Below are 110425 nucleotides of genomic sequence, written 5' to 3' on the forward strand. Positions count from 1 at the left end.
GCCAAGTGACCCCTACGGCCCATCGAGGCCGAACCCGAGCTACCTGTCTCACCCCGAACGTTCAGCACCACCTCACGCAATTTCGCAACAGCCACACGATCGAGCTGGCGATCCCGAAACTCCGGTCGGGCTCGTACTACCCGGACTGGCTGCTGGAGCGGCGCCGACGGGCCGAGCAAGCGCTGATCAGCGTGGTCGCCACCAGCTACCTGCTCGGCGTCTCCACCCGGCGCGTCGACAAGCTGGTCGAACAGCTCGGCATCAAGCACATCTCCAAAAGCCAGGTCTCGCAGATGGCCAAGGTGCTGGATGAGCAGGTCGAGGCGTTCCGCACTCGCGCGCTCGACGCCGGCCCCTACACCTTCGTCTGGATCGACGCGCTGACCCAGAAGGTGCGCGAGGGCGGCCGCACGATCAATGTCCATGCCCTGATCGCCACCGGCGTCAACGCCAACGGCCAGCGCGAGGTCCTCGGCCTGGACGTCACCAGCGCCGAGGACGGCGCGGGCTGGCTGGCGTTCCTGCGCGGCCTGGTCGCCCGCGGCCTGTCCGGCGTCCAGTTGGTCGTCTCCGACGCCCACCGCGGGCTGGTCGAAGCGATCGGCGCCACCCTGCCAGGCGCGTGCTGGCAGCGCTGCCGCACCCACTACCTGCGCAATCTGCTGACCTGCGTGCCCAAGTCGGCGCAGCCGTGGGTGGCCACACTGGTGCGCACCATCTTCGACCAGCCCACCGCCGAAGCCGTTCGCGCCCAGCACGCCTGGGTCATCGACGCCCTGGAGGCCAAGTACCCGGCAGCCTGCGAGCATCTGGACGCTGCCCGCGAGGACCTGCTCGCTTTCGCCGCCTTTCCCCGCGAGACCTGGCGGCAAATCTGGTCCAACAACCCGCAGGAACGGCTGAACAAGGAGATTCGCCGTCGCACCGACGTGGTCGGCATCTTCCCAGACCGGGCCGCGATCATTCGGCTGGTCGGCGCGGTGCTGGCCGAGCAGACCGACGAATGGACCGAAGCCCGCCGCTACATGGGTCTGGACATCCTGGCCAAGGCTCGTGTCCGGTTGATCACGGGCGACACACCAGCCCAGCATCCGCTTCCGCAGACACTTACCGCTTAACCTGCAGAAACAGGATCACTCGAAGATCGATTCATACACCACGTCCGTGGACGTGACCTTCACCGAGGAGCGGTCTAGTCTAGGCCGGATTGGAGGAGATCGCCCACTGGACCGCCACCCTCACCCGCTGCTCGATCTGTGCGAAACCCGCGCCCGATCCACATCGGCGCGACGAAGGCACATTCCGATGCGTCTGCGAGTGCCAGTCGATCTGGGAGACGTGTCGTTGCCACTCATGCAAGAGACCTGTGGCGTCATCCTCTTGCGAACGCCGGAGTCGGCAGCCACTCACCACGCAGGTAGTTCTCCTTCCAGGAACTTGGCCGGGATGGGGATTTTCTGGACCGGCCATGAGGCTGAGCTGCTGGCGACACCATGGTGGATACGCGAGTGTGTTCGTCTGCCTCCACTGCGGCCAGGAGGCGGGAAGGGAGACGATGGGTTCGCGATGGTGTCGCGTCTGGAGAGCACGAGGACCCGGCCCTGCGGAACACAACGTGTGAACTGCCGTGCCGCTTCGCGTGCTCGAGACCTATTAATCCTTCGCTCCAGCAGGCCCACCGGGTGACATGGTCGCTTCCCAGCGGTTCCGGGGACATACGCGGGATGATCTTGCGCCTTCCGATCGCTGCACAGATTATTTGCCCAGCTCAAGCCACCTAAAGGGACGGATTGAGCACCGCCCTCCTAAAGCGGGTGCCGCAGGTTCGAATCCTGCCGGGGGCACCAGGCTCTACCAGCAGCAAACGCCCTTGACCAGCACCAACGCCAGCCAAGGGCCTTGCCTTACATCCTGCGCTGTACGGCTGTGATCGGGTGACTGCGGCCCACTGTTCCCAATGCTTTCCCACTCTCCGGACCAGGAGCCGTTTCCATCCCCGTGCGGTGGGTTGCTGATCACAGCATGATCGCGAGGTCGGCATTCGCCTGATGACATGGCGAAACCCCTGGTAGACGGGTTGATCACCACAATCACGTCCGCCACCACCAGGGGCCTAGGATGCTGTTCTACCAGTGAGACTAGTGCCATCAGGAACGACTGCTACTGCGGTTGAGGTTGCAGGAGCAGGAAGTGTTACCCACGAGGTCGGCCCTTGTTCTATCTGGCCCGGGTCTTCTGGTGAATCGCCCCGAATTTGATGGAGACCTCAGCGGTTGATTGCGATGGGTTCGTTGGGGTGGTGTTGAGCGTAGTAGAGACCTTCGAACTCCTCTGGTGGTAGGTGACCGATCGCTGAGTGCAGGCGGGTGGCGTTGAACCAGGCGACCCATTCGGCGGTGGCAAGCTCGACGTCGGCCAGGCTGCGCCAGGGGCCTCGGGGCTTGATCAACTCGGTCTTGTAGAGGCCGATCTGCGATTCCATCAGGGCGTTGTCGAGCGCGTCGCCGACGGTGCCGATGGAGGCGTCGATCCCGGCCGCCAGCAGGCGCGTGGTGTACCGGAAAGACGTGTACTGACTTCCCGCGTCCGAGTGATGGATCAAGCCCTGCTCGACCGGATGGCCGGCGCGTTCGCGCCGCCACAGGGCCATGTCCAGAGCATCCAGTACGAGGGTGGTGTGCTTGGTGAGTGAGGCGGCCCAGCCGACGATCGCCCGGGAGTAAATGTCGACGACGAAGGCCACGTAGACCACCCCGCACCAAGCGGAAACGTGGGTGAAGTCGGCGACCCAGGCGGCGTTCGGCCGCTGGGCGGTGAAGTCGCGCTGCAGCCGGTCGCCGGCCCGCTCATGCCCGGGGTCGGGTGTCGTGGTTCGCACCTTCTTCCCGCGACGGGCGCCTTGCAGGCCCAGGACGCGCATGCGCCGCTCGACGGTGCAGCGGGCCACCCGATGCCCCTCCCGTTGCAGCTGGTGCCATATCTTGCGGGCACCATAGACGCCGTAGTTATCAGCGTGGATGCGAGCGATGTGCTCGTCCAACTCGGCGTCCCGCACCGCCCGGGCCGAGGGCGGTCGGTTCTTGGCGGCGTAGTACGTACTGGTGGAGATGGAGCAGCCGTGCTCGGTCAGGACACGGCAGATCGGCTCGACACCGAACACCTCGGCGTGCTGGTCGATGAAGCTCACGAGTGCGTGTGTGGCCGGTCGAGCTCGGCCGCGAAGAAAGCCGACGCGGCCTTCAAGATCTCGTTCGCCCGCCGCAGTTCGGCGTTCTCCCAGCGCAGCCGCTTCAGCTCAGCCGACTCATCCGTCGTGCGGCCTGGCCGGCTGCCCTCGTCGGTCTGGGCCTGGCGGACCCAAGTGCGCAATGTCTCCGCAGTGCCGATGCCGAGCTTGGTCGCGACCGCGTTGATCGTGGCCCACTCGGTCGGGTAATCCGGCCGTACTTCGGCGACCATCCGCACCGCTCGACGGCGCAGCTCGGCGGGATAGGGAGACTTACCTGGCATGGACTCGATCCTCTCAAGAGATCAAGTCTCCACCGAACCCGGGACGATTCATGGTGCCATCGGCACGATCTGTCGCCTCTTCTGGGAAGCACTCCTGAAGGTGCGTGTCGGCTGGCCGTGTGTGGCTTGATAGAAGCCTCGGCGACATAGCCCGTCCCGTCACTGGTCTACCTGCTTGATCGTCGTCGCACACCGCCTTCGGATATCCCCCGAGCCGGTGAGGGTGCACATGACGGAGTTCAAAAAGCCCAAGGTGCGACGGAACGTAGGTGGGGTCGATACCCATGCCGACACTCACCACGCCGCGGTGGTGTTGATGAACGGGCGCCGGGTCGCCGATCGCGAGTTCCCGGCGACCCGGGTGGGATACGCGGACCTGCTGGAGTGGATGCGGCCCCTCGGCCAGCTACATGCGGTGGGGCTAGATGGTGCCGGCTCCTATGGTGCCGCCCTGGCTCGCCACCGGCAGCGCGAAGGCCAAGGTGGTCGAGGTCAATCACCCTGATCGGCAGCAGCGCCGGGCCAAGGGCAAGTCTGATCCACTGGATTCCTACTCTGCGGTCGAGGCTGTCCTGGCCGATAGGGCTCGCGCCGTCCCGAAGAGCGGAAGCGGAGTGGTCGAGTCGATCCGTGTGCTGCATCTGGTCCGCGCCGGCGCGGTGAAGGCGCGCACGCTTGCCTCAACGAGCTGCAGGCGCTGCTCGTCACTGCCCCGGCCGAGCTCCGCGAGCAGTTGGCTGGCCTCAAGAAGACCCGGCTCGCCGAGGCCTGCTCCCGGTTGAGGCCCTCCGCGGCTCTGACCGACCCCGCTCAGAGTGTCAAGGTGGCGCTGCGGCACCTTGCTGCTCGATACCGCGCCCTCAGTGCCGAGGTCGGCGCCCCCTACAACCAGTTAAAGGCGCTGATCGAGCAGGCCTGGCCCGAGCTGCTGGCCATCCAAGGCGTGGGTGTGGAGACTGCCGCGCAACTGCTAGTCACTTGCGCCGACAATCCCGATCGGCTGCGCTCTGAGGGATCGTTCGCGGCGCCGTGCGGGGTGTCACCGGTCCCCGCTTCCAGCGGCAAAACACGACGCCACCGGCTTAACCATGCCGGCGACCGGCAGGCTAACCGGGCCTTTACGTCATCGTGCTGTCGCGCATGTCCTGCGATCCATCCACCCGTGCCTACCTGGAGCGCAGAACCACCGACGGGCTGTCCAAGAGATAGATCACCCGCCGTCTGATGCGATACGTCGCCCGCCACCTCTACAAGATCATCATCCACCCGCCGGCGCCAGCGGCCCATCGTCCGTTTCTCTTGACAAGCCATAGAAGCATTGCGCTGCCGTCGATTTGTTGCGCCGAACCCTGAACTACGTCGCCGGACCTCATCCGCAGTCACCGCAAGTCCATCGGATCGACCTGGCGACTGCTCAATCCCAAACAACAGGCCCTGCTTGTGCTGGTCTACCTTTGCAAAGCTGAGACGTTCCCCGAACTCGGAGCCGGGTTCGGGATCTCCACCGCGACGGCCTGGCGGCATGTGGAGGAGGCGGTGACGCTGCTGTCGGCACGCTCGCCCCAACTCGGGCAGGCGCTGCGCCGGGCCAGCGGGACGGGCTGCACTACCTGGTGCTGGACGGCACACTGATCCACATCGAGCGGATCGCCGCCGACCGGCCCTACTTCTCCGGCAAGCACCGTGCGCACGGAATGAACTTCCAGGTCATCGCCTCGCCGGCCGGGACGATTCTGTGGACCTCGGGCGCGCTGCCGGGCAAGGCCCACGACCTGAGCGCCGCCCGCATCTGGGGCATCCTGCGTGCACTTGAGCAGGCCGGGATCATCACGCTGGCCGACAATGCCTCTCAAGGGGCCGAATGCCTGGTCCATACCCCCGTACAAGGGCAAGAACAAGCCCGAGTCGCAGAAGCAGGCCAACCGACGCCCACGCCAGACTGCGCGGCCCCGGTGAGCACGCCAACGCCCAACTGAAGAGCTGGAAGATCCTCCGGAAGCTACATTGCAGCCCGTCCAAGACCGGCCACCTGGGCAAGGCCATCGCCGTCCTACAGGATCACCGAACTGCGCAGGCGGCGCGAGGATGAAAAGCGTTCAATGCTATCGAACAACAATTCTCCATATCAGGAGGTCCGTGCGACGCGCGCTTCGGCCACATAGCCACACTGACACCATGAGTATATAGAATACCTTGGCTCACATCGTTACCAATTCAGTAACGACGTCACTTCTGTAAACCACTCGACAATCAACCCTTGCAACTCTGCTGGCTGGACATCGACATACGATGCACGATAGGGGCCTAAATTGTAGAGTCACGCACAATTGGGTCTATGCGGCGGGCCGAGCGTGCGATGTACTCTCTCTGCACCCATCTAGGCAGATGCTAGAGGATCGCAGGCGGAGGATGAGCATGAAGCTCCAGACACCCTACAAACACGATCTCGCCACCAACCAGGTCGCTGAAACTCTTGCAAAGGATGGAGTTATATTCTTCTCCGAAGCCACGCCAGAAAAGCTGACTACACTACTGGCGGATTGGACTCAACCATACCCACATCCCCATGAGAGCAGTTTAGGTCTAACAATTATAGATTCAGATCGAACAGAAAGCGATAACGCAAAAGGCTTCTCTCGGGCCGCACTAGGCCTGCACACAGACAGGGCGCAAGAATCAGAACAGCCGACAATAGTGGCATGCCTTTACACATCTCCAGGGAATACCGGTGGGGAGTCGCTAATTCTTGATGGAAAGTCATTGATAAGGGCTCTCGAAAGACGGCAGCTTCTCGCCTATTCCGACAATTTAGTCCTATTGGCACGACGTCGACGGTGGTTAACTATAGCGAAGCAGGTCCATGGGCCTCACAGCGCCTTTCGTATACGTTACCGCGACGACAATATCGCCCACCCTTACGGTGCCACCGCAGAGGCCGCGCGCGCCCTAGTAGCAGTGACGCAGGAATTGGAATTTCCTCAAATATATGCATTCAATGCCGGAGAAGGATACATCATACATAACCAACGAATTCTTCACGGGCGCACTTCATTCACAGGACACAGAGTCGCCATCCGAATACTGGCCACCATATCTACTTCATCGCAATACTGCTTCCTTAATCAAGGGTTCACAATAGATGCCGATGATGCCAATAGATAAGGGCCATATACCTTGCAGGCCTCTCGACGCTACGCCGACGTTATCCGGAGATTGCGCCAACTACCGGACCAAACCAGCCCGGCCTTCCCTGGGGCCATTCGATCCCTGGTAGAGCAATTACGAGATCCAGAGGATACGTTATTGTATTTGCTCGAGCTCAAGAAGCTCGAGAAACCTATCAGGTTTTTCGCACTGTACGGCCTTCTGCTTCGTCTCCGGAGGGAAGAGCGGACAAGCGAGTACGATCAGATAATAGCTCGCTACGCTCCTCATTTCGAACGCGAACCCTATTTCGCTACGTTTCGAGCGATAAGCGAACGTAATAGAGGAGATGTTGCCAGCCTGCGCAAGGCAGTAGCTTATTCCAAACAAGCAGTGCGGGACATGCCAGAGGTAGCTGGAGTTGTACACCAGCTCGCCGCCTTCATGGCAGAATACTTCGAGCGGAGGCTTGGGCCAACCTCGAGCGCTGAGCTTATCGAGGCAGATCAGCTCGCCGACAAGGCCATCCTGCTGACAAATGGACAGATTGCCCATTATCACGAGACGAAGGCACGCATTCTAGCCATCCGGCACGACTTCGACTCTGCAAGAGCTTCAATAACTCGCGCGATAGAGCTAGAGCCAAAGCAGGGACGTGATTATCATCGCAGGCTCACACAATACCAGACAACAAGGACGCGTATCGATCTTATGGAGCAACAATCTCGTTGGAACGATATGCAGCAGGAGAGCCGGCGAGAGTTGGTCGAGTTTAAGGCGCAACAGCTCCAACTGCTGGGCCTCTTGGCCGCCGTCGTAGCCCTTATTGCCACCGGGGGAAATATAGCGAGTCAAAGCAAGCCGAATGACGCCATCGTCCTCATAGAGGTAATGGCAGGAGCTGTCGTGATAGTCTTTTCCTCCTTTTCGTTGATGACCAGCAGATCATGGCTTCGCGTTGCGATCGCGTATACGATCGGTATCGCCCTCATTGTTGTGCCGCACGTTTTCGGAAGGTGAATTCCAACATGTTCATTGTCGACAAGACTGAAAGTCCTGGATCCAGCCACAAGCATACCGAGGACAGGGTGGGGTTTTCTGGAAATATCGCCTGGGTAATCGATGGTGCTACAGATCCAACTAACAGTCAAGCACTTCCTGCGCTCTCTGACGTGCAGTGGCTTGTCGATTTTCTGCACGAAAGACTCACCGAAATGGGGGCTTCTCATATAAAACAGAGCGCCTCCGCCCTGATAGAGCAACTGGGCACATTGACCGAAAAGGCGATAGCGGCGATAGCTCCGCGTGGGCTAGATATCTATCCCTGCAGTTCGATCGGCATCGCGATTTGTGACGGTGACGTGATTCATCTCGGCCGGATAGGAGACGCGACACTCATCGCGTACCACGACGGCCACCTTACGCACGAGCTAAGCACTAGCTTCTTCGAGTCACGCGAAGCTCAAGCTGTTTCACAGTCACTCACTGACCGGCAAACCGAGAGCGATATTGTGCAAGCAATGCTTACGCGTCGCCTAGAGTACATACGAGGGGAGCACTCTGAGACTGTGTTCTCCGGGCATCCGGAGAGGTCATTTAAGGTCTATGCGAAAACGCTTTCGATTCATGATGTCGATGAGATCCTCATGTGTACTGACGGATTTGCGCGTGCAGTGGTAGACTACGCCATCCTTCCAGACTGGCTGACACTTAAGCTCTACGCCGACGCTCTGGGGCTTGCATCGGTCACGTCACGCATAAGGGACTTCGAGGCACAGAGGACCAGGGGAGAGCGCTCAACTAAGTTCAAGCACGCAGATGATCTCGCAGCCATCAAACTAGAAGTCACCAAAGGAGCGATACATGGATGGCCCCGATCGCCTAGGTAGCGATGGTCGACCCCAATATCTCGTGGAGAGAAATCCCGGCTACTTCGAGTATCAGCTCCCAATTTCAGTGAAGCTGGTTGTCGATATAGACGGAAAAATCCCGCTTCTGATGAACGAGCGCGACGAATGGGAGCTCCCAGGCGGAAAATTGGAGCTTGGCGAGACGCCCGAAGTCTGTGTATGCCGCGAGGTGCTCGAGGAACTCAACATAACAGTCATGGTCGAAGGCATCATCGACACTTGGGTATATGAAATCACCCCTCTTCGTCACACATTCATCGTCAGCTACGGCACTACCTACTCGGGGAACGAGCAAATTAGAAGCTCCAATGAGCACAAAGAGCTAGGAATCTTCACATACGACGAAGTTCATAGCCTTCACATGCCGGATCCGTATAAGAGAACCATCGATCGCTGGCGCAAGATGATTCCCCAATAGAACGCCCAAAGCTCCTAATCGAGAGACCGATCACCGCCAGAATACTCTTATGAGTAGCAAGCAGCGGCGCGGCACACCGCCGTGTTCCCGGCCCGCCCCCGGCCCGCCGTTCAGGTCGAAGCTGGCGTCTTGGATCTGGACGTAGCGGATGTTGATGCGCTCGGTCATCCCAACGGCGGCATCTGGTGAGGGACGAAACAGAGTCAAGTCGTCTTAGAGCGTGTTTGAGAAGATCGTTTATGCACGGCGTGGCAGCGTGACGACCAGCTCGCGGGGGGCCAAGGTGTCTGGATGCCCCCGCAGCGCTACCCCTCGGACCTGACCGACGCCCAATGGGAGCTGATCGAGCCGTTACTGCCCGAGCCGAACACCGGCGGGCGTCCGGAGAAGCACCCGCGCCGGGAGATCGTCAACGCCATCCTGTACGTGGTCCGTTCCGGCTGCCCGTGGCGGTACCTGCCCACGGACCTGCCTCCCTGGCAGACCGTGTACTGGTACTTCCAGCAGTGGGAGCAGGCCGGCGTGACCGAGGCCCTGCTGCGCGAGCTGCGCATCAAGGCCCGCCGCCAGGACGGCCGCGACGACGAGCCGTCCGCCGGCATCATCGACTCCCAGAGCGTCAAGGGTGCCGACACCGTCGGGCGTGACAGCCGCGGCTATGACACCGGTAAGAAGGTCAACGGCCGCAAGCGGTTCATCATCACCGACACCACCGGCCTGCGGGTCACCGTCGCGGTGATGGCGGCGAGCTGGCAGGACGGTGACGGTGCCAAGACCGCCTTGCTGTCGGCGTATCTGACGACCCCGATCCGGCACGTCTTCGCCGACCAGGGGTTTGCCGGCCGGTTGGTGGACTGGGTCCGCGACACCCTGCGCACGACGTTGGAGATCGTCCGCAAGCCGCTGATCAGCGAGGCTTCAGCGTCATCGCACGGCGTTGGGTGGTGGAGAGGACGCTGGCTTGGCTGACTGCCTGTCGCCGTCTGGCCTGCGACTACGAACGCGACCCCGCCGTTTCCGAGGCCATCATCCGCTGGGCCGCCATCGCCGGCATGGCCCGCCGCCTCACCCGCACGGGCCCCGCTCGGCGACAAGCCAGAATCGTCTGCGACTGACGAAGATCGCCGATCTCAAACACGCACTTAGTTCTGGCTCGGTCGAAGGGCGCGTCAACCGCTCGCGTCATCTGTGGGCTCTGATGCCAAGCCGGGCCGCGCCGGCCCACGGCTTGTCGGCAGATATCGACTGGCTGGGTCCGTGATGAACCTGAACAATCGCTATCGTGATGGGCATCTCCGGCTTCGAGCCAACCTTTCTCGTCGGGCTCGAAGCCATCTGCGAGGAACATGGACCTGGCCTGGCCGCGCTTGGTGGCCGGCGTCTGACGGGGTTCGCGCTCGTGCGCTTCGTCGAGGACAGGGACTGGTTCGCCGACTGCCCCGTCGTCCTGCACTTCGACGGCATCCAGGCGGAGATCTGCCACTGGAAGCTCGATGAGCTGTCGATCGGCTGGAACACCATCGACACCACGGCCGCGATCAGCGGCTGGGAATACCTTGAGCAGACGCCAGCCTGGTCCGACACCGACGAGCGCCTCCAGCCGTTCGTCGGCCAGGAACTCCGCGAGGTTGCTCTGCTTGAGTGGCGGCCATCATCACGTCACGACCTGGCGGACGGCACCCTCGCTGTGGAGTTCATCTTCGACACCGGTCGTTTCCACATCGCCAACGCTCTTGATGAGAACAGCATCGATATCGGCGAAGCGCATCCGAATTTCGTGCGACATCGGCTGGGCCGGTGCACGCAACCCAACTAGAGATCGGGCTCCGGTTGATCTCCTTGATCGGTAACGGGGCACCTCGGCCGGGGCGCTGATCTGCCAGGACGGAAGCCAGCGACGGTGGGAACGTCGGCGAACCGGCCGAGCAGCCGTTCCACGGCTGCCTTGCCTTCGCCATCCGCGGGCCGGTCTCGCCCTGCCGCGCCGGCGCGACGCCGACCGAGCGCGTTGAAGAAGTGCTCACGGGATCCGTCCGGCAGGCGCAGCCCGTACGTCTTCAACGGCCTCAACCCCAGGATCACCGATCCAGCCAGAATCGTCGACCCGAAGGTACGCCGACGAGACCGGCTCGGCGGAGTCCTCCACGAATACTCACATGCCGCTTGAGCTGCGTGGATGACGTTTACGGCAGGCGCAATGTGCCAAGAACTGCAGGTCACCGTATGAATCGAGCATTCGAGCCCTACACCGGATCGGGGCACCTTGACCAGAGCCGCGAGCGGCCGGCAAGGTGAGCGGCCGGTAAATGGATGGCGGACCATGACGGCCTGTCCATACACTCGGCCTCATGTCTCTGCCCCGCATTTCCTAGCCAGGACACCCGGTTCCACGCCACCCGTGTGTCCTCTAGCAAATCCGGAGTGCAGTTCCATGCTTACCCTACGTGGCGTCGACGTCCGTGCGGGCGCCCATCTCCTGCTGTCCGGCGTCACCGCCCACGTCGCCCCCGGCGACCGCGTCGGCCTGGTCGGCCGTAACGGCGCCGGCAAAACGACCCTCATGAAGACCCTTGCCGGAGTGCTCCCGCCTGCGGCCGGCGAGATCGTCCGCACCGGCCCCGTCGGCTACCTGCCGCAGGACCCGGCCGCCGCCGACCCGGCCGTCACCGTCCTCGACCGCGTCCTGTCCGTCCGCGGCCTCGACCAGGCGGTCCGCCGCCTTCGGGCCGCCGGGTCCGCCCTGGCCGAGCGCGGCGACGAGCGGGCCATGGCCCGCTACGTTCGGGTTGAGGCCGAGTTCCAGGCCCGCGGCGGGTATGCGGCTGAGGGCGAGGCCGCTCGCGTCGCCGCCGGGCTCGGCCTGCCCGACCGGGTGCTGAACCGGCCGGTGGGCGACTTGTCAGGCGGGCAGCGCCGCCGCGTGGAACTTGCCCGGGTGCTGTTCGCCGAGCCCGGCGTCCTGCTGCTCGACGAGCCGACGAACCATCTCGACGGCGACTCCATAGCCTGGCTGCGCTCTTTCCTGGCCGGGCATTCCGGAGGCCTGGTCCTCATCACCCATGACACCGGACTGCTGGCCGACGTGGTCAACCGCGTCTGGCACGTTGAGCACGGCGCCCTGGAGACGCGCAACACCGGCTGGCACGCCTACCTCGCCGACCGCGAGGCCGACGACCGTCGCAGGACGCGCCTGCGGTTCACCGCCGAGCGCAAGGCCGCAGCGCTTCATGCCCAGGCCGGCCGCATGCGCTCCAACGTGGCCACTGCGACCCGGGCCAGGGACATGGCCCGGCGCGCGGACCGCATGCTCGCCGAGACTCCCCCGCCCCGCGTCGCCGAGAAGGTCGCCCGCATCCGGCTGCCCGAGCCCGCGCCCAGCGGCCGCACGCCACTCGGCGCGATCAGCCTGGCCAAGTCGTACGGCGGGCGGCCGGTACTGGCGGGGGTGGATCTGGCCGTCGACCGGGGCAGCCGGCTCGTGGTCCTGGGGCTCAACGGCGCGGGCAAGACCACGCTGCTCAGGCTGCTGGCCGGGGACGAGCGGCCCGACGCGGGACGGGTCGTGCACGGGCACGGGCTGCGGCTGGGCTACTTCGCCCAGGAGCACGACACGCTCGATCCAGCGCACACGGTCGGGCGGCACCTGGCCAGCGCCGCCCCGCACCTGAGCGACGGCGAGGCCCGGACGGTGCTGGGGTCGTTCTTGTTCAGCGGCGACGACGTGGACAAGCCCGTCCGGGTGCTGTCGGGCGGGGAGAAGACCCGGCTGGCGCTGGCCGGGCTGGTCAGCTCCCAGGCCAACGTACTGCTGCTGGACGAGCCGACCAACAACCTCGACCCGGCCTCCAAGGCCGAAGTGCTGGCGGCTGTGACCGCGTACCGGGGCGCCGTGGTGATGGTCACGCACGACCAGGAGGCCGTCGCAGCGCTTCGGCCGGACCGGGTGCTGCTGCTGCCCGACGGGGTCGAAGACCTGTGGAACGACGGCTACGCCGATTTGATCGCCCTGGCCTGATCACGCCGGCTCCTCGGTCACGGTTTCGATCGCCATCCTGGGCGCCTCGATTGTGAAGGCGCCGTCCCGCCCGTACACGAACGGGCGGGGCGGCGGTTGCCTGTGGGTGCCGAATGTTGTGTCTCCTCATGCGACCCGGGCGTACTCCATGCACGAGGCCGCCGAGCTGGTCTCGTCGGGGGACCTTGTTGTCGGCGTCGGCTGGATCGGGCAGCGCCCGCAGCCAGCCCGTAAGAGAGCGAACTGGCGTTGCCGGCTGGTGGTACACCATAGGCCCAACGGGGGTCGTAACGGGCTCGCCCATCTTCGTCCCATCTGGACAGATTGAACGGAGGGTTGGCGACGGCCACGTCGAAGATCTCATCCGGGAAGAGGTCTTGCGTCAGGCTCGACGCCGGCCCTTACAGGCCTGCTGTTAGGCCGTGAACGGCAAAATTGACCGCGGCGGTCTGCAGGGAGCTGTACTGCGCGGGCGAGAACAGCCGCAGCGTCCCTGGCGCGCGGGTCAAGGATCGAGATCAGTATCAGCGCTTCTTCCGGCGGCCCCGAGCTCCCGGCGGCCGGGTGGGGACGTGGCGGAGGCGATGGCGGGCGGTCTTGCGGAGCGGCTCGGCCACCAGCTCGCGCAGCTCCCGCAATCCCACGACATCGGGGTGCCCCGACGCCAGGACCGCCTCCACGAACTCGTACGCGTCCCCGCCCCCCATCCTCTTGAGCTGCTCCACAAGCCCCTCAGGCCCCGCGAGCTCCAGCACTGACAGGAAGTTCTCCGCACCCATCAGCAGGTTCTCTTGCTCACTCAGCGCCCCGGGCTGCATCTTCCCGGCATCGATGAGCTGCGTCCACACGGCGGGCCCGAGGACCGGGTCGTGACGTAGGTCATGGAAAAGCCGCCCTTCGGGAAGGACGTCGGCCAGAACGCGCAGCATGGCCCCCACCCGCGTACGGAACGGGCAGTCCCGCACGGCCTGCAGCAACATCTCGAGGTCCTGCCCCGGGCGGGCCAGCCATCCCTGGAGCTCCGCGACGGCGTCCTCCGGCGGATAGTGCTGGGCGAGCACCCCGAGCAGCTCGGCAGGTGGAGCGGTGGCCAGTTCGCCGACGAGGGGCGCGTCGCGGCCCTCGGCGAGGAGGCGGTCGCGGACGCCGCGCACGCCGAGCGGGGTGAGGTGGACCAGCGGGAGGTCGGGCTCGGCGAGGGCGGCACGCAGGCGTTCGACCGCGTCCGGCGGCAGGGGCTGGTCGTCGTGGTCGAGGTCGCTCGCGTAAAGAGGGTCGGTGGGGCCGCGGGTGAGCTCCACGGCCCCGAGGTCGGACAGGACCTCGAACATGCGCCTCAGGTCCCGGTCGGCCTCGCGGCGCCAGAGATCGCGCAGGCGCTCTTCCTCCTGGTCGAGATCGAAGTACTCCTGGCAGGCCAGCCACACCGTCTCTTCGAGCCGGACCACCGGCATCTCGTCCAGCCCGTACATGGAGTTGAGCACGTCCGGCAGGATCTCGTCGAAGATCTCGGCCAGGACAGGCTGGGATCGCCACGTCGCGACGGGCACGGTGACCACCCGGCCCAGCTCCGGCAGCACCTCGAACGCGCGCCGCCACAGCGCCTCCGGGTCGCCCAGCAAGGGTGCGGCCTTGGCCACGCGGAGGAGCCGGCCCTTGCTGGTGCGGGTCAGGCGCATCTTCTTGGCCCAGGCGAGCAGCAGGTTGAGTTGCGGCAGATCGGCGGCGCTGTGGACGCGCAGCCGGTCCTCGCCGGTACCCAGCAGAGTCGACACCTCAAGAGCGTCGGCGATGCGGAGGTTGCCCGCGTCGGTGAGGACCCGGCCGTCCTTGCCCACCCAATCGGCCAGGGTGATGAGACGCTGGACGGTCTGACTGCGCGCGGCGGCCTCCATCAGCTCGGACGCGGGGGGCAGGTACACGGGCAGCTGGGGGAAGGCGCGTTCCTCACCGATGCCGCCGTTCACGAGGCGGTTCTGCAGGATCTTGTCGAGCACCTGCTCGTCGTACGGAACGCGACCGGCGTCGAGATCGCGCTTGAACCGCTCGAACGCCCCCGGAACGGTGAGATCGACGCCCTGGCCGAGAGCCGTGTGCGCCCAGAACGTCGCCACCCCCCGCAGCGTGGGATCGTCAAGCGCGGCCGCGTACTCCGCCCGCACGTCGGCGATGATCTCCTGCGCGTCCGCGAACGTGGCGCCGCGCGGGTCGCGAAGGCCGGTGACGTCGAGATAGCGCAGGTACGTGCGCAGCACCTCCGGAGCGAGGTCGAGCTCCTCCCGCACGGCCGTCACCTTGTACGGCACGTATCGCAGCAGGAAGAACCTGATGCTCGCACCGTCCCAGTACGCCAGCCGGCCGTCACGGCTCTCGTGCCGCGCGTCGACGGCGGCGGAGAGCAGCAGGTCGTCGACCGGATGCCCGTGCTCCTTCGCCCAGGTGACACACCGCCGGATCAGCAGGTCCTTAGCGGCCTCGAACTCCTCGGCCTCTTCGGGCTCGAACCAGGTACGCACGATTCAAGCCTCCCATCCCTACAGGGTCACCGTCTTGCCTGGCGGCGGGAGTTCTCGGCGACCCAGCCGATGAGATGGCTGTGCAGGCTTTCATGACGGGCGGTGCCAGGGGTGGGTGGAGGTGCTCCGCCAAGGCCGCCTCCCCGGGACCGCACCGCGATCCTCCCCTTGCTTTCCCTCGGCGCACGAGCTCTTGCCGACCTACCGATGCGTTGACACTGGTGACGGGCTCCATGCGCTGTCGGACGTGGGACTGCCGGGAATCGGGGCACGCGCCGTGCGCGACGGAGTCGCCTTCATCGGAAGGTCTCCCAGGCGATCCAACACAATGGCCTTCGGCCCCGTACGACACATCTGTTCGGCGGTCACCTGTACAAGGCCATGGTCGCTCCTCTGGCCACGTGGAACGGCGGGTCCCCGCGAGGCGACGGCATGGTGCCACGTTTCGCCGCAGTACTGCCGGAGGAGACCGACGACCTCGCCGGGCGGTAGTGACGGTCGTGTTCCGGGTGGCGGTGTGGCGTTGCGGATCAGGCGGCTGGGACAGGTGCAGTCGGGAAGGGCACGCCGGTGAGTTGTTGGCTGATCTCCCGTAGGCGGGCGCGGGCGTCGGTGTCGTACGCCTGGTGGTGGGCGCGGGCGGGGCGGGAGCGGTTGAAGTAGGTGCCGGTGACGTTGTCCAGGACGGGGTCGGTGATCAGGCGGGCGGTGTGGGTGACGCCTTCGTCCAGGGTGCTCTGCACGGTGAACAGGTGGGTGACGATCTTGGTGGGCATGTAGGAGGCGGGGTGCAGGGCATTGACGGTGACGCCGTGGTCGCGCAGGAGTTCGGCGTGGTCGAGGGTGAGCATGATCTGGGCGAGTTTGGCCTGGCAGTAAGCCTGCACCCCGTCCCAGTGGCGTTCCAGCAGCACGTCGTTGAAGTCCAGGGGCGCCTGTCCGGCGGAGGCGACGTTGACGATCCGCGCCGGGCCGGCGCCGGTAGTGGTTGAGCGGGCGGCGGTGCGGGCCAGGAGCGGGGTGAGCAGGCTGCTGAGCATGTAGGTGGCCAGGTAGTCGACCTGGAAGGTCAGCTCCAGGCCGTCGGCGCTGCGCTGGGGGCGGTCTCCACGCCGATGCCGGCGTTGTTGACGAGCACGTCCAGGCGGTCGTGGGTGGCCAGGCGGTCGGCCAGGGCGCGGCCCAGGCCGTCGGTGGCGCCGGTGATCAGGATGGTCTGGTCCCGCAGTGGGCGGGTGGTGGGGGTGGTCACGGAAGTTGACCTCAACGTTCGGTGCTGGACGGGTCAGACGATCGGGTGGCCGCTGACGGTGGTGGCGGGGACGTCCTCGCGCAGGTCCCAGTGTTCGGCGATCAGGCCGTCGGTGATGCGGAAGACGTCCACCACCGCGATGCCGGAGTGGCCGGGCTGGGCGGTGAACAGGCTGTGGGTGAACACCAGGTCGCCGTCTACGGCCATACGACGGATCTCGAAGCGGGCGTCGGGAAGCTGGGCGCGCATCCCGTCGATGAACTCGGTCAGCGCCTGGCGGCCGTCGGGCAGGTTGGGGTTGTGCTGGATCAGGTCCGCGGCCAGGAACCGGTCGGCCAGCTGGGTGCGGCCCTGGTTCCAGATCTGCTCGAAGTAGTCGCGCACGAGCTGGGCGGCGGGCTGGGACATGGCGTTCTCCTGTGAGGTTGAGGTGACGAACAAAAGGAGGATCGGAAAGGAAGAGCAGGTCAGCAGTGGGCCGGAGTGGACGCGGAGACCGGAGTGGCCGGGTGGGTCGGGCGCGGACGGGTGGAGGCGGCGTGGGCGGTGACGGCCGCGGCCAGCGGCAGCAGCGCCAGTGCCGGGAGCCAGTGGCCGCCCAGGGCGGGCAGCAGATTGGCGCCCAGCAGGCTGCCCAGGCTCATGCCCAAGTACAGGGCCGAGGCGTTGAGAGCCAGCAGGACCCCACGCTGCTCGGGCAGCAGCTCCACCAGCCGGGCCTGTTGCGGGGCCATGAACAAGGTGTTGAAGACGGCCCAGAAGGCGAACACCGCGACCCCGGCCGCCGGCACGGCGGGTGCACCGGCGAGGGCCAGAAAGGCCAGGGTCAGCCCTGCCAGCGCGACGGCGATGGTGCGGCCGCCGCCCAGGCGGGCGTAGACGCGGGAACCGGCGGCGTTGCCGACCATGCCCAGCGCGCCGAACACGAGCAGCGTCAGCGACACCAGCCCCGGGCCCGCGCCGAACCGGGCGGCCAGGTAGGCCCCGGCGACGCCGTAGACGGTGAATTGGGCGGTCAGCACCAGCAGTGTGGTGGCGATCATCAGTGTGGCGCCCCGGGTTCGCAGCGCGGCGGCGAAGGCGCGGGCGGTGGGGGCCGGGCCCGGTGCCACCGGTGGCAGCAGCATCGCCAGCAGCGCGCCCGCCACCAGGGTCAGAGCGACCACGGCGGCCATGGTGGCGCGCCAGCCGATCGCGGTGCCCGCGGCCGAGGCCAGCGGCACGCCCAGCACGGTGGCGGCGGTCATCCCGCCGAACACCACCGCCAGCGCGCGGGGCCGCTGCTCGGCGGGCACGATCATCGAGCCGGTGGCCGAGGCGGCCGGTCCGAAGATCGCCGCGCCCAGCCCGGCGGCCACCCGCGCCGCGGCCAGGGCGGTGAAGTCGGGCGCCATCGCGCCGGCGGCGCCGCCCAGCGTCATCAGCGCCAGGCCCACCAGCAGCGCGGTGCGGCGGTCCAGGCGGCCCAGCGCGATCGCGGCGACGGGGGCGGCCAGGGCGAACACCAGCGCGAAAACGGTGACCAGGGTGCCGACGGTGGCGGCGGGCACCTTCAGGTCGGCAGCGATCGGGCCACTGAGGCCGACGACCGCCAGTGAGGCGGTCCCCAGCGCGAAGTAGCCCAACGCCAGCGTGAGCAGTGCAGGGGTGGAGGAACGGGGGCGCATGCCCCCTCCTTTCAATACGGACCGTTGCGTATGAGATTTAAATACGGACCGTTGCGTATGTCAAGTAGAGTGCAGTCCATGACCGGACGACCCCGCGACCCCGCCGTCGACGACGCCATCCGCCAGGCCGCCCTGAGCCTCATCACCGAGCAGGGCTACCGGGGGGTGAGCATGGAAGGCATCGCCGCCCGCAGCGGCGTGTCCAAACAGGCGGTCTACCGCCGTTACCCGAGCAAGGGCGAGGTGATCCTGGACGTGCTGGCGGTCTACGCCCGCACCCGGCTGCCCACCCCCGACACCGGCGACCTGCGGGAGGACCTGCTGGCCCTGCTGGAGGCCACCTTCGCCGGACAGCGCGGGGTGCCCGGCGCACTCAACCAGGCCCTGGCCGCCGAGGCGTTGCAGGATCCCGCCTTCGCCGAGCGCGTGAGCCGCGAGCTGATCGCGGCGCGCCGCCAGGCGGTCCGCCAGATCCTCACCCGCGCGCGCGAACGCGGGCAGCTCGCCCACCCCGATGACGATCTGCTCGTCGATCTGGTCTTCGGGCCGATGTGGTACGCGCTGCTGTTCGCCCCCGGCAGGCTCACCGACGCCTACGCCGCCGCCCTCGCCGACGCCGTGATCGCCGTGGGCACCCACGCCGGGTGACCCACGCCTGGGCCGCTCGGGAACTGCAGGCGACCGCCTACATGAAGGCGACCAGGCCATCGAGCCCAGCGCCAGTAAGCGCTCGCCCTCAACCTCTCTGGTGGCCGGGCCCTTGCCGGCCGGCCGGCCGCGTTCCGGCGGCTCGGCATGATCCGAGGCACAGGATGCCCACGGCGGCCACGACGGTGAACACAGCGGATGTCAACGAGGCGACGGGGTTGTCGTAGTCCGGGATATAGGCGGCGGTGACGTTGCCCATCGCGTGCATCAGGATCGCCGCCGACACGCCGCCGGTGGCGTTGTGCAGGCCGATGATGATCACCCGTAGCGCGACCGTACCCAGGAACCAGCCGCCGATCCAGGCCGCGCCATGACCGGCCTGCAGGAGCGGGATCACATGCCACACACCCCAGAAGGCCCCAAGGAGCAGCCCGGCCCCTACCGTGCCGAACCGGCGTTGTATCGGATCGGAGGCGTAACCGGTCCAGCCCAGTTCTTCGCACGCGGCGCTCACCACCGCCGCAGCGAACACCAGCGGCAAGACCGCCGGCGGCGTCGGAAGCACCGAGCCGGCTTCGCCGGCGAGCCACCCGAAGGTCCACGAGAGAGCACCGATCGCGGCAGGCAGCGACACCGCGGCGACATACCAGCGGGCCCGTCCCGCGGGCCGGTCGACGACGCGGGCCAGCAGGCCCGTGACAGCGGCCGGGCCGCCGTCGCGGTAGGCCAGAATCGCGGCGGCCAGCACCGGCAGCACGAACATGGTCGCGCTCGCGGGCAGCTCCATCGCGCCGATGCGGATGGTGGGAGATACCGCCCCCAGGACGTAGAACGGCACCGACAACACGCTCACGAGCACCAGGAACCGCACCGGGTGTCCGGTGCGGTCGCGTACAGAACGGTCGGGCTCCGACACCTTCACGGGCTCACCACCACCTCTATTGGGACTCAATATCCCAAGTACCATAGACTACGGGCGTGAGACGAGAGACACCGGAGAGCGGCCTGGCCCGACGCCGCAAGCGATTGTCCGACGAACAGACCGCACGACGGATGCTCGACACCGCGGCCGCCACCGTCGAAGAAGCCGGGCTGACCGTGAGCCTGGACCACATCAGCTTCGAAGAGATCATTCGTGACGCCGGCGTCGCCCGCAGCGCCGTCTACCGCCGCTGGCCGTACAAGGATCTGTTCTTCAGCGACCTGCTGACCGAGCTCGCCAAAGGCGCCAGCCCGGCCATCACCGACGCCAATCCCGGCGCGCTGCCAGCGGCGGCCCGCACCCTGCTCGCCCATCTCGACTGGGCCCGCACACCAGGTCTGCGCCGCGCACTGGCCGGAGAGGTACTGCGGGAAGGCGCGCTCGGCGAGTTCGGGATCTTCCACCGGTCACCGGCCTGGCGCACCTATCTCGCGCTGCAGGCCACCTTCCGCAGCCTGCCCGACAGCGACCTGCGCGCCGAGGTCCAGCGGTCTCTCACCGAGTCGGAACGCTCTATGGTCACTGACGTGGCCACCGCCTACTCCTGGGTGGCGAGATCGATCGGCCTGCGTCCGCACGCCGGCATCACCTTCGAGACAGTGGCCCGCCTGGCCGTCGCCACTTTGCGCGGGCTGATCCTGATGGCACCCAGCAATCCGGAAATCATCTTCCAGCGGTTCCAGGCCAATCCGTTCGGAGCACCCGAGCCCGCCGAATGGTCGGAGCCCGCACTGGCGATCGCGTCCGTAGTGCTCGGTCTCCTGGAGATCGACCCCGAGGTCGAATGGACCGACGAGCACGAACGCTCGATCGCAGCCGGCCTGCGAACCGGGCGATGGGCGACGAGCTGACAACCGCGCCAACGCCGCCAATGGGATGAGCGATGTCGTGACGCCTCAGCTGCACGGCGGTGCCGCTGGATGTTCAGACGATGGGGTGCGCCGCGTCCAGCAGGCGGCGCAGGTGCAGGGTGTCCGGGGCCAGTGCGGTGATCAGGAGGGCGGGGCCGGCCAGCGGGGTCAGCACGGCCTGGCCGGTTTCCGGGTCGTCGCCGAACAGGCGGGCCTGGGATGGGCGCTGGTCCAAGGCGGGGTCGACAAGCAGGATCTGGCCGACGGCGCGGTGACCGGCCGCGACGGCAGGGCCGTCCCAGCCGGGCGCGCCGGGCCCGTACCTGGTCTGCTGGTCCAGCAGAGGACGTGCGTCGCGGCGGACGGTGAGGCGGGTGGACAGCCTGCCCGGCCCTTCGCCGGAGCGGCCGAGGACGACTTCTTCGCGCAGCAGGAGCCGCGCCGTGGGGGCCAGGTCGATGATGCAGCTTTGGCGCAGGTTGCTGCGGGCGGCGGATATCAGCGGCTGAGGCAGCCAGTGCAGGCTGGCGTGGTCGGCGACGGTCAGGTCGATGTCGTAGGTGGCGTGGGCGGTGGTGGGGCCGCGCAGGGCGATGGTGGCGGCGGCGGTGGTGATGTGCAGGTGGGCGCCTGGTCCGGCGGTGGCCTCGATGCGCAGTCGGTCGCCGCCGAGCGGGGCGCTCATGGCGCCGAGGATGCACACCCGTGCCTGGTCGCCGTGCGAGCGGGCACGACGCAGGTCGAACGGGCCCTCACCGGCGAGTACGGGCAGGACGGTGGTGCCGTGGGCGCGGGCGGCCCTGATGCGGGCGGTGGCGTGCACGCCCGGCACGACGTCCTCGGCCGGTGTGGAGGCAGAGGGTGGGACGGAGGTGGTGGCCGGTGCGGACGGCAGGCATGCCCGGCTCATGCCGGGCCCGCGGTCCACGCGGCCAGGCGCTCGCGGATCCACTCGGCCACGGGAGTGATGCCTCCCGTGCTCTTGACCGCGGTCAGCACGGTGGGCAGATCGTCGCGCTGGGCCTTGGCGTCGCGAGCCATGGCCTCCAGGTCGGCGCCGACGTGCGGGGCGAGGTCGGTCTTGTTGATGACGAGCAGGTCGGAGGTGGTGACGCCGGGCCCGCCCTTGCGCGGGATGTCGTCACCACCGGCGACGTCGATGACGAAGACCTGCGCGTCGACGAGGCCCTTGGAGAAGGTCGCGGTGAGGTTGTCGCCGCCCGATTCGATGAGGATCACATCGAGCGGACCGAGGCGGTCCTCAAGGTCTTCGACGGCTTGCAGGTTGGCGGAGATGTCGTCGCGGATGGCGGTGTGCGGGCAGGCGCCGGTCTGCACGGCGGTGATGCGCTCGGCGGGCAGGACGGCCTCGCGCAGCAGGAACTCGGCGTCCTCTCGGGTGTAGATGTCGTTGGTGACGACCGCGATGGACAGCTGTTCGCGCAGCGTGCGACACAGGGCGGCGACGGTGGCGGTCTTGCCGGAGCCGACCGGCCCGCCCAGGCCGACGCGCAGGGCGCGACGTTCGCCGGGACGCTGAGCCGAGCCGCCTGAGCCGCTGGGGCCGGGCGCGTGGCCGTCGGGGAAGACGTCGCTGTGGTGCAGGTGCATGGCTGCTCCCAAGGGGGTGCGGTGGTCAGGAGGCGAACAGGCGGGCCGGGCGCGTGATGTGCTGTTCGGCGGCGATGTCGAGCAGCGGCGCGGAGGCGGCCGGCAGGACGGTGGTCCCGTCGGTGTGGACGCGGTTCGCGGCCTCGGCCGCATCGGCCGCGATGTGGTCGATGTCGGCGGCCAGGCGGGCCAGGACGGCGGTGGCGTCGAAGGGGTCGAGCCTGAGCAGGCGGACGGCTGCGGCGACCGGACCGCTGACGCTCTCGTACGCCGCCGCGTGGGCGGCGTCCAGCGGGGTCAGCCCCGCGCCGCGGGCGGTCAGGCCGAGCACCACGCTTTGATGGGCGCCACGCGGCCGCGCGCCGGCCAGGGCGTCGAACTCGGCGCAGGGCCAGGCGGCCCGGGCGGCGCGCAGCAGTTGCCGTCCCAGGCTGCGCGAGGTGTGCCGCAGGGCGGGGGCGGCGGTACGGGCGTCGGCCGCCTCCTCCAGCAGCAGCGGGTCGTATCCGGCGGCGGCCGCAGCCGCGAGTGCGGCCGCGACCAGGCCGGCCGTGTGCAGCCGGCCGCGACAGAACTCCTCCAGGCTCGCCACGTCCCGGACCCGTCCGGCCGTGACGGCCTCCTCGGCCCCGCCGGAATGGGCGTGCCCACCGGCGGGGAAGCGGCCATCGGCCAGGACCAGCAGGGCGGCGTGGTTCATCGCGGGCGGGACGCCTTTCGTTCGCGCGGGACGTTCACGGAATCGATCAGGGGGCGCCGGTCAGAACAGGAAGTAGCGCTGGGCCATGGGCAGGGTGTCGGCGTACTGACCGCCGTCGACGAGTTGGTGGTCAATGTCGGTCTTGACGTCCTTGGCCTTGGCCCCACCGATCTCGACCTCGAAGGTGTCAGGGTCGATGTGGATGTCGGGGCAGGCGTTGTTCTCGCGCATGTCGGCCTTGAACACCTTGCGGGTGTTGCGAATGGCGGTGAACGGCTTGCCCACGTTGACCCGTTCCGCCAGGCCGGACCGGATGGCGTGGTCGGTGACGAAGTTGACCGCGTTGGCGGCCGGCGCCCGGCCGGTCGCGCCCCACATGGGGCGGGGCAGGATCGGCTGCGGGGTGGTGATGGAGGCGTTGGCGTCGCCCACCTGCGCGTAGGCGATCTGGCCGCCCTTGATGACCCGGTGCGGCTTGACGCCGAAGAACTTCGGTTCCCACAGCACCAGGTCGGCCAGCTTCCCCACCTCGACGGAGCCGACCTCGTGGTCGATGCCGTGCGCGATGGCCGGGTTGATGGTGTATTTGGCGACGTAGCGGCGGGCGCGGCGGTTGTCGGCCCCGTCCTGGTCGCCGTCCAGTGGGCCGCGCCGGGCCTTCATGACGTGCGCGGTCTGCCACGTCCGGATGATCATCTCGCCGATGCGGCCCATCGCCTGCGCGTCCGACGACATGATCGAGATGGCGCCGAGGTCGTGCAGGACGTCCTCGGCGGCCATCGTGGAGGGCCTGATCCGCGACTCGGCGAAGGCCAGGTCCTCTGGCACCAGCGGGTTGAGGTGATGGCAGACCATCACCATGTCGATGTGCTCGGCGACCGTGTTGACGGTGAAGGGCCGGGTGGGGTTGGTGGAGGCGGGCAGCACGTTTGGCAGCCCTGCCATGGTGATCATGTCGGGGGCGTGGCCACCGCCCGCGCCTTCGACGTGGAAGATGTGGATCGGATGGTCGCCGATCGCCTCGATGGTGTCGGCCACCGCGCCGGCCTCGTTCAGCGAGTCGGCGTGCAGGGCCAGCTGGACGCCGGTCTCCCGGCACACCTCCAGGCAATGGCGCAGCACGGCCGGGGTGGCCCCCCAGTCTTCGTGGATCTTGAACCCGAGTACGCCAGCCTTTATCTGGTTGTAGAGGGACTCGGTCGACATGGTGCTGCCCTTGCCGAGCAGGCCGATGTTGACCGGGAAGGCGTCGAGCGCCTCGAACAGCCTGGCGACGTGCCAGGCGCCGGGCGTGACGGTGGTGGCGGTGCTGCCTTCGGCGGGGCCGGTGCCGCCGCCGATCAGCGTGGTGACCCCGGCGGCCAGTGCCTCGTGCACCTGCTCGGGGCAGATGAAATGCACGTGGGTGTCGATGCCGCCGGCGGTGAGGATCTTGCCGTTGCCCGCGATGATCTCGGTCTCGGGGCCGATCAGGAAGTCGGTGGCCCGCTCGTGCCCGTCGTGCAGCCGGTCCATGGTCTCGTCGTTGTAGGCCTTGCCGAGCGCGACGATCCGGCCGTCCCGGATGGCGACGTCTGCCTTGACCACGCCCCAATGGTCGAGGATCACCGCGCCGGTGATGACGGTGTCGGGTGGCTGCGGAGCGCCGAACCTCTCGCTGTCGCGCGGAGCGCAGGACTGGCCCATCGACTCGCGGACGACCTTGCCGCCGCCGAAGACAACCTCGTTGCCGCTGCGTCCCGGGCCGCCGGCCCAGTCCTGGCTGATCTCGATGCGTAGGTTGGTGTCGGCCAGCCGGATCCGGTCGCCGAGCGTCGGGCCGTACCGGTCGGCGTACTCCACCCGGGTCAGCGGCTGATCGATGGGCAGGATCTCCGCACCGGGCCCGCGCTCCCGCAGGGGGCCCTCCGCCGTCTGCGCGGCGAGCACGCCTGGTGTCTGGTCTGCTGCGGTGTCAGCTGCGGTGCCGGCCGAAGCGTCCAGGGCTTCATCCATCGAGCTGCCCTCCGACCTGGCCGCGCAGACCGGCGACGATACGCCGGCCCTCGATGGGCACGAGCTTCACCGTCCGGGTGCATCGGGGTTCGAACCGGACCGAGCTGCCGGCCGGGATGTGCAGGCGCTTGCCGTAGGCGAGGGAGCGTTCGAAGTCGAGGCGGGGGTTGGCCTCGTAGAAATGGTAGTGCGAGCCCACCTGGATGGGACGGTCGTCGGTGTTGGTCACCTCCACCGTCGTGATCTCGCGATTCGCGTTGAAGGGCACCTGCGTGGCGCCCTCCGGGTGGTCGATCTTCCCCGGGTGGATCGGCGACTGCGTCCGCGTTCCCTGCTCGTCTCCCTCGCCGTTGTGGTCCTCGGTGTCGGCGAAGGGGTTGCGGATGGTGACCAGCTTGGTGCCGTCCTCGAACGTCGCCTCGATCTGCAGGTCGGAGATCATTTCCGCGACGCCAGGCATGAGGTCGCCCGGGGAGAGGATCTTGTTGCCGGTGGACATGAGCTCGTGGACGGACTTGCCGTCCCGGGCCGCCTCCAGCACGTGTGCCGTGATCAGCGCGACCGTCTCCGGATAGTTGAGCTTGACCCCCCGTTCCTTGCGCTTGCGGGCCACGTCCGCTGCCACATGGATCAGCAGGCGTTCCTGTTCATGCGGAGTCAGATGCACCCGCCACCTCGCCTTCGCTCTGCGGATCGCCTGGCATGACCGGCCTGGGATCACGTCACCGTCCGCTGTTTCGGCCAAGAAATGATCACCCCGGCCTGGTGCTCCGGCTCCTGGTGATCAGTACTTGGTTGCCTGCTGACGGTAATTCGACGAATGCGGAGAGTGATATGACGTGAAGGTGAGGCCAGGGTCACACCCCTGGCACAAAATCTGTATTACCCGTCACGCATGACGGACAGTGAGGAAGGCTTCCCCGCAGACGTGTGCCGTCGGACCAGCAGAAACTGCTCGCCGAACGCAATGCCCCGCCCCCTCGGCCCCGAGGGCCACCCCGCCCCGCCGTGACCCGGCGCCGAGCGTAGCCCTGAAGCACCTGGCCTGCCCATCGAAAGCCGGACGCGTTGGGCAGTCTTGCCGATCAGTGACGGGCACAGAAGAGACTCCTGCAGACTCCGCCCTGAACACGCCATTCTGTTCATTAGCTGAAATGTAGGCAGCGCCGGTAACGTCCCAGCGCGGGCCGGCACACATACGAAAGCGTACCTTCAGTCATCGAATCGGCCCTTGCTCAGCGTCTGCGCTTCCATCAAAAGTCTTGCCGGCCAGGAATATCCGGCATCGAACAGGCATGCCCTCTGATCAGCGAAAGGATCGCAATGAGAAGGCGCCACTGGTTAGCTCTGATCCTCGCGAGCATTCTCATCGTCCTGCCGTTCTCGACCCAAGCGTCCGCCCAAATACTCGCCTACGCATGGACCACCGCGGGCACCGGTGCCGGGTATTTCTGGGACACCTACCCCAACAGCAGCTCCCCCGGCTGGTACATCTCCATTTACGACAACGTCAGCGGCGCCGGCTCGGAAGACATCTACTGGAGCAGCTCCAGCGTCGAGAAGATCCAGGCATGCAACCGGGACAAGCTGTCCAACGGCACCATCAGAGTGCTCAACTGCAGCAGCTGGGTCTCCACCGGCAATTGACCTCCACGCAGAGCACCGGCCTGAGGGGCTGCCAATGTTCTCTCGTCCGGTCTCCGTGGTCGTGCACTCTTGTACGAATCATCATGCAGCGATCTTCTCTGCACCCGCCTCGTAAACTCAGCCGCTCATCAAGGACGCCAAATGGCCGATACACCGGACTACGCGCAGGTTCAACCCAACCGTCGTTCCAAGCGTTCCCGCCGCACCACGCTTACCGCAGCGGTCGCGAGCGGAGTAGCCGTCGCGGCAATAGTCACCGTCACAATCTCTGTTCTGTCCAAGCCGGAAACCTCCTCGGCCGGCAGCGGAACCGCTTCCGTCAGCTCAGCACGAGCCTCGGCGCCTGAACCCATCGAGAATCTGTGGCCCGCAGCAGTGCACGAAGTGCCGGCCAAATTACCCGACGGCAGAAAAGTCCGGCCGCGACTGATGGTGGACGCCACCAAAGTCCTCCTGACCGCCGAAGCCGGCTTCGAGAAGGCGAACGGCCTCTACACCTACGACGTGAACAGCGGCGAGGTGGCCAAGCTCGCCGACATCACCCTCCCGGCCGGCACCACCCTCTTCCCTGACGGCTTCACCGCAGGCCAAGGCCGGGTCGCCTGGTGGACCGCACGCGGCGCCGCCGACAAGCGAACCGCCGACATCTGGACCGTCCCGACGACCGGCGGCAAACCGCAGCTCGTCACCTCCGCTCCCCTGCCGCCCGCCTCATCGGCCGGCTTCGTCACCGGGATCGCCATCACCCCTGACCGTCTCGCCTGGTCAGCCGGGAACGAGGGCGTCTTCACCGTCGACATCAACGGCGGGCAACCGCAGCCCGTGGACGGCACACAGGGACAGCACATCCTGAACTGGCCCTGGGTCGGATCACCCGGGACGTTCGGCGGCAACGAAGCCCCCTTCCAGTCCGTCATGAACATCGAGACCGGCGAGAAGCGCGCCCGGACCGCCTTAAAGCCAGGCAGCCCTGTGGCCTGCGGCATCACCCTCTGCGTCACACACCTCGACCGATCCGCGGCGGCGCAGGTCCAGGGCCGGGACGGGCGGACACGGCACGAGATGGACGTGACGGGAGTCGCGCCACAACCTCTCCAACAGGACCGGTTCCTGTCAGCCCAACTGCCCGATCGTGCGATCGTCCACGACGTGCGGTCAGGCGTGTCCGCCGAGATCCGCGGCATCGACACCCGGACCCGCTACCGCGCCCCGGCCGGCAGCAACATCGCCCTCTTCAGCCGCGGCGACAAGTTCGTGGTCGTCGACCTCACTGCCATTCACTGACCACTCTTCCGCTGGTGGTGGCCTTCGACCGCCGAAGGGAACTCCGACCGCCGTGCTGAGATCCCGCTCGTAGGGGCCGAAGGTGAAGCCTGCAGACCTGCAGGAAGCGGCCGAGCCCTCCACCAAGGCGCCAACGGCCGCTCTTGAGGGCTTAATCTCCATGTCTGTTTGCCGTTGTCGTGGAGCGGCTCCTGTCGTGCGATCAACCGGAGGCGCACAACCTGTTGAACTCCGCGACGTCCGCATTGATGTCCGCGATCACCTGGTTGGGGTCGCCGCCGGTCATGCCCGTCAGGCGGAAGCTCAGTTCCTGGAACTCCGCGGCCAGCCGCCTGATCTTCGCCCCTACCGCGCCCTGCGCGTTGAGGGCTGCGCCCATCAAGTCGCTGTACGTCTGCTGAGCCGCGGCCGCCTGACCGCTTGGGCTGGTTCCGGCATCCCTGCGGTAGGCGGTCAGGGCCGCCGCCGTCTCGTCGCAGCCGACGGACCGGATCTTCAGTGGCGGTGGAGGGGAATCCTGGACGGCCTGCGTGTGACTCGGTGGTTGGGACGTGCTGGACTCAGGCGATGAGTCCACAGGCGATCGTGAGGGCTGGGTGACGACCCGACCCGGTGGGGATGGACTGGAAACCACTGTGCCGGGCGGGGTCTTGGGCGGCATCAAGTAGGCGAAGAGCGCGACCACGGCTGCGATCGAACCCGCCAGAGCGCTCACTGCCGTCCAGTTCAGGCGCGAGCCTGCTCCCCCGCCACCCGCTGATCCGCTTCCGGTCATGTTCTGATGGTGGCCGAGCCGCCGCACTCGGTCCAGGACGACTCCTGCGAATGTTCTTGATCTGCAGACAGCCCCGGCACCGATCGCACTCTGTGGTCCTGTCTGACTTCGTTCAGGCCGGGCTGAGGACGTAGAGCGGGCCGGCCTACAAGAGGGAGCACCACGTCCAGCGCGCACTGCGAGCGGCCGGCGATTGTGGGTGGTGAAGCTGCTCGGCGGATTGCTGCTCAGCCGGCCTGCGCGCACTGAACGGCGGGCTGCTCTGGATGCGGCTGTTGCCCTGCTCACGCGTTGTTGACATTCACCGCATAGGCGACAGAATACACATATGAACAGTTCTTCAGCTGAGAATGTGTTGATCGTGGACGGTTGTGCCGTCAAGGTGGTGGACGCCGACCGGGTGTCCGCGGTGTGCGAGCGGATGCCCGCTGCCGAGGACCTCACCGACACGGCGGACATCTTCGGCCTGCTGTCCGACCCCAACCGGCTGAAGCTGCTGGTCGCCCTGCTGGACGGCGAGCTGTGCGTGTGCGACCTGGCGGCGGTGACCGGGCAGAGCGAGTCCGCGGTCTCCCACGCGCTGCGCCTGCTGCGTGCCCATCGCATCGTGGCCGCCCGCCGCTCGGGCCGGATGGCGTACTACCGGCTGGAGGACCCGCACGTACGGATGCTGCTGGACCTGGCGCTGGCCCACACCGAGCACACCGAGGCCATCCACCCGGAGCGGGAGGGCGAGCGCTGATGGGCGTGGGTCACGGGCACGGGCACGCCGGGGCCCGGCACCGGTGGCGGCTGGCGGTCTCGTTCGTCCTGATCGGTGGATTCTTCCTGGTCGAGCTGGCCTACGGACTGATCTCCGGGTCGCTGGCCCTGATGTCGGACGCCGGGCACATGGCCGCCGACGTCGTCACGCTCGGCGCGGCGCTGGTCGCCACCAGGATCGCCGCTCGTCCCGACACCACCGGCCGGCGCACCTACGGCTCCTACCGGGCCGAGGTGTTCGCCTCGCTGCTGGCCGTGGTTCTCATGCTGGGCGTCGCCGTCTATGTGGTCGCCGAGGCGATCGGCAGGATCGGCGGCCCGGCCGAGGTGTCCTCAGGGCCGATGCTCGTGGTGGGCGCGCTCGGGTTGGTGGTCAACCTGATCGCCCTGTTCCTGCTGCGGTCCGGCGCCAGTGAGAGCCTCAACGTCAAGGGCGCGTACCTGGAGGTGGTGGCCGACACGGCGGGCTCGGTCGGCGTCATCGCGGCGGGGTGGCTGATCACGGCGACCGGCCAGGTGTTCTGGGACACGGTCATCGCGCTGGCCATCGGCGTGTTCGTCGCCGTACGTGCGATCTCGCTCGGCCGGCAGGTGTTCGCGGTGCTCGGCCAGCACGTGCCCGAGGGCATGGACGCCTCCGTCGTGGCGGCCGATCTGGCGGCCATCGAGGGCGTGCGCGACGTGCACGACCTGCACCTGTGGACGCTGACCTCCGGCATGAACGTCGCCACCGCCCACCTCGTCACGGGCGACCAGAGTGACAACCACTCCGTCCTCGACCAGGCCCGTGACCTGCTGCGCACCCGTCATGGCGTCGCGCACGCGACCCTGCAGGTGGAGCCGGACGGCCACACCGGCTGCGACGAGGTCGGCTGGTAGCCGGCGGCTCCGGCACGAGTGCGATCACCAGGGACTTGACGTTGTCGAGGAAGGGATCGCGCCTCTTGGCCCGCGACGCCTGCTGAGGGACGGTCACGAGTGGCCCGGATCGGGCGTTCTCGTCCGTCCGGGGTCCGGGTCAGGTTCGTCGGCATGCCTCACCCGGCCTGAGGCGACGGTCCGGCCGCGCCGCGGGCGGCGAGCATGCCGCGCATCAGCTCGATCTCCGCCTTCTGGGCGGCGAGTATCGACCTCGCCATGCGTCTCACCTGCGGCTGGCCGCTCCCCTGCGCCGCCTGAGCCATCTGCACGCCGCCCTGGTGATGCGGGATCATCAGGCGCAGGAAGAGGGTCTCCGCCTCCTTGCCGCTCGCCTGTTCCAGCTGCTTGAGCTGGTCGCGGGTGGCCATGCCGGGCATCTGGGCGGACTGCGGTCCCATGCCGGGCATGTTCTGGTGGCCCTGACGCATCCAGGCCATGCGGGGCTCCAGCGACGCCTGGGGCAGGCCCCACAGGTCCAGCCAGGCGTACATCTGCCCGATCTGCTGCTGCTGGGTGGTCGCGATGTCGTAGGCGAGCGTCCTGACCTCGCGGTCGGTGGTGCGGTCGCGGATGATCAGTGCCATCTGTACGGCCTGCGCGTGGTGGGCCTGCATGTCACGGGCGAAGTCGGCCTCCAGCGACGCGTCCCCGGGCGGGCCCGCGTACCAGAGGCGGAGGCCGAGGCCGGACAGTGCGAGCGTCAGCACGGCGGTCACCGCCACCAGGATCCCGCGCCGCCGCAGGAACGCCGGGAACCTCATGCCGACGGCTCCCCGATCCCGCCGCTGCAGGACGCGCCCGGCTCGGGCGTCCCGGGGCCGTTGATGTTGGCACGCAGGAACGCCGTCAGCCGCGGGTCGTCGGCGTCGTCCAGCTTGAGCTGCTTGCCCCAGGCGCTGAGCACGACCGGCGCGGACAGCCCCGTGTACGGCGACAGGACGACGAAGTCGCGCCCCTGGGCCTGCTTGTAGAGGATGTCCAGTTGGTCCTTCGGCAGCCCCGGCTGGAAGGCGATCCAGACGGCTCCGTGCTCCTGGCTGTGGACGACGTTCTCGTTGCGCAGGGGCTTGCTGTAGATGCCGCAGTTCTGCCATTCCGGCGCGTGGTCGCCGCCGACCGGCGGGGCCTGCGGGTAGCTGACGACCTTGTCGGTGTGGTTGCGGCTGCTCACGTTGATCGTCTGGACCGCGTCCAGCGCCCGTCCGGCCCGGTCGTCCAGGACGAACGCCGTGGCCGCCGCGGCCATCCCGGCGGCCGTGATCACCGTGGCGCTGATCATGACGATCCGTCGCCGGCGCTCCGCGCGCCGCTGCTCGGCCTGCAGCGCGGAGAGCCGCTCCTTCAGCGTGCCCTCGGCGTTCTTGCCCATCCGCTACCTCCGACCACGTGCTTCTACAATACGTAGAACTTCTACAGTACGTAGAATATGGATGCCGTAAGCGGATTCCGTCTCGCTCATCCGAGGGGGCGCGCGTAGAGGGAGAACGACTTGTCCCCTACGGGGCCTTGGGTCAGGCCCATGCACAGCAGCGGCCCGGTGTCGGACGACGTGAGAACCGCGAGTCCTTCGGGTTCGCGGGGGACGAGGTTCCTGGCCGTGCGGTCCAGGATCTGCTGCTCCACCTTTCCGCTGGGCAGGTGGATGCGGTAGAGGCGGATGTTCCCCGGCGAGGAGACGGGGTTGGCGGGGCCGTAGGCGCTGCCGAGCAGCTGGTAGGCGTGGTCGGCGTGCAGGGCCATGCCCTGGAACGGCAGTCCGAGGGCGGCGCCGGGCTGCGGCAGGTCGGCGAGCGGGCGAAGGCCGCCGGGGGTCGTACAACGCAGGTCCACGAGCCGGAGGCGCGGCTCGCCGGCCACCTTGTAGCGCAGCAGCAACCGGCCGGCGTCGGGATCGAGGGCCGCGGCGTTGCTCGTCGAGCCGGGCAGCGGCCGCCAGGTGGTCAGGCACCGGCTGTCCGGGGTCAGAACGGCGCCGTCGATGAAGGGGAAACGGCAGATGCCGCGGCCGTAGCCGGAGGCCGGGCTGGCGTCCCACTCGGTCCACAACATGGTGTCGCGGCCCGCGGCCCGCTGCACGCCCAGGGCGCCGCCGTGTCCGAAACCCAGCAGGTACATCGCTCCGGTGAGGGTGCCGTCCAGGGACAGGCGGTTGAGGCACAGATCGCCGCGCCGGACGCGTTCGGCGTGGGTACGGGCGTGGCTTTCTCCGTCCAGGCGGACGCCGCCTTGCATGAGCTGGAGGGCGTACAGGTGCCTGTCGCGTTCGTCGAAGGCGAAGGACTGCAGCACGGTGCCGTGCAGCAGGCGTCCGCCGCGCAGCAGGATCCGGCCGGTCGAGGCGAGGCTTCGCGAGTCGGCCGTCGACGGTGACGCCAGGGCGGCAGGCGGTCCGGCGAGTGCGAGATCCACCGCGGCGGCCAGCGCGACGATCGCGCCCGTACGCAGTGCTTCGCGACGGTTCGGCGGGGGCGGCCGAGGAGTCATCGGGTCATCCCGGGGCCGGCGCGCACGGTGAGCCGCGTGCCGTCCCCCGTCACCCTTCCTCGGGGATGCGTCATGCGGACGGGTTCGGCTCGTACGGTGGGAGCGGTCCGGTACGGGCCGCAGGGCTGCGGGGCGGAGGTGGCGGGCGGGACGGCCGCGACGAGGGCCACGGCGAGCGCGAGCGGGGGATTCACCAGGTCCTCCTGACGAGAGGCGAAGCGGCACGGTGTCACGCCGGGCGGACGCCTTGCCGTCGGGGTCTTCCGAGGCGACTCGGCCGCGGGCCGCCCGGGGCCGCGGCCGTGCCTTCGATCACGTGACGTGGTCGCCGTCGTGGCAGGTGGCGGCCCAGTTCGCGGCCGTGTGGTCGGCAGCGGCGGAGGCGGTTGCCGCGACCGCGGCGTCGTCGGGCCGTGGTGAGTGATGGGTGGGGCCGTGCGGGTCGGGACAGTGCGGTGTCAGGCGTCGCAGCGCGCCGTTCTCGTCGAAGGCGTGGCCGTCGGGCGTGACGTGGTCGACCTGCAGCGTGGTGTGCCCGATGTCGTGGCGTTCGCGCAGCAGCCGTTCGACGGCCAGGCGGGCGGCGTGGCAGTCGGCGCCCGGAACGACCAGCACGTGTGCCGACAGCGCGGGATAGCCGGAGGTGACCTCCCAGATGTGCAGGTCATGCACCTCGACCACGGTGTCGATCGCGGCGATCTGGCGGCCCACCTCGGCCGGGTCCAGCCGGGCGGGAGCGGCCTCCATGAACACCCGTCCGGCGTCGCGGACCAGGCCCCAGCCGGCCTTCAGCATCAGGGCGGCGACCACGAGGGCGGCGATGGCGTCGGCGCGGTTCCAGCCGGTCAGCCAGACGACCAGGCCGGCGATGGTGGTGCCGATGAAGGCGTACAGGTCGTTGAGTATGTGCTGGAAGGCGCCCTCGACGTTGAGGCTCGAACGGTTGGCCTTCGACAGCAGCCAGGCGGCGGCCACGTTCACGACGATGCCGGCCAGCCCGGTCGCCACCACGTACAGGCCCTCGACCGCGGGCGGCTCGACCAGGCGACGCACGCCTTCGAAGGTGAAGTACGCCGCGAGCAGCAGCAGGGTGATGCCGTTGACCTGGGCGGAGATGATTTCAGCGCGTTTGAGGCCATAGGTGAAGCCGCCGCGCGGCGGCCGGGCCGCGATCCGCATCGCGACCAGCGCCAGCACGATCGCCATGGCGTCGGTGAGCATGTGCCCGGCGTCGGAGATCAACGCCAGCGAACCGGCGATCACGCCGATCACCACCTCGACGGCCATGAAACCGGCGAGCAGCGCGAGCGCGCCGCGCAGGTAACGCCGGTCGGCGTCCGCGCTCACCGCATGCCCGTGGCCGTGTCCATGACCGTGTCCGCGGGGGTCGTCGTCGTGACGGTGGTCGTGACCCTGCTGCTCAGACATGCCTGGAGCTCCTCGGAGGGTGGGCGACGTGGGTGATGGCCAGATGCAGCGGGGGCCCGCACTCCGTAACATCTGACTGGATGTTCATATGTACAGATGCTGGACGCTGTAGCCCCGAAGGTCAAGAGCTCCTGGCGGCGATCGAGGCTTTACGCATGAACATCTGATCAGATGTTTAAACTTTCCGTAATGCGTCAACTACACAACGTAGAAGTTTGCCGGTCAGGAATCCCCGGACCTGGTCGCGCTCTACAGGTTCCCCTGCACCGGTGCAGCCACACGCACCCACCGAGTGAAAGGAACACCGATGACCGACCCCCACGACCACGAGGGCCACGACCACCACCCCGCGGGCCCCTGCGTCCCCGGCGCCGAGAACGACTGCGCCGACGATCACACCGCGACGACCGTGCAGGACCAGGGCTGCGGCGCCGGTCACTGCCACGACGACCACGGCACGACCGCGTCCTAGCCGCCCCGGCGGCCCGCCCCTCGGCGGTCGGGCCGTCACCTCGCCCGCGCGGCCGATCCCGCTCCGGCTCGTCCATGGAACGACGCCGGAGCGCCCCGCGCCCGCCGAGTCACGACATCGAGACGACGGTGAAAGGCTGGACCAGTCCCTCATGCACGCCGAGCACGAAGACCATGACCACGACCTCCACCTCCCCCACAGCCACGCCGCCCTCGACGGCGCCACCACACCGTCGCTCCAGGCGGGGGCGCCCGGCCGGCTCGCCCTGCTGACCGCCTCCGCGGTGCACCATCAGGTCTTCACGGTCGTCCGCCTGCGCTCCGGCTACGACCTGGCGGAGGTGGACGCCTTCCTCGCCCAGGTGGAGACCACGCTCAGCCTGCTCTGGCAGGACAACGCCCAGCTTCGCGAACGCCTCGGCGCCACCCCTCCCGCGCACACGCCCACCGACGCCGGCGTGCTCGCGGCGGCACACCGCAGCGCCCAGGAAACCCTTGAGTCCGCCCAGCAGGAAGCCCAGCAGATCCTCGCCGACGCCCGTACCGACGCCGAACGACTGCGGCGCGAGGCCGCGTCGGCCGCCGACGCGCTGACCCGGGCCGCCCACCAGGCCCTTGACGAACAGCTCGACCGGCTCGAACGCGCCATCACCGACCAGGGCCGGAACCTGCACACCCAGCTCGGTCACCTGCGCGCCGCGCTGGCCGACCTGGACGCCCACGGCCCCACGCCCGGCCACGGCGCCCATGACGCGGCATTGCAATGGCCGATCACCGTACATTCGCCCCCTTCCACCCGCGACCCGGCCGCCGGTCACTGACGGACGGCCCGGCTCGTCGGCTCGTGCCGTCCGTCGTCGCGATGTCCCGACGCGACGACCGCCCACCAACCCCGCACCCTCGCCGGAAAGGCCGTGTCATGCTCGTGCCGCTCGGGGGATCGACGCCGCCATCAGTGCCCCTGCACACCCTGTTCGACCTGAACGTGGAAGCCTCCGCCCCCGACACTGCCCTGCCCGCCTGGACGGCCTGGGCCGCCGTCGTGCTGGTGGCACTGTCCACGCTGGTCGGCGCCTCCCTGGCCCGCCGCAGGAACGCCACGATCAGCGTCTGGCTGGCCATCGCCTCGGCGCTGATGCTCATCACCGCCCTGGTCGACCTGCTGCCCGACGCCTGGCACGAAGCCGACGCCACCGGCGTGCCGCTGTGGGTCGTGGGTGTGGCCGGCGCGTTCGGCTTCCTGGTCATCACCTTCTTCACCCGTAAGGGCTGCGGGCACAGTCACGGCGACAAGGCCGGTGGCGGGCGGCACGCGCCCGGCCTGCACCGCCGGGTCCAGCAGGCGGTCAGCGCCGCCGTCTACGGCGGTGTGGGCACCGCGGCCGCCCTGTCGCTGCACCGCATGATCGAGGGGGCGACCCTGGCCCTGGCCGCGTCCGCCGTCGTGGTGGCCGCCCTGGTGATCCACTCGGCCAGCGAAGGGCTGGCCCTGACCGCCATGCTCGACCTGGCACGCAGACCGGCCGCCCCCTGGCTCACCCTGTCCTGCCTGGCTCCCGCGGCCGGCGTCGTCCTGGCGACGGTGGCGCCGCTGCCCGCCCAGAGCGTGCCGGTGCTGCTCGGCATGGTGACCGGCGTACTGCTGCGTACCGGTCTCATCGGACTCACCATCGCCCGCGACAGCCGCCGCCTGACCCGCCGTCACCTCGTCCTCGCCGCCACCGCCGTGGCCGCCATCGGCGGCCTGCTGGTCACCACCCAGACCCTGCTCGCCGACGGTCCGCCGGCATCCTCCTCACCGGTCGCCGCCGCCCGGGGCCTCGCCACCGCGCCGAACCCTCGGACGGCCGAAGCCGCACCGCCCCGCGATCCGTTGCCTCGGCAGATGTCCGAGGCCCAGCTACGCGCCGCCGTCACCACCAGACGGCTCACCCTCGAACAACTCCTGGCGCGCAGGGACGCCACCACCATCACCGCCGACGCCACCGCCCTCCTGCGCGCCCTGCCCGAGCACACGCCCGACCAGATCACGCAGACCCTGCGCCAGGCCAAGATCGACCCCGGCACCAGTGTCGGTGACCTCACCCTGCTGCAGCGCCACCTCCTGCTCACCTCACTCAGCGACGCCCTCCCCACCCCGCGCCCCTGAGACGACACCTCGGCCCACCGGTTCGGCCGGTCAGGTTCGACAACATGTAGAAAGCGATATCGGCGACCCACCCCCGCTCCGACCTGGATCGATAAGGCCGTCATGAGGAGCGGGCCCGGTTCCGGGATCAAGGGCTTAGCCGGGTCTTACGCCGGAGTTGGCAACGTGAGGCAGCAGAACTTGAGGGAGATGACAGATGAACGCGCACGAGCCTCACGAGCAGGACCCTGGAGCGCAGGGAAACGGCGGGTGGAGCCAGTTCGGCACCACGCCACCGACCGCCGGAGGCTTCCCCCGCCGTGACCCGATCGTCACGGAGCAGCCGCCGCCCCCGCCTCCGCCGGCGCCCACCTTGAAGGCCCGTTTCACCGCCGGCCAGAAGGCGGTGGCCGGGCTCGCACTGGCGGCGATGGCGATCGTCGGCGGGGTGGCCGGCGCCGTCGCGGTGAACTCCTTCCGGCCCACGCCCGTCGCCACCACCAGCCACGTTCCCAGTCCCGTCCTCAAGCCGGCCTCCGGGTCGCTCACCGTGGCGGACGTCGCGGCCAAGGTTCAGCCGACCGTCGTGATGATCCAGGGGCAGAGCGGCGAGGGCTCGGGCGTCGTGCTGTCGGCGGACGGCCTCATCCTCACCAACAACCACGTGGTCGAGGGTGCGAGCCAGGGCGGCGGGCAGATGAGCGTGAAGTTCAGCGACGGCAAGACGGCCAAGGCGAGCATCGTCGGCACCGATCCAGCCACCGACCTGGCCGTCATCAGGGCCGCGGACGTGTCCGGGCTGACCAAGGCGACGCTCGGCGACAGCGACGCACTCAAGGTCGGTGAAGCCGTCCTGGCCATCGGCAGCCCCCTCGGCCTGGACGGATCCGTGACGGCGGGGATCGTCAGCGCGCTTGACCGTACCCTCACCACCGGCCCTGACCAGCGGCAGCAGCTCCCTCCCGGCTTCGGACAGGAGCAGAGCCGGCAGAGCGCCGGCACGACGATCGGCGGCGCCATCCAGACCGACGCCTCGATCAACCCGGGCAACTCCGGCGGCGCGCTGGTCAACGCCGCCGGGGAGCTGGTCGGCATCAACACCGCCATCGCCTCGAACGCCGCCGGCGGCGGTGTGGGCTTCGCCATCCCGGTCAACACCGCCAAGCAGGTCTCCGACCAGCTCATCGCCACCGGGAAGGTCCGTCACGCGGTCCTCGGGGTGAGCGTCACCGACGCGACCGGCGATGTGCCCGGCGCCCTGATCAGCCAGGTCATAGCGGGAAGCCCGGCGGAGAAGGCCGGACTGAAGCAGGGCGACCTGATCACGAAGATCGGCAACACGCCGGTCGACGCGGGCGAGACCGTCGTCGGACAGGTCAGAGGCGCCAAACCGGGCCAACAGGTCAAAATCACTTACCTGAGGGACGGCCAGGCCCGCGAGGTCAACGTCACCCTCCAGGAGAAGAACTGACCGACGTCCACGCCGGCCATTGAACGGTACGCCTCCCCAAGGTTGGGCTCTGGCGAGTGATTCGGCGCCTGACAGCGTTCTCGGCACACGCCCGAGCCTCTCCCTGAGGGCAGGAAAGGCGAATCCTCATGGCAGTCCTCCGCAGGAGCGCTCACGACAGCCTGCGCATTCACCAGGGCTCCGAATTTCTCGTCACCGAGGTGGCGGACGGCATACCCACAGGCAGCCCTCGCCCAGGACAGGACTTGGGAGGGTGGGCGCGGGAACCGGCCTCTCTGGCCGCTCGCCACGGCATGAGCGGCCGCGACAGAACAGCCGATCGAACGCGGAGAAGGCGCCGGCGCTCGGTGAGTCCTCCGAGCGCTGCGCCGGCCCCGGCGGGATGACTGCAGGACGCTCTATGTCAGAGAGGCGAGGAGCCGGCCAAAGGCTGTGAGGTCCGCGCAGGTGATCGGATAGCCGTAGGTGGACGGCCGCTTGCCTTTGTTGACCTTCTTGGGAAAGTGACGCATGCCGTCCGAGTGCTTGGGCGCGTCAGGAATTCCTAATCCCGCCTCCGCCGGAAGTCGTGACAGGTCGGTCTCGGGGTGCAGGAAGACGGCGATGACGTTTCTGCCGCTCCGCTGCCGATCGAGATAGATGATGACGTGGTCGCGTTTCAGCTCACAGTAGTACTGCACCGGCTCGCGGAGCGGTACGAAGCCGTGCTCGTTCGCGATGGCCAACAGGCGCTGTTCGAGATCCGTGAGCGGGTGCTCGTGTGCGGCCATTGTGCTCCCTCTGACAGGCGCAGCCTCAGACGTACCTACCAAAAGCGGATCTTAACGCCCGACCCCGCCCACCGCAGGGGCCGTCCGGGCCCGTGATCCGGACGTTCCCGGGTACCTCGAGCGGGCCCCGCTGAGGCACGGCTGACACAGGCGCGCTGCGAGCTCTGCCTGGCACGGGGTGAATGCGGCACGGTGTGGATGTCGGCGGTGTGGGGTTCTCAGTACAGTGTCGGGGTGGTGGGTGAGCAGCTGAGTGTGCGGGTGGACAGCTGGATCTGGTCGGTACGGCTCACCAAGACCCGTTCGATCGCGGCCGACGCCTGCCGGGGCGGTCACGTCCGGGTCAACGGGGTGCGGGTCAAGCCTGCGCACGCCGTACGGGTCGGGGACGAGATCCGGCTGCGGCACGACGGGCGCGAACGCATCGTGGTGGTCTCCCGTGCCATCACCAAGCGCGTCGGCGCCGCCGTGGCCGCCGAGTGCTACGTCGACAAGAGCCCTCCGCCTCCTCCCCGCGAGGAGACCGTGACGGTGGCCGTCCGGGCTCGTGGCGCGGGGCGTCCCACCAAGCGCGAGCGCCGCAGCCTCGACAAGCTGCTCGCGCGCCCGGTGGTGGAGGAGCGGCGGGGCGGCCGGGCACGCCCGGATTGACCGAACAGAGCCGCACCGGATGCAACCGCGCCTGTGCGGCGTCCCGACACCACGGTGGTGCGCTCGCGCGGATGCGGCGAGGTTCCCCAGAAGTGCTGGACGCCGCCGCCAGGGCCGGCTGTGTCCTCGACGGCATCGCGCGAGCCCACCGTAGCCCGCTCCTCGGCCACGACGGACTGACCGCATCCGCTCAGAGCGCTCGCACGGTTCTCGTCCAGCACTTCGATCTTGTACGGTCGCCCGCATGAACTGGCAGCAGCAGCACGCCGCGGTGACCGCCGCCAACGCACTGACCGCCCGATGGGTGCAGACCTGTTCGGGGGGATCTGTCGTGATGGCCGGCGCAGGCGCCTGGCCGTTGCTGGCTCATCTCGCGTCAGCCGCCGGAGGACGGGGGCGCGCGGAACTGCAGGAGGCCGTGGGGGTGGACGCCGCCACCGCGTCCCAGGCGGCCCGAGTCGTGCTGTCGATCATGGAGGAGTCCACGGCGGTACGGTCGGCGCTGGGCTTGTGGTCCCGGCCGGACCTGCCGCTACGTCCGGACTGGCTCAGCACGCTTCCCGCGGGCATGCACGGCGAACTGACCGCAGACCCGGCCGCGGATCGCCTCCGGCTCGACGCCTGGGCCAAGGAGCAGACCGGCGGGCTGATCGACAGCATGCCCCTCCAGCTGAGCGACCGCGTGCTGCTCGTCCTGGCCATGGCGCTGACCGTGCGCACCGCGTGGCTGCGGCCGTTCACCGACGGCGTCGGCCTGTTCGAGGCCGGCCCGTGGGCCGGACGTGAGATCCATGTCCTACGCCGCAGCACCCGCGTACTCGACCGGGCCGGGGTCGCCGACACCCCGGCCGGCCGGCTGACCTTGCTTCGAGTCATGGGTACCGGTGGGATCGACATCCATCTGGTGCTGGGTGACGACTGGATGGGACCTGGGCAGGTTCTCGGCGCCGGGGTCGATGTGCTGGACGGGCGTCATCCCGCCACGCCGGCCGGTGTTCTGGCTGCGGGCTGTCCGGGCCCCGGGCTGACTGTCCGCCACGTTCGCGACCACGTCCCTGAGGACGTGCTGAACGTCAGAGTCCCGCGTTTCACCATCGCCGCCACGCACGACCTCTCGGAGTTGCCCGAGGTCTTCGGCCTGGCAACGGTGACCGACCCGGACCGCGGACACTTCCCGGGCATCAGCACCCAGCCGCTCGCCGTCACCCAGGCCCGGCAGAACGTCGTCGCCGCCTTCCACTCCGCCGGATTCGAAGCCGCCGCGATCACCGCCTTCGGCGCCGTCGGGGGCGGAATGGCCCCGCCGTCCCGGTACCGCGTCAGGCACGTGGACCTCGAATTCAGCCGTCCCTTCGGGTTCCTCGCGGTTGACCGCCGGAGCCGGCTCGTCATGGCCGCCGGCTGGGTCGCCGAAGCCGAAGCCTGGTCCGGCTGAGGACCGCGTCGCCCTCGTCGGCGCCGGGCCGAAAATCGGTTGCCTGGGATGGCGGGGGTTCGAGAGCGTGATCCCCATGAGGCTCTGACGAAGACACCCCGCCCTTTGTGATGCCGCGACGCCGGTTGGCGTCGTGATGCCGCCTGTCCATACCCTTCTGCAAGGGAGAACGTCTTTGTCTCAGCAACACCCGACTCCGTCCGCTCCGGTCACGGGGGCCACCGTCACCGTGTTCGCCTCGTCCACCAGCTGGATCGAGTCCGACGCCGTCGCGCAGTGCCGTCAGGTGGCCGCTCTCGACGGCATGACGCACGTCGCCGCCATGCCTGACCTGCATCCCGGCAAGGGCGCGCCCGTCGGGGCGGCCATGGCGTCGGCCGTCCTGTATCCGTTCCTGGTGGGCTCCGACATCGGGTGCGGCATCGCCGTGTTCCCGGTCAGGCTCAAGCGCGCCGTGCCCGAGAGGCTCGCCGCCCGCTTTCCCGACCTCGATCGTGCGCTGGATCCCGAACGTGATGCCGACGATCCCGCCTGGGCCGTCATGAAGGACGACATCCCCGCCGGTCACGTCGAGGGCCTCGGGACGGTCGGCCGCGGCAACCACTTCGTCGAGCTGGCCCGGATCGGGACCGTCTTCGAACCCGGCCACGCCGCTCGGCTCGGCCTCGACGCCGGTGACCTGGTCCTCGTCGTCCACAGCGGTTCACGGGGGCTGGGCGAACGGATCCTGCGCGAGCACACCGAGGTCCACGGCGCGGGCCCCGCCCCTGATCCCGCCGCCTACCTGGCCAGGCACGACCAGGCCGTACGGTGGGGGTCGCTCAACCGGCGGCTGCTGGCCGCCCGGGTCGCGCACGCGCTGGGGTTCGAGCCTGCCGAGCCGATCCTCGACCAGTGCCACAACCTGGTCGAACTCCGCGACGGCGGCTACCTGCACCGCAAGGGAGCGGCGCCGGGCGACGGCCGCGACGTGCTCATCGCCGGCACCCGCGGCACCCCGTCCTATCTCGTGGCCGCCCACGCCGGTCCGGACGCCGGCCACTCCGTGGCGCACGGCGCGGGCCGCAAGATGTCGCGCGCGGACGCCCTGCGCCGCGGCCGGGCCAAGCACACCGTCGAAGAGCTGCGCCGCACGCCGGTGGGGTCGGTGGTGGTGTGCGGCGACCGCCAGCTCCTCTTCGAGGAGGCGCCCACGGCCTACAAGCGCATCGAGCAGGTGATCGACGACCTCGTCGGCCACGGACTGGCCACGCCCGTGGCCACCACGATTCCCCTGGTCACCTACAAGACACCCGATCTCGGACCGGCCTCCCGAAAGGACCGCCGCAAGCGGGGGCGGCCATGAACGTCGTCCGCCTGCCGCACCGGCTCGAAGGCGGCGTCCCTGTGCCGGCGGGCTTTGGATGAGCGGGTCCGGCTGCGGGAGTTCGAGTGGGGTCGGTGCGCGATCGGAAGGCGTCAGACGCCGTAAGTGCGCCCCGTGCAGCGCAGCGTGTCGCCCTTCCTCACGAACGTGGCGTCCACGGCGAGGTAGAGCTTCTTCTTGGCCGGGACCTTGAGGTCGACGATGACGTCATAGGAGACGTCGTAGAGTGCTTTCTTCTCGTGAAACGTCTTCCCGTAGACCTTTTCGTCCTTGCCGCGGCGCTCGACCATCAGGTTGAGGTGTGCGGCCTTCAGGCGGGTCGGCGCCTCGGAGCTCCAGCGGTAGATGATGTCGGAAATGCGGTGGTACCCCCCGGTCGTCCGGTACTTCAGCTCGAAGTACGCCGTCTCGCCATCGCTCATCGTGCAGCTCGACCTGACGCTTTGCGCCGGAGCGGCCGTGGTGGCGTGCGCGGCGGAGGTCAGCAGGGCGAGTGCCAGGCCGGCCCCGGCGAGCGTGGCCGCGGCGTTCCCGAGGATGTGCGTCATTTGCGCGTCTCCCTTCGCATGGCTCGGATCTGTGGTCGAGATTGACGGCAGCGATGTTGAGAATCGGTTGAGTATCTGTTCAGGCGGGCGGGGACGGAGAGGTTGGCCCCGGTGCCGGCCTGTGGAAATACGGGGCTAGCGACCGATCAGGGTCGCGCCTGGGAGTGACTGCTTGACCGCCTCAGGCGTGCCCACCACGACCGTCAGTTTTTCCTCGGTCTTCTTTGCCGCCGCGTTTCCGTAGAGCTGCACCTTTCCGAGCTTTTCTGCCTCGACGGTGACGAACATCCGGGTGGGGGTGCACCACAGGGTCACGGTGCTCTCCGAACTGGTGCCGACCATGGGTTCCTTGGGTCCGGCGAAGCCCTCTTCCGCGGTGTCGACGTTGCCCTCGGACTTGGTCAGATCCTGGCTCATGTTGAACAGCGCGCTGGAGGATCCCTGGTCGGCGAGCCCGCACACGCCCTTGCTGTTGATCCAGGGGACCATGTCGTACTTCCCGACCTGGATCCGCGCCAGCACCTTGTCCGCCCCGTCCGGCATGCCCGACTTGGAGGCCGCGGCCGGCAATGACGCCAGCGGCCAGCGGCCCGGATCCTTGAGAAGCCACTCCTTCGGCTCGTTCGTCGAACAGCCCGTCAACAATAAGACCGCAAGTATCACGATTTTTCCCCGCATAGGTCGATCATCATAAGGTCGAAACTTCGTGACGTACGGGCGTATGCGGTGACATTCCAGGGGCGAGTTACCGTTGGAGTAGGTGTCGAATCGGCGTTGGGGGTACGCATGAAGCGACGCTTCGCGAAGACAGCGATGGCCGCAGGGGCATTCCTGGCCGCCATCACCACCGGATCAGCCGCGACGGCCATGGCATCTTCGCCGATGCCGTCCCCGAGCCCTGCAGGAACGCAGCCCACGCAGCCCACGTGTCCCGGCATGGGGCAGATGCATGCCGTGACCAGCGAGTACGACTACCTGGCGCAGATGGTCCCGCACCACGAGGACGCCATCGCCGCGGCCCGGCAGCTGCAGCGGTCCAGCAGGCCGGAGATGCGGCGGCTCGGGCAGTCGATCGTCGCGACGCAGACCGCCGAGGTCGCCCGGATGAAGGGCTGGCTGCTGCAGTGGTACCCGCAGAGCCCGGCGCCGAGCCCGAGCGGGACCACGATGCCCGACCTGTCGGGGCTGTCGGGGAATCAGCTCGACAAGGCGTTCCTGCAGCACATGATCCCGCACCACATGATGGCGATCATGATGTCGCAGCAGCTCCTCGTGCGCGGTGAGGCGGTGCATCCCGAGGTCGCCGCCTTCGCCCGCAAGGTGCGCGACGACCAGCGGGCCGAGGTCGCCACGATGCGGCGGTACCTGGTCCAGTGGTTCGGGGAGCAGAGCATGCCCTGCGTCCCACAAATGCCCGGCATGCCCGGCATGACGCCAGAGCCACACATGTCTGAGATGACACCAGGGCCGCACATGTCCGGCATGACGCCCACCACCGGCACGTCCTGACGCCATCCCGACCGCTCGGCCAGCGAGGGGAAGGGACGGCGCGGGCCACGAAGAACGCGGGACCGCCTCGCCGGAGGGGCGGAGGGGGCGCGAACCGTCAGAAGACGGGGAACGTCCCAGCCCGACTGGCGGAAGGGGGCGACGTCAGAAGGCGGGGAAGGCCCAGCCCGAGGGGTGGAAGGGCGCGCGGCCCCCGCGGAAGGCGAGCGAGGCGGCGGTGACCGCGCCAACGCGGCCGATGCGATGCTTGGCGTGGACGGGCCGTTCGACCGGGCCTGGCAGGCCATGCTGCGCGCCCTGGTCGAGGACGACGGCTGGGACGACGGCTGGGACGGCGTGGCGGCTGCCTGGCGGGATCTTGGGCAGCCGTACGAGCTGGCGCTGAGCCTGTTCCACGGCGCCCGGGCCGCGCTGGCGGCGGGCGACCGGCCCGGCGGAACCGCCCGCCTCAGGGAGGCCGCGCGGCTGGCCGACGAGCTGGGCGCCGCGCCGCTCGCCAGGGAGATCGCCCTGCTCGGACGCCCCCGACCGGCGCAGGACGGGCTCACCGAGCGCGAGCGCGACGTGCTCGTCCTGATCGCCGACGGGTTGAGCAACCGGCAGATCGCCGCCCGGCTGCACATCTCGCCCAGCACGGCGGGCGTGCACGTCTCCCACATCCTGGCGAAACTGGGCGCGGCCACCCGTACCGAGGCGGCTGCCATCGCGTTCCGCGAGGGACTGGCGGGATCCTCCACGACCCGGCCGTGACCTGGACGCAGCCCCTGGGTCAGGTCAGGGTGTCCTCGACCTTGATCTGGCCGCCCTGGACGACCCACTTCTGGTTGGGGTGGTTCAGGCAGGTCCACAACCGCACCACGGTGTTGTTGGCGCGGCTGTTGGTGGTGTCCAGGCAGACCTCGCGGCCGGTACCGACGGTGTCCTCGACCTTGATGTGACCGTTCTGGAGCACCCACTTCTGGTTGGGGTGGTTCAGGCACGTCCACAGGCGCACGCTGGTGTTGTCGGCGCGGCTGTTGGTGGCGTCCAGGCAGACCTCCCGGCCGGTGCCGACGGTGTCCTCGACCTTGATCTGGCCGCCCTGGATCACCCACTTCTGGTTGGGGTGGTCCAGACACGTCCACAGGCGCACGTGGGTGTTGTCGGCGCGGCTGTTGGTGGCGTCCAGGCACACCGGCGGGCCGGCCTGGGCGGCGTGGGCCGTCGAGGCGGGGGCGATGGCGGCGGCCACCAGGGCGACGGCGGACGCGGCCATCAGGCGGGCGACGGGGCTGGCGGGCATGGGTTACCTCCACTGATGCGGGTGGGCGGGCCGGCACCGGCCTTGGACGGCGGGCGAGCCCACACGAGACGATCGGCCGGCTCGGGGGCCGGTGACGACCACGAACAATGCATACAGAAAGTAATCGCATGACAGCGGAAAGTGATCTGACGGAAAGGTGACGCATCACTGGCCGGTGTCGAAAACCACCGAATCCGCCCGGGAGGTCAGAGGCGCACCGCCGAGGCGGTCGCCGTCAGCTCCGCCGCGTCCATGTCGGCGACCCGGCCGGCGAAGAACCAGGTACAGCCGAAGTGCAGCTCCTCGGCCAGGGTCAGGAAGGTCGCTGCGGAGCGGCGGGGCTGGAGATGGAACCCTCCGGGGAGAAGAACCGATCGTCCACGTGGTCCAGTGCCAGACAGGCCCCGCCCAGGGCGACGCACTCCTCGCCGAACGTCGAGGGCCGGATGTCGGGAACGCGTACACAGTGAGGTTCGAGCGCCCGGCGCAGCGCAGGCAGCAGGACGTCGGCCGAGCGGGAGAACCCGCCGCCGAGCACGACCAGTTCGGGGTCGAGCGTCAGCACCATCGCGGCGGTGCCGAGCGCGAGATGGCGGGCGTACGCGTCGACCGCGGCCTGGGCCTCCAGGTCGCCGGCCCGGGCCGCGCCGAAGACGTGCCGGGCGGCCTCCTCGGGCGAGGCGCCCTTGGCCGCCGGGTCGCTCTCCAGCCGCCCGGCCATGGTGCTCCAGCCCGTGATCTCCATGAGCCCGACCTCGCCGGTGGCCCCGCTGAACCCGTGGTACAGGCGCCCGTCGATGATCAGCGCGGCGCCGGGCCGGCGACCGACGTGCAGGTAGACGAGGTGCTGGACGCCCGCGGCCACCCCGAGCCGCTGCTCGGCGAGCGCGGCCAGCTTGCTGTCGTTCTCGATGGTGATCGGGCAGGCCAGCCGCTGCCCGAGGTGACCGACGAGGTCGACGCCGGGCCAGTCGGGCAGGTCGGTGACCATGGTGACGAGCCCGTCGCGATTGACGACGCCGGTGCTGCCCGCGGTGACGCCCCACATGTCGGACGCGCTCAGCCCGGCGGCGACGAGCGCGGCGTCGACGGCCCGCCACACCGCCTCCAGCCGCTCCCGCTGGGCGGTGTGCCGGTCGACGGCGACCCGCCCGCTGGCCACGATCCGGCCGGCCAGGTCGGTGATCACGGCCAGCACCTTGTGCACGCCCACGTCGATGCCGAGCACGTGCCCCGCGTCGGTGCGGAACCGGTAGCGCTTGGCGGGCCTGCCCATGGCGCCCGGCGCGGGCGGCACCTCGGCGATCCAGCCGCGCTGCTCCAGATCGGTGACGACGTCCACGACGGAGGCCCGCGACAACCCGGTGCGGGCGGACAGCTCGGTGAGCGTCAGTGGCTCGCGCGCCTCCCGCAGGGCACGGATGCTGCTCAGGGAGTTCAGCTGGCGTAGCCGCTGAAGGTCGCCACCACTGACCTGCACGGTCACACTCCTCACTATCACTGGTCTCTGAACTATATCCCTTTGACCCATCCCCACTTCTAGCTGCATGTGCCCGGCGAGAAGAGGCTTGACGGCAAGGTCATTCTCGTGACTATCTATGGAGACCTTCATAAAGGAGTTTGCGAAATGACAGTGACCATAGCCATCGTCGGGGCCGGATCGCGCGGCCAGATCTACGCCAGGGCCGCCGCCGCGGACGGCCGGGCCCGCATCGTGGCAGTGGCCGACCCGGACCCGGCCCGGCGGGCCAAGGTGGCCGCCGACCACGACCTGCCGGACAGCGCCTGCTTCACCGGCTGGGACGAACTGGCCGCCGTGCCGAAGCTCGCGGACGCCGTGGTCATCGCGACCCAGGACCGCTTGCACGTCGAGCCGGCGGTGGCCTTCGCCGACCTCGGTTACGCCATCTTGCTGGAGAAGCCGATGGCCCCGACGGAGCCGGAGGCCCGCCGGATCGTCGAGGCGGTCGAGCGCAACGGCGTGCTGTTCGCGGTCTGTCACGTGCTCCGCTACACGGCCTACACCAGGGCGTTCAAGGAGCTGCTGGACAGCGGCAGGCTGGGCACGATCTCCAGCGTGCAGCACCTGGAGCCGGTGGGCTGGTGGCACATGGCCCACTCCTTCGTGCGGGGCGCCTGGCGGAACGCGGCCGAATCGGGGCCGATGCTGCTGACCAAGTCCTGTCATGACATCGACTGGTTGCTCCACATTCTCGGCGAGCAGCCGGTCGCGGTGTCGTCCTTCGGCTCGCTGACCCACTTCCGGCCGGAGAACCGGCCCGAGGGCGCGAGCACGCGTTGCGTCAGCTGCGCCGTCGAGCCGGACTGCGCCTACTCCGCCAAGCGTCTCTACCTGAGCTGCCTCGGCGACCCGCGCCGGGAGTTCTGGCCGCTCGGCGCCGTCACGTCCGACGCCACCGTGGCGGGCGTCACGCGCGCGCTGGAGACCGGCCCGTACGGCCGCTGCGTCTACGACTGCGACAACGACGTGGTGGACCAGCAGGTCGTCACGCTGGAGTTCGCGAAGGGCGCGACCGTGTCGTTCACCATGACGGCGTTCACGCCGCTGGAGCACCGCAGGACCCGGATCTTCGGCACCCGGGGGTACGCCGAGGGCGACGGGCGCGAGATCAGGGTCGTCGACTTCGTGACCGGCGCCGAGGAGCGGATCGACACCCAGACGACGGCGGGCGCGTCGCTCGCCGACGGCCACGGCGGCGGCGACGGGGGCCTCACCAAGGCGTTCATCGACGCCGTCGCCGCCGGGGACCAGGCGCCGCTGGGCGCCGGCCCGGCCGAGGCCCTGGCCGGGCACCTGGTCGTCTGGGCCGCCGAGCGCGCCCGCGAGACCCGCACCGTGCAGGCCCTGTGAACGCGACGATCCCGGCGCCCGCCCGCCGCACGCCCGGCGAGGGCCGGTTCACCTTCACCGCCACGACCCCGCTGTCCGCCGACCCGGCGCTGGCCAGGGCCGCGGAATGGCTGCGCGGGGCTCTCACGCCGGCCACCGGCCTGCCGCTCCCCGAGGGGCCCGGCGGGGTGGAGATCCGGCTCGTCGCGGGCCTCGGGCCCGAGGAGTACCGGCTCACCGCCACGACCGAGTCGGTGCTGATCGAGGCGACGGGCCCGGCCGGCGCCTTCTACGGGGCGCAGACGCTGCGCCAGCTGCTCGACCCCGCCGCCTTCCGGGCCGGACGCACCGGGGACAGGGCGTGGAGCATCCCCGCGGTCGAGATCGCCGACGCTCCGCAATACGGCTGGCGCGGCTGCCTCATCGACGTGGCCAGGCACTTCCTGCCGAAGAACGACCTGCTGCGGTACATCGACCTGCTGGCCGCGCACAAGCTCAACGTCCTGCACCTGCACCTGACCGACGACCAGGGCTGGCGGCTGGAGATCAGGAAGTACCCCAGGCTCACGGAGGTCGGCGCCTGGCGGCACGAGTCACCGGTGGGCGCCGCGCGGCACCAGCGCTTCGACGGCCGCCCGCACGGCGGCTTCTACAGCCAGGACGACATCCGCGAGATCGTCTCCTACGCCGCCGACCGGTTCGTCACGGTCGTGCCGGAGATCGACCTGCCCGGCCACACGCAGGCCGCCATCGCCGCCTATCCGGAGCTCGGCAACCTCGACGACCGCCTGCCCGTCCGCACCGAGTGGGGGGTCGGCGAGAACGTGCTCAACGTCGCCGACGGCACGATCGCCTTCTTCACCGACGTCCTGGACGAGGTCCTGGAGCTCTTCCCCGGCCGGTACGTCTGCGTCGGCGGCGACGAGGTGCCGAAGACCCAGTGGAACGAGAGCGTCCCGGCCAAGGAGCGCATCCGGGAGCTCGGCCTGCACGACGCCGACGAGCTGCAGACCTGGCTCATGCGCCACTTCACCGACTACCTGCTGTCCCGCGGGCGCAGACCGCTCGGCTGGGACGAGCTCCTGGAGGGCGGCCTGCCGCCCGGCGTCACCGTCGCGGCCTGGCGCGGCGACAAGTGCGCGGTGCTGGCCGTGCGGGCCGGTCACGACGTGGTCGTCTCGCCGTTCAGCGAGACGTACCTGGACTTCCGCCAGGCCGACGGCGACCAGGAGCCGGTGCCGATCGGCAGCGTGACGTCCCTGCGGGCGGTCCACGCCTTCGACCCCGTCCCCGCCGGCCTCGGCGAAGAGGAGCGCGGCCGGATCCTCGGCGCGCAGGCCGCTCTGTGGACCGAGCACATCGACTCCCCCCGGCTGCTCGACTACATGGCCTTCCCGCGGCTGGCCGCCTTCGCCGAGGCGATGTGGAGCGGCGAGCGCGACTTCGCGGACTTCCTGGCGCGGCTCGCCGTGCACGAGAGACGTCTTGACGCGCTGGGCGTGGAGTACCGGCCGGCGGCCGGGCCGCACCCCTGGCAGCGCCGTCCCGACGCCCCCGGTCACCCCCGGACCAGGGCGGAGATCGACGCCCAGCTCGCCCGCTGGACGTCGAGCCTGCGTCTCTGAACCGCGCGTCCCCGTGCCGGGAGCGGCGCCGGCCTCAGAGCAGGGCCAGGAGCCGTGGGCGTCAGGCGTGTGCCCGGGTGCATCTCCCACGGCGCCTGCGGGAGGACCTCGCCGGTCTCCAGCAGCGACTTGAGGTTGGCCGGCACGCCCGGCCAACCCTGCGCGATCCCGTCGTGCATCTCCTGGTTGGGCAGGTCCTCGTGGGTCACGGTGAGCCGGACGATGTCCTGGTGCGGCTCGATGAGGAAGGTGACGACCGACGCCTGCCGCGCCGGTTCGGCGCCGGCGGCGTCGTCGAAGGTGACGACCAGGCGGGCCGGGGGCTCGGCCTCGATCACCTCGCCGATGACGTCGACGACGTCCGACCCGTCGGCGCGCCGGTGCTCCCAGGGTGATCCCGGCCGCCAGTCCGAGACGTTGGCGTGTCCCCAGTAGCGCGCCGTCAGTGGTCGAACTCCGAGATCCAGCGCTCCTGGATCTCGTGGATGGGCGCCGGGTTGAGGTAGTGGAGCCGTTCCCGTCCGCGCCGGACGACGGTGACGAGGGCGGCCTGCTCAAGCACGTTCAGATGCTGGGTCGCCGACTGGCGGGCCATGTCCAGGCGTTCGCACAGTTCGCGCAGTGTCTGGCGCCGAACGCGCTGATACCGCAACCCGGAAACCCTGTAGTCATTCCTGGTTGATCATTTGCTATGTCGATCGAGCTGTTCACAAGTGCGCATGGTTACCTTCAGTATTCGTGAAGATACGATCTGGCCCTGCGGGGCCGGGAAACAGCTCATCTGGCCCTAAACGTGCGGCCATTTCCACCATGCTCCTTCTGAGCGCGGTGTCTGTCGCGCTTCAACCCGCCCGTCCAGCAGCCGCGCAGCCGGTTCCGCTGGTCGAGGAGGACTTCACCGGGGCCACCGCGATCCCGCAGTTCATCGGCGTGGGATCGGCCTGTCTGACCGGCGCCCCGGCTGCTCCGCCCGCCGGGCCCGGCGACCATCCGCTCGGGGGCTGCCCCGCCAACGCGACGGGCCCTGTCCCGCCGACCGGAGCAGCCCCGTACGGCTACCTCCAGCTCACCAGCGCCGATCTGGACCAGACGGCGGCCGCCCTCTACAACGAGCCGATCCCGGCCGAAGAGGGCCTGGACGTGACGTTCGAGCAGTGGCAGTACGGCAACACCACGGCGGTGCCCGCGGACGGCATCTCCTTCTTCCTGATCAACGGGGAAGCCTCGCTGGACCGTCCAGGCGCGTTCGGCGGCAGCCTCGGCTACGCCCAGAAGCTGCCCGACGACGACCCGGCGAACCCGTTCGAGCCGGGGGTCAACCAGGGCTACATCGGTGTCGGCCTGGACGTCCTCGGCAACTACTTCGGGGACTGGGAGCAGCGGGGCCGCACCTGCGCCGAGCGGTCACCGGCCGGCACCGGGTTCCGCGTCCCGGCTCCCGGGCCGAACATGGTGACGGTGCGCGGGCCCGGCAACGGCACCGCGGGCTACTGCTTCCTGACCGCCACCACCAGCAACTTCAGCATGACCGGGCCGTGGCCCTCGACGCTGCCGGGCAACCTGCAGGGGCCCACGCGGACCGTGCCCAACGACCCGCGGGCGGCGCAGGCCGTGCTGGAGGAGTCGAAGCGCACGGTCAACGTCCGGATCACTCCGGCGCCGAACCCCGAGGTCACCGTCTCGATCGACTTCAACGACGGCAACGGGATGCAGGAGGTGCTGTCCCTGCCCGCACCGCAGCCGGTCCCGGAGACCTACAAGTTCGGTTTCGGTGCGTCCACCGGTCTGTTCACCGATGTGCACCTGATCCGGAACGTGGTCGTCCGTCCGGTGGCCGAGCGGCCCGAGCTGTCGCTCAGGAAGCGCGTCGCCGAGGACGCCGACCTGCCCGACCCGGTGCCGGTGGGCACTGAGGTGCCCTACGAGTACGTGGTCACCAACACCGGCAACATGAACATCGCCGACCTGATGGTGGACGACGACGTCGTCGAAGAGGTCACCTGCCCGCAGACCACCTTGAACGTGGGCGAGCGGGTCATCTGCCGCGGCTCGTACACGGTCACGGAGGAGGACGCCGAGCGCGGCTCGGTGACCAACGTCGCCACCGCGATGGGCCGGGCCGACGGCAACGAGGTCAGCTCGCCGCCGTCCGAGGTCACCATCGGCGTCACGGACGAGCGCGGGATGCTGGAGCTGGACAAGCGCGTCGACGACTCCCGCACGTACCGCCCCGGCGACCGGGTCACCTACCGCTACGTCGTGCGGAACACGTTCGACGAGATCGTGACCGACCTGCGGATCGACGACAACCGGGTGTCGGACATCGTCTGCGAGACCACCACCCTGGAGCCCGGCGAGTCCACGATCTGCACGGGCACCTACACGGTCACCGACGAGGACGCCGCCCACGGCTCGGTCACCAACACCGCCACCGCGGTGGGCCTGATCGACGACACGGAGGTGAGCTCGCCGCCGTCGGAGGCCACCATCGACGTCATGGGCGAGCGCGGGACGCTCCTGCTGGAGAAGACCGTGGACGACACCCGCACGTACCGGCCGGGCGAGCGGGTCACCTACCGCTACGAGGTCAGGAACAACTCCGGCGAGACGGTGGAGAACCTCCGGATCGACGACAACCGGGTGACGAACATCGTCTGCCGGACCACCACTCTGGAGCCCGGCGAGACCACCACGTGCACGGGCGTCTTCGTCGTGCCGAGCCGTCCCGGCGGCAGGAAGGACTGCCGCAAGGGCTGCCGCTTCACCGTCACCAACACCGCCGTGGCGAGGGCGGACGGCCTGACCTCCGCTCCGGCGACGGCGACCATCCGCGTCGTGCAGAAGTCGCAGCACCCGCGGCCGCCCTGCCGGCCGGGCAAGAAGGACCGCCACTGCCGGCCCGGCAAGAAGCCGCACCACCACCACGGCCACGGCCGTCACCACGGTCACGACCACGGGTACGACCACAGGTACGACCACGGCTACGACCACCAGTGCCCGCCGGGCAAGATGCCGTACGACGGCAGGACCGCCGAATCGGGATGCGTCCCGGAGCACGCGGACAAGAACGAGCGGGACATGGGCCAGTCCATGGACGAGTCCTACGAGCCTCAGCCTGAGGACATGATGGACGACCCGTACATGGAACGTTCCTACCGGGAGATGGGCGACATGCCGATGCCCTGGGAGACCTCCGAGTAGGTCGCCCCTCTTCCCATCCGCGCCAACCTGATGGCCCCTCCCCGCGGGGAGGGGCCATCGTGCTGCCCGCCCCCGGACGGTCACCCCCAGGCGCCGACCTGCTTGAGGAAGACGACGCCGTCGATCGTGCCGAGGTGGGACGGGTCCAGCGGGAAGTAGGCGAAATCCTGCGACACGCGCCGCGCCGGGTCGGTGACGATCCCGGCCAGGCGGCGGGCGTCGATCACCGAGTGGTCCCACGGCAGCGCGGACAACACGCCCTCGACGGTGTCCGGCGACGGGGTGTCGTCACCGGTCGTGCCGAAGGCGGAGGCCAGGTAGGCGTACCGGTCGCCCAGGTGGGCGGCGGCGATCGCCCCGGCGCTCCACCACTCCAGCCGCTGGTCGCCGAACGGCATGAACGTCTTGTGGCGCTGGAGGTGCAGGTTGGAGGAGAAGACCAGGGCCGGGCCGTGCTCGGCGACGGCACGCAGGTTGGCCGCCATCATCGCGTCCCGCAGGGCCGACAGCCGGGTCCAGCGTGCCGGGGAGGCGTCGGCCATCCAGTGGTGGTAGCGCAGCAGGCCGGTGGCGGTGCGCGCGTACAGGTGCGCGCGTTCCCTGTCCCGCGCGCCGAGTTGCGGCGACTGCGTGTCGAGCAGCGCCGCCAGGTCGTCGGCGATCACCCGCAGCCGCTGGGCGTCGGCGGACTGGCCGATCGACTTCGCCGGGTCCATGGCCGTGGCCTCGTCGGACCAGCGGTCGTCCTGGCCCAGCAGCGCGTCGAGGGTCTCCCTGGTCACCACCGCTGCGGGGAGCGGGCCGTCGAGCAGGTCGTAGAGGCCGGTGAGCGCCTCGCGCGGGCTCGCCGCCCAGTACTCCAGCGGGCCGTCCACCCCGAAGAAGCGCAGCTTCTCGTCGTGCTCCTCGTTGTGGGCGCGCATCCAGCGGACGAGCTCGCGGTTGGCCGGCAGGGCGCCGAAACCGTGGCTGAAGCCGCGGTCCATGACGTCGTCGAGGGTGCCGGCGCCGGTCGTGACGTAGTCGTCCACCAGGAGGCCCTTGAGGCAGTCGCTCTCGACGGCGAACGACCGGTAGCCCTCGTTCTCGACGAGGTGCCGGAAGATCTCGTTGCGCAGCTCGCCCAGTTCCTCCACGAAGTGCCGGGCCTCACCGAGGCCGAGCAGCAGCGGTCTGGCGGGGAGCGTCCGCAGGAACGCCGAGACACCCGCGCCGTCGACCGGCCAGGCGATGTCCTTGATATCCATGCCTTCAACGCTAGCGTTGAACTTTCGGTGTAATCCTTGCCGCTGAAATACCGACACAGTTCCTCCTAAAACCTTCAAACGACACTGCACGTGTTGAACAGTTCGTTCAAAACAAGCTGTTGACATCAATCGGTTCCCGCGACATCGTTGCCTCCATGTCGATCGAGCACCCCTTCTCCCCGCCGGACCCCGAGCAGGCGCGCGCCCGGCGGGTGCACGCGTCCCTGTTCCGGATCGCCGAGCGGCACGCGGCCACCGACGAGCAGCGGCTCAGGCAGGCCCACCCATCGGTCATCGGGCCGCACGAGGCCGTCAGGCTGGTGTCGTTCCTGCTCAGCGGGGCCGCGCAGCTCGACGACGGCGAGCCGGACGTTGACCAGGCCGACATCACCGCGGCGTTGAGCCTCGTCCCGCTGGTTCGCGGAGAGCTGGACGCGCTGGAGGCCGGGCTGCTGGCGATGGCCCGCGGGCGCGGCATGACCTGGCAGGAGATCGCCTTCGGGCTCGGTCTGGGCACCGCGCAGGCCGCCCGGCAACGCCACGAACGGCTCGCCGAACGGTCGGCGACGGCTCTCGACTAGGCCGCCCGCCGCAGGTCAGGCGCGGCGCGGGCGGTTCCACCAGAGGGAGAGCGACAGCGCCGCGACCACGAGCAGGGCGCCGGCCCCGGCGAAGGCGGCGGCCGTGTCCACCCGTTCGCGGACGACCGTGAAGGTGCCGGGAAGGGCGTCGAGGGCGGTCGCGAGCTGGTCGGCGTTCTCGGCCCGGTGGTAGGAGCCGCCGGTCGTACGGGCGATCTGCCGGAGTGCCGGCTCGTCGATGACCCGGGGGTTGCGGCCCCGGTCGAAGCCCCCACCGAACCCGCCGCCCCAGTCGCCGAAGCCGCGGCCGTCGAACTGCGAGTTGTCGCACACCATCGGGACCACCTTCGTGGTGCCGAAGCCGATGGTGAACACGCGTACGCGGCGCGACGCCGCCTCCTGGGCGGCCCGCTGCGGGTCGACGCCCTGGGTGTTGGCGCCGTCGGTGAGCACGACGATCGCGGCGCCGGCGTACCCGGAGGCCCCGGCGGGCGGCGTGGCGGCGGTGGCGGCGACCGAGGGGTCCACCTCGGCGATCGCGTCGATCGAGGTGAGCATGGCCTGGCCGATCGCGGTGCCGCGGGCGACGGTGAGCCCGTCCAGGGCCTCGATCAGGGCGTCGGTGTCGTCGGTGGGCGGGACGAGCAGGCCCGCGGTGCCGGCGAAGGTGACCAGGCCGATGCGCGGCCCGCCGCGCTGCGACTCGATGAAACCGGCGGCGGCCTTCCTGGCGGCGGTGAGGCGGTTGGGATCGACGTCGGTGGAGCACATGGAGCCGGAGGTGTCGAGCGCGAGCAGGATCGTCGCCGACCGCATCGGCACCGGCACCGACGCCTGCGGCCGCGCCGCCCCCACCGCGAGCAGCGCCAGCCCGGCGACGAAGAGCGCCACGGGGATGCGCCGCGTCCAGCGCGTACGCCCGGGAAGCGCGGCCCGTACGAGCGCGATCGACGTGACGCGCACGACGGCCCGCCGCCGCCGGCGGCCCGCCCACCAGCGGATCGCGAAGATCAACGGGATGACCAGCGCCGACAGCAGCGCCCATGGCCAGGACAACGACATTCAGATCACCCGCCCGGACCGGAACACGGTGACCGCCGCGCCCGCGGCGAGCAGCGCGAGGGCGAGCCCGATCAGCCCGCCGGCGAGCGGCAGCGGCTCGTCGGAGACGGTGAGCCGCAGGTCGATCGTGTCGGCGACGCCGTCGAGCCGGGCGGCGTCGGCGGCCGGGTGGTAGGCGCCGCCGGTGGTCCGCGCGATCGTGGTGAGGGTGTCCTCGTCGAGCGAGGTCTGCAGGTGGTAGCCGTCGACCTGGACCGCCGCCCCGGCCGCGGTGCCGACCCCCACGGTGTGGACGCGCACGCCCGCCTTCTGGGCCACGGCGGCGGCCCGTTCGACGTCGCCGCCCTGGTTCTGGCCGTCGGAGAACATCACGATCGTGGCCGACGGCCAGTAGCCGAGGTCGGGCGGCGTCCCGTCGCGGCCGATGACCACGTGCCGGCCGGTGATGGCCGTCAGCGAGGCCGTGATGGCCGCCCCGAGCGAGGTGCCGCCGGTGATCCTCAGCCGGTCGATGGCCCTGAGCGCGACGGAATGGTCCGCGTCGGGCCGCGCGGTGGTGAGCGCGCCGCGCTCGAACGCGACGACCCCGACGTCCACGCTGTCGGGCTGCGCCGCCACGAACGCGCGGGCCGCCCGCTGCGCGGCGGCCAGCCTGGTCGGCGCGACGTCCCCGGCGCCCATGCTGTTGGAGACGTCGACGGCGAGGATGACGGTGCCCGCGGTGCGCGGCACCGGCACCATCGCCGCCGGTCCCGCGGCGGCGACCGCGAGCACGCCGACCCCGGCGATCGTCAGGCCGGTCCCGAGGTACGCGCCGCGCCCGCCCGGCCCGGCGACCCCGGCCGCGGCCAGCGCCGACCTCCGGCGGCGGGCCGAGACGACGGCCGCCCAGGCCAGCGCCGCCGTGACGAGCAGCCCTGCGGTCAGCAACAGCGGGGACGACAGTGTCATGGCCACCGCTCCCCCGTGCGGGCGGCGAGCTCGACGAGCGTGTCGGTCAGGTCGTGGTCGGTGGCGACGCGGTGGACCGGGACCCCCGCCCGGCGCATGCCCGCCGCGAGCCGGGCGTCGCGGGCGGCCACGGCCTCGCGGAAGCGCACCCGCAGCAGCGGGTCGGCGGAGTCGACGACGAGCTGCTCGCCGGTCTCGGCGTCCTCGACCACGATCAGCCCGGCCTCGGGCAGCGCGTCGTCGGCCGCGTCCACGATGCGCAGGGCGACGACCTCGTGCCGCCGGGCCAGGCGCTGGAGCGAGCGTTCCCAGTCGCCCTCGCCGATGAAGTCCGACAGGACGACGACGAGCGCGCGGCGGCGCGCCAGCCGTCCGGCCGCGTCGAGCATGAGGGCCAGGTCGGTGGTGGCGCCGGCGCGCGGGCCTGCGGTGCGTTCCAGCTCGGCGCCGATCCGCAGCGCGTGCCGCCGGGACGTGCCCGGCGGCACGACCCGCGCCATCCCGGTGTCGAACAGCAGCGCCCCGACCCGGTCGCCGCCCCTTCCGAACAGCCGGGCGAGGACGAGCGCCAGCTCGGCCAGGACGTCGTGCTTGCCGCGGCCCGGCCGCCCGGCCGTCATCGAGGCCGACCGGTCGAGCACCAGCCACACCGTCAGCTCGCGGTCCTCGGTGAACACGCGCAGATGGGGCTCGTCCAGGCGGGCGGTGACGTTCCAGTCGATGTGCCGGGCGTCGTCGCCGTCGGCGTAGCGGCGCAGGCCGGTGAAGTCGACGCCGGAGCCGCGGTGCGCGGTGCGGTGGGCGCCCTGGAGGCGGCCGTCCAGCCTGCGGACGACCTTCCACTCCAGGCGGAGCAGGAGTTTCTCGGGGACGGTGGCCATGACGGCTCAGCGGTTCCGCAGGACGACGTCGGGCGTCCGGACGGCCCCGAGCACCCTGCTGATGATCGTGTCGGCGTCGACGTCGTCCGCCAGAGCCTCGTAGGACAGGACGAGACGGTGGCGCAGCACGTCGAGCGCGAGTTCGGACAGGTCGTCCGGCAGGACGTAGTCGCGGCCGCGCAGGAACGCCAGCGCGCGGGCGCCCGTGACGAGCGCGATGGACGCGCGCGGGCTGGCCCCGTACGTGACGTACCGCTCCAGCTCCCCCAGCCCGGCCGTGCCCGGCGAACGCGTCACGGCGACCACGCGTACGGCGTAGTCGACGATCGACGGATCGACGTACACCTGCCGGGCGCGGGCCCGCATCTCCATCAGCTCGGCGGTCGTGACCGTCGGCTGCGGCGGGTCCGGCGGACGCAGCGCGCGTTCGACGATCGCCTGCTCCTCGTTCTGGGCGGGATAGCCGACGACCACCTTCATCATGAACCGGTCCACCTGCGCCTCGGGCAGCGGGTACGTGCCCTCCGACTCGATCGGGTTCTCCGTCGCCATCACCAGGAACGGCTCCGGCACCTGGAACGTCTCGCGGCCGATCGTCACCTGGTGCTCCTGCATCACCTCCAGCAGGGCGCTCTGCACCTTGGCGGGGGCGCGGTTGATCTCGTCGGCGAGCAGCAGGTTCGTGAACACCGGGCCGAGCTCCGTCCGGAACTCGCCGGAGTGCTGGTGGTAGACCCGCGTGCCGACGAGGTCGGCGGGGACCAGGTCGGGGGTGAACTGCACGCGCTGGAACCCGCCGGTGATCGCCGCGGCCAGCGACCGGACGGCCAGCGTCTTGGCCAGGCCCGGCACGCCTTCCACCAGCAGGTGACCGTCGGCGATCAGCGCGACGGCCATGCGTTCGAGCAGGACGTCCTGGCCGACGATGGTGCGTTTGACCTCGAAGAGGACCTGTTCGAGCGGATGAGCCTGGGCCGGGGGCATGATGTCCCTTCTGTGGGCGCTATGGGCGGTGGCGGTCAGATCTGGGGTCCGTCGCCTGGTGGGCCGTCGCCGTCGTCGCCGCCCAGGGCCGCGCCGATCGGCACCGCGAACGCGATGCCGGCGAACGCGTCGTCGCCCCCGGGGTCGGCGATCGAGACGACGATCCCAACGACCAGCCCGCGGGCGTCCAGCAGGGGGCCGCCAGAGCTGCCCGGGTTGACGGAGGCGTCGAACTGGATCAGCCCTTTCAGGCCGGCGTCCTTGCCGGTCCGGCCGGTGGTCCGGTCGAGGCCCGACACCACCCCGGTGGAGACGCTGTAGGTCAGGCCCAGCGGATTGCCGATCGCCACGACCGGCGCCCCCACGGCCACCGCGCCGCCGAGCGTCGCGGGCACGACGATCTCCGGCAGCTTCACCGGCTTGAGCACGGCGACGTCCCTCTTGGGATTCGCGGCGGCGACGACGGCCTTCGCCCTGGTCCCGTCGGCGAACGTGAGGTTGATGTCCTTCTTGGCCTTGATCACGTGATGGGCCGTCAGGACCGTCCCGTCCTCGGCCGCGATCACGCCCGTGCCGAGCGACTTGCCCGCCTGGATGACCACGACCGACGGCCCGACCCTGCGGAAGACGTCCGGCACCGTGAGCGTCGCGGTGGGCGTCGGCGTGGCGCCCGGCCCTCCTGCGGCCGTCCCGCCGCTGCCGCCGCCCCCCAGCCAGTACGCCAGCACCGCCACGACGACCAGCACCCCGCCCCCGGCGGCGGCCCGCCGAACCCTTCCGGCCCCGGCCCGCCCGGCTTCCCGAGCCCCGGCCGCACCGTCCTCCTGCGGCACGCGCTCCATGCCCCTCATACTCAGCAATCGCACCGAAAACTGCCATAAAGAAGGACACACCAATGGCCGACATCCCCGGACGCGACGGGGTCGGGCCGCAACCCATACGGCGGGACCGATTCCTCAGCCGTTCGCCGACCGGTCCCCCGCATTGGCCTCTTGCGAACACCGGCCTCTTGCGGACCTCCGGTCAGATCGGGCCCGGCGGCGCTCAGTGAAGCCAGGCGGTCACGAGCGTGCGCACGACCATCGGCTCGGCCAGGACGAGGGCCAGCACCTGCGCCGCATGGCGGTGATGCGGCGTGGTCAGGTGCCGCGCCCGCGCCCCGGCGCCGGCCCACTCCTCGATCACCACCATGCTCGCCGGATGGTTCGGATCGCCGTAGGCGCGGTAGGCCAGGCAGCCGGGCTCGTCCAGGGACGGTTCGATCATCGCTTCGAGCGCGGTCCGCAGCCGGTCCTCCTGGCCGGCCGCGGCCACGTACTGGGCCAGCACGATGAGGGACATCTCCGGCGCCGTCCTCACGCGAGGGGCCGGGCGGGACCGGCGCCGGAGGCGGTGATCGCGGCGGCGATCTCCGCCAGGTCGGCCGGCGTCAGGTCCACCGCGCCCGCGCCGATCCAGCCGTCCACCTGCTCCGGCCGGCGGGCGCCGACGATGGCCCCGGTGACGCCCGGCAGGCCAGGACCCACGCGATGGCCACCTCGGCGACGCCGACGCCGTGCCGGGCGGCGACCGGGCGCAGCGCCTCCGCCAGCCGCAGGTTGGCCGCGAGGCCCGTGGTGAAGTCGTGGTGGGCGGTGCGCCAGTCGCCGTCGGGCAGGCTCGCGACGCGCTCGGCGGAGAACGTCCCGGTGAGCAGGCCCGACTGCAGCGGCGAGTACGCGATCACGCCGGTGCCGTGGGCGTGCGCCCACGCGATCTCGGCCGCCGCCGACCGGTTGATCGCCGAGAACGGCGGCTGGATGACGTCCACGTGCGCGATGCGCTCCGCGGCCGCCAGCTCCTCCGGCGAGTGGTTGGACAGGCCGATCGCGCGGACCTTGCCCTCGGCCTTCAGGTCGGCCATGACCTGCCAGTACTCCTCCAGCGGCGTGGCGTTGGGCGACACCGCGCCGAAGCCGCCGCCGGCGTACTCCAGCGACTCGCCGGTGTCGGGGTAGTGCACCTGGTACAGGTCGACGCGCTCGACGTTCAGGCGGCGCAGCGAGTCCTCCAGCTCCCGGCCGCCGACGTGGCCGCCTACCTGCGCCTCGACGCCGGCCGCCATCCTGCGGACACCCGGACGTCGGAGCTGGTCGAGGAGCTGTCGGCGGCCAGCCCGGAGTTCCGCGAGCTCTGGGCCGAACACCGGCTCAAGGACAAGACCCACGGACGCTACGTCTACCTGCACCCGGTGGTCGGCCGGCTCGACCTCGGCTTCGAGACCCTCCGCCTGCCCGACGACCCCGACCAGGCGCTGACCGCCCACACCACCGAGGAGGGCTCCCCCTCCCAGACCGCTCTCCGCCTGCTGTCCGCCTGGACCCGCCAGGCCCACGCCGCCACCTGACCCACGGCGGGACGCGAACGCTAGGAGTCGTCCTTCTCCAGCAGGTGGTCGAGCCTGAGGGCAAGATCAAGGGTCTCGCAGCGCAGCAGGTCGAGCCGCCGGCGGATCTTCGACCGGATCGCCTGGAAGTGTTCGTCGGTCTGCCCGCGCAGGCCGAGCAGCTCGTCGGTCAGAGCCGTGACGTCGTGGCCCGACTGGCTCCGGGTCTCGGCGAGGTCGGCCCGCATCTCGGCGACGCCGAGCACCGCCTCGGAGCAGTCGGCCTCGGCGCACAGTGTCGCCTCCAGCGCCTGGACCCGAAGCCTGATGTCCAGGATCTCCGCCTCTACATCCACTTACTCCTACCTTTGCCGGTAGTCGTTAGGGAACCGGCCAGGTGGTGGAGGGCGGCCGGGTCCCACTTGCTGTAAGCACATGGTGGCAACCCGTGTATACCCGACACGACCGCCGGCAAGCAACGGGTGCGGGTCCGCGGAGGGCTCGGCCCGGCGCCGGGTGGCGGCCTCAGGCCGAGCCTGGCGTGGCAGGTCAGTTGTTGATCGGGTCCGGGCCGTACGCCTGCGTCCCTTGGGAGCAGCCGGGCTCCGGGTCCTTGCAGCAGCGCGGCCTGCTGGACGTGAAGTGGTCGTTCATGTGGCGGCGCAGGGCCGCCAGCTCGTCGCCGAGCGCGGCGAAGTCCTGTCGCATCTCCGTCCGGATGTCGGCGATGTCGGCCTGCATGCGGGTGATGCCGGCCGTGGTCGCCGTGAGGTCGCCGGCGGGCCTGCCTGCCTTGTGCTTCCGCAGGCGCAACAGCAACTTGAGTATCCGTGTCTCTAGGTCCACACATTCCTGCCTTCGCGCAGCTGGACAGGGGCCTGCGCCGGACGAGCGGGCGGGCGCCCCGGGGATGACCAAAACGGTGGCACATCGGCAGCCCGCGTGGGGATGATCTTGATTTCGCCGGGTGAGGTTCCATTACACCGGCGCCCACGTTTCTTTTCTGCCAGCGGATATTGGCCGCCGAAAGTGACGGGCCGAAACAGGGCCAGGCCGGAGGAACGAGGGCGGAGACGGCGGCCCGCCGCACGGGCCCCCGCCGGCCTTTGTCAGGGGTGTGGGAACCGGCCCGTCCGCCGGAAAAATCTTCTGGCGCATATCACGGCAAATCCGCAGATCAGGGACCGGCAACCATGCGAATTCCCCTCCACGAGCACCCCGGATCAAGCATCCTGAGCATGTCATCACGCTCCCCCACCCCCCGTTGTAAGGAGCCTCCGTGACCCGGTTCGCCGTCGACCACTCACGCCACGCGCTCATCGCCACCTGGGGTACGGGGATCGGCGACATCGCCACCACCGTGGCGGAACAGGTGCCTTCGAGCCCCGACGTGCTCCGCCTGGCCACCAGCCTCACGGAGCTGTCCTCCGCCTGCTGGCGCTGCTACACCCACCCGTCCAGCGCCGCCGACCAGCACGGCCCCAACAGCGTCGGCTGGCAGCGGCAGGCCGAGCGCGACGCGTTCGCCTCGGTCATCCCGGCCCTGCTGGCGCCCGTCCGGCCGGCCAACGGCGCGCTGACCCTCTACTCCACGCGGGTGGAGGAGGTCGCCCACCGCGTCGGCCGTACGCTGCACACGATCAACCACGCGCCGCTGGCCGGCAGCGTGGCCACCGACGTCACCGCCGAGCTGGCCGCCATCGAGAACGCCGAGCTCGGCGACCTGACCGCGCGCGCCCAGCAGGCCGTCATGCTCAGCCGCGAGGACGCCTCGCCCCTCCAGGTCGCCCAGGCCGACAGCCTGCTGCACCAGCATCCGTTCGGCACGGAGGCGCTGTTCACCAAGATCGACCCCACCGCGGCCGCGATCGCGGCCGCCCACTGGCTCTACGCCGCCGCCACCATCAGCGCCCGGCACACCGGCCTGCATCCGATGCAGACCATCTCCGAGGTCGACAACATCAAGGCCCCCGCCCAGGAGAGCCTCACCGAGGTGATCTCCGCGATGAGCGGCGGCGGCTCGCCCAGGGCCGCGGTCATGCCGATGATCCGCAACGCGCTGCACGTCGCCGAGGGCCACCTCTACGGCGTCACCGAGGCCAAGCACCGCATCGGCGTGGCCGAGGAGCTGATCGCCCAGGCCCGCACCGACCATCCCGAGCTCGGCCTCGGCCCCAGCACGGTCTACCTGCCGATCACCCCGCTCAACCCCGCCCGCCCGGCCCTCGACCTGCTGGAGAACCTCCTCTACGGCATCCGCAGCTGCTGGCTGACCTTCTCCCAGCACGCCGACACCCCGCCCGGCCGGGAACCCGGGCGTCCGCGCCGCCACCACCGCCACACGGAGGTCTTCCTGGCCGAGGTGCGGAAGAGGGCGGCGTTGGACCGTTCCCGGCTGCTGTAGCCGGTCCCTCCCTGCCCGCCGGCCCGGCGTCACATGATCGCGGTACGCTCGGGCATGTCGGAAAACGTCGCCGAGCGACCTCCCTTACCGGCGCTCACCCGGGCCTTGGTCGGCCCGCCAGGCAAGGTGCTGCTTCCGCTGGTCGCCGTGGTGGGGCTGCTCATGCTCAACCACACGAGCATGCCGGGCGGAGGTTCGTTCACACTGCTGCTGGCGGGTCTCGCGCTCTTCGTCGGCACCGTGGTCGTCTGGGTCGCCCGGTTCGCGGTGGGCCTCCTGCGCTCCGACGGCCGTCCCGAGCTGCGCCGCCACTGGGCCCGCTGGACGGCCGCGCCGGCGATGGGCGTGATCGTGACCGCGCTGGTGCTCACCGGGGCGCCGTTCGAGGCCCGGTTCGCGCTGTCGGAGTCGGGGCTGGAGCAGTTCGCCCGGACGGTCGCCGCGGACACCAACACCGTCAGGCGCGAAGACCAATGGGTGGGCCTCTTTCCGCTGACGTCGATCGAACGGCTGCCGGGCGGAGCGCGGTTCCTGGTGAGCGACACCGGCCTGTTCGACCGGTACGGCTTCGCCTGGAGCCCGGGAGGCGCGCCACCGGAGGAGTCCCACACGGGTTACACCCACCTGGAAGGCCCCTGGTACCTATGGGAGAGCCGGTTTTGAAGATTCCTGGATCGGTCGGCGGATGGGTGTTCACGGTCGCCGCGCTGCTGGCGTTCGCCCTCTTCATAGGCGGGGGCATGCTCTGGTTGTCGCTAATCGGCGCACAGGCGGCCATGATCGTCGCGGTGACGAAGGCGTACCAGGACGCGGCGCGGTGGCGGGCGCCGGCGGCGGAGCGCGCGGAAGGGCCGCCTGCCGCCGAGTGAGGGGCTGCCCGGTCCGTACGGAGGTGTCGGCGGTGGTCGGCGGGGCAGGAACCGCCCCTCGAATGGGTAGGTCCCCGGGCAGACCTCAGGAAGGGTGTGCCGATGCGGCGGAGTGGCGGAGAGCTGATGCTGGGCGGCATGCTGTCCGCCAACCATCTGACCGCCATGGAGGACCTGCCGCACGTGGTGGCCGGGCACGCCGCGCTGGTGGGCTTCTCCGAGACCGCGATCTACGTCACCGACCTGCAGCAGCAGGAGCTCATCCCGATCTCCGAGCAGCGGGACGTGTCCGGCGAGCCGCTGGCGGTCCTGCGGATCGACAGCACGCTCGCCGGGATCGCCTTCCGCAACGTCGAGGTCGTCCACGTGCCGGGCGGGCCCGGCGACACGGCTCGGCGGCTGTGGCTGCCGCTCCTCGACGGCACCGAGCGGGTCGGCGTGCTCGGGGTGACGGTGCCGCTGGACGACGAGGTCGCCGAGTGGCGGGCCCAGCAGCTCGCGTCGCTGGTCGCGCTGCTGGTGATCAGCAAGCGGCCGCACAGCGACTCCTACTCGCGGTTGACCCGCGCCCGGCCGATGACGCTGTCGGCCGAGGTGCTGGTGCCCCTGCTGCCCCCGGGGACGTTCGCCAACGACGACGTGGTGGTCAGCGCCGTGCTCGAACCGGCGTACGAGGTGGGCGGGGACGCCTTCGACTACGCCATCGACGGCGAGGCGCTGCACGTGTCGATCTTCGACTCGATGGGCCACGACACCTCCGCCGGGCTGACCGCGACCATCGCCGTCGGGGCCAGCCGGAACAACCGGCGGCAGGGCGCCGATCTCGTCAACACGGGCCAGGCGATCGACGCAGCCATCGCCGAGCAGTTCACCGGCCGCTTCGCGACCGGCATCCTGGCCTGCCTCGACCTGCACACCGGCTGGCTGACCTGGGTGAACCGGGGGCACCATCCGCCGCTGGTGATCCGCGAGGGCCAGCAGGTGGCCACGCTGTCCAGCGAGCCCGACCCGCCGATGGGCTTCCTGCTGCGGCCGTACACCGGGGAGCTGCGCTACCAGCTCCAGCCCGGCGACCGGCTGCTGTTCTACACCGACGGGATCATCGAGGCGCAGAGCCCGGACGGCGAGCTGTTCGGCCTGGAGCGCTTCATCGACTTCATCCTGCGGCAGGAGGCCGACGGCCTGTCGGCGCCCGAGACGCTGCGCCGGCTGGTGCAGGCCATCCTGGAGCACCAGCACGGACGGCTCCAGGACGACGCGACCGTGCTGATGGTGGAGTGGCGCAGCAGCAGGCAGCGGCGGCTCGTCATGTGAGCTGTCAGGTCTCGCCGACGGCGACGAACCCGCTGTCGGGCCGGTAGTCGGGCGACTGGTGGCGGAAGTAGGTGTTGTAGACCTGGCAGTAGCGGCCGCCGCGGGCCAGCAGCGAGGCGTGGTCGCCCTCCTCCACGATCCGGCCGTGGTCGAGCACGATGATGCGGTCGACGTGCTCGATCGTGGACAGCCGGTGGGCGATGACGATCGAGGTGCGGCCGGCCAGCACCACGTCGAGCCCCTCCTGGATCTGGGCCTCGGTCAGCGGGTCGACGCTCGCGGTGGCCTCGTCGAGGACGACGATCGCCGGGTCCTGGATGAGCAGGCGGGCCAGCGCGACGAGCTGCCGCTGGCCCATCGACAGGGCCCGCCCGTGCTCGCCCACGTCGGTGGCCAGGCCGTGGGGCAGGGCCTCGATCCAGTCGCCGCCGCCGACCGCGGCCGCCGCGGCCAGCACCTCGTCGTCGCCCGCGGCGGGACGCGGATAGCGGATGTTGTCGGCGACCGTGCCGCTGAACAGGAACGGCGCCTGCGGCACCGCGCCGATCTGCCGCCGGTACGCGCCGAGGTCGAGCGAGCGGATGTCGTGGCCGTCGATCAGCAGGCGGCCTTCCTGGAACTCGTAGAAACGGGTGATCAGCTTGCCCAGCGTGGACTTGCCGGCGCCGGTGTGGCCGACCAGCGCGACCGTCTCGCCCGCCTCGACGACCAGGTCGAAGCGGCGGAGCACGGGGTGGGCCGCGTCGTAGCCGAAGGTGACGTCGTCGAACTCGATGCGCCCGGCCAGCCTGCCCGGGTCGGCCGAGCCGGTCTGCACGACCCGGGGCGGGGCGTCGATCAGGGCGAAGACCCGCTCGGAGGCCGACAGGCCCTGCTGGAACTGCGACCAGAAGGCGGCGATGGAGGTCAGCGGCATCCAGAACAGCGACACGCCCTGCAGGAACAGGTACCAGTCGCCCGCCGACAGGCCGCCGCCCAGCACCGCGGTGCCGCCGAGCTGGACCAGCGCGACCGTCGCGAGCCCCGCCACGAGGAACAGCAGGGGGAAGATGGCCGAGAAGACGAAGCCCTGGCGCAGCGTCACCCGGTAGCTCTGCTCGTTGACCGGCCGGAACTCGTCGTAGACCTGCCGCTCCTGGCGGAAGTTCTTGGCCACGGCGATGCCGCCCATGGTCTCCTGGAGGTTGGCGTTGACCCGGCTCAGCGACCGCTGGGCCCGCCGCGTGCTGGACCGGGCCAGCCGCCGGAACACCAGCGCCATGCCCATCACGACCGGCGCCACCAGCAGGGTCAGCAGCGCCAGCTCGACGCTGCGCAGGAACAGCAGGACGGTGACGAACCCCACCATCAGCACCTGGCTGATCAGGTCCATCGTCAGGGTGGAGACCGTGGCGAAGTCGTCGGTGTCGGAGGTGACGCGGCTGACGATGCGGCCCGACGGGGTCTCGTCGTAGAACGACAGGTCGCGTTCGAGCACGGCGTCGAAGGCGTCTTCGCGCAGGCGCAGCACGACGTCGCCGGTCACCCGCGCGCTGTACCACTGGCGGACGAAGTTGAAGGCCCAGCTCAGCGCGCCGGCGAGCAGGATGCCGGCGACGAGCAGCGGGCCGACGCCGGCGATCGTGCCGTCCTGGATGGCGTCGACGCCCTGGCTGGCGAGCAGCGGCAGGGCCGCCTGCGCCGCCGACACCAGCACGATCATGGCCGCCACCAGGAACATCGCGCCCAGCTTGGGGCGGAAGTAGGCGAGGATCCGGCGCGTCAGGTCACGGTCGGAGTAGGTGCGGTCGTAGTCCTCGGCGTCGAGGCCGTCCATGATGAAGCCCATCAGTGGACCCTTTCCTGCTCGTCGAGCGCGCCCTGATCGGCCGGGACCTCGTCGTAGTGGGAGAAGATGCGGCGGTAAAGGGGGCTGCCGGCGATCAGCTCGTCGTGGGTGCCGAAGGCGGCCACCTCGCCGCGCCGCAGCAGCAGGACCTTGTCGGCCCAGCGGATCTGGGAGAGCCGGTGGGTGATCAGCAGGGTCGTGCGCCCTTCCTGGATGCGCTCGATGGCCTGCTGGATGCGGTCTTCGGTGGCGGAGTCGATGGCGCTGGTGGAGTCGTCGAGGATCAGGATGGCCGGGTCGGTCAGCAGCGCCCGCGCGATGGCCAGCCGCTGGCGCTGGCCGCCGGACAGCGTGAGGCCGCGCTCGCCGATGACGGTGTCGTAGCCGTCGTCGAGCTCGGCCACGAACTCGGCCGCCTGCGCGTCCTCCGCCGCTTTGACCACGGCGGCGCGGTCGGCCCGCTGGCCGAGGCCGAAGGCGATGTTCTCGGCCACGGACCGCGAGAACAGCACGACGTCCTGCTCGATGGTGGAGATCTGGGAGCGCAGCGAGTCGAGGTCCCACTCGCGGACGTCGACGCCGTCGACCAGGATCCGGCCCGAGGTGACGTCGTAGATGCGGGGCACCAGCTTCGTCAGCGAGCTCTTGCCCGCCCCGGTCTCGCCGACGATCGCCACCGTCTCCCCCGGCCGCACGGTGAACGTCACCCCCCGCAGGACGGGCTCGCCCTCGCCGTAGCCGAACGTGACGTCGTCGAAGACGATCTCGCCCCCGATGGGCGCGACGTGGCCGGCGGCCGGCTGCTCCAGCTCGGTCTCGGCGTTGACGATGTCGAGGATCCGGCGGGAGGACACGATGCCGATCTGCACCAGCGAGAACGTGAAGATCGAGATCTGGGTCGGGAAGCCGAGCATGCCCATCAGCCCCATGAAGGCCACCAGGTCGCCGATCGTGATGGCGCCGGCGGCGTGGAGGAGGAGGGCGTGCCACAGCGCCCCCGCCATGGCGCACGCGAACAGCAACGTGGGCAGGTAGCGGGCCTGGACGAGGCCGTTGCGCACGAACGAGTCGCGGTAGCGCCGGGCGTTGGCGCGGAAGCGCAGCCGCTCCTGCTCCTCCTGCGCGGTCACCTTGATCACCTCGATGCCGCGCACCGCCTGGCTCAGCCCGGCGTTGAGGTCGCCGAACTCGTCGCGCATGCGGGTGGCCACCGGGTTGAGCTGCCCCATGTAGTGGCGCAGCGCGAACCCGAACAGCACCCCGAACACCACGGGCACCAGCAGCAGCCGCGGGTCGATCGCGGCGATGAACACCAGGGGCACCAGACCGGTGAGCCCGGAGTCGACGATCAGGTCGACGCCCGGACTGATCATGATGGACAGCTGGCGGATGTCGTTGGCCGCCCGCGCCATCAGGTCGCCCACCCGCTGCCGGTTGTGGAAGGTCTGGCTCTTGCCGAGCAGGCCGGCGTAGAGCTCGTCGCGGGCGTCGCGTTCGAGCCGCTTGGCCAGCATCTCGCTGCTCAGCCGGGCGACGAGGTCGAGCAGGCCGCGGGCCGACACCACCGCCAGCAGCGCCACGGCGACCAGGCCGAGCGCGGCGGCGGGCGTGCCCCGGCCGCCCAGCACCGCGTCGAAGGCGGAGCCGGTGAGCTGGGGGACCAGCGCGTTGAGCACCACCATCACCAGCGAGCCGCCGAGGAAGCCCGTCAGGGGGAGCGGATGGCGGCGCAGATGGGACCAGAGCCAGCGGACCGGCCCACGCCGGTCGTAGCGCAGGCCTTCGACGGAGAACTCCGAACTGCCGCTGGTCACGGTGAAACCCCTTGGCCGAGGGCGGGCGAACATCGGACCCGTTTGTATCACCGGCCACCGACAGAATCCGAGGGGTTTTCCGGCCGCCCGGGAAGGCAAAGAGCAGGCATCGTCACGCAATGAGACAGTAACCTTACCCACCGTGGCCCCTTTCCTCCATCAAGCGGACCTGCTGCCGCCCGTGACCCTCCAGCCGCCGGTGCGCCTCCTCCCGGCCGACGACCTCGCGGCCGTGGTCCGGGCGACGCCGGTCGTCCACGACCTGCTCCGCCTCGCCTCCGCCGCCGGTGAGCCCGGGGCGGCGCGGCCCGAGCAGGGGCGGCTCTGGGGCGTGGCCGAGGACAGCCGGCTCATCGACGTGCGCGACGGGGCCGCCACGACCGGCCCGGCGGTCGAGACCCTGACGTCCGGGCCGGCCGACGACGTGCTGGACACGTGGGGCGACATCCTCTACTCGCTGTTCTCCCCCGAGGCCGACGCCGCGGCGCTCGACGCGGGCACGAGCACCCTGCTGATGCTGCTCAGCCACCGCGACGCCCTGCCGGTGGCGGAGATCCCCGAGCTGACCGACGAGGCGGCCGACGAGCTGGCCTGGTTGCGGCTGATCCGGCGGGAGGGCTCGTCGGTGTCGCTGACCCCGCTCGGCACCTGGAGCGCGCTCGACCTCTTCAAGACCCTCATCGGCCAGGACATCCCGGTCCACGGCGGCACGGCCGGCGCCGACGCCCCCACGCTGCTGCGGGCCCTGCGCACCTACGACGACGACGAACGCGCCGAGGAGGTGCGCGCCTGGCTGGGCGGGCGGGATCCGGCGCGGGCCGCCGAGGAGATCGCCGACGTCCTGCTCGACGTCAGCCCGCTGAGCCGGGCCGTCGGCCTGACCGTGCTGCTGGAGGACCTCGGCCGGCCCGGTCAGGAGATCGCCGCCGCGTTGCGCGAGGTGCCCCGGCTGGGGGCGCTCATCCGGGCTCGGGAGAAGGAGGACCACGACGTCCCACCCGCGCCCGTCGACGTGGCCTGGGTGTACGCCGACATGACCGTGGCCGCGATGGAGATCGGCGGGCCGGCCGAGTCGATACTCCAGCTCTCCGGCAACCTCGACGTCGACGACGTGCTCAGCATGCTCGGCATGATGACGTGCAGCGACCACCCCTACACGACGCCGATGTTGCGCTTCCTCATCGAGCACCATCCGGCGCCCCGGGTGGCCTCGGCCGCGCGCGTGGCGTTGCAGCGGTGGCGCGGGGTGCACGTACGGCCGCCGGGCGAGCGCGGGCGTCTGCCCAGGAAGCCCCGCAAACCGGGCAAGACGGCGGGCACCCAGAAGCGCCGACGACGCTGACCACTCTCCGGAGCAGGGCTCAGGGCTTGCGGGTCAGTCTGAGTGCGGCGCCGACGCGTTCGGCCCACTGCCAGGGGGCGTCCGTGCCGCCGGGCAGCGCGTTGTAGTACTCCCAGCCGCTCACCCCGCCCATCCCGGGATGCCGGTGCAACAGCTCGGCGACGGTGGCGGCCAGGCGGTCGATCTCGACATAGCCGCCGCCCCCGTTGTCGGGGGTGGTGACCGCCCCGGCCACCAGCTTGCCCGCCGGCACCACTCCCCCGGCGAGCACGGCGTCGTAGTCGCACGGGTCGGCCAGGCTGCGCGGGCCGCCGTACATCGGCAGGTTGAGCCAGGCGAGGTCGGCGCCCCGGTCGCGGAAGACCTGGTCGTGGTCCACGGCGGCGGACGGGGTGAGCGCGATCAGGAAGGCCGGCCCGAAGTCGGCGCGCAGCCGGTCGATCAGGCGTCCGAGGCCGGCCGGCGACATCGGCGCGGTCAGGTGCAGGTCCACGCCGTCGAGGCGGCGGCGGGCGAGCAGGCGGCGCAGCGGCGGGTAGCAGGCGCCGAAGTCGTGGTCGAGGCGGTCCAGGCCGTCGATCATGGCCAGGGCGCGGGCGCCGTACACCTGGGTGACCTGCACGTCGTCCCACATCTGAGCCAGGTCGGGGCAGTCGGGCGGGGCGCCGTTGAGCCGGACGTCGCCGTCCGCGCCGGCCTCCACGGTGGCGACGACGAGATGGGTGAGGCCGGTACGCCGTTCGATCAGGGGCAGCGGGGAGACGTAGAGGCCGCCGTCGCAGTGGGTCCGGTAGTACATCACCAGGCGGGGTGTGTGCTGGGGCAAGGCACGTCCTCCGTGAGGAATGAGGTGATACTTCACCATGTTCCACACTAAGAGTGAGATCAAAACTACTCTCGGTTAATTTTGCCCGGCCCGGCCCGGCGATCAGCGGCCCGCGCGCGGCGGCCTGACCGGCTCCTTCGCGGCCGAGCCCAGGGGCAGCATGACCTCGACCCGCGTCCCGGCCCCCGGCCCGCTGTTGACGACGCAGATGCCGCCGAGCTCGGCCGCCCGTTCCCGCATTGAGCCTAGGCCCACCCCCGCGCTGTACGCGGCGGGCAGCCCGCGGCCGTCGTCGGCGATCAGCACGCGCAGCACGGAGTCCCGCTGGAGCACGATGCGGGCACGGGAGGCCCTCGCGTGCCGCCGGATGTTGGTCAGCGCCTCCTGGACGATCCGGTAGACGGCCACCTCGACGGCGGCGGGCAGGTCGGTCATGCTGCCCTCGACCTCCACCTCGATCTCGGTGTCCGGGGAGGACTGGCCGGCCAGCTCGCGGACGGCCCTGGCCAGGCCGAGATCGTCGAGCGCGGGCGGGCGCAGGCCGTACACCAGCTCGCGGATGTCGTCGGTGACCGCGCCCATGCCGGTGTGCAGCTCGCGCAGCAGCTCGTCGGCGGCGTCGGGGGACTTCTTCAGGCTCATCCTGGCCATGTTGATGGTCATGGCCATGGCCGAGAGGGTCTGGCCGAGCCCGTCGTGCAGGTCGCGGCGCAGGCGGCGGCGCTCCTCCTCCCTGGCCGTCAGGATGCGCTCCCTGGAACGCTGCAGGTCAGCGGCCATGCGCACGGCGTGCGCCACGTCGGCGGCGTACGGCGTGAGCGTGGTGAGCACGCGCTCGTTGTGGGCGGCGGGGAAGCGGCGCGGGCCGGGCGGCCCGACGAACAGGCGGCCGACGCGCTCGCCGTGCCACACCAGCGGCACCTGGCGGGGCGCCGTGCCCACCCGGCCGCTCTCGACGTAACGCGGCTCGCCGTCGGCGACCTCCACGGCCACGCCCTCGACCGCGAGCCCGTCGCGCAGCACGCTGACCACGGAGGTCAGCGCCTTGGCCGGGTCGCCGCGCCGGACGGCCTGGGTCAGGCGTTCGGCCAGCACGGCCGGGTCGCCGACGCTGCCGTACAGGAGGCGGTCGACGGCGCGTTGCAGCACGTGTCGCAGCGGCTGGAAGAACGCGCCGGCGAACAGCGCGGCGGCGATGCCCGCGATCTCGTCGTAGCCGGAGACCACGAGGCTGGACAGCGCGCCCGCGCCGAAGTAGACCGCGCTCACCACGGCCACCAGCCCGGCCGCGACGAAGGCCCGGCTGATCACCGTGTCGATGCCGTAGAGCCGGTAGCGGGTCACCGAGAACGCGACGGCGACCGGGATGAGCGCCGCCCACACGATGCTCGGCCACAGGAGCGCCGGCACGAACGCGGCCATGATCAGGAACACGACGTAGCCGGCGAACGCGAACAGCGGCCAGCCGATCTGCCGCCTGCCCACCGGGTCGGCCCGGCGCAGCCGCAGCGCCAGGGAGAGCGCCGTCAGCGCCATGGCGACGTAGATGCCGGTCCAGGCGACGGCGGAGACGGCCTCCACGTACGGCCCGAGCGCGCGGATCTGCAGCGGGTTGGGGATGACGGCCGGGTAGGGGTAGCTGCCGGGGGGCGGGTCGGGCCGGAACACCGAGCGGGCCAGGTCGAGCCCGAGCGAGAACGCGCCCAGCAGCAGCACCCACCGCCAGCGCGGCGAGGGCAGCCGCCCGTCGGGCGAGTAGAGCGGCAGCAGCATGGTGAGCGCCAGGCCGCACACCGCCCACCCGACCTGCGCGGGGAAGCGTACGAGCCCGGCCGCGACCAGGTCGCCGTCGGCGGCCAGCCGGAACATCATCGCGCTGGACAGGTCGCTGACGGCGGCGGCGATGCCGCCCGCGACCATCAGCCACGCCATGTTCAGCCGCGGCCGATGGAAGATCAGGAACGCGCCGACGGCGGGGAACGTCAGGGCGGCGGCCGTCTGGGGCGAGGCGGTCCTCAGCGGGGTCCACGCCTCCGGCAGGCGGGCGTAGACGAGCAGCGCGGCGACCGTGAGGACCGGCGAGGCCACCGCCATGACGACGGCCGTGACGCGCGCGAGCCGCACGCCCCGGCCCGCGGAGCCGCGTCCGGTCCCGTGGCTCTCCGCCGGCCCGGCCTCTTCGGCGATCTCGGTGAACCCGGCCATCTCATCACCGCCTTCCCCAACACTTGAACAGGATTATGACCCTTTTACTGGGATAATCCGCCCGATGTGTCCGGGCCGTTACCGTCCGACGCCTGCTCCGGCCTCTGATCGGGCCTCTGATCGGGCCAGGACAGGCCTCAACCTACTCGACGGCGACGCGTGGTTTCCTATACGTATGCCCGAACCTGATCTGGTGATCGACGGCGGCGACAAGATGTGCGTGCAACTGCTCATCGAGCTGCGCGGGCACGTGCTGCGCGCCGGTCCGGGCGCCGTGATCCACCTGATCGCCAGCGACCCCGCCGCGCCCGTGGACCTGCCCGCGTGGTGCCACCTGACCGGCCACTCCTACCTCGGGCCGGTGCCCGGCGCCGAGCGCCCGACGTACGCGGTGCGCGTCGCGGACGCCGCCAGGGAGACCGAGCCTGCCCGTCCCTGGCACGCGGCCTGACGGCGGTCGCCGCCCGTCAGCGGAAGGAGCGCCGGTAGGCGGCCGGGGTGGTGCGCAGCGCGGTGTGGAAACGGCGGCGGAGGTTGACGGCCGAGGAGAGGCCGACGCGGGTGGCGATCGTCTCGACCGGCAGGTCGGTCTCCTCCAGCAGCGCCCGGGTGGCGGCCAGCCGGCGTTCCAGCAGCCAGCGGGCGGGCGGGACGCCGAGCTGGTCGGCGAACTGCCGGGTCAGGGTCCGCGCGGAGACGCCCGAGTAGGCGGCCATGTCCTCGACGGTGACGTGGTCGGGCAGGCGGCCGAGCAGCCATTCGAGCAGCGGGGCCAGGGAGTCCGGCATGGGCCCCGCGGTGGGCAGCGGCGGGTACTGGCGCTGGCAGCCCTCGCGGTGCGGCCCGGCGGCGAGCTGACGGCCGATGCGCATGGCGTGGGCCGCGCCGTGGTCCTGGAGCACCTGGTGCAGGCACAGGTCGAGGGTGGCGGCCGAGGCTCCGGCGGTGGCGACGTCGCCGTGGTCCACGTAGATGACGGTGTCGTCGGGGATGACGCGCGGGTGGCGGGCGGCCAGCTCCCCGGACAGCTCCCAGTGGACGGACGCGCGACGGCCGTCCAGCAGGCCCAGGGCGGCGGGGATGAAGATGCCCGCGCAGACGGCGACGATCCGCGCCCCGCGGGAATGGGCCCGGGAGACCGCGTCGAGCACGGCCGGCGAGGGGACCAGGGTCCAGCCCGCGACGATCACGGTGTCGGCCTCGTCGATGGCTTGGAGACCGCTGTCCACCTGCATGGGGACGCCGAGGGTGGTGGGCAGCGAGCCCGGCCGCTCGGCGCACAGCGTGAAGCCGTAGTGCTGGGGGATGTCGGGGCCCTGGTAGCCGAAGACGGCCGAGGCCGAGGTGACGGGGTAGAGCTCCTGGTTGGGGGCGACCAGGGCGACCACGCGGTGCGGGCTCACGGGGGCCGGAGGCGTCTCGGGGCAGTCCAGGGGCATGGCGCAAATGTACCCAATGATGTCATTTGGGACACCGGTGCTCTGATCTGGAGAAATCCAGAATTAGGCCTCATGTGGACGAGGAGTTTCGCCCTCTACTTCGGGGCCCGCACGATCTCGCTGCTCGGCGACGCGATGATGCCCGTCGCCTCGGCGCTGGCGATCGGCAAAGTTTACGGGATCGCCGGCGTCGGCTTCGTGCTCGCGCTCTGGACCGCGTCGGCCGTGCTGGTCATGTTGTTCGGCGGGGTCGTCGCCGACCGGATCGGACCCCGACGCCTGATGATCGGCGCGGACGTGGTCAGGGTGGTCACCCAGGCGGTCGTGGCCGTCGCCTTCCTCGACGGGGCCCCGCCGTTCGCCCTGCTGCTGGCGATGGCGTTCCTGTCGGGCATGGCCGCCGGGGTGTTCGAACCGTGCGTCAACGGGATGGTGCCGCTGGTGGCCGAGGATGCGCAGCGGGCCAACGCGACTCTGAAGATCGCCGAGGCGGTCACCCAGCTCGCCGGGCCCGCGCTGGCCGGGATCCTCGTCGTGGCCACCGGGCCGGTCTTCGTCTACACCGTGGACGCCGCGACGTTCCTGGTCAGCGCGGTGTGCCTGCTGCTGGTGCGGGTCGCCGTGCCCACGCCGGAGCCGTCCGACGTGCTGAGCGACCTGCGCAGGGGCTGGGAGGAGTTCAAGGCCAGGAGCTGGATGTGGTCGGTCATCCTGGTCTGGGTGTTCTGGGGCGTGCTGGTGGTGGGGCCGTACGTGCCGCTGTCGTCCCAGGTCATCGGGGCCGACTACGGCTGGGTGATGGCGGCGCTCGGCCTCGGGACCGTGCTGGGCGGGCTGGTGGCGATCCGGCTGAAGCCGCGCAGGCCGCTGGCGGCGGGGGCGGTGGCGCTGATCGGGTACGTCGCCGTGCCGCTGTCGGTCGCGCTCGGGCCGCCGCTGCCGGTGCTGATGGCCGGGCACCTGCTCGGGGGGTGCGCGATGGCGTTCTGGTCGGTGATGTGGTCGACGACCGTGCAGACCCAGGTCGCGCCGGACGTGCTGAACCGGGTCAACGCCTACCAGGTGGCCGGGTCGGTCGCGGGCATGGCGGTCGGGCAGGCGCTGGCCGGCCCGGTCACCGCGCTGGTCGAGCCGCGCGTCTTCATGCTGGGCTCGGCCCTGGTGACGGTCGGCGTGGTGACGGCGCTGCTGGTGATCAGGCCGGTACGGCGGCTCGGCCGCAGGTCGCAGGCGTCCGGGAGCGGGCCGGTCACGGTGCCGGCGACGTAGCCGACGCCGAGAGGGCGGTGCCCACGGCACGTGCCGCGGCCGGGGCGTGCGGCTGGCAGACCGCCCGCCCCCGTCTGCGGCACGTGCCGTCCCCTCCTTTTCGCGGCACGCGATGTGGGAGCCGCCCCGGCGTTCCCCCGCGCTCGGGACGACTCCACCAGGTAAGAGCGCAGAGGTACCCGTATCAGTACGTCTTCTCCCAAAAGATTTCTTGACAATTTTATTTGTCGGTAGCTAGCGTGGGCACCACGAAACGGAGGAACACCATGAGCAGAATGATCAACTCCGCGGACGGCACCCCCATCGCGTACGAACGCGCAGGCCAGGGCCCGGCGGTCATCCTCGTGGACGGCGCACTCAGCTTCCGCGGCTCCAGCATCAACGGCGGCCTGGCCGAGGCGCTCGCCCCCGACTTCACGGTCTACACCTACGACCGGCGCGGACGGGGCGAGAGCGGCGACACCCAGCCGTACGCCCTCGAACGGGAGGTCGAGGACCTGGCCGCGCTCGTCAAGGAGGCCGGCGGCCCGGTCCGCCTGTACGGCACCTCCTCCGGCGCCGCCCTCGCCCTGGCCGCGGTCCAGCACGGCCTGCCGGTCGAGCGCCTGGCCCTGTACGAGCCCCCGTTCCTCGTGGACGGCACCCGTCCCCCGATCAAGGACGACTACCCGCGACGCCTGGAGGCGCTGGTGGCCGCCGGCCGCCGGGCCGAGGCGGTCAGGATGTTCATGCGCGAAGGGGTCGGCCTGCCGGCGATCGTGGTGGCGATGATGCGGTTCATGCCCGCGTGGGCCACGCTCAAGGCCGTGGCGCACACCCTGCCGTACGACACCGCGCTCGTCTTCCCGCACCAGCGGGGCGTGCCGTACCCGGATGGCGCGTGGGCGTCGGTGACCGTGCCGACGCTGGTCGCCGACGGGGGGAAGAGCCCGCAGTGGATGCGCAACTCCGTCGGCGCGCTGGCGAAGGCGCTGCCCGCGGCCGACTACCGCACGCTCGACGGGCAGACCCACATCGTCAAGCCGGAGGCCCTGGCGCCGGTGCTGCGCGACTTCTTCGCCTGAGGGCCGGCGGTCAGGCGAAGGCGGTGGGGTTCTCCTGTGGGCCGCGGGTCAGGCGGGTTCTTCGCCTGAGGGCGGGCGGTCAGGGGGAGACGGTGGTGAGCCAGTGGGTCCAGGCGGCTTCCAGGGCCTCGCCGTCCACCGGGGCGTAGGCGTGGTGCTCCACCACCGCCATGCCGCGTCCCTGGACGAACATGTACAGGCCGTCGTCCGTACGGACCGCCACGAACGTGCCCGGAGCGGTCACCCACTCCACGACGCCCCGCTCCGGCGAACGCCCCTCGATCGCGACCGTCACCTTCTCCCCCGCCACCGGACGGCCGGCGACGCCGAGCACGGCCCCGAGCGCGACCCAGAACCGCTCCTCCGACGCGCACGGGCCGGCCAGGAACAGGTTGTGGGTGGAGATCCTGCCGGGGAAGTGCCGCAGGTAGACGGCCAGCTTGTACAGGTACTGGAGGTCGCCGCGCTCCAGGTCGTCGTACTCCGACTCCCAGTCGTCGCCGAGGAAGCCGCTGTGGACGAAGCGGAGCACCGTGCTGCCCGAGCCGCGGGCTTCCAGCAGGTACTCGAAGGCCATGAACGTGCCGTCGGGGTTCTCCACGCCCTGGTGGGCCAGGCGCCTGCCCGGCTCCCAGGCGGTCACCACCGACTCGGTGGCGACGTCGTCGCCGAAGGTCTGCGTGCCCCGGCCGCCTTCGCGCGGTTCCAGTTCGGTACGGCCCATGAACCACGAGTCGATGCCCGGGCCCTCCGCGATGGCCTGCCAGACGACGTCGGGGGCGGCGTCCAGCTGGATCTCGTGGCGGATCTCGAACTCGTGCGGCATGGCGGTCTCCCTGTCACGGCCCGGCGCGGTGTGCGGCCGACGATCGCACCGACAATATCGGTTGTCAAGCCGACTCCCGTTGTCGGCCGTCATGTGGGGCGCGGGAGCGAGGCGCATCCCTCTTGAGAGCGAGGCGCGGGATCGCCCGTCCCGGCGATCACATCCGGAGCGGAAAACCGCAGGATAAGTGCATCGCCCCGCCCTTGAGGAGAACCCCTGATGAACCCCCGCGCCGCCTTCGTGGCCGCCCCGCTGCTCGTCCTGTCGTACGGCGTGATCCGGATCGTCGACGGCCTGGACGGGAGCCGGGGGCCAGGGTTGGCCTGGACGGCCGGCCATCTCGCCTTTCTTGCCGCACTTGCCCTGTTCATCGTGATATTTCGGGAAATGTGGCGGATGCTGGGCCGCAACCGCATCGCCACCACCAGCCTCGTGGTCGGCCTGGTGGGCATCGCGTGCGCGGCCGCGCAGTTCGTGATCGACATCGTCGTCGGGTTCATGGCCGCCGACCACGACGCGATGTCCCCGCTGTTCGACCAGGTCCAGGCGGTTCCGGGGGTGTCGCTCGCGGTCTACGCCGCCGGCCCGCTCCTGTTCTACGTCGCCCAACTGGCCCTGGTCGTCCAGCTCGCCGCGCGGCGGCAGGTCAAGCTCTGGACCCCGGTCCTGGTCATGCTCGACTTCGCCATCCCGATCCTGGAGAAGGACCTGATCCCGCTCGGCGCCGTGTGCATGCTGGTGTCGTTCTGGCCGCTGGCCCGCCGCCAGGCCCCGGCCGGCGCCCGGCACGTGCTCGTCCATGCGTGAGGAACAATGGGACCCCGTGTCCGATCTGACGCTTGTCGACGTCTTCCGTCGCCGGCTACGAGCGCTCCCCCACCTCTGGGTGGACGGGGCGCTCGCCCTGTTGATCGCCCTCGTCCAGGCCTGGCCGCTGATCTCCAGCCATGACCCGTACGGCGGCAGATGGGACTGGTGGGGGTACGTGATCGCGATCGGCGCCTCGCTCCCCGTCGTCTGGCGGCGCCGGTGGCCGGTGACCATGCTGATCGCCAGCCTGGTCGTGGGCGCGCTCTACGACTTCGCCGACAACGTCGCCCGCCAGCCCATCTGGTACGGCGCCCTGGTCGCCTTCTACACGGTCGCCGCGTACTCGGCCCGCCTGCCCAGGGTCGTCATGCTCGTCGTGACCCTCGTCGGCGGCCTGGCCTCCGTCGGCTCGTGGGAGACCGCGATGCGCGGGGTCGCCCTGTTCACCGCCGCCTACGCCATCGGCCGCGCGGCGGCCACGTCCCGCGCCCACGCCGCCGAGCTGGCCGAGCGCGCGGCCCGGCTCGAAAGGGAGCGTCAGTTGGAAGCCGAGCGCGCGGCCGAACGCGAGCGGGCCAGGATCGCCCGCGACATGCACGACATCCTGGCCCACGCGGTCAGCCTCATGGTGGTCCAGGCCGAGGCGGGGCCCGTCGTGGTGCGCAGCAACCCGGCCAGGGCCGAGGCCGCCTTCGACGCCATCGCCGCCGCGGGCCGGGACGCGATGGTGCAGCTGCGCCGCATGCTCGGCGTACTGAAGGAGGACGAGCCGCAGGCGCCGCGGACGCCGCAGCCGACCCTCGCGGACCTGCCCGCGCTGGCCGGCCAGGTGGCGGGCACCGGCCTGGACGTGCGCTTCGCCGAGTCCGGCGAGCCCCGCCCGATCGGCCCCGACAGCGCGCTGGCCGCCTACCGCATCACGCAGGAAGCGCTCACCAACATCGTCAAGCACTCCGGCGCCGACCGCGCCGAGATCCTGCTCACCTGGGAGGACGACCACCTGATGATCGACGTCACGGACAACGGGCGCGGCGGCGGCCCCGCGCTGCCCTCGGGCGGCAACGGCCTGATCGGAATGCGCGAACGGGCCGCGGCCTGCGGCGGCAGCGCGACCGCCGGCCCGCGCGCGGACGGGCCCGGCTTCGCGGTGTCGGCGCGGCTGCCGCTGGGGGCCGGCCGATGAGCGTGCGCGTCGTGGTGGCCGACGACCAGGAGCTGGTCAGGGGCGGGTTCGCGATGATCCTCGACGCCCAGCCCGACATCTCGGTGGTGGCCGAGGCGGGCGACGGGGTCGAGGCCGTGGCCGCCGTACGTGCCCACGAGCCGGACGTGCTGCTGCTCGACATCCGCATGCCCAGGATGGACGGCATCGAGGCGGCCAGGATCGTGTGCGCCGAGACCGCCTGCCGGGTGCTGATGCTGACCACGTTCGACCTGGACGACTACGTGTTCGACGCGCTGCGCGCGGGCGCGAGCGGGTTCCTGCTGAAGGACGTGCGGCGGGACGACCTGGTGACCGCGGTGCGCGTCGTGGCCGCGGGCGAGTCGCTGCTCGCGCCCACGGTGACCAGGAGGCTGATCGCCGAGTTCACCTCCCGCCCCGCGACGACCGCCGCCCCCGCGCACACGCTGGAGTCGCTGACCGCCAGGGAGCGCGAGACGCTCCAGCTGATCGCGCGCGGCCTGTCCAACGCGGAGATCGCCGAGGCCATGGTGGTCAGCGAGCACACCGTGAAGACGCACGTCAGCAACGTGCTGAGCAAACTGGGGCTGCGCGACCGGGTGCAGGCGGTGATCGCGGCCTACGAGTCGGGGCTGACCGTTCCCGGGGCGTAACGCGAGGGTCGGGCGGGTAGGCGGCCCATATGACTGAGGGTTTCGACACGGACACGCTCTGGGACGAGTTCCACCGGGCGGTCAACATGAACTCAGAGGAGCTGCGCGGCTACCTGCTCGCCGAGGCCTCGGACGAGGAGGGCTTCCCTCCCGACCCCGACATGGGCATCGACGAGCTGGGCAGGGGCGTGCTGCACGTCCTGAGCAAGCGGAAGGGCGACCTGACCAAGGCCGACCTGGACGTGATGCGTCAGGTCATCGAGCTGGTCGAGACCATGGGCGACCGGACGGACGACGACTCGCGGCGCGAGCTGATGTCCGTCGGACACGACCCGCTCAGGGCATAACGCCTCGAATTCAACAAATGGTGGATGTGGGGCGACGCAAAGTGATGAAATGTGCGAAGCCGACTTCGTCCGAGGAGATCCGTTGAGAGACAACCTCGACCTCGCCGCGAGCGCCCAGCAGCTGGCCGACGCCGCCCCGACGGGATCGATCGACCGTGCCGCGGCCTCGTCCGTGGCCATCACCTTGGCCACGACGCGTGACATCGCCGACGCGCGGCAGGCCCTCGACGGGTTGACCCCGGAGGAGGTGCGCCAGGCGGCGCTCACCCTCTTCGACCGCCTCTCGGAGAGCTGAGCTCACTGCGCCGGGCTGCTCGGACCGGGTGAAGGCGGGCGGCCCGCCGGGAACCCGGCATGGCCGCATGCCCGTACGGTGGGGGCATGCGGATCGGGGTCCTGGGGCCGCTCCAGGTGGCTGGGGCCGAGATCGGCGGCGCCCGGGTGCGGGCCCTGCTCGTCCGTCTGGCGCTCGACCCGGGCCGGGTGGTGACCGCCGACCGGCTGATCGACGACCTGTGGCCCGGCGAGCCGCCCGCCCATCCGGCCGCGGCGCTCCAGTCGCTGGTGTCGCGGGCCCGCAGGCAGGCACCCGGGCTGATCTCCTCGCACCCGGCCGGCTACCTGCTGGACGTGCCGCCCGGCGAGGTGGACGCGTCGGCGTTCGAGCGGCTGGTGCGGGCCGGCGACCCGCGCGGCGCGCTGGCGTTGTGGCGCGGGCCCGCGCTGGCGGACGCGGCCGGGCTGGCCTTCGCCGCCGCGCCCGCGGCCCGGCTGGAGGAACTGCGCCTCACGGCCCTGGCCGCCGCGATCACCGCCGACCTGACCGCCGAGCCCACCCCCGCCTCCGCGGCCGAGCCCGTGGCCGAGCTGGAGGAGCTGGTCGCGGCGCACCGGCTGCGGGAGCCGTTCCACGCCCTGCTCATGCGGGCGCTGGTGGCGCGCGGGCGGCGCGGCGAGGCGCTGGAGGTCTTCGAGCGGATCAGGGCCGACCTGGCCGGCGAGCTGGGCGTCGATCCCGGCCCCGAGCTGCGCGCGGCCCACATGGCGGCGTTGCGCGACCCGGCTCCCGCGCCGAGGGGCAACCTGCCCGCCCGGCTGACCGGTTTCGTCGGCCGGGCCGGCGACGTCGCCCGGCTCCACGCCCTGCTGGGCGGCCGGGACGAGCGGCTGGTCACGCTGGTCGGCCCCGGCGGCGTGGGCAAGACCCGCCTGGCGCTGGAGGCGGCCCGCGGCCTCGACGTGCCCGACGGCGTGTGGCTGGTGGAGCTGGCCTCCGCCACGGGGGTGCGGGCCGCGGTCGAGAGCGTGCTGCGGACGACCGACGTGGTCGGGGCGCTGCGCGGCACGTCGCCGCTCATCGTGCTGGACAACTGCGAGCACGTCGTGGAGGAGGCCGCCACGGTCGCGCGGTGGCTGCTGTCGGAGGTCGCCGGGCTGCGCGTCCTGGCCACCAGCAGGGAGCCGCTCGACATCCCCGGCGAGGTGCTGCATCCCGTCCTGCCGCTGCCCGAGGCCGCGGAGCTGTTCCTGGCGCGGGCCGCGGCGGCCAGGCCCGGCCTGGAGGTGAGCGCGGCCGACGCCGAGCGCGTCTGCGGGGAGCTCGACGGCATCCCGCTGGCGATCGAGCTGGCCGCCGCCCGGCTGCGCACGATGCCGGTGTCCGTGCTGGTCCGGCAGCTCGGCGACCGGCTGGCCTTCCGCGGGGGGCGCACGTCCGAGCCGCGCCATCGCACATTGCGCGACGTCATCGACTGGAGCTGGAACCTGCTGTCGGCGCCCGAGCGCGAGCTGCTGCGCGGGCTGACGGTCTTCTCCGGCGGCGCGACGTACGAGGCCGTCGCGGAGGTGTGCGGCGGCGACCCGGACGATCTCGCCTCGCTCGTGGACAAGTCGCTCGTCTCGGTCTCCGGCGAGCGCTACTCGATGCTGGCCACCATCAGGCAGTACGCCGCCGCCGACCTGCCCGCCCTCCGGCAGGCCCACGCCCGCTACTACACCCGGCTGGCCGAGACCGCCGACCCACTCCTGCGTACCGGCGAGCAGCTCGCCTGGCTGGAGGTGCTGGACGCCGAGCAGGACAACCTCGACGCCGCGCTGCGCCACTCCGACGACCCGCTCAGGCTGATCCTGCCCCGGTTCTGGCCCTGGATCATGCGCGGACGGCGGCGCGAGATGAGCGAGCGGGCGGCGGCCGTGCTGCGCCGGGTCGGGGACGTGCCGCCGCCGGGACGCGAGCTGGCGCACGGGCTGTGCCGGGTGCTCACGGGCGGCGAGCCACCCCCGGCGGTGCTCGACTCCGACCATCCCGCCGCGCTGAACTTCTGGGCCATGAGCGGCGCGCAACGCCCGCCCGCCGACGTCGTCGAGCTCACCGAGGACGTCGTCGAGCGCCTGCGCGACTCCCCCGACCTGTGGACGCGCTCGGCCGCGCTGCTGGTCGGCGGCATCGTCCGGTTCGAGTACGGCACGGTCGCCGGCGCGCAGGACCTGCTCGGCCCGGCGCTCGACGGCTTCCGCCGCACCGGCGACCGCTGGGGCCAGTGGGCCTGCCTCTACTGGCTGTCGCTGGTCGCCGAGAACCGGGGCGACTTCGCCGCCGCGCTCGCCCGTGCCGAGGAGCCGGGACGCCTGGCCGCGGAGCTGTCGGGGCTGGACGCGCCGTTCGGCCCGATGACGTTCCTGCTCCGGCTCGGCCAGCTCAAGGCGCGGGCGGGCGACCACGAGGGGGCCGCGACGACGCTGGCGGAGGCATGGCGGTCGGCGCTGCGGGCCGAGGACGCGGTGACCCAGGCCAGGGTCCTGCACGCCCGCGCCGAGCTGGCCCGGCGCACCGGCGACCGGCCGGAGGCGGCCCGGCTGCTCGACCGCGCGCTGGCCCTCGCCAGCGGCGACGGGCCCGCGCAGTTCAGGGCGTTCATGCAGGTCGAGCTGGCCCGCGTGACAGAGCCTGGGCCGCCGCTGCGCACGGCGCTGGAGCTGATGGAGACCTGCGGCGACCGGACGGCCCGCGCGACCGTGCTGGAAGGCGTCGCCGAGCACCTGCCGCCCCGGCCGGCGGCCGAGCTGCTGGGCGCGGCCCGCGCGCTGCGCGGCGTCGCCGACTCCGCCGACCCCGCCGTGGTGGCCCTGGACGGACGGTGCCGCTCCGCCCTCGGCCCCGACGCCTTCCACGAGGCTCTGACCAGCGGAGCGGCGCTGCCGAACCCGGAACGGCACGCACTGTCCCTGCTCGGCTGAGCCCGTCGTGTACGCGGCATGCGCCGCCGGGCCATATGGTCGAGGAAGAGGCCACGGAAACCGACGACGAACCCCTTCTCCGCCGCTCCCGGACGAGCATGGAACACCTTCCGGTTTCGCGGCGGATACGCCAGGGTTGTGGCAACTTTCCACCGCAATGTGAGGAGATCTGTGGCCAGTCCAAGTGTGGTCGACACCCGGGGCAGTGACTTCGCCCGACTAACCCGCCGAATCTCTGACGCCGGTCTCCTCGACCGGCGTCCGGTCTATTACGCCGTGCGGCTGACCATCGTGGTCGCCGCGTACCTCGGCTGCTGGGCGTTGTTCGCCTGGGTGGGCGACTCGTGGTGGCAACTGCTCGTCGCGGTCGCGCTGGCCGTGGTCTTCGCGCAGATCGGCTTCGTCTCCCACGATCTCGGCCACCGCCAGGTGTTCAGGAAGCGGCGGCCGAGCGACGTGACCGGTCTCCTGCTGGGGAACCTCGGCATCGGCCTGGGCTGGGGATGGTGGACCAGCAAGCACAACCGCCACCACGCCAACCCCAACCACGAGGACCACGACCCGGACGTCTCACCCGCGGTGATCGTCTGGTCGGAGGACCAGGTGGCGCGGAGCGCGGGCCTGCCGCGGGCCGTCGCGAGGTACCAGGCGTTCCTGTTCTTCCCGCTGCTCACCCTTGAGGCCTGGCACCTGCACATCGCCAGCTTCAAGGCGCTGCTCGCGCCGGCGGCCAAGCGGCCGTGGGCGGAGCTGGCGCTGCTGACCACCCACTTCGTGCTCTACTTCGGCGCGGTCTTCGCCGTGCTGCCGTTCGGCAAGGCGCTGGTTTTCCTGGCCGTGCATCAGGGGCTGTTCGGTCTCTACCTGGGCTCCACGTTCGCGCCCAACCACAAGGGCATGCCCATCCTGACCAAGGACGACAAGCTGGACTTCCTCCGCAAGCAGGTGCTGACCTCCCGCAACGTCAGGGGCGGCCTGTTCACCGACGTGGCGCTCGGTCAGCTCAACTACCAGATCGAGCACCACCTGTTCCCGAACATGCCCGCGCCCAACCTGCGCAAGGCGCAGCCCATCGTCGAGAGCTACTGCGCCGAGGTCGGCGTCAGCTACCTGCAGACCGGGCTCGTCGCCTCCTACGGCCAGGCCCTTCGCCACCTGCACGAGGTGGGCGCTCCGCTGCGCCGCTGAGCCTCAGCCCTCCTCCGCGACCCGCCTCTCCAGATCGGCACGGCGTCGTTCGAGGTCGGCGATCAGCTCGGACTGCTCGTCGGCCTGGGCGATCATGGCCGCGGTCTCGATCTGGTCGGTCGCGCCCATGGTGCCCACCTGGTCGCGCACGTCCTGGTTCTCCGCCTTCAGCCGGGCCAGGTCCTCTTCGACCTGCCGGAGCTCATCCTTGGTACTCATCTCGGTCAACTACCCCATCACTCGCACGACCATACAAAATGGAGCACATGCCTAGATTGTCGGCGAGCAGCACGGTGTCCCTCGTGGTGGTCGCCGTCGTGCTCGCCGGCACCCTGGTCGCCGGGCTCAGGAGCGAGCAGCCCGCCGGCGTGCTGGACGTGGTGCTGCCGATCGTGTCGTGCGGCGCGCTGCTGTTGCGGCGGCGCCTTCCCGTCACGTCGCTGATCGTGGTCGTCGTGGCGGTGTCCGCCTACTATCCGCTCGCCCGGTTCGACGGGCCGCTGGTCGTGCTGGTGTTCGTGGCCCTCTACACCGCCGCCGACCAGGGACGGCTGGCCGCCGCGATCGCCACCGGGGCCGCCGTGCTGCTGGCGATGGGGTTCGGCGAGTCCCACGGCTCCAGGCACGTGGACGACGGCACGTTCGGCGCGATCACCGGCTGGGTGGTGGCCGCCATCGCGTTCGGCGGGGTCACCAGGAACCGCCGGGCGTACCTGCTGGAGGCGCAGCAGCGCGCGCTGGACGCCGAGCACTCCAAGGAGGAGGAGGCCAGGCGGCGCGAGAGCGAGGAACGGCTGCGCATCGCCAGGGAGCTGCACGACGTGCTCGGGCACAACATCTCCATGATCAACGTGCAGGCGTCGGCCGCGCTGCACGGGCTGGCCAGGCGTCCCGAGAAGGCCGAGGCCGCGCTGCGAACCATCAAGGAGACCAGCAAGGAGACGCTGCGCGAGCTGCGCACCACGCTGGGGGTGCTGCGCCAGGTGGACGAGGACGCCCCGACCAGGCCCGCGGACAGCCTGGCGCGGCTGCCGGACCTGGTCGCGGCGTCGGGGCTGGAGGTGGCCGTCGAGCCGTCCGGGCCCCTGGACGCCGTGCCGACCGAGGTCGACCTGGCCGCCGCCCGCATCATCAGGGAGTCGCTGACCAACGTCGCCCGCCACTCCGGCACGACGAAGGCCACCCTCTCGGTCAGCAACTCCTCAGGGAACATCCTGATCCGGGTCGAGGACGACGGCCCGGGCGCCACGTACACCGAAGGCAGCGGCTTCGGCCTCCAGGGCATGCGCGAGCGCGCCGCCGCGCTCGGCGGCGACCTGGAGGCGGGCCCGCGCCCCGAGGGCGGCTTCCGCGTCGTCGCCCGCCTGCCACTGAACGGAGTCCGATGATCCGCGTACTGCTCGCCGACGACCAGACCCTGGTCCGCGCCGGATTCCGGTCGATACTCTCCGACGAGGACGACATCGAGGTCGTCGGCGAGGCCGGCACCGGCGCGGCGACCGTGGCGGGCGCCCACGAGCACCGGCCCGACGTGGTGCTCATGGACATCCGCATGCCCGAGCTCGACGGCCTGGAGGCCACCCGGCGCATCGCGGGCGACCCGCGGCTCGACGGCGTCAAGGTCATCATCCTGACCACCTTCGACCTGGACGACTACGTCTACGGCGCGCTGCGCGCGGGCGCGGGCGGGTTCCTGGTCAAGGACACCGAGCCGGCCGAGCTGATCCACGCGGTCCGGGTCGTGGCCAGGGGCGACGCGCTGATCTCGCCGTCGGTGACGCGGCGGCTGATCGCGGAGTTCGCCGGCCGGGTCAAGCGGCCGGAGCCGGGCCCCGAGCTCAACGCGCTCACCGAGCGCGAGCGGGAGGTCATGGGCCTGGTGGCGGCCGGGCTGTCCAACGACGAGATCGCCGCCCGGCTCGTGCTCAGCCCCGCCACGGCGAAGACGCACGTCAGCCGCATCATGACCAAGCTCGGCGTGCGCGACAGGGCCCAGCTCGTGGTGGTCGCCTACGAGGCCGGGATGATCACGCCGGGCTGGCTTACAACCTGAGTCGTACGACTTTAGTGATCTTCGGCCCGAGGTTGTACGCCGGATTGCAGACCGGAGGCTGACGCGGCGGAGCAGGCCGTGACGCCAAGCTCTCGGCATGGACACCGTCGACCTCGCCCGGCTGCAGTTCGCGTTCACCGCGGGCGCGCACTTCCTCTTCGTCGCGCTGACGCTCGGCCTGGCGACGCTGGTGGCCGTCGTCCAGACCCGGGCCACGTTCAGCGGCGACCCCGTCCACCTGCGGATGACGAGGTTCTGGGGGCAGCTCTACATCATCAACTACGCCATGGGCATCGTCACCGGGCTGGTCATGGAGTTCCAGCTCGGCCTGTCGTGGAGCGGGCTGACCGACTACGCGGGCAACGTCTTCGGCGCCTCGCTGGCGATCGAGACGCTGGTGGCCTTCTTCGTCGAGGCCACGTTCCTGGGCCTGTGGATCTTCGGCTGGAACCGGCTGAACCGCTGGGCGCACCTGGCGCTGATCTGGGTCGTCACGCTCACCGCGTACGCGTCAGCGTTCTGGATCATGATCTCCAACGGCTTCCTGCAGAACCCGGTCGGCTACGCCGTCGAGGGCGGCAGGCTGCGGCTGACCGACTTCGGGGCGATGATCGCCAACCCGGCCGCGCAGATCGCGTTCGGGCACGTCATCGGCGGCGCGATGATCGTCGGCGGGTTCTTCATGGCCGGGGTGAGCGCCTACCACCTGCGCAGGCGCACGGCCGAGCACGACCTGTTCAGGAAGTCGCTGCGGATCGGCGTCGGCGTCGCGCTGCCGGCCTCGTTCTTCACGGTGACGTTCGGCGGGCTCGGGTTCCAGACCCTCCAGCCGTCCAAGGCGGCGGCCTGGACGGGCCAGGCCGAGCGGCTGGCCGCCGTGCAGGCGGACATGACGGCCAGGTTCGGGCCGGGCGACTACCTGCCGCCGACCGGCTGGGTGCAGGGGGCCGGCATCACGATGATGATCCTCTGGGTGGTGATGACCGTCGTGGCGGGGCTGAGCCTGCTGCTGATGTTCTTCCGGCCGGTCGTGCGCGGCTTCCGGGCCTGGCACTGGCTGCTGACGCTGATGATCCCCGTGCCGTTCGTCACCATGCTCGCCGGGTGGACGTTCCGCGAGGTGGGGCGCCAGCCGTGGGTGGTCTACGGGCTGCTGCGCACGTCCGAGGCCATGTCGCCGGTGACGGCGGGCGAGATGCGGCTGTCGCTGACGGCGTTCGTGTCGGTGTTCACGGTGCTGATCGCGGTCAACTACTGGCTGCTGGCCCGGGCGGCCAGGCGCGGGCCCGGCGCGGTCGCGCTCGGCGCCCTTCCGGCCGAGACCCCCGTCCCCGTCCCCGCCTTCTGAAGGAGCCGATCATGGAGATCTTCGTCCTGGCCTTCTTCGCCCTCGGCTACCTCGTGCTGGGCGGGGCCGACATCGGGGTCGGCATGGCGCTGCCGTACCTCGGGCGGTCGCCGGGCGAGCGGCGCGAGGTGATCGCCGCCATCGCGCCGTTCTTCCTCGGCAACGAGGTGTGGCTGGTGGCCTCGGCCGGCGTGCTCGCGGGGCTCTTCCCCGACCTGGAGGGCCACCTTCTGAGCGGCAACTACGCGGTGGTCGTCGCGCTGCTCGTCTCCTGGGTGGTCAGGGACATGGGCCTGTGGCTGCGCGGGCGGGTGCCCGGCGCGCGCTGGCAGGCGTTCTGGGACGGCGGGATCGTGGCCGGGAGCTGGGGGCTGGCGCTGAGCTGGGGGCTGCTGCTCGCCGAGGTGCTGCTCGGCATCCAGGGGCCGCTCGTGCTGCTGGCCGCGCTGGTGGTGGCGGCGCTGTTCGCGGTGCACGGGCTGGCGTTCGCGGCGCTGCGGCTGCGCGGATCGTTGCGGGAGCGGGCCGGGGTGTTGTCCGGCGAGGCGGGCGAGGGCCGCACGTACGCGCTGACGGCCGGTGCGCTGCTGGTGGTCGGGGTGCTGGCCGGGCTGCGGCTGCCGCTGGTGGCGGGGTCGTCGGGGGCGCTGCTGACGCCGGTGATCCTCGTCCTGATCCCGCTGCTGGTGGCCTCGCAGGGGTGGGTGTGGTGGACGTTCCGGCACCGGGTCAGCGGGCCCTCGTACCTGTGACCAGGCGGGTGACCCTGGTGGAGCACCCGCCTGGCGTCGGGTCAGAACAGCGGAGCGCCGTCGCGGGTCAGCCGCCAGTTGGCGGAGGCGAAGTCGGCGGGGTTGATCGTGCCCTTGGCGGTGGCGTACTCGATCAGCGCCTGGCGGATCTCCACCTGCGCGTTGTACAGCACGGGAGCGGTGGTGACGTGCGGGAAACCGCCGCCGCCCGACTGGCGGTAGTTGTTGATCGCGACCACGAACTCCTTGCCGGCCGGGATCGGCGCGCCCTCGAAGGTGAGGTTGGCGACGCGCTGCCCGGCGGGCTTGGCCACGTCGATGTCGTAGGAGACGCCCGAGAGCTGGTCGTAGTTGTAGTCCGGGGTGTTGCCGGCGTTGGTCAGCTTGGTGACGTCCACCGGGTCGCCCGGGTTGAGCTGGTTGAAGTACCGGGCCGAGTACTCCAGGTAGTCCTTGATCTGGGCGCCGGTCAGCTTGATCGCCAGCAGCGTGTTGTCGTAGACGTAGAGCCCGGCCACGTCCCTGACCCGCACGTCACCGGCGGGGAAGACGGCGGTGCGGCTGAACGGCGCGGCGATCGACAACACCGGCAGCGTGTTGCCCGGCAGGGCGGCCTTCACCGTCTCGGTCTGCACCTGCTGGATGTAGTCGAGGATCGGCGTGTCCTTGTACGGCGACTCGGCCGCCGACAGTTCCTCGGCCGACTTGGCGACGACCTTGTTGACGTAGCCGACCGTGGTGTCGTGCTGCGGCTTGAGCAGCGAGACGATCTTCGGGTCCTCCGTCACCGTGTTGGTGTTGAGCGTGGCCGAGCTCTTGCCGGTGACGACCCACTTCCCGCGCTGCTTGGTGAGGGTGAAGTCGAGCCGCGACAGGCGCTGGCCCCACTTGCCCGGCTCGGTGAGCAACACCTGCTGCCCGGTGGTCCTGTTGGTCACGAAGCGCTGGGCGACCTCGTTGTGCGCGTGCCCGAACAGCACCGCGTCGATGCCCGGCACCTGCTCGGCGACCATCGCCGAGGCGTTCTCCACGGGCAGGTCGGTGCCGTAGGAGGACATGCCGCTGTCGCCGGCGTGCGCGGTCACCACGACCACGTCCGCGCCGAGGCCGCGGATGACCGGCACCCACTTCCTGGCCGACTCGACCAGGTCGGTGAAGCGCAGCTTGCCCTCGACGTTCGCCTTGTCCCAGATGGCCACGCCAGGGTTGGTCAGGCCGAGCACGCCGACCTTGATCGGCTTGTCGCCCTTGACCTTCATGGTCTTGATCACGAACGGCCGGTACGCCGGCAGCCCGCTCCCGGCGTGCACGGCGTTGGCGCCCAGCACCGGCGCCCGCATCTGCCTGATCCAGGTGGCCAGCAGCGGCAGACCGTAGTTGAACTCGTGGTTCCCGAGGGTGACGGCGTCGTAGCCGATGGCGTTCATGGCCTTGGCCATCGGGTGGGTCTGCCCGGTCTCGGTGATCGGCTCGACCTTGGCGTAGTAGTAGGCCAGGGGCGTGCCCTGGATCGTGTCACCCGAGTCGAACAGCAGCGTGTGGTCCGCCCCGCGCTCGGCCCTGACCTTGTTGACCAGCGACGACACCTGGGCCAGGCCGATGGTGTTGCCCTGCTTGTCGGCGTAGGCGGCGTCCTTGAAGTAGTCCCAGTTGAGGGCGTTGCTGTGGATGTCCGACGTCCCCATCACGGTGACGGTGACGCTCTTGTCCCCGCTCGCGTGGGCGGGGAGCGCCACGAGGGCCAGCGCGGTCAGCGCGGCGGCCCCTGTGGCGGCGAGCTTCTTGGTCTGCATGTGCCTGGAGGGTAACCAGGACAAATTACTCGTTGGTTACGAAATCGCGGATCAAGGCTGTCACCTCTTCGGGACGTTCGTGTAGCACCACATGCCCGCTGTCCAGCTCGGCGTAACGGCTGCCGGGCAGCGCGGCGTGCAGGGCGCGGGCGTGCCCGACCGGTACGAGGTGGTCCTGCGTGCAGCCGATCACCAGCGTGGGCGCGGTGATGCTCGGGAGCAGGTCCCTGATGTCGGTCCTGAGGTCCAGCTCGATCTGGCGTACCGTGCCGGGGGGCGGGTCGCCGGCCATCATGGCCTTCAGGCCGTCCTCGCCCTGGCCGCTCACGAAGGCCGGGCTGAAGCCGACCAGCGGGGCGTACGCCGCGAAGCTCTCGGGGTCGGTGGCCGCCAGCCGGGCCCAGGTGCGCAGGCCGAGCCGGAGCCGGGGGTCGCCGGCGTGCGTCCAGCCCGCGATGAGCACCAGCCGCCTGACCAGCTCGGGATGCCGGGCGGCGACCCCCGCCGCCACCACCGCGCCCAGCGAGAAGCCGACCAGGTCGGACGGGCCGCCCTCGGGGAAGGTCGCCGCGACCTGCTCGATCAGCAGGTCGAGCGTGAGGTCGCCGCCGGGGTCGGCGGTCTCGCCGCTGCCCGCGTAGTCGGGCGTGATCACCGTGCGGATGTCGGTGAAGTTCTGGACGAGGTGGCCGTAGTTGCTGACCGCGTCGCCGCCGGTGCCGTGCACCATGACCAGGCCGGGGCCGCTGCCTGCCCGGTTGAAGTGCACGTGTCCGCCGTCGTGGACGACTGTGGGCATGGGGGTCTCCTAGAGGTTTCCGCCGCCGGTGGCGTCGAGGGTGGTGCCGGTGATGAAGCTCGCCGCGGGCGAGGCGGCGAACGCGACCACGTCCGCGATCTCGCCGGGCTCGCCGATGCGGTTCAGCGCGTGCCTGCTCGCCGCGTACGCGCGGGCGCCGGGGTCGCTCAGCCAGCCCGCGTTGACGTCGGTGTCGATGATGCCGGGCGCCACATTGTTGACCGTGATGCCGCGCGGCCCCAGCTCCTTGGCCAGGGCCAGCGTGAACACCTGCACCGCGCCCTTGGTCATCGCGTACGCGATGCCCTCGGGATAGGCGATGCGGGCCACGCCGGAGGTGATGTTCACGATGCGGCCGCCGTCGGGGATCAGCGGCAGCACCTGCCGGGTGAGGAAGAACAGGCCCTTGACGTTGACCGCGAACAGCCGGTCGTAGCCCTCCTCCGTCTCCTGCGCGAGCGGCTTGGACAGGCCGATGCCGGCGTTGTTGACCAGCACGTCGAGCACGTCGGTCTCCTCGGCCACCCGGCGGGCGAGCCGCTCGACCTGCTCGGGCACGCCCAGGTCGGCCCGCACGGCCACGGCGTTCGCCCCGATCAGGCCGACGACCTCCTCGGCCGCGGCGGCGTCCCTGGCGTAGTTCACGATCACACGGAACCCGTCCTTGGCCAGGCGCAGCGCGATGGCCCGGCCGATGCCCCTGCCGGCGCCCGTCACCAGGGCAGTCCTCATCGCTCGAATCCTTTCTTTAGCGATCGATACAGAAACCATAACATAGCGATCGCTATAGAATGAGCGCATGGCGAGGCAGCGGGCATTCGACAGGGACGCGGCACTGGAGAGCGCGCTGCGCGCGTTCTGGGAGCACGGCTACGAGGCGACCTCGATCGCGGCGCTGACCGCCGCCATGGGCATCAGGCCCCCCAGCCTGTACGCGGCCTTCGGCGACAAACGGCGGCTGTTCGAGGAGGCGGTGCGCCGCTACCAGCTCACCCACGGCGCGTTCACCACCAGGGCGCTCGCCGAGGAGCCCACCGGCCGCCGGGCCGTCGAACGCGTGCTGCGCGAGTCGGCCGCCGAGTACACGAACGCGGACCACCCGCCCGGCTGCCTGATCATCAGCGCCGCGGTCAACTGCGGGCCGGAGTCCGCCGACGTGGCGGAGTTGCTGCGCGGGTTCAGGGAGGCGGCGAAGGCGGCGATCAGGAAGCGCGTGGACGACGACGTGGCGGCCGGCCGGCTGGCCCCCGGCACCGACACGGAAGCCCTGGCCACCTTCTTCGCGTCGGTGATCCAGGGCATGTCCACGCAGTCCCGCGACGGCGCCTCCTACGCCGGCCTGCTGGGGGTCGCCGAACTCGCCATGGCGGCCTACCCGCCGCCCGCGCGCTGACGACCGCACGAAAGCCGCGCGGCCGCCCGGCGCACGAAAACCTAGCCCGCGCGGCCGCCCGGCACACAAGGACCTGGCCCGCGCGGCCGTCAGGCTCGTGAAGGCTTTCGCGCGTCCGGCCTATTGCGACATGACGCCCGCGTCCTCCGGGGGCAGTTCGGGGGGCGAGGCGCGCAGCCAGCGGCAGCCGTGCGGTCCCAGCGCGAGCTTGGCCGTGCCGTCGGCCGACACCTTGATCGTGCCGTCCACCAGCAGGTCCGTGAGGTCGCAGTTCTCCAGGCCGTCCAGCCGCAGCTCGACGTCCCTGGCCGTGTCGCACAGGTTGTGGGCGACCACGACCGTCGCGCCGTCGGCGTCGCAGCGGTGCGAGAAGATCGCGTCGTCGCCGGTGTCCAGCACGGTGTACTGCCCCCACGCCAGCTCAGGGCACTCGCGGTACCGCTCGATGAGGAGCTGGAACCAGCGCAGCAGCGAGTCGGTGTCGCGCTTCTGGTCGGCCACGTTGACCCGGTCGGGCGCGAACGAGCCCTCGGGGACCTCGCGGACCGTCTCCTCCTCCTGGCTGAAGCCGCCGTCCTCGGACCACTGCATGGGGATGCGGACGGCCATCCGCCCCTCTTCGTCCAGGTTCTCCCCCATGCCGATCTCCTCGCCGTAGAAGATCACGGGGGTGCCGGGAAGGGAGAACAGCAGGCTGTAGGCCATCTTGATGCGCCGCAGGTCGCCGCCGAACATCGTGGGCAGCCGCCGCCGCAGCCCGCGGCCGAAGATCTGCATGTCCTTACGGGGGCCGAACGCCTCGAAGATCTCCTGGCGTTCCTCTTCGGTGAGCTTGTCGAGGGTCAGTTCGTCGTGGTTGCGGAGGAACATCGCCCATTGACAGTCCTTGGGGGCCCGGGGGCGTTCCTGCAGGGCGTCCATCAGGGGGCGGGCGTTGTTACGGGCGAAGGAGAGCCAGCTGTTCTGCATGCCGATGAAGTCGAAGCACATGGTGATCTGGTCACCGAGCCCTTCACCGAAGTACCGCAGTAACTCCTTGTAGGGCAGGTTGACCTCGCCCAGCAGGATCGAGCCGCCCTTGCGCCTGGTCATGAAGGCCCGCAGGTCGGCCAGGAACTCGTGCGGGTTGGCCAGCTTGGGGTTGACGTTCTCGATGAGGAACGGCACCGCGTCCACCCGGAAGCCCGACAGACCGAGCTCCATCCAGAAGCCGAGGATGCGGGTGATCTCGTCCCTGACCTCGGGGTTGCCGACGTTCAGGTCCGGCTGGTGACGGTAGAAGCTGTGCAGGTAGTACTGGCCGCTGCCCTTGTCGTACTGCCAGATGGAGTCCTCCTTGTCGGGGAAGACCACCTGTTTCGGGTCGTCGGGCTCGGGGGTGTCGGACCAGACGTACCAGTCGCGCATCGGCGAGTCCTTGCTCTTGCGCGACTCCTTGAACCAGGGGTGCTGGTCCGAGGTGTGGTTGACGACCAGGTCCGCGATCACCCGCAGGCCCCGGTCGTTGGCGGTCCGCATGAACTCCACGAAGTCGCCCAGGGTCCCCAGCCGGGGGTCGATGCTGTAGAAGTCGGTGATGTCGTAACCGTCGTCCCGGTTGGGGGTGGGGAAGAACGGCATCAACCAGAGGCAGGTCACGCCGAGACCCGCGAGGTAGTCGATCTGCTGGGTCAAGCCGCGGAAGTCGCCCACACCGTCGCCGTTACCGTCCTTGAACGTCTCCACGTCCAGGCAGTACACGACGGCGTTCTTCCACCAGACGTCGGAGGTGTACGTCAGTCGCATGGCGGGCCTGCTACCCACCCGGCCAGAAGAAATGTCCATTTGGTGGTTCGCGTCCGGTTCTGATCCCGTGACCTCGGGCTACCGGGGCATCGCCGAACCCGAGCAGCCGTGCGGATCCCGCACAAATAGTTCGGGAGCCGAACTGATGGTAACCTGATCTCATGGCCAAGCCCGAGGAGCAGCTGGGAGTCGTCTCCGCCCTGGTGCGCTCGACCTTCCTGGTCAACGCCGTCTACGCCGAGTCCGCCCGCGCGTACGGGCTGACCTCCCAGCAGGGCCAGCTCCTGTGCGTGCTGATGGCCCAGCCGTACGGGATGAGCGAGCTGGGCGCGATGTTGCGCCTGGCAAAGTCGAGCCTCACCGAGCTGGTCGACCGCACCGCGCAGCGCGGCATGGTGCGCCGCGAGCCCAACCCCGCCGACCGGCGCGCCGTCCAGGTCACACTGACCGAGGAGGGCGCCAAGCTCGCCGACGAGTTCTACACCGAGGCGTGCCGGCGCATCGACGAGCTTCCGTCGGGGCTCGACGAGGCCGAGCGCGCCACGCTCGCCGACCTGCTCTCCCGCCTGGTGCGGGACAACAACGCCCCCACGGTCTTCATCGAGCGCGCCGACACCCCCTGACCGCCGCCCGTGGTCACACCCCGGCCGGCGCCGGCTCGCCGGCGACCCCGAACAGCTCAGCGAACCGCCCGGTGAACAGGTTCCGGCCCTTGTAGTCGGCCACCGACCCGGCCGGCAGCACGATCGGCCCCTCGGGCGAGGGCAACTGGCCGACGCCCCCTTCGGCCCCCAGTGGCAGCAGCACGAACGGCAGCGGCGAGGGCCGGTACACCGACGAGGGCCGCTCGCCGCGCAGCTGGGCGATGATGTTCGCGGCCACGACCTCGGCGTGCTGCATCGCGTTCCCGGCCATCTTGGCCTCGGCCAGGTCGGTGATGTCGCCGATCGCGTAGACGTGCTCGTGGCCCTCGACGTTGAGCCGTTCGGTCACCCGTACGTGGCCGCGGGGCGTGCGCGCGTCGCCGAGGTCGCCATTGAGGTAGCCGGTCCGGACGCGCACGCCGTACGCGCGGAACCAGATGTCGGCCGACAGCTCCCCCGCCGTGGACCCGACGGTGAACGGCTCGGCCCGCCCCGGCCCGACCGGCCCGGCCCGGCGATCAGCACCCGCCCGGCCCCCGCCAGCTCCCCGTGGACGGCGTGGATGCGCTCCCGCGCCTGCCCGGCCAGGTCGTCCTCGAACTTGAACGGGAAGGGGTACCCCGACCCGGTGGCCAGCACGAGGTGGTCGGCCTCCACCCGTTCCCCGGACGCCAGCAGCACACCCCGCGAATCCACCGAGACCGCCCGCTCCCGGACGATCCGGCCACGCTCCATCAACCGGTCATAGGGGAAGAACATCTTCCCGGCCCATTCCGGCCGAGCCAGCGCCCGCATGGACGCGGCGTTCTGGACGAAGGCGTCCTTGGGCTCGACGAGCACGACGTCCGCGTGCTCATCCAGCGCCTTGGCGGCCGCCGCGCCGCCGTAACCACCACCGATGATCGCCACAGTACGGCTCATGGTGCACATCTCCCATCAGGACCACAGCTCGTTCGTATTACGAACCATAATAGTTCGCAATACGAACCGCAACTGCCCGAAAGTTCTCCGCCCCGGCGCGATGAGTTCCGGCGGCCCCGCCGGTACGTATCCGTGAACCTGTCACCAGCGATGAGGAGAGAGAGCCATGACCGAGACCCGAGCGCACGACGTAGCCGCCATCAAGAGCGTCCTTGAGCGCCTCTACCAGGCATGGGCCGACGGCGACGCCGACGCCTTCGTCACCGACTACACCGAGGACGCCACCGCGATCATGCCCGGCAGCGTGCGCCGGTCGAGGGAGGAGGTGCGCCGGAAGATGGCCGAGGGCTTCGCGTCCTACCTCAAGGGCAGCACGACCGCCGACCGGCTGGAGAGCATCCGTTTCCTGGGCGAGAGCGCCGCGATCGCGGTGAGCGAGACCGGCGTGCTCTTCCCCGGCGAGACCGAGGTCCCCGCCGAGCGTATGGTGTACGCGACCTGGGTGCTGGAGAAGCGGGACGGCGCCTGGCTGCTCGCCGCCTACCACAACAGCCCGGCCGTCGTGGCAGGCTGACGTACCCGTAGGCAGGCGGAAGGCAGGACAAGGGCGTGGACGCGGTGACGCCGGGACAAGAGGGCTTCGATCGCCGGATCGAGCCGTTCCGCAAGGAGCTGCTGGCGTACTGCTACCGGATGCTCGGCTCACCCCACGACGCCGAGGACCTGGTCCAGGAGACGTACCTGCGGGCGTGGCGGGCGCGGGAGCAGTACGACGGCACACGCAGCTCCCTGCGCACCTGGCTCTACCGGATCGCGACCAACGCCTGCCTGACGGCCCTGGAGGTCCGGGGCCGCCGGCCGCTGCCGTCGGGGCTGGTGGCCGCGTCCGACCCGCTGGCGCCGCTCGTCCAGGGGGAGAACCTGGCCTGGCTCCAGCCGCTGCCGGACTCGATGCTGGACGCGGGCGACCCGGCCGGCGCCGTGGTCGAGCGCAGCGGCCTGCGCCTGGCGTTCGCCGCCGCCCTGCAACACCTGTCGGCGCGCCAGCGCGGCGCGCTGATCCTGCGGGACGTGCTGAGCTTCTCCGCGTCGGAGTCGGCGGAGATCCTCGGCACCACCGTCGTGTCGGTGAACAGCTCCCTGCAGCGGGCGCGCGCCCGGGTGAAGGAGGCCGGCGTCCGGCGGGAGCCGCTCGGCGAGCCGCCGCTGGCCGAACAGCGCGCCTGGGTCGACCGCTACATGCGCGCCTTCGAGCACGCCGACGTCGAGGAGCTCAAACGGCTGCTCACCGCGGACGTCGTCATGGAGATGCCGCCGATGCTCAACTGGTTCGCCGGGCGCGGCAACTACGGCCTGTTCATGGACTGGGTCTTCGAGGCGGCCGGCACCGACTGGCGGCTGGCGGCGGTCACGGCCAACGGCCAGCCGGGGTTCGGCGCCTTCCGGCGCGCCGGCGACCGGTACGAGCCCCACACGCTGCAGATCTTCACCGTCACCGCCGAGGGCATCAGCCGGAACTCGGTGTTCCAAGGGGCCGAGATCTTCGCGGCCTTCGGTCTGGCGGCCGGATTCGACGCGCCCCGATGACCCCGGCGGGCCCGCAAGTTTCTTCAAGACCGGGCAGGGGCGGACGGCCGATGCTGGGCGGGTGATTTCACCCGTTTCTCCCCTGGTGACCGGCGTGCGCCGTGGCCCGATGCTCGCCGTGCTGCTCACCGGTCAGGTCATGGCCTCCATGGACGGCTCGATCGTGTCGGTCGCCGCGCAGACCATCCGCCAGGACCTCCACGCCGGCGGCACGGCGATCCAGCTCGTCGTGTCGGGCTACCTGCTGACCGTCGGCGTGCTCCTGGTCACCTGCGCGCGCATCGGCGACCTCGTCGGGCAGCGGCGCGCGTTCCTGTTCGGGCTGGGCTGGTTCACCGCCGCCTCGCTGCTGTGCGGGCTGGCCCCCGACGTGGGCGTGCTGGTGCTCGCGCGCGTCGCGCAGGCCGCCGGGGCGGCGCTGCTCACCCCGCAGATCTTCGCGCTCATCCAGACGCATTGGCAGGGCGACGCCCGCCGCCGGGCGATCGGCCTGTACAGCATGGTGCTCGCCCTGGGCGTCGCGCTGGGGCAGGTCGTCGGCGGGCTGGTGGTCAGCGCCGACCTCCTGGGCCTGTCCTGGCGGCCGGTGTTCCTGATCAACATCCCGATCGGCGTGATCGCGCTGGCCGTCGGGCCACGCCTGCTGCCGCCCTCGCCCGTGAACGCGCGGGCGCGCCTGGACCCGGGCGGCGTGGCGATCCTGACCGCGGCCATGGCCGCGATCACCGTCCCGCTGATCTTCGGCCGCGACCTCGGCCGGCCGCTCTGGATGTGGATCTCGCTGGCCTGCGGCGCCGCGCTGTCGGTGGTGTTCGTCCGGCACGAGACCAGGGCCCGGCACCCGCTGCTTGACCTGGCCTCGGTACGGCCGCGCGGGGTGCGGCCGGGGCTCGCGGCGTGCTGGATCGTCATGGGCTGCTACACCGTCTTCCTGCTCACCCTCACGCTGCACCTCCAGACCGCGCTGGGGTACTCGCCGCTGTGGGCGGGGCTGGCCTTCGTCCCGTACGCGCTGGGATTCGGCGCGCTCAGCCTGAGCTGGACCCGGTATCCGCGGGGGTTGCAGTGGGTTCTGCCGGTCGCTGGTCCGGTCGCCTTCGCGGCCGGGGCGGGCCTGCTGGCGCTGCTGTGCCGGGACGAGTGGCGGCCGCTCGTGGCCGTCCCGCTGCTGCTCCTGGCCGGGGCCGGGCACGCCGCCGGGTACAGCCCGCTGATCGCGCGCGTCACCACGCTGGTCGAGCCGCGGCTGGCGTCGGCGATCTCGGCGCTGAACGCCACCGGGCCGGTGCTGGCCGGGGTGACCGCCGTCGCCGGGCTCGGCAGCGTCTACTTCGCCGCGCCGTCCTCGGCAGACGGGCTGCTGCGGGTCGTCGGCGCGGTCGCCGTCCTGCTCGTGGGCGCGGCCCTGTGCGCCGTCCGGGCGACGCTGGGGAGCGGCGGACCGGCGTTCACAGGAGGGTGCCGCCGGACACGTCGAACCTGACCAGCGCCTCGTCGATCCTGGTCAGGGTGTCCGGGTGCAGGGTGAGGTCGGCGGCGGCCAGGTTCTCCTCGATGTGGGCGGGGGTGCGGCTGCCCGGGATCGCCACGACGTGCTCGTCCTGGTGCAGCAGCCAGGACAGGGCCAGCTGGGCGGGGGTGATGCCGAGGTTGGTGGCCAGGGTGCGGATGGGGGCGTACCGGTCGTTGTTGCCGGCCAGGTTCTCCGCCGAGAACCGGGGCGCGTTGTGGCGGAAGTCGCCTTCCGCCAGCCGCTGGACCGTGCCGGTCAGGAAGCCGTTGCCCAGCGGGCTCCAGGCCACCAGGCCGACGCCGAGCTCGCGGGCCGCGGCCAGCAGGTCCGGCTCCACCGGCCGCCACATCGACCACTCGTTCTGCACGGCCGTCACCGGATGGACCGCGTGCGCGGCCCTGAGCTGGGCCGCCGTCACGTTGGACAGGCCGATGTGCCTGATCAGTCCGTCGCGCACCAGGTCCGCCATCGCGCCGACCGTCTCCTCCACCGGGACGCCGGGGTCCGGGTAGTGCAGGTAGTACAGGTCGATCACGTCGGTGTCCAGGTTGCGCAGGCTGCGTTCGGCGTACCGGCGGACCAGGCGCGGGTCGGCGTTCACGCGCAGCTCGTTGAAGGCGTACCCGACCGGGTACGGGCGGCTGGGCTCGCCTTCGGGGATCGCCAGGCCGAACTTGGTGGCCACCACGACCTCGTCGCGGGGGCGTCCCTTGAGCGCGCGGCCGACCAGGCGCTCGTTGTGGCCGTCCACCCCGTAGGCGTCGCTGGTGTCGATGTGGCCGGCGCCGCCGTCCAGGGCCGCCCGCAACGCCTTCTCGGCACGGGTGTCGTCGATGTCGCCGTACACACCGGGCGAGAGCACCATCGCGCCGAAACCGAGCGCGGGGACCTGCAGTGTTCCGAGTTCGCGTGTCTTCATGACGATGATCGTGCCGCCGGTGGACGCCCGGCGTCCAAGACCCTTTGCTATAACCATCGGTTATGGACGTGCACCTGCGGGAGCTCCGCTACTTCGTCGCGGTGGCCGAGGAGCTGAACGTGACGCGCGCCGCCGAGCGCCTCTTCGTCTCGCAGCCGGCCCTGTCCAAGCAGCTCAGGGTGCTGGAGCGGCAGCTCGGGTTCGCGCTGCTGGAACGCGTGCACGGCGGCGTGACGCTGACCCGGCAGGGCGCGGCGCTGCTGCCGGTGGCCCGCGACCTGCTCGGACGCTGGGCCGCCGGCGTGGAGACGGCCCGCGCCGCCGCCCCCGCCGGGACGCTGGTCATCGGCATGCAGACGGCCGTCGGCCGCGGGTTGCAGCAGGAGGCGCTGCGGCTGTTCCGGCAGGCCCGGCCCGGGTGGGAGGTGTCGCTCCGGCTCGTGGGCTGGGACGACCCGAGCGGCGGCCTCGCCGACGGCTCCTCCGACGTGGCGTTCATCTGGCTGCCGGTGCCGCCGGGACTGGAGACGTACGTGCTGGTCACCGAGGAGCGGGGGGTGGCGATGCCGGCCGGTCACCGGCTGGCCGGCCTGGCCGAGGTCCCGTTCGCCGAGCTGCGGGACGAGCCGTTCATCGCGCTGCCCGCCGCGGCCGGCCCGCTGCGCGACTTCTGGCTCGCCCGCGACGCCCGGGACGACGACCCGGTCGTCGGCGTCACGGCGAACACGCCCGAGGAGGTGTTCGAGGCCGTGACCAGCGGGCTGGGCGTCGTCCTGGTGGCCGAGGGGAACGCGGCGCTCTACAAACGTCCTGGCATGGTCTACCGCCCGGTGACGGGTCTGCAGCCCGGCCGGCTCGCCATCGCCTGGCGCCGCGGGGACGCCCGTCCCCACGTCACCGCCTTCGTCGAGGCCCTGAAACGGGCCGCCGCCACGGTCTGACCCGGCCCGGCCGGTCAGGCGAGCGAGCGCCGGTATCGGACCTCGGTGAGGACGAAGCCTCGGCTGCCGTCGTCCTTGGTCACCCCGTCGTCGTGCCATCACCCCGGAAGCCGCAAATCCCGGAAAGGCTCGCTTTTCCGGCGATCACCCCGAATTCATCGGCACGTTTCGGGAAGTCGCCACTAAGGTCTGACCCGACGCACCGGTAACACAGGAAAGGCACCCCCTATGAGCGACCACGCCATCACCTTCGACCTCATCGACGTCGACAAGGACGGCCGCATCTCCGCCGTCGAACTCGTCCGCCTGATGGAGATCCTCGGCCAGCCCATCACGCTGGACGCGGCCCAGGAAGGCGTGCGGAAACTGGACAAGGACGGCGACGGCCTGATTGACGTGGACGAGTTCGGCGCATTCCTGCAGAAATGACAGAAACAAGCTCTTGCTAGGCAAACTCTTCTCGCCTGAGCCACAATGGCGACAGGAGGGACGATGGCTATCAAGAGCGACATCAGCGAAACCCGGCTCCCCGCGGACATCGTGAGAACGCTCAAGGCGGGCATCGGAAAGGTCTCGGCCGAGGTGGTCGAGGAGATCCGGACCCGGATCCCCGAGTACGCCCGACCGGCCGACGAGATCTACGTCAAAGTCGTGAAGATGGCGGTCGAGGAGGCCATCGACGGCTTCCTCGACCGCATCGAGAACCCGGGCGCCCCCTTCGACCCCGAGCCGTTCCGCATGATCGGCAAGGGCGAGGCGGCCGAGGGCCGCAACCTGGAGCCGCTGCAGACGGCCATGCGGCTCGGCGCCCGCGTCTGCTGGCGGCGGCTGACGGAGATCGCCGACCCGCTCGGCCTGACCCCGCAGACCCTGTACGACCTGGGCGAGGCCATCTTCGTCTGCCTCGACCAGCTCGCCGACGCCGCCGCCCAGGGCTTCGACGAGGCCAGGGCGCGCGCCGCCGGCGAGCTCGGACGCCGCCGCGACCGCCTGCTCGACCTGCTGCTCAGCCGGCCGCCCGCCGCCCCCGAGGCCGTCGCCGACCTGGCCAGGGCCGCCGGTTGGCGGCTGCCGCGGACCGTGGCGGGCGTGGCGCTGGACGACCGGCACGGCACGTACCGGGCGCCCGTGCTGCCGCCGGACGTGCTCGGCGGGCTGGAGCGGCCGGCGCCGTGCCTGCTGGTGCCCGACCCGGACGGGCCGGGACAGGCGCAGCTGCTCGACCACGCGCTGCGCGGCCACCGTGCCGCGATCGGCCCGGCGGTGCCGCTGGCCGCGGCGGCGACGTCCCTGAGGTGGGCGCGCGAGGCGCTGGAGCTGCCGCGCGGGCGCCGCCCGGCTGCACGTGCATCCGCAGACCGTGCGCTACCGGCTGCGGCAGCTCGAAGAGCTCTACGGCGACCAGCTCGCCGATCCCGACGTCCGGTTCGAGCTGGAGATCGTGCTCAGGGCCCGCCAGGCCCTCATCGCGGCCGGGCCGTGACCGGCGCGGCGGGGACCGGGCGGAACCGGGCGGCTGCCGTCAGGCGGTGTGCAGGTAGACCTGGCCGAAGACCTCGGACAGGTTCTTGATGTCCGTGGCGACGTCGGCCTCGGGGCTGCTGTAGTCGTAGACGGTGGCCAGCCGCGGGCGCACGGTGCCGAGCTTCTTGAGCTGGTCCCAGGTGGTGTTGGCCGCCCACTTCTCGCCGTACACGCGGTTGACCTGGCCCTGCGCGTCCTGCCAGCGGCTCCACAGGACGACGGTCTCGGCGGCGTCGGCCTGGAGCGGGGCGGCGATGCGGTCGGTGATGGCCTGGGTGGCCTGCTCGGCGGTGAGCTTGGAGGCGCCCGCGGCGGTGAACCCGGCGTCCTCGGCGGCGATCTGGGCGTAGGCGTCCCAGGCGCGGGCACGGACCTGGATCCACTGGTTGCGCTGGGCCTCGGCGGCGTCGATCTTCCAGGTGGCGTACTCGGTGGCCAGGTGGCCGGTGTCCAGGGTCAGCTGGTCGATCCGGCCGCCGGAGAGCCAGGCGCCGATGCGGGCGGGGTCGAGCAGCGGGTACTTCTTGGTCATCTCGGCCTTGCAGGCGTCGTTGGCGCCGCAGCCGAAGAGCGGGACCACCGTGTGCGCCGCCAGCTTCTTGCCCGGCACGAGGTTGCGCAGCGCGGTCGTGGCCTCGGTGACGAACTTGTCCAGCTCCTCGGCCGTGGCGAAGGTCTGGTTGTAGCCGAGCTGCGAGGTGAACCTGATCCCGGCGACCCCCGGCTGCGCGGCCAGGGCGGCGACCTTCTTGGCGGCCTCGGCCAGCTTGCCCGCCTTGTAGTCGTCGGCCAGCTCGGTCTCGATCCAGGTCCGCAGGCCGGCCTCGACCGCGCTCTTCACGGCCTGACCCGCCGGGCTCTCGGCGGCGGCCGTCTTGGCGGCGGCCGAGATCCCGTCGGGGTCGACGTGGCACTTCTGGCCGTCCGCGCACTGGTCGGGGGTGCCGCCGTCCTCGGCGCCGTCGACGTCCGGGGAGCCGACGTCGTGCATCTCGCCGTCGCCCTCGGAGTCGGTGGCGCACTCGTTGCCCGGTTCGCTGCAGTCGACCACGATCTCGTGCATCGGGCCGGAGTCGATCATGTTCTTGCCGTCGTTGTCCAGCCAGAACCGGGCGATGTCGGCGGCCTCCTCGGGAGTGGCCAGCCAGCGGCAGACGACGAACGCCGGGGTGTCGGCGGACATCAGGTCGTTGCAGCCCCGTGGATCGTCCTCCGACCAGGCGGGAACTCCGACGCCGAGCAACGACAGGGCCAGTCCGATGACGAAGATCTTCCGCAGTCGCATGGCGCCTTTACTCCCATGGGGGGGCGATCGTGGGCAGATAGCACAATATCGGGACGATCAACAACCTTCAATGAGATCCACGGCGATCCTCACGCGGTTCTCGACGCGCAGTAGGCGTCGCAGTCGAGCGCGGGCGAGGCCGCAAGGTGATCATCCCGCCGCCCGCACTTCCCCGACCGGCCCTGTCACCCCCATGACGACGAATATTGGGACGACACCGCACTGCCACAAGCGGCAGACTGGGACGGATTTGAACGTTTTCGAGGGGACCGGCCCAGTGCACAGCTATCTCCGCGACCTCGGGCTGCTCCGCGACCGCAAGTTCGCCCTGTTGTTGTCCGCGCGGACCATCTCCATGCTCGGCAGCGCCTTCGCACCCGTGGCGCTCGCCTTCGGCATCCTGGAACTGCCCGGCGCGGACGCCACGACGTTGTCGGTGGTGCTCACCGCCGAGTCACTGCCCATGATCGTGTTCATGCTGATCGGCGGGGTGATCGCGGACCGGTTGCCGCGGCAGCGGGTGATGATGGCCGGCGAGCTGCTCATGGCGCTGGGCTACTTCGCGCTGGCGGCGATGCTGCTGACCGGCTGGGCGCCGCTGCCCGTGATGAGCGTCGCGGCGGCGGCCTGCGGCGTGGGCACGGCGGTCATGTTCCCGGCGCTGACCGGCATCATCCCCGAGGTCGTGCCCGCCGACCGGCTGCAGGCCGGCAACGCGCTGCTCGGCCTCGGCGCGAACGCCTCCCGCGTGGCCGGGGTGGTGCTGAGCGGCGCCACGGTGCTGTGGTTCGGCGGCGGCTGGGCCCTGCTGGTCAGCGGCGCGATGTTCGCGGTGGCCGGCGTGCTGATCGCGCTGCTGCGCCCGACCCCCGCCGAGCGCGCGGCGGCCGAGCGGCACTCGGTGCTGGCCGACCTGCGCCACGGGTGGCGGGAGTTCAGCTCACGGCAGTGGATCTGGGTGGTGGTCGCCCAGTTCTCGGTGCTGGTGATGGCGATCCAGGCCGGGCACGGCGTGCTCGGGCCGCTGCTGGCCAAGGAGACGCTGGGCGGGCCGGCGGCCTGGTCGGCGTTCCTGGCGGGCGAGGCCGTCGGGACGATCGCCGGGGTGCTGGTGTCGTTGCGGCTGCGCCCGCGCCGGCCGATCCTGCTCGGCACGCTGTTGTGCCTGCCGACCGCGCTGCCGTACGTGCTGCTCGGGCTGGACGCGCCGCTGTGGGCCATCGTGGCGGGGGCGTTCGTGCTGGGCGTGTGCTTCGACGTCTTCGGCGTGCTGTGGCAGACGACGATGCAGCGCGAGATCCCGGCGGAGTCGTTGTCGCGGGTCAGCTCGTACGACGCGCTCGGGTCACTGATGTTCGGGCCGATCGGGCTGATGCTGGCCGCGCCGGCGGCGGTGGCCTTCGGCACCGAGGGGGCGCTGCTCGGCTGCGCCGCCCTCGTCGTGCTGTCCACGCTCGCCGCGCTGGCCGCGCCGGGGGTGCGCAACCTGCGCGCCCCCGAGCCGGAGCCCGAGCCGGTCTCGCTCTGAGCGGAACCAGGCGTTGGCCCTCGGCTGGAACATCAGCGTGACGGCCCCGAGCACGGCCGTCACGTGCAGCACCCGGCTGATCGTGAAGAGCCAGGTCACCACGTCGGCCCCGGCGGCGGCCTCGGCGATCGAGCCGCCGTGCAGCAGCCACTGGATCGGCCCCACGACCAGCGACAACGTGCCGAACACGCCGAGCCCGACGGCCAGCGTGAGCCTGGCCCAGTTCTGCCCCGCGCGCATCCGCAGCGCCAGGAAGACCGCCGCGGCGAAGACGGCCACCCGCAGACCGGCGCCGGGCAGCAGGTCCAGGACGCCCGAGGTGCCCTCGTAGAGCTCCCTGCCGACGGCGAGCACGGTCTCGAACGCCCCCGCCGCGACGGCGGACATCCACAGCAGCGCGGCGGCGTGCACGACGGGCGGCGGCTGGGGGGTACGAGGCTCGGCGGTCTGTGAGGCGAGGGCGGTGGTCATGGCGGGCTCCCTGTCGTGTCGGTTACAGGGAAAGTCTGATCCGCGCGCCCGCGCCGATCATGCCCGTCGTCCCCCGAATCCCGGTGAGGCGGGCCCTACCCCGAGGTCTCCGCTCGTGCGCAGGCCGCGGGCGACCACGCGCTCGTGGCCGAGCCCGAAGCGCGGCTCGGGGACGCGCTCGCCGTCCAGGATCGCGGCCACGTACGCGGCCAGGGCCGGGGCGTGTTTGAACCCGTGGCCCGAGTCGCCGCCGAGCAGCCACACGCCGGGCGCGTCCTCGGCGATGATCCACTCGGCGTCGGGGGTGAGCGCGTACTGGCAGACCTGGCTGAACAGCACCGGCGCGGCCGCCAGCGAGGGGAACCTGCGCCGCAGGTAGTCGCGGGCCTGCTCGACCGCGGACGGGTCCACCGCCCGGCTGCCCTCCTCCGGCTCGTACGGCTGCCCTTCGGCGTCGGAGGTGGCCTTCATGCCGACCCCGTCCACGTCGCCGTGCCCGTAGGCCGAGGAGCCGTAGTCCACCCAGGCGGGCGTCTCGGGGGACGACCACGCGGCGGGCGCGGCGAAGTGCACCGTGTCCTGCCTGGTCACCGTGACCGGCACGGAGAACAGGCCGGGCAGCCAGGCGCCGCACGCCCACACGACGCGGTCGGCCCGCCGCACCTCGCCGTCCACCTCGACCGCGCTCAGCCCCGGCACGGGGGCCGCCCGTCCTCTGACCAGCCGGACGCCGGCCGCCAGGGCCAGCCGGGCGGTCACCTGCGTCGCCCGCCGTGCCCTGAGCACGCCGGCGTGCGGCTCGCGGAGCAGGAAGCTCAGGTCGTCGCCGCGGTAGTCGGGGAAGAAGCGCCGGCCGTCCGCCGGGTCGAGCACCTCAACCGGGATATCCATATTTTTCAGTACTTGGGCGCTGGCGTGCTCCCACCCGTCCGGCCGGGCCGCGAACCACACCATGCCCGACTCCAGGAACAGCTCCTCGCCGGCCCGCTCGCCCAGCCGCCGCCAGCCCTCCCGCGCCTCCCAGGCCAGCCGCGCGTACCAGTCGTCGGCGCCGTGGGCGCAGCGCAGCAGCCGCGTCTCCCCCGCGCTGGCCTGCCGGACGTGTCCTGGCTTGTGCTGTTCGACCAGGGTCACCTGCCAGCCGGTTTCGGCCAGCCGCAACGCCAGCGACGACCCCCATATACCGGCTCCGACCACAATGACCGATTTCATGGAACCACCGTGACCGCAGGAACCGCCTCGCGCAAGGGTTCAGACGATGATCAACCGGACCACGACGCCCGCGCAGTTGCCCGCCACGCAGACGCGCACCGGGACCTCGGAGATGCCGGCCGCCTGGGGCACCCCGCCCACGTGCCCGTCGGGGCCGATGGTCACGCCCGCGGGCAGCTTGGCGTGGTCGGTCACGCTGAAGGTCGGGATGACGCCCTGCGGGCCGCCGTTGATGCCGATCTCGCCGGCGAGCGGGACGCCGATCCGGCCCGGGAAGGTCAGCTCGCGCGGCTCCCATGGAACGTTCCCGAGCACGACGAGGGTGATGAGCTGCTCCTCGCACGAGTGCCCGGTGCAGAGCCGGACCGGGGCGATGAACGTGCCCACGCGCGAGGGCGTGCCGGACAGCCGCCCGCCCGCGTCGACGCTGACCCCCACGGCGACGTAGCCGGGGCGGAAGGTCACGCCCTTGGCGACCGGCAGCAGCCACTGGCTCACCGTGATGCCCTGGGTGAGGTAGAAGGTGTTCTCGACCAGCCGGTCGCCCTCCGCGCGCGGCGGCGGGTCGATCAGCGTCTCCCTCGCCATGTACGCGATCGGCGTGGTGAGCGACGGCACGGCCGGCGGCAGGGCGCAGAGAGCCAGCCCGGCGACCAGGAACAGCCACCTCTGCCGCATCTCCACCCCCCCGACGCCTCTGGTCCCTACGTACCCCTTCACCGTGCTCTTTCACTGGTCGGCCCTCACTCCATAATCGAAGTCATGGCCGCCGAATCCGCCCAGACGCTCGAACGCGGGCTGCGCCTGCTGCGACTTCTCGCCGACGGGAAGGGCGGGCGCACCCCGACCGAGCTGAGCACCGAGCTGTCGCTGAGCCGGCCGGTGGTCTACCGGCTGCTCACGACGCTGCTGAACGAGGGGTTCGTCCGCCGCGACGCCGAAGGGCGGGTGCATCTCGGGTTCGGGGTGCTGGTGCTGGCCCAGGCCGTGCAGCCGTTGCTGCGGGCGGCGGCGGTGCCGACGCTGCGGCGGCTGGCCGAACAGGTGGGCGCGACCGCGCACCTGACCGTGGCCGAGGGCGACGACGGGCTGGCGGTGGCGGTGGTGGAGCCGTCCTGGACCGATCTGCACGTGGCCTACCGGGAGGGGTCGCGCCATCCGCTGGCGAAAGGCGCGGCGGGCCGGGCGATCCTGGCCCTGCGCGAGGGGCGCGACGAATACCTCGTGACGGAGGGGCAGTTGCAGGTGGGGGCGCGGGGCATCGCCGCGCCCGTGACCGGGCTGCCGTGGCTGGAGGCTTCGGTGGGGGTGGTGACGTTCGGCCCGCTGGAGGAGGAGACGGGGCCGCGCGTGGTGGCGGCGGCCGCCGAGCTGGCCGCCGCGCTGGGTTGACATCTCCACACCGATGTCGGACGGTGGTCACACATAGAGGACACATGC

Annotated in this window: 114 protein-coding genes, 1 tRNA gene and 2 pseudogenes; 61 read left to right on the plus strand and 56 right to left on the minus strand. The window is 70.6% G+C overall.

Annotation, left to right across the window (positions count from 1 at the left end; all coding sequences use genetic code 11):
• Both AB0J46_RS39215 and AB0J46_RS39220 read left to right on the plus strand, forming a co-directional pair.
• A partial coding sequence (locus tag AB0J46_RS39215) for an IS256 family transposase (protein ID WP_364339669.1) occupies positions 1-1118 on the plus strand: 1118 nt, incomplete at its 5' end.
• A gap of 643 nt (positions 1119-1761) precedes the next feature.
• A tRNA-Arg gene (locus tag AB0J46_RS39220) sits at positions 1762-1847 on the plus strand.
• Positions 1848-2266: 419 nt separating this feature from the next.
• Here AB0J46_RS39220 and AB0J46_RS39225 read toward each other — a convergent pair.
• Positions 2267-3510 (minus strand): IS3 family transposase gene (locus AB0J46_RS39225; protein WP_364339671.1). Its coding sequence is split into 2 segments (ribosomal slippage): positions 2267-3228 and positions 3228-3510, totalling 1245 coding nucleotides; the frame shifts between segments, so codons are not numbered across the junction.
• A 316-nt stretch (positions 3511-3826) separates the two neighbouring features.
• On the opposite strand from AB0J46_RS39225, the gene AB0J46_RS39230 reads away from it, so the two are divergent.
• The 7 genes and pseudogenes from AB0J46_RS39230 to AB0J46_RS39260 all read left to right on the plus strand — a co-directional run bounded on the left by AB0J46_RS39230 (position 3827) and on the right by AB0J46_RS39260 (position 8982).
• Positions 3827-4015 carry a hypothetical protein gene (locus AB0J46_RS39230; RefSeq protein WP_364339968.1) on the plus strand — a complete coding sequence of 63 codons (189 nt, stop codon included), beginning with the start codon at positions 3827-3829 and terminating at the stop codon, positions 4013-4015.
• Positions 4016-4459: 444 nt separating this feature from the next.
• On the plus strand, positions 4460-4735 hold the full coding sequence (locus tag AB0J46_RS39235; RefSeq protein ID WP_364339970.1) for a transposase: 276 nt from the start codon (positions 4460-4462) through the stop codon (positions 4733-4735).
• A gap of 143 nt (positions 4736-4878) precedes the next feature.
• Positions 4879-5599 (plus strand): annotated as a pseudogene (locus AB0J46_RS39240) (transposase family protein); the annotation flags it as partial.
• A 326-nt stretch (positions 5600-5925) separates the two neighbouring features.
• A complete protein-coding gene (locus AB0J46_RS39245; RefSeq protein WP_364339673.1) occupies positions 5926-6672 on the plus strand; it encodes a TauD/TfdA family dioxygenase in 747 nt (248 codons plus the stop codon).
• A 147-nt stretch (positions 6673-6819) separates the two neighbouring features.
• Positions 6820-7674, plus strand: a complete 855-nt coding sequence (locus AB0J46_RS39250) for a hypothetical protein (RefSeq protein ID WP_364339675.1) — start codon at positions 6820-6822, stop codon at positions 7672-7674.
• 8 nt (positions 7675-7682) lie between these two features.
• Positions 7683-8543, plus strand: coding sequence for a protein phosphatase 2C domain-containing protein (locus AB0J46_RS39255; protein ID WP_364339677.1), 861 nt, complete (start codon positions 7683-7685; stop codon positions 8541-8543).
• Positions 8518-8982, plus strand: coding sequence for an NUDIX hydrolase (locus AB0J46_RS39260; RefSeq protein ID WP_364339679.1), 465 nt, complete (start codon positions 8518-8520; stop codon positions 8980-8982). The genes AB0J46_RS39255 and AB0J46_RS39260 overlap by 26 nt, the downstream gene beginning before the upstream one ends.
• A 30-nt stretch (positions 8983-9012) precedes the next feature.
• Here AB0J46_RS39260 and AB0J46_RS39265 read toward each other — a convergent pair whose 3' ends face one another.
• Entirely contained in the window at positions 9013-9150 is a 138-nt protein-coding gene (locus tag AB0J46_RS39265) for a hypothetical protein (RefSeq protein ID WP_364339681.1), read from the minus strand.
• Positions 9151-9273: 123 nt separating this feature from the next.
• Between AB0J46_RS39265 and AB0J46_RS39270 the strand changes: the two genes are divergently transcribed.
• From AB0J46_RS39270 to AB0J46_RS39280, 3 genes are all read left to right on the plus strand, one after another.
• Positions 9274-10097, plus strand: a protein-coding gene (locus AB0J46_RS39270; protein WP_364339683.1) for an IS5 family transposase whose coding sequence is annotated in 2 segments (ribosomal slippage) — positions 9274-9886 and positions 9886-10097 — 825 coding nt in all. Because the reading frame shifts where the segments join, the coding sequence is not laid out codon by codon here.
• Positions 10098-10264: 167 nt separating this feature from the next.
• The gene (locus AB0J46_RS39275; protein ID WP_364339685.1) at positions 10265-10798 is read left to right on the plus strand and encodes a hypothetical protein; all 534 of its coding nucleotides are present in this window, start codon (positions 10265-10267) and stop codon (positions 10796-10798) included.
• Between the two features lie 615 nt (positions 10799-11413).
• Positions 11414-12997, plus strand: a complete 1584-nt coding sequence (locus AB0J46_RS39280; protein WP_364339687.1) for an ABC-F family ATP-binding cassette domain-containing protein — start codon at positions 11414-11416, stop codon at positions 12995-12997.
• Positions 12998-13014: 17 nt separating this feature from the next.
• On the opposite strand, the gene AB0J46_RS39285 is transcribed toward AB0J46_RS39280, so the two are convergent.
• From AB0J46_RS39285 to AB0J46_RS39310, 6 genes are all read right to left on the minus strand, one after another.
• A complete protein-coding gene (locus tag AB0J46_RS39285) occupies positions 13015-13383 on the minus strand; it encodes an N-6 DNA methylase (protein WP_364339972.1) in 369 nt (122 codons plus the stop codon).
• Positions 13384-13521: 138 nt separating this feature from the next.
• On the minus strand, positions 13522-15513 hold the full coding sequence (locus AB0J46_RS39290) for a hypothetical protein (RefSeq protein WP_364339689.1): 1992 nt from the start codon (positions 15511-15513) through the stop codon (positions 13522-13524).
• Between the two features lie 530 nt (positions 15514-16043).
• Positions 16044-16553, minus strand: a complete 510-nt coding sequence (locus AB0J46_RS39295; RefSeq protein ID WP_364339691.1) for a hypothetical protein — start codon at positions 16551-16553, stop codon at positions 16044-16046.
• A 29-nt stretch (positions 16554-16582) separates the two neighbouring features.
• Positions 16583-16765, minus strand: a complete 183-nt coding sequence (locus AB0J46_RS39300; protein ID WP_364339692.1) for a hypothetical protein — start codon at positions 16763-16765, stop codon at positions 16583-16585.
• A 33-nt stretch (positions 16766-16798) separates the two neighbouring features.
• Positions 16799-17173, minus strand: a complete 375-nt coding sequence (locus tag AB0J46_RS39305) for a nuclear transport factor 2 family protein (RefSeq protein WP_364339694.1) — start codon at positions 17171-17173, stop codon at positions 16799-16801.
• Positions 17174-17232: 59 nt separating this feature from the next.
• Entirely contained in the window at positions 17233-18432 is a 1200-nt protein-coding gene (locus tag AB0J46_RS39310) for an MFS transporter (protein WP_364339696.1), read from the minus strand.
• 78 nt (positions 18433-18510) lie between these two features.
• On the opposite strand from AB0J46_RS39310, the gene AB0J46_RS39315 reads away from it, so the two are divergent.
• Entirely contained in the window at positions 18511-19080 is a 570-nt protein-coding gene (locus tag AB0J46_RS39315; protein ID WP_364339698.1) for a TetR/AcrR family transcriptional regulator, read from the plus strand.
• 88 nt (positions 19081-19168) lie between these two features.
• On the opposite strand, the gene AB0J46_RS39320 is transcribed toward AB0J46_RS39315, so the two are convergent.
• Complete coding sequence (locus tag AB0J46_RS39320; protein ID WP_364339700.1) at positions 19169-20002, minus strand: type II CAAX endopeptidase family protein; 834 nt, start codon at positions 20000-20002, stop codon at positions 19169-19171.
• Positions 20003-20058: 56 nt separating this feature from the next.
• Here AB0J46_RS39320 and AB0J46_RS39325 point away from each other — a divergent pair, with 56 nt between their 5' ends.
• A complete protein-coding gene (locus tag AB0J46_RS39325; protein ID WP_364339702.1) occupies positions 20059-20913 on the plus strand; it encodes a TetR/AcrR family transcriptional regulator in 855 nt (284 codons plus the stop codon).
• 73 nt (positions 20914-20986) lie between these two features.
• Here AB0J46_RS39325 and AB0J46_RS39330 read toward each other — a convergent pair whose 3' ends face one another.
• The 5 genes from AB0J46_RS39330 to AB0J46_RS39350 are packed head-to-tail and all read right to left on the minus strand — an operon-like array spanning position 20987 to position 25886.
• Positions 20987-21823: an urease accessory protein UreD gene (locus AB0J46_RS39330; protein WP_364339704.1), complete on the minus strand. Its 837-nt coding sequence runs from the start codon at positions 21821-21823 to the stop codon at positions 20987-20989.
• Entirely contained in the window at positions 21820-22524 is a 705-nt protein-coding gene (gene ureG / locus AB0J46_RS39335; protein WP_364339706.1) for an urease accessory protein UreG, read from the minus strand. Before ureG ends, AB0J46_RS39330 begins: the two co-directional genes overlap by 4 nt.
• A gap of 25 nt (positions 22525-22549) precedes the next feature.
• Positions 22550-23224 (minus strand): urease accessory UreF family protein, encoded by a 675-nt coding sequence (locus tag AB0J46_RS39340; RefSeq protein WP_364339708.1) that lies wholly within the window; start codon positions 23222-23224, stop codon positions 22550-22552.
• A 60-nt stretch (positions 23225-23284) separates the two neighbouring features.
• On the minus strand, positions 23285-25219 hold the full coding sequence (locus tag AB0J46_RS39345; RefSeq protein ID WP_364339710.1) for an urease subunit alpha: 1935 nt from the start codon (positions 25217-25219) through the stop codon (positions 23285-23287).
• Positions 25212-25886 (minus strand): urease subunit gamma, encoded by a 675-nt coding sequence (locus AB0J46_RS39350; RefSeq protein WP_364339712.1) that lies wholly within the window; start codon positions 25884-25886, stop codon positions 25212-25214. Before AB0J46_RS39350 ends, AB0J46_RS39345 begins: the two co-directional genes overlap by 8 nt.
• A gap of 656 nt (positions 25887-26542) precedes the next feature.
• Between AB0J46_RS39350 and AB0J46_RS39355 the strand changes: the two genes are divergently transcribed.
• Positions 26543-26866 carry a hypothetical protein gene (locus AB0J46_RS39355; protein WP_364339714.1) on the plus strand — a complete coding sequence of 108 codons (324 nt, stop codon included), beginning with the start codon at positions 26543-26545 and terminating at the stop codon, positions 26864-26866.
• A 141-nt stretch (positions 26867-27007) separates the two neighbouring features.
• Positions 27008-28150 (plus strand): hypothetical protein, encoded by a 1143-nt coding sequence (locus AB0J46_RS39360; protein WP_364339716.1) that lies wholly within the window; start codon positions 27008-27010, stop codon positions 28148-28150.
• A gap of 202 nt (positions 28151-28352) precedes the next feature.
• Here the strand turns inward: AB0J46_RS39360 and AB0J46_RS39365 are convergent, their stop codons facing one another.
• Positions 28353-28529, minus strand: coding sequence for a hypothetical protein (locus AB0J46_RS39365; RefSeq protein WP_364339718.1), 177 nt, complete (start codon positions 28527-28529; stop codon positions 28353-28355).
• 392 nt (positions 28530-28921) lie between these two features.
• Positions 28922-29113 (minus strand): annotated as a pseudogene (locus AB0J46_RS39370) (hypothetical protein); the annotation flags it as partial.
• A 173-nt stretch (positions 29114-29286) separates the two neighbouring features.
• Here AB0J46_RS39370 and AB0J46_RS39375 point away from each other — a divergent pair.
• A complete protein-coding gene (locus AB0J46_RS39375) occupies positions 29287-29667 on the plus strand; it encodes a metalloregulator ArsR/SmtB family transcription factor (protein WP_364339720.1) in 381 nt (126 codons plus the stop codon).
• On the plus strand, positions 29667-30566 hold the full coding sequence (locus tag AB0J46_RS39380; protein ID WP_364339722.1) for a cation diffusion facilitator family transporter: 900 nt from the start codon (positions 29667-29669) through the stop codon (positions 30564-30566). Before AB0J46_RS39375 ends, AB0J46_RS39380 begins: the two co-directional genes overlap by 1 nt.
• A 158-nt stretch (positions 30567-30724) precedes the next feature.
• Here AB0J46_RS39380 and AB0J46_RS39385 read toward each other — a convergent pair whose 3' ends face one another.
• From AB0J46_RS39385 to AB0J46_RS39405, 5 genes are all read right to left on the minus strand, one after another.
• A complete protein-coding gene (locus tag AB0J46_RS39385; protein WP_364339724.1) occupies positions 30725-31369 on the minus strand; it encodes a DUF305 domain-containing protein in 645 nt (214 codons plus the stop codon).
• Positions 31366-31977, minus strand: coding sequence for a DUF3105 domain-containing protein (locus tag AB0J46_RS39390; protein WP_364339726.1), 612 nt, complete (start codon positions 31975-31977; stop codon positions 31366-31368). Before AB0J46_RS39390 ends, AB0J46_RS39385 begins: the two co-directional genes overlap by 4 nt.
• Positions 31978-32063: 86 nt before the next feature.
• Positions 32064-33092, minus strand: a complete 1029-nt coding sequence (locus AB0J46_RS39395; RefSeq protein ID WP_364339728.1) for a hypothetical protein — start codon at positions 33090-33092, stop codon at positions 32064-32066.
• A complete protein-coding gene (locus AB0J46_RS39400; protein ID WP_364339729.1) occupies positions 33089-33286 on the minus strand; it encodes a hypothetical protein in 198 nt (65 codons plus the stop codon). The genes AB0J46_RS39395 and AB0J46_RS39400 overlap by 4 nt, the downstream gene beginning before the upstream one ends.
• A 118-nt stretch (positions 33287-33404) precedes the next feature.
• Entirely contained in the window at positions 33405-34520 is a 1116-nt protein-coding gene (locus AB0J46_RS39405; RefSeq protein ID WP_364339731.1) for a cation diffusion facilitator family transporter, read from the minus strand.
• A gap of 307 nt (positions 34521-34827) precedes the next feature.
• Here AB0J46_RS39405 and AB0J46_RS39410 point away from each other — a divergent pair, with 307 nt between their 5' ends.
• The 4 genes from AB0J46_RS39410 (at position 34828) to AB0J46_RS39425 (ending at position 38590) form a co-directional block, all read left to right on the plus strand.
• Complete coding sequence (locus AB0J46_RS39410; RefSeq protein ID WP_364339733.1) at positions 34828-34992, plus strand: hypothetical protein; 165 nt, start codon at positions 34828-34830, stop codon at positions 34990-34992.
• A 151-nt stretch (positions 34993-35143) separates the two neighbouring features.
• Positions 35144-35812: a DivIVA domain-containing protein gene (locus AB0J46_RS39415; RefSeq protein ID WP_364339735.1), complete on the plus strand. Its 669-nt coding sequence runs from the start codon at positions 35144-35146 to the stop codon at positions 35810-35812.
• Positions 35813-35946: 134 nt separating this feature from the next.
• Positions 35947-37140, plus strand: coding sequence for a hypothetical protein (locus AB0J46_RS39420; protein WP_364339737.1), 1194 nt, complete (start codon positions 35947-35949; stop codon positions 37138-37140).
• Between the two features lie 196 nt (positions 37141-37336).
• A complete protein-coding gene (locus AB0J46_RS39425) occupies positions 37337-38590 on the plus strand; it encodes a trypsin-like peptidase domain-containing protein (RefSeq protein ID WP_364339739.1) in 1254 nt (417 codons plus the stop codon).
• 398 nt (positions 38591-38988) lie between these two features.
• Here the strand turns inward: AB0J46_RS39425 and AB0J46_RS39430 are convergent, their stop codons facing one another.
• Positions 38989-39360, minus strand: a complete 372-nt coding sequence (locus AB0J46_RS39430; RefSeq protein ID WP_364339740.1) for a hypothetical protein — start codon at positions 39358-39360, stop codon at positions 38989-38991.
• 261 nt (positions 39361-39621) lie between these two features.
• On the opposite strand from AB0J46_RS39430, the gene AB0J46_RS39435 reads away from it, so the two are divergent.
• The 3 genes from AB0J46_RS39435 to AB0J46_RS39445 all read left to right on the plus strand — a co-directional run bounded on the left by AB0J46_RS39435 (position 39622) and on the right by AB0J46_RS39445 (position 42791).
• Entirely contained in the window at positions 39622-40011 is a 390-nt protein-coding gene (locus AB0J46_RS39435) for an RNA-binding S4 domain-containing protein (protein ID WP_352361779.1), read from the plus strand.
• A 244-nt stretch (positions 40012-40255) separates the two neighbouring features.
• Positions 40256-41446, plus strand: a complete 1191-nt coding sequence (locus AB0J46_RS39440; protein ID WP_364339743.1) for a serpin family protein — start codon at positions 40256-40258, stop codon at positions 41444-41446.
• Positions 41447-41621: 175 nt separating this feature from the next.
• Positions 41622-42791, plus strand: a complete 1170-nt coding sequence (locus tag AB0J46_RS39445; protein ID WP_364339744.1) for an RNA ligase RtcB family protein — start codon at positions 41622-41624, stop codon at positions 42789-42791.
• A gap of 113 nt (positions 42792-42904) precedes the next feature.
• Here AB0J46_RS39445 and AB0J46_RS39450 read toward each other — a convergent pair whose 3' ends face one another.
• Complete coding sequence (locus AB0J46_RS39450) at positions 42905-43360, minus strand: hypothetical protein (protein ID WP_364339747.1); 456 nt, start codon at positions 43358-43360, stop codon at positions 42905-42907.
• A gap of 135 nt (positions 43361-43495) precedes the next feature.
• Complete coding sequence (locus AB0J46_RS39455; RefSeq protein WP_364339749.1) at positions 43496-44038, minus strand: hypothetical protein; 543 nt, start codon at positions 44036-44038, stop codon at positions 43496-43498.
• 258 nt (positions 44039-44296) lie between these two features.
• On the opposite strand from AB0J46_RS39455, the gene AB0J46_RS39460 reads away from it, so the two are divergent.
• Positions 44297-44869 carry a DUF305 domain-containing protein gene (locus tag AB0J46_RS39460; protein ID WP_364339751.1) on the plus strand — a complete coding sequence of 191 codons (573 nt, stop codon included), beginning with the start codon at positions 44297-44299 and terminating at the stop codon, positions 44867-44869.
• A 252-nt stretch (positions 44870-45121) separates the two neighbouring features.
• Entirely contained in the window at positions 45122-45619 is a 498-nt protein-coding gene (locus AB0J46_RS39465) for a response regulator transcription factor (protein ID WP_364339753.1), read from the plus strand.
• Positions 45620-45638: 19 nt separating this feature from the next.
• On the opposite strand, the gene AB0J46_RS39470 is transcribed toward AB0J46_RS39465, so the two are convergent.
• Together AB0J46_RS39470 and AB0J46_RS39475 are read right to left on the minus strand one after the other, a co-directional pair.
• Positions 45639-46151 carry an RICIN domain-containing protein gene (locus AB0J46_RS39470; protein WP_364339755.1) on the minus strand — a complete coding sequence of 171 codons (513 nt, stop codon included), beginning with the start codon at positions 46149-46151 and terminating at the stop codon, positions 45639-45641.
• A 313-nt stretch (positions 46152-46464) separates the two neighbouring features.
• Positions 46465-47637, minus strand: coding sequence for an ROK family transcriptional regulator (locus AB0J46_RS39475; RefSeq protein WP_364339757.1), 1173 nt, complete (start codon positions 47635-47637; stop codon positions 46465-46467).
• Positions 47638-47778: 141 nt separating this feature from the next.
• Here AB0J46_RS39475 and AB0J46_RS39480 point away from each other — a divergent pair, with 141 nt between their 5' ends.
• Positions 47779-49023, plus strand: a complete 1245-nt coding sequence (locus tag AB0J46_RS39480) for a Gfo/Idh/MocA family oxidoreductase (RefSeq protein ID WP_364339759.1) — start codon at positions 47779-47781, stop codon at positions 49021-49023.
• A complete protein-coding gene (locus AB0J46_RS39485) occupies positions 49020-50627 on the plus strand; it encodes a beta-N-acetylhexosaminidase (RefSeq protein ID WP_364339761.1) in 1608 nt (535 codons plus the stop codon). Before AB0J46_RS39480 ends, AB0J46_RS39485 begins: the two co-directional genes overlap by 4 nt.
• On the opposite strand, the gene AB0J46_RS39490 is transcribed toward AB0J46_RS39485, so the two are convergent.
• Together AB0J46_RS39490 and AB0J46_RS39495 are read right to left on the minus strand one after the other, a co-directional pair.
• Positions 50561-51094, minus strand: coding sequence for an SRPBCC domain-containing protein (locus AB0J46_RS39490; RefSeq protein WP_364339974.1), 534 nt, complete (start codon positions 51092-51094; stop codon positions 50561-50563). The genes AB0J46_RS39485 and AB0J46_RS39490 overlap by 67 nt on opposite strands.
• Entirely contained in the window at positions 51070-51279 is a 210-nt protein-coding gene (locus AB0J46_RS39495; protein WP_364339762.1) for a helix-turn-helix domain-containing protein, read from the minus strand. The genes AB0J46_RS39490 and AB0J46_RS39495 overlap by 25 nt, the downstream gene beginning before the upstream one ends.
• Before the next feature lie 176 nt (positions 51280-51455).
• Here AB0J46_RS39495 and AB0J46_RS39500 point away from each other — a divergent pair, with 176 nt between their 5' ends.
• Complete coding sequence (locus AB0J46_RS39500) at positions 51456-53828, plus strand: hypothetical protein (RefSeq protein WP_364339764.1); 2373 nt, start codon at positions 51456-51458, stop codon at positions 53826-53828.
• 80 nt (positions 53829-53908) lie between these two features.
• Here the strand turns inward: AB0J46_RS39500 and AB0J46_RS39505 are convergent, their stop codons facing one another.
• Positions 53909-55075 carry an erythromycin esterase family protein gene (locus tag AB0J46_RS39505; protein WP_364339766.1) on the minus strand — a complete coding sequence of 389 codons (1167 nt, stop codon included), beginning with the start codon at positions 55073-55075 and terminating at the stop codon, positions 53909-53911.
• A gap of 155 nt (positions 55076-55230) precedes the next feature.
• On the opposite strand from AB0J46_RS39505, the gene AB0J46_RS39510 reads away from it, so the two are divergent.
• Positions 55231-55656 carry a DNA-binding protein gene (locus AB0J46_RS39510; RefSeq protein ID WP_364339767.1) on the plus strand — a complete coding sequence of 142 codons (426 nt, stop codon included), beginning with the start codon at positions 55231-55233 and terminating at the stop codon, positions 55654-55656.
• Between the two features lie 15 nt (positions 55657-55671).
• Here AB0J46_RS39510 and AB0J46_RS39515 read toward each other — a convergent pair whose 3' ends face one another.
• The 7 genes from AB0J46_RS39515 to AB0J46_RS39545 all read right to left on the minus strand — a co-directional run bounded on the left by AB0J46_RS39515 (position 55672) and on the right by AB0J46_RS39545 (position 61638).
• Positions 55672-56718, minus strand: coding sequence for a VWA domain-containing protein (locus AB0J46_RS39515; RefSeq protein WP_364339769.1), 1047 nt, complete (start codon positions 56716-56718; stop codon positions 55672-55674).
• On the minus strand, positions 56719-57669 hold the full coding sequence (locus AB0J46_RS39520) for a VWA domain-containing protein (RefSeq protein ID WP_364339771.1): 951 nt from the start codon (positions 57667-57669) through the stop codon (positions 56719-56721).
• Positions 57666-58550 carry a DUF58 domain-containing protein gene (locus tag AB0J46_RS39525; RefSeq protein WP_364339773.1) on the minus strand — a complete coding sequence of 295 codons (885 nt, stop codon included), beginning with the start codon at positions 58548-58550 and terminating at the stop codon, positions 57666-57668. The genes AB0J46_RS39520 and AB0J46_RS39525 overlap by 4 nt, the downstream gene beginning before the upstream one ends.
• Before the next feature lie 6 nt (positions 58551-58556).
• The gene (locus tag AB0J46_RS39530; RefSeq protein ID WP_357976415.1) at positions 58557-59534 is read right to left on the minus strand and encodes a MoxR family ATPase; all 978 of its coding nucleotides are present in this window, start codon (positions 59532-59534) and stop codon (positions 58557-58559) included.
• Between the two features lie 35 nt (positions 59535-59569).
• Positions 59570-60376 (minus strand): trypsin-like peptidase domain-containing protein, encoded by an 807-nt coding sequence (locus AB0J46_RS39535; protein ID WP_364339775.1) that lies wholly within the window; start codon positions 60374-60376, stop codon positions 59570-59572.
• A 202-nt stretch (positions 60377-60578) separates the two neighbouring features.
• Positions 60579-60875 carry a putative quinol monooxygenase gene (locus AB0J46_RS39540; RefSeq protein ID WP_364339777.1) on the minus strand — a complete coding sequence of 99 codons (297 nt, stop codon included), beginning with the start codon at positions 60873-60875 and terminating at the stop codon, positions 60579-60581.
• An 88-nt stretch (positions 60876-60963) separates the two neighbouring features.
• On the minus strand, positions 60964-61638 hold the full coding sequence (locus AB0J46_RS39545; protein ID WP_364339779.1) for an aldo/keto reductase: 675 nt from the start codon (positions 61636-61638) through the stop codon (positions 60964-60966).
• On the opposite strand from AB0J46_RS39545, the gene AB0J46_RS39550 reads away from it, so the two are divergent.
• On the plus strand, positions 61603-61920 hold the full coding sequence (locus tag AB0J46_RS39550; RefSeq protein WP_364339782.1) for a hypothetical protein: 318 nt from the start codon (positions 61603-61605) through the stop codon (positions 61918-61920). The genes AB0J46_RS39545 and AB0J46_RS39550 overlap by 36 nt on opposite strands.
• Positions 61921-61940: 20 nt before the next feature.
• Here AB0J46_RS39550 and AB0J46_RS39555 read toward each other — a convergent pair whose 3' ends face one another.
• Both AB0J46_RS39555 and AB0J46_RS39560 read right to left on the minus strand, forming a co-directional pair.
• Entirely contained in the window at positions 61941-62255 is a 315-nt protein-coding gene (locus AB0J46_RS39555) for a hypothetical protein (protein WP_364339784.1), read from the minus strand.
• Between the two features lie 193 nt (positions 62256-62448).
• On the minus strand, positions 62449-62745 hold the full coding sequence (locus tag AB0J46_RS39560; RefSeq protein ID WP_364339786.1) for a hypothetical protein: 297 nt from the start codon (positions 62743-62745) through the stop codon (positions 62449-62451).
• Positions 62746-63178: 433 nt separating this feature from the next.
• On the opposite strand from AB0J46_RS39560, the gene AB0J46_RS39565 reads away from it, so the two are divergent.
• The 4 genes from AB0J46_RS39565 to AB0J46_RS39580 all read left to right on the plus strand — a co-directional run bounded on the left by AB0J46_RS39565 (position 63179) and on the right by AB0J46_RS39580 (position 66486).
• Positions 63179-64303, plus strand: a complete 1125-nt coding sequence (locus AB0J46_RS39565; protein WP_364339788.1) for a hypothetical protein — start codon at positions 63179-63181, stop codon at positions 64301-64303.
• 54 nt (positions 64304-64357) lie between these two features.
• Positions 64358-64966 carry a hypothetical protein gene (locus tag AB0J46_RS39570; protein ID WP_364339790.1) on the plus strand — a complete coding sequence of 203 codons (609 nt, stop codon included), beginning with the start codon at positions 64358-64360 and terminating at the stop codon, positions 64964-64966.
• On the plus strand, positions 64963-65172 hold the full coding sequence (locus tag AB0J46_RS39575) for a hypothetical protein (RefSeq protein ID WP_364339792.1): 210 nt from the start codon (positions 64963-64965) through the stop codon (positions 65170-65172). The genes AB0J46_RS39570 and AB0J46_RS39575 overlap by 4 nt, the downstream gene beginning before the upstream one ends.
• A gap of 102 nt (positions 65173-65274) precedes the next feature.
• On the plus strand, positions 65275-66486 hold the full coding sequence (locus tag AB0J46_RS39580; protein ID WP_364339794.1) for a PP2C family protein-serine/threonine phosphatase: 1212 nt from the start codon (positions 65275-65277) through the stop codon (positions 66484-66486).
• Positions 66487-66490: 4 nt separating this feature from the next.
• Here AB0J46_RS39580 and AB0J46_RS39585 read toward each other — a convergent pair whose 3' ends face one another.
• Together AB0J46_RS39585 and AB0J46_RS39590 are read right to left on the minus strand one after the other, a co-directional pair.
• Positions 66491-68314, minus strand: a complete 1824-nt coding sequence (locus AB0J46_RS39585) for an ABC transporter ATP-binding protein (protein ID WP_364339796.1) — start codon at positions 68312-68314, stop codon at positions 66491-66493.
• Positions 68314-70128: an ABC transporter ATP-binding protein gene (locus tag AB0J46_RS39590; protein WP_364339798.1), complete on the minus strand. Its 1815-nt coding sequence runs from the start codon at positions 70126-70128 to the stop codon at positions 68314-68316. Before AB0J46_RS39590 ends, AB0J46_RS39585 begins: the two co-directional genes overlap by 1 nt.
• 142 nt (positions 70129-70270) lie before the next feature.
• On the opposite strand from AB0J46_RS39590, the gene AB0J46_RS39595 reads away from it, so the two are divergent.
• Positions 70271-71470 (plus strand): hypothetical protein, encoded by a 1200-nt coding sequence (locus AB0J46_RS39595; RefSeq protein ID WP_364339800.1) that lies wholly within the window; start codon positions 70271-70273, stop codon positions 71468-71470.
• Positions 71471-71489: 19 nt separating this feature from the next.
• On the opposite strand, the gene AB0J46_RS39600 is transcribed toward AB0J46_RS39595, so the two are convergent.
• Together AB0J46_RS39600 and AB0J46_RS39605 are read right to left on the minus strand one after the other, a co-directional pair.
• A complete protein-coding gene (locus AB0J46_RS39600) occupies positions 71490-72296 on the minus strand; it encodes a hypothetical protein (RefSeq protein ID WP_364339802.1) in 807 nt (268 codons plus the stop codon).
• 102 nt (positions 72297-72398) lie between these two features.
• Positions 72399-74501, minus strand: coding sequence for a histidine kinase (locus tag AB0J46_RS39605; protein WP_364339804.1), 2103 nt, complete (start codon positions 74499-74501; stop codon positions 72399-72401).
• A gap of 175 nt (positions 74502-74676) precedes the next feature.
• Between AB0J46_RS39605 and AB0J46_RS39610 the strand changes: the two genes are divergently transcribed.
• A complete protein-coding gene (locus AB0J46_RS39610) occupies positions 74677-74952 on the plus strand; it encodes a sulfurtransferase TusA family protein (protein ID WP_364339806.1) in 276 nt (91 codons plus the stop codon).
• 16 nt (positions 74953-74968) lie between these two features.
• On the opposite strand, the gene AB0J46_RS39615 is transcribed toward AB0J46_RS39610, so the two are convergent.
• Complete coding sequence (locus AB0J46_RS39615; protein ID WP_364339808.1) at positions 74969-75940, minus strand: helix-turn-helix domain-containing protein; 972 nt, start codon at positions 75938-75940, stop codon at positions 74969-74971.
• Between the two features lie 72 nt (positions 75941-76012).
• Here AB0J46_RS39615 and AB0J46_RS39620 point away from each other — a divergent pair, with 72 nt between their 5' ends.
• Positions 76013-77209, plus strand: coding sequence for an MFS transporter (locus tag AB0J46_RS39620; protein ID WP_364339809.1), 1197 nt, complete (start codon positions 76013-76015; stop codon positions 77207-77209).
• Between the two features lie 266 nt (positions 77210-77475).
• A complete protein-coding gene (locus AB0J46_RS39625) occupies positions 77476-78273 on the plus strand; it encodes an alpha/beta fold hydrolase (RefSeq protein WP_364339810.1) in 798 nt (265 codons plus the stop codon).
• Between the two features lie 79 nt (positions 78274-78352).
• Here AB0J46_RS39625 and AB0J46_RS39630 read toward each other — a convergent pair whose 3' ends face one another.
• On the minus strand, positions 78353-79099 hold the full coding sequence (locus AB0J46_RS39630) for an SRPBCC domain-containing protein (protein ID WP_364339811.1): 747 nt from the start codon (positions 79097-79099) through the stop codon (positions 78353-78355).
• A gap of 219 nt (positions 79100-79318) precedes the next feature.
• Here AB0J46_RS39630 and AB0J46_RS39635 point away from each other — a divergent pair, with 219 nt between their 5' ends.
• The 7 genes from AB0J46_RS39635 to AB0J46_RS39665 all read left to right on the plus strand — a co-directional run bounded on the left by AB0J46_RS39635 (position 79319) and on the right by AB0J46_RS39665 (position 86517).
• Complete coding sequence (locus AB0J46_RS39635; RefSeq protein WP_364339812.1) at positions 79319-79906, plus strand: hypothetical protein; 588 nt, start codon at positions 79319-79321, stop codon at positions 79904-79906.
• 16 nt (positions 79907-79922) lie between these two features.
• Positions 79923-81092, plus strand: a complete 1170-nt coding sequence (locus AB0J46_RS39640) for a histidine kinase (RefSeq protein WP_364339813.1) — start codon at positions 79923-79925, stop codon at positions 81090-81092.
• On the plus strand, positions 81089-81745 hold the full coding sequence (locus tag AB0J46_RS39645) for a response regulator transcription factor (RefSeq protein WP_357976348.1): 657 nt from the start codon (positions 81089-81091) through the stop codon (positions 81743-81745). The genes AB0J46_RS39640 and AB0J46_RS39645 overlap by 4 nt, the downstream gene beginning before the upstream one ends.
• 29 nt (positions 81746-81774) lie before the next feature.
• Positions 81775-82092: a DUF3140 domain-containing protein gene (locus AB0J46_RS39650; RefSeq protein ID WP_364339814.1), complete on the plus strand. Its 318-nt coding sequence runs from the start codon at positions 81775-81777 to the stop codon at positions 82090-82092.
• Between the two features lie 82 nt (positions 82093-82174).
• On the plus strand, positions 82175-82387 hold the full coding sequence (locus AB0J46_RS39655; protein ID WP_352323140.1) for a hypothetical protein: 213 nt from the start codon (positions 82175-82177) through the stop codon (positions 82385-82387).
• A gap of 86 nt (positions 82388-82473) precedes the next feature.
• Positions 82474-85329: a BTAD domain-containing putative transcriptional regulator gene (locus AB0J46_RS39660; RefSeq protein ID WP_364339815.1), complete on the plus strand. Its 2856-nt coding sequence runs from the start codon at positions 82474-82476 to the stop codon at positions 85327-85329.
• A 282-nt stretch (positions 85330-85611) separates the two neighbouring features.
• Positions 85612-86517, plus strand: coding sequence for an acyl-CoA desaturase (locus tag AB0J46_RS39665; RefSeq protein WP_364339976.1), 906 nt, complete (start codon positions 85612-85614; stop codon positions 86515-86517).
• Positions 86518-86520: 3 nt separating this feature from the next.
• On the opposite strand, the gene AB0J46_RS39670 is transcribed toward AB0J46_RS39665, so the two are convergent.
• Positions 86521-86736 carry a hypothetical protein gene (locus AB0J46_RS39670; protein WP_364339816.1) on the minus strand — a complete coding sequence of 72 codons (216 nt, stop codon included), beginning with the start codon at positions 86734-86736 and terminating at the stop codon, positions 86521-86523.
• A gap of 47 nt (positions 86737-86783) precedes the next feature.
• Here AB0J46_RS39670 and AB0J46_RS39675 point away from each other — a divergent pair, with 47 nt between their 5' ends.
• The 4 genes from AB0J46_RS39675 to AB0J46_RS39690 all read left to right on the plus strand — a co-directional run bounded on the left by AB0J46_RS39675 (position 86784) and on the right by AB0J46_RS39690 (position 90670).
• Positions 86784-87905, plus strand: a complete 1122-nt coding sequence (locus AB0J46_RS39675; protein WP_364339817.1) for a sensor histidine kinase — start codon at positions 86784-86786, stop codon at positions 87903-87905.
• On the plus strand, positions 87902-88570 hold the full coding sequence (locus tag AB0J46_RS39680) for a response regulator transcription factor (protein WP_364339818.1): 669 nt from the start codon (positions 87902-87904) through the stop codon (positions 88568-88570). Before AB0J46_RS39675 ends, AB0J46_RS39680 begins: the two co-directional genes overlap by 4 nt.
• A 97-nt stretch (positions 88571-88667) precedes the next feature.
• Positions 88668-89918 carry a cytochrome ubiquinol oxidase subunit I gene (locus AB0J46_RS39685; protein WP_364339819.1) on the plus strand — a complete coding sequence of 417 codons (1251 nt, stop codon included), beginning with the start codon at positions 88668-88670 and terminating at the stop codon, positions 89916-89918.
• A gap of 11 nt (positions 89919-89929) precedes the next feature.
• Entirely contained in the window at positions 89930-90670 is a 741-nt protein-coding gene (locus AB0J46_RS39690) for a cytochrome d ubiquinol oxidase subunit II (protein ID WP_364339820.1), read from the plus strand.
• Positions 90671-90711: 41 nt separating this feature from the next.
• Here AB0J46_RS39690 and AB0J46_RS39695 read toward each other — a convergent pair whose 3' ends face one another.
• Genes AB0J46_RS39695 through AB0J46_RS39705 form a run of 3 tightly spaced genes read right to left on the minus strand, consistent with a single transcriptional unit; the run spans position 90712 to position 93994 of the window.
• Positions 90712-92463, minus strand: coding sequence for a 5'-nucleotidase C-terminal domain-containing protein (locus AB0J46_RS39695; RefSeq protein ID WP_364339821.1), 1752 nt, complete (start codon positions 92461-92463; stop codon positions 90712-90714).
• Between the two features lie 25 nt (positions 92464-92488).
• Positions 92489-93262 carry an alpha/beta hydrolase gene (locus AB0J46_RS39700; RefSeq protein WP_364339822.1) on the minus strand — a complete coding sequence of 258 codons (774 nt, stop codon included), beginning with the start codon at positions 93260-93262 and terminating at the stop codon, positions 92489-92491.
• Between the two features lie 9 nt (positions 93263-93271).
• Positions 93272-93994: an SDR family oxidoreductase gene (locus tag AB0J46_RS39705; protein ID WP_364339823.1), complete on the minus strand. Its 723-nt coding sequence runs from the start codon at positions 93992-93994 to the stop codon at positions 93272-93274.
• A 67-nt stretch (positions 93995-94061) separates the two neighbouring features.
• Here AB0J46_RS39705 and AB0J46_RS39710 point away from each other — a divergent pair, with 67 nt between their 5' ends.
• Positions 94062-94655, plus strand: a complete 594-nt coding sequence (locus tag AB0J46_RS39710) for a TetR/AcrR family transcriptional regulator (protein ID WP_364339825.1) — start codon at positions 94062-94064, stop codon at positions 94653-94655.
• A 120-nt stretch (positions 94656-94775) separates the two neighbouring features.
• Here the strand turns inward: AB0J46_RS39710 and AB0J46_RS39715 are convergent, their stop codons facing one another.
• Positions 94776-96440, minus strand: a complete 1665-nt coding sequence (locus AB0J46_RS39715) for an alpha-amylase family protein (protein ID WP_364339826.1) — start codon at positions 96438-96440, stop codon at positions 94776-94778.
• Between the two features lie 161 nt (positions 96441-96601).
• Here AB0J46_RS39715 and AB0J46_RS39720 point away from each other — a divergent pair, with 161 nt between their 5' ends.
• Positions 96602-97063, plus strand: a complete 462-nt coding sequence (locus AB0J46_RS39720) for a MarR family transcriptional regulator (protein ID WP_358000015.1) — start codon at positions 96602-96604, stop codon at positions 97061-97063.
• A gap of 13 nt (positions 97064-97076) precedes the next feature.
• Here the strand turns inward: AB0J46_RS39720 and AB0J46_RS39725 are convergent, their stop codons facing one another.
• Positions 97077-97433: a hypothetical protein gene (locus AB0J46_RS39725; protein ID WP_364339828.1), complete on the minus strand. Its 357-nt coding sequence runs from the start codon at positions 97431-97433 to the stop codon at positions 97077-97079.
• Entirely contained in the window at positions 97430-98005 is a 576-nt protein-coding gene (locus AB0J46_RS39730) for an FAD-dependent oxidoreductase (protein WP_364339830.1), read from the minus strand. The genes AB0J46_RS39725 and AB0J46_RS39730 overlap by 4 nt, the downstream gene beginning before the upstream one ends.
• A gap of 166 nt (positions 98006-98171) precedes the next feature.
• Between AB0J46_RS39730 and AB0J46_RS39735 the strand changes: the two genes are divergently transcribed.
• The 3 genes from AB0J46_RS39735 (at position 98172) to AB0J46_RS39745 (ending at position 101075) form a co-directional block, all read left to right on the plus strand.
• Complete coding sequence (locus tag AB0J46_RS39735) at positions 98172-98579, plus strand: SgcJ/EcaC family oxidoreductase (protein ID WP_364339832.1); 408 nt, start codon at positions 98172-98174, stop codon at positions 98577-98579.
• A 35-nt stretch (positions 98580-98614) separates the two neighbouring features.
• Positions 98615-99592 (plus strand): sigma-70 family RNA polymerase sigma factor, encoded by a 978-nt coding sequence (locus tag AB0J46_RS39740; RefSeq protein WP_364339834.1) that lies wholly within the window; start codon positions 98615-98617, stop codon positions 99590-99592.
• A gap of 61 nt (positions 99593-99653) precedes the next feature.
• On the plus strand, positions 99654-101075 hold the full coding sequence (locus AB0J46_RS39745; RefSeq protein ID WP_364339836.1) for an MFS transporter: 1422 nt from the start codon (positions 99654-99656) through the stop codon (positions 101073-101075).
• Here the strand turns inward: AB0J46_RS39745 and AB0J46_RS39750 are convergent.
• Entirely contained in the window at positions 101041-102024 is a 984-nt protein-coding gene (locus AB0J46_RS39750) for an aldo/keto reductase (protein ID WP_364339838.1), read from the minus strand. The genes AB0J46_RS39745 and AB0J46_RS39750 overlap by 35 nt on opposite strands.
• 62 nt (positions 102025-102086) lie before the next feature.
• Between AB0J46_RS39750 and AB0J46_RS39755 the strand changes: the two genes are divergently transcribed.
• Both AB0J46_RS39755 and AB0J46_RS39760 read left to right on the plus strand, forming a co-directional pair.
• Positions 102087-102965: a LysR family transcriptional regulator gene (locus AB0J46_RS39755; protein ID WP_364339839.1), complete on the plus strand. Its 879-nt coding sequence runs from the start codon at positions 102087-102089 to the stop codon at positions 102963-102965.
• 228 nt (positions 102966-103193) lie between these two features.
• Positions 103194-103394: an EF-hand domain-containing protein gene (locus tag AB0J46_RS39760; protein ID WP_352324961.1), complete on the plus strand. Its 201-nt coding sequence runs from the start codon at positions 103194-103196 to the stop codon at positions 103392-103394.
• 209 nt (positions 103395-103603) lie between these two features.
• On the opposite strand, the gene AB0J46_RS39765 is transcribed toward AB0J46_RS39760, so the two are convergent.
• A complete protein-coding gene (locus AB0J46_RS39765; RefSeq protein WP_364339841.1) occupies positions 103604-104080 on the minus strand; it encodes a hypothetical protein in 477 nt (158 codons plus the stop codon).
• A 245-nt stretch (positions 104081-104325) separates the two neighbouring features.
• Here AB0J46_RS39765 and AB0J46_RS39770 point away from each other — a divergent pair, with 245 nt between their 5' ends.
• Positions 104326-104448, plus strand: coding sequence for a helix-turn-helix domain-containing protein (locus tag AB0J46_RS39770; protein WP_364339978.1), 123 nt, complete (start codon positions 104326-104328; stop codon positions 104446-104448).
• Positions 104449-104487: 39 nt separating this feature from the next.
• Here the strand turns inward: AB0J46_RS39770 and AB0J46_RS39775 are convergent, their stop codons facing one another.
• Positions 104488-105774: a hypothetical protein gene (locus AB0J46_RS39775; protein ID WP_364339843.1), complete on the minus strand. Its 1287-nt coding sequence runs from the start codon at positions 105772-105774 to the stop codon at positions 104488-104490.
• A 277-nt stretch (positions 105775-106051) separates the two neighbouring features.
• Here AB0J46_RS39775 and AB0J46_RS39780 point away from each other — a divergent pair, with 277 nt between their 5' ends.
• Positions 106052-107302: an MFS transporter gene (locus AB0J46_RS39780; protein WP_364339845.1), complete on the plus strand. Its 1251-nt coding sequence runs from the start codon at positions 106052-106054 to the stop codon at positions 107300-107302.
• A gap of 528 nt (positions 107303-107830) precedes the next feature.
• Here the strand turns inward: AB0J46_RS39780 and AB0J46_RS39785 are convergent.
• Positions 107831-108985: an FAD-dependent oxidoreductase gene (locus AB0J46_RS39785; protein WP_364339847.1), complete on the minus strand. Its 1155-nt coding sequence runs from the start codon at positions 108983-108985 to the stop codon at positions 107831-107833.
• A 39-nt stretch (positions 108986-109024) separates the two neighbouring features.
• On the minus strand, positions 109025-109663 hold the full coding sequence (locus AB0J46_RS39790) for a hypothetical protein (protein WP_364339850.1): 639 nt from the start codon (positions 109661-109663) through the stop codon (positions 109025-109027).
• 84 nt (positions 109664-109747) lie between these two features.
• Here AB0J46_RS39790 and AB0J46_RS39795 point away from each other — a divergent pair, with 84 nt between their 5' ends.
• Positions 109748-110377: a helix-turn-helix domain-containing protein gene (locus tag AB0J46_RS39795; RefSeq protein ID WP_352361631.1), complete on the plus strand. Its 630-nt coding sequence runs from the start codon at positions 109748-109750 to the stop codon at positions 110375-110377.
• Positions 110378-110425 lie beyond the last annotated feature (48 nt).

It is taken from the genome of Nonomuraea sp. NPDC049758 (assembly GCF_040674635.1).
In the GTDB taxonomy this organism is placed as follows: Bacteria; Actinomycetota; Actinomycetes; order Streptosporangiales; family Streptosporangiaceae; genus Nonomuraea.

Bases quoted from the DNA above. Each gene is read 5' to 3' on its own strand.
- AB0J46_RS39230 (WP_364339968.1), top strand. From the start codon at position 3,827: ATGAACGGGCGCCGGGTCGCCGATCGCGAGTTCCCGGCGACCCGGGTG.
- AB0J46_RS39245 (WP_364339673.1), top strand. From the start codon at position 5,926: ATGAAGCTCCAGACACCCTACAAACACGATCTCGCCACCAACCAGGTC.
- AB0J46_RS39255 (WP_364339677.1), top strand. From the start codon at position 7,683: ATGTTCATTGTCGACAAGACTGAAAGTCCTGGATCCAGCCACAAGCAT.
- AB0J46_RS39260 (WP_364339679.1), top strand. From the start codon at position 8,518: ATGGATGGCCCCGATCGCCTAGGTAGCGATGGTCGACCCCAATATCTC.
- AB0J46_RS39265 (WP_364339681.1), bottom strand. From the start codon at position 9,150: ATGACCGAGCGCATCAACATCCGCTACGTCCAGATCCAAGACGCCAGC.
- AB0J46_RS39280 (WP_364339687.1), top strand. From the start codon at position 11,414: ATGCTTACCCTACGTGGCGTCGACGTCCGTGCGGGCGCCCATCTCCTG.
- AB0J46_RS39295 (WP_364339691.1), bottom strand. From the start codon at position 16,553: ATGCTCAGCAGCCTGCTCACCCCGCTCCTGGCCCGCACCGCCGCCCGC.
- AB0J46_RS39305 (WP_364339694.1), bottom strand. From the start codon at position 17,173: ATGTCCCAGCCCGCCGCCCAGCTCGTGCGCGACTACTTCGAGCAGATC.
- AB0J46_RS39310 (WP_364339696.1), bottom strand. From the start codon at position 18,432: ATGCGCCCCCGTTCCTCCACCCCTGCACTGCTCACGCTGGCGTTGGGC.
- AB0J46_RS39315 (WP_364339698.1), top strand. From the start codon at position 18,511: ATGACCGGACGACCCCGCGACCCCGCCGTCGACGACGCCATCCGCCAG.
- AB0J46_RS39330 (WP_364339704.1), bottom strand. From the start codon at position 21,823: ATGAGCCGGGCATGCCTGCCGTCCGCACCGGCCACCACCTCCGTCCCA.
- ureG (WP_364339706.1), bottom strand. From the start codon at position 22,524: ATGCACCTGCACCACAGCGACGTCTTCCCCGACGGCCACGCGCCCGGC.
- AB0J46_RS39340 (WP_364339708.1), bottom strand. From the start codon at position 23,224: ATGAACCACGCCGCCCTGCTGGTCCTGGCCGATGGCCGCTTCCCCGCC.
- AB0J46_RS39345 (WP_364339710.1), bottom strand. From the start codon at position 25,219: ATGGATGAAGCCCTGGACGCTTCGGCCGGCACCGCAGCTGACACCGCA.
- AB0J46_RS39355 (WP_364339714.1), top strand. From the start codon at position 26,543: ATGAGAAGGCGCCACTGGTTAGCTCTGATCCTCGCGAGCATTCTCATC.
- AB0J46_RS39360 (WP_364339716.1), top strand. From the start codon at position 27,008: ATGGCCGATACACCGGACTACGCGCAGGTTCAACCCAACCGTCGTTCC.
- AB0J46_RS39365 (WP_364339718.1), bottom strand. From the start codon at position 28,529: ATGGGCGCAGCCCTCAACGCGCAGGGCGCGGTAGGGGCGAAGATCAGG.
- AB0J46_RS39380 (WP_364339722.1), top strand. From the start codon at position 29,667: ATGGGCGTGGGTCACGGGCACGGGCACGCCGGGGCCCGGCACCGGTGG.
- AB0J46_RS39385 (WP_364339724.1), bottom strand. From the start codon at position 31,369: ATGAGGTTCCCGGCGTTCCTGCGGCGGCGCGGGATCCTGGTGGCGGTG.
- AB0J46_RS39390 (WP_364339726.1), bottom strand. From the start codon at position 31,977: ATGGGCAAGAACGCCGAGGGCACGCTGAAGGAGCGGCTCTCCGCGCTG.
- AB0J46_RS39395 (WP_364339728.1), bottom strand. From the start codon at position 33,092: ATGACTCCTCGGCCGCCCCCGCCGAACCGTCGCGAAGCACTGCGTACG.
- AB0J46_RS39405 (WP_364339731.1), bottom strand. From the start codon at position 34,520: ATGTCTGAGCAGCAGGGTCACGACCACCGTCACGACGACGACCCCCGC.
- AB0J46_RS39410 (WP_364339733.1), top strand. From the start codon at position 34,828: ATGACCGACCCCCACGACCACGAGGGCCACGACCACCACCCCGCGGGC.
- AB0J46_RS39415 (WP_364339735.1), top strand. From the start codon at position 35,144: ATGCACGCCGAGCACGAAGACCATGACCACGACCTCCACCTCCCCCAC.
- AB0J46_RS39425 (WP_364339739.1), top strand. From the start codon at position 37,337: ATGAACGCGCACGAGCCTCACGAGCAGGACCCTGGAGCGCAGGGAAAC.
- AB0J46_RS39430 (WP_364339740.1), bottom strand. From the start codon at position 39,360: ATGGCCGCACACGAGCACCCGCTCACGGATCTCGAACAGCGCCTGTTG.
- AB0J46_RS39440 (WP_364339743.1), top strand. From the start codon at position 40,256: ATGAACTGGCAGCAGCAGCACGCCGCGGTGACCGCCGCCAACGCACTG.
- AB0J46_RS39450 (WP_364339747.1), bottom strand. From the start codon at position 43,360: ATGACGCACATCCTCGGGAACGCCGCGGCCACGCTCGCCGGGGCCGGC.
- AB0J46_RS39455 (WP_364339749.1), bottom strand. From the start codon at position 44,038: ATGCGGGGAAAAATCGTGATACTTGCGGTCTTATTGTTGACGGGCTGT.
- AB0J46_RS39460 (WP_364339751.1), top strand. From the start codon at position 44,297: ATGGGGCAGATGCATGCCGTGACCAGCGAGTACGACTACCTGGCGCAG.
- AB0J46_RS39470 (WP_364339755.1), bottom strand. From the start codon at position 46,151: ATGCCCGCCAGCCCCGTCGCCCGCCTGATGGCCGCGTCCGCCGTCGCC.
- AB0J46_RS39480 (WP_364339759.1), top strand. From the start codon at position 47,779: ATGACAGTGACCATAGCCATCGTCGGGGCCGGATCGCGCGGCCAGATC.
- AB0J46_RS39505 (WP_364339766.1), bottom strand. From the start codon at position 55,075: ATGGATATCAAGGACATCGCCTGGCCGGTCGACGGCGCGGGTGTCTCG.
- AB0J46_RS39510 (WP_364339767.1), top strand. From the start codon at position 55,231: ATGTCGATCGAGCACCCCTTCTCCCCGCCGGACCCCGAGCAGGCGCGC.
- AB0J46_RS39515 (WP_364339769.1), bottom strand. From the start codon at position 56,718: ATGTCGTTGTCCTGGCCATGGGCGCTGCTGTCGGCGCTGGTCATCCCG.
- AB0J46_RS39520 (WP_364339771.1), bottom strand. From the start codon at position 57,669: ATGACACTGTCGTCCCCGCTGTTGCTGACCGCAGGGCTGCTCGTCACG.
- AB0J46_RS39525 (WP_364339773.1), bottom strand. From the start codon at position 58,550: ATGGCCACCGTCCCCGAGAAACTCCTGCTCCGCCTGGAGTGGAAGGTC.
- AB0J46_RS39530 (WP_357976415.1), bottom strand. From the start codon at position 59,534: ATGCCCCCGGCCCAGGCTCATCCGCTCGAACAGGTCCTCTTCGAGGTC.
- AB0J46_RS39535 (WP_364339775.1), bottom strand. From the start codon at position 60,376: ATGGAGCGCGTGCCGCAGGAGGACGGTGCGGCCGGGGCTCGGGAAGCC.
- AB0J46_RS39540 (WP_364339777.1), bottom strand. From the start codon at position 60,875: ATGTCCCTCATCGTGCTGGCCCAGTACGTGGCCGCGGCCGGCCAGGAG.
- AB0J46_RS39545 (WP_364339779.1), bottom strand. From the start codon at position 61,638: ATGGCGGCCGGCGTCGAGGCGCAGGTAGGCGGCCACGTCGGCGGCCGG.
- AB0J46_RS39570 (WP_364339790.1), top strand. From the start codon at position 64,358: ATGTCGGAAAACGTCGCCGAGCGACCTCCCTTACCGGCGCTCACCCGG.
- AB0J46_RS39580 (WP_364339794.1), top strand. From the start codon at position 65,275: ATGCGGCGGAGTGGCGGAGAGCTGATGCTGGGCGGCATGCTGTCCGCC.
- AB0J46_RS39585 (WP_364339796.1), bottom strand. From the start codon at position 68,314: ATGGGCTTCATCATGGACGGCCTCGACGCCGAGGACTACGACCGCACC.
- AB0J46_RS39605 (WP_364339804.1), bottom strand. From the start codon at position 74,501: ATGGCCGGGTTCACCGAGATCGCCGAAGAGGCCGGGCCGGCGGAGAGC.
- AB0J46_RS39610 (WP_364339806.1), top strand. From the start codon at position 74,677: ATGCCCGAACCTGATCTGGTGATCGACGGCGGCGACAAGATGTGCGTG.
- AB0J46_RS39615 (WP_364339808.1), bottom strand. From the start codon at position 75,940: ATGCCCCTGGACTGCCCCGAGACGCCTCCGGCCCCCGTGAGCCCGCAC.
- AB0J46_RS39620 (WP_364339809.1), top strand. From the start codon at position 76,013: ATGTGGACGAGGAGTTTCGCCCTCTACTTCGGGGCCCGCACGATCTCG.
- AB0J46_RS39625 (WP_364339810.1), top strand. From the start codon at position 77,476: ATGAGCAGAATGATCAACTCCGCGGACGGCACCCCCATCGCGTACGAA.
- AB0J46_RS39630 (WP_364339811.1), bottom strand. From the start codon at position 79,099: ATGCCGCACGAGTTCGAGATCCGCCACGAGATCCAGCTGGACGCCGCC.
- AB0J46_RS39635 (WP_364339812.1), top strand. From the start codon at position 79,319: ATGAACCCCCGCGCCGCCTTCGTGGCCGCCCCGCTGCTCGTCCTGTCG.
- AB0J46_RS39645 (WP_357976348.1), top strand. From the start codon at position 81,089: ATGAGCGTGCGCGTCGTGGTGGCCGACGACCAGGAGCTGGTCAGGGGC.
- AB0J46_RS39650 (WP_364339814.1), top strand. From the start codon at position 81,775: ATGACTGAGGGTTTCGACACGGACACGCTCTGGGACGAGTTCCACCGG.
- AB0J46_RS39660 (WP_364339815.1), top strand. From the start codon at position 82,474: ATGCGGATCGGGGTCCTGGGGCCGCTCCAGGTGGCTGGGGCCGAGATC.
- AB0J46_RS39670 (WP_364339816.1), bottom strand. From the start codon at position 86,736: ATGAGTACCAAGGATGAGCTCCGGCAGGTCGAAGAGGACCTGGCCCGG.
- AB0J46_RS39675 (WP_364339817.1), top strand. From the start codon at position 86,784: ATGCCTAGATTGTCGGCGAGCAGCACGGTGTCCCTCGTGGTGGTCGCC.
- AB0J46_RS39680 (WP_364339818.1), top strand. From the start codon at position 87,902: ATGATCCGCGTACTGCTCGCCGACGACCAGACCCTGGTCCGCGCCGGA.
- AB0J46_RS39685 (WP_364339819.1), top strand. From the start codon at position 88,668: ATGGACACCGTCGACCTCGCCCGGCTGCAGTTCGCGTTCACCGCGGGC.
- AB0J46_RS39690 (WP_364339820.1), top strand. From the start codon at position 89,930: ATGGAGATCTTCGTCCTGGCCTTCTTCGCCCTCGGCTACCTCGTGCTG.
- AB0J46_RS39695 (WP_364339821.1), bottom strand. From the start codon at position 92,463: ATGCAGACCAAGAAGCTCGCCGCCACAGGGGCCGCCGCGCTGACCGCG.
- AB0J46_RS39700 (WP_364339822.1), bottom strand. From the start codon at position 93,262: ATGCCCACAGTCGTCCACGACGGCGGACACGTGCACTTCAACCGGGCA.
- AB0J46_RS39705 (WP_364339823.1), bottom strand. From the start codon at position 93,994: ATGAGGACTGCCCTGGTGACGGGCGCCGGCAGGGGCATCGGCCGGGCC.
- AB0J46_RS39710 (WP_364339825.1), top strand. From the start codon at position 94,062: ATGGCGAGGCAGCGGGCATTCGACAGGGACGCGGCACTGGAGAGCGCG.
- AB0J46_RS39715 (WP_364339826.1), bottom strand. From the start codon at position 96,440: ATGCGACTGACGTACACCTCCGACGTCTGGTGGAAGAACGCCGTCGTG.
- AB0J46_RS39720 (WP_358000015.1), top strand. From the start codon at position 96,602: ATGGCCAAGCCCGAGGAGCAGCTGGGAGTCGTCTCCGCCCTGGTGCGC.
- AB0J46_RS39730 (WP_364339830.1), bottom strand. From the start codon at position 98,005: ATGAGCCGTACTGTGGCGATCATCGGTGGTGGTTACGGCGGCGCGGCG.
- AB0J46_RS39735 (WP_364339832.1), top strand. From the start codon at position 98,172: ATGACCGAGACCCGAGCGCACGACGTAGCCGCCATCAAGAGCGTCCTT.
- AB0J46_RS39750 (WP_364339838.1), bottom strand. From the start codon at position 102,024: ATGAAGACACGCGAACTCGGAACACTGCAGGTCCCCGCGCTCGGTTTC.
- AB0J46_RS39755 (WP_364339839.1), top strand. From the start codon at position 102,087: ATGGACGTGCACCTGCGGGAGCTCCGCTACTTCGTCGCGGTGGCCGAG.
- AB0J46_RS39760 (WP_352324961.1), top strand. From the start codon at position 103,194: ATGAGCGACCACGCCATCACCTTCGACCTCATCGACGTCGACAAGGAC.
- AB0J46_RS39775 (WP_364339843.1), bottom strand. From the start codon at position 105,774: ATGCGACTGCGGAAGATCTTCGTCATCGGACTGGCCCTGTCGTTGCTC.
- AB0J46_RS39785 (WP_364339847.1), bottom strand. From the start codon at position 108,985: ATGAAATCGGTCATTGTGGTCGGAGCCGGTATATGGGGGTCGTCGCTG.
- AB0J46_RS39790 (WP_364339850.1), bottom strand. From the start codon at position 109,663: ATGCGGCAGAGGTGGCTGTTCCTGGTCGCCGGGCTGGCTCTCTGCGCC.
- AB0J46_RS39795 (WP_352361631.1), top strand. From the start codon at position 109,748: ATGGCCGCCGAATCCGCCCAGACGCTCGAACGCGGGCTGCGCCTGCTG.